The sequence below is a fragment of the Kitasatospora sp. UYEF31 genome (assembly GCF_057291755.1).
The window spans coordinates 111414-203167 of the sequence record NZ_JBXAWK010000002.1 but is presented as its reverse complement, the minus strand read 5'-3'; the positions used below and the strand labels follow the sequence as shown (position 1 = coordinate 203167).

The 91754-nt window shown below is 70.4% G+C and carries 74 protein-coding genes, 1 pseudogene and 4 riboswitches (1 of these 79 only partly in view); of the genes and pseudogenes, 60 read left to right on the top strand and 15 right to left on the bottom strand.

The window, feature by feature from the left end; translation table 11 throughout:
* Positions 1-644: 644 nt before the first annotated feature.
* From AC0Z36_RS01925 to AC0Z36_RS01825, 21 genes are all read left to right on the top strand, one after another.
* Positions 645-1121 carry a GNAT family N-acetyltransferase gene (locus AC0Z36_RS01925; RefSeq protein ID WP_485460842.1) on the top strand — a complete coding sequence of 159 codons (477 nt, stop codon included), beginning with the start codon at positions 645-647 and terminating at the stop codon, positions 1119-1121.
* A gap of 578 nt (positions 1122-1699) precedes the next feature.
* Positions 1700-2770 carry a methionine ABC transporter ATP-binding protein gene (locus AC0Z36_RS01920; protein ID WP_485460841.1) on the top strand — a complete coding sequence of 357 codons (1071 nt, stop codon included), beginning with the start codon at positions 1700-1702 and terminating at the stop codon, positions 2768-2770.
* 8 nt (positions 2771-2778) lie between these two features.
* Positions 2779-3435, top strand: coding sequence for a methionine ABC transporter permease (locus tag AC0Z36_RS01915; protein WP_485460840.1), 657 nt, complete (start codon positions 2779-2781; stop codon positions 3433-3435).
* Positions 3436-3589: 154 nt separating this feature from the next.
* Positions 3590-4507, top strand: a complete 918-nt coding sequence (locus AC0Z36_RS01910) for a MetQ/NlpA family ABC transporter substrate-binding protein (protein WP_485460839.1) — start codon at positions 3590-3592, stop codon at positions 4505-4507.
* Between the two features lie 91 nt (positions 4508-4598).
* Entirely contained in the window at positions 4599-5039 is a 441-nt protein-coding gene (locus tag AC0Z36_RS01905; RefSeq protein ID WP_485460838.1) for a GNAT family N-acetyltransferase, read from the top strand.
* A 36-nt stretch (positions 5040-5075) separates the two neighbouring features.
* A riboswitch (cobalamin riboswitch) is annotated at positions 5076-5172 on the top strand.
* A gap of 126 nt (positions 5173-5298) precedes the next feature.
* Positions 5299-7335, top strand: coding sequence for a putative cobaltochelatase (locus AC0Z36_RS01900; RefSeq protein WP_485460837.1), 2037 nt, complete (start codon positions 5299-5301; stop codon positions 7333-7335).
* A complete protein-coding gene (gene cobO / locus AC0Z36_RS01895) occupies positions 7335-7949 on the top strand; it encodes a cob(I)yrinic acid a,c-diamide adenosyltransferase (RefSeq protein ID WP_485460836.1) in 615 nt (204 codons plus the stop codon). The genes AC0Z36_RS01900 and cobO overlap by 1 nt, the downstream gene beginning before the upstream one ends.
* Before the next feature lie 76 nt (positions 7950-8025).
* The gene (locus AC0Z36_RS01890) at positions 8026-9507 is read left to right on the top strand and encodes a cobyrinic acid a,c-diamide synthase CobB (RefSeq protein WP_485460835.1); all 1482 of its coding nucleotides are present in this window, start codon (positions 8026-8028) and stop codon (positions 9505-9507) included.
* A 179-nt stretch (positions 9508-9686) separates the two neighbouring features.
* Complete coding sequence (locus AC0Z36_RS01885) at positions 9687-10346, top strand: DUF4234 domain-containing protein (RefSeq protein ID WP_485460834.1); 660 nt, start codon at positions 9687-9689, stop codon at positions 10344-10346.
* A 159-nt stretch (positions 10347-10505) separates the two neighbouring features.
* A riboswitch (cobalamin riboswitch) is annotated at positions 10506-10677 on the top strand.
* A 183-nt stretch (positions 10678-10860) separates the two neighbouring features.
* A complete protein-coding gene (gene cobI / locus AC0Z36_RS01880) occupies positions 10861-11628 on the top strand; it encodes a precorrin-2 C(20)-methyltransferase (protein ID WP_485460833.1) in 768 nt (255 codons plus the stop codon).
* The gene (gene cobM / locus AC0Z36_RS01875) at positions 11625-12434 is read left to right on the top strand and encodes a precorrin-4 C(11)-methyltransferase (RefSeq protein ID WP_485460832.1); all 810 of its coding nucleotides are present in this window, start codon (positions 11625-11627) and stop codon (positions 12432-12434) included. The genes cobI and cobM overlap by 4 nt, the downstream gene beginning before the upstream one ends.
* Positions 12431-13693 carry a cobalt-precorrin-5B (C(1))-methyltransferase gene (locus tag AC0Z36_RS01870; protein ID WP_485460831.1) on the top strand — a complete coding sequence of 421 codons (1263 nt, stop codon included), beginning with the start codon at positions 12431-12433 and terminating at the stop codon, positions 13691-13693. The genes cobM and AC0Z36_RS01870 overlap by 4 nt, the downstream gene beginning before the upstream one ends.
* A 56-nt stretch (positions 13694-13749) precedes the next feature.
* The gene (gene cbiE / locus AC0Z36_RS01865; RefSeq protein ID WP_485460830.1) at positions 13750-14964 is read left to right on the top strand and encodes a precorrin-6y C5,15-methyltransferase (decarboxylating) subunit CbiE; all 1215 of its coding nucleotides are present in this window, start codon (positions 13750-13752) and stop codon (positions 14962-14964) included.
* A gap of 20 nt (positions 14965-14984) precedes the next feature.
* Positions 14985-16796: a precorrin-3B C(17)-methyltransferase gene (cobJ, locus tag AC0Z36_RS01860; protein ID WP_485460829.1), complete on the top strand. Its 1812-nt coding sequence runs from the start codon at positions 14985-14987 to the stop codon at positions 16794-16796.
* Positions 16793-16999: a 4Fe-4S binding protein gene (locus AC0Z36_RS01855; RefSeq protein ID WP_485460828.1), complete on the top strand. Its 207-nt coding sequence runs from the start codon at positions 16793-16795 to the stop codon at positions 16997-16999. Before cobJ ends, AC0Z36_RS01855 begins: the two co-directional genes overlap by 4 nt.
* Positions 17000-17075: 76 nt before the next feature.
* Positions 17076-17828, top strand: coding sequence for a precorrin-8X methylmutase (locus tag AC0Z36_RS01850; protein WP_485460827.1), 753 nt, complete (start codon positions 17076-17078; stop codon positions 17826-17828).
* Complete coding sequence (locus AC0Z36_RS01845; protein WP_485460826.1) at positions 17825-18742, top strand: sirohydrochlorin chelatase; 918 nt, start codon at positions 17825-17827, stop codon at positions 18740-18742. Before AC0Z36_RS01850 ends, AC0Z36_RS01845 begins: the two co-directional genes overlap by 4 nt.
* A 27-nt stretch (positions 18743-18769) precedes the next feature.
* Positions 18770-19885, top strand: coding sequence for an Rv2231c family histidinol phosphate aminotransferase CobC (cobC, locus tag AC0Z36_RS01840; protein ID WP_485460825.1), 1116 nt, complete (start codon positions 18770-18772; stop codon positions 19883-19885).
* Positions 19872-25052, top strand: a complete 5181-nt coding sequence (gene cobT / locus AC0Z36_RS01835) for a nicotinate-nucleotide--dimethylbenzimidazole phosphoribosyltransferase (RefSeq protein WP_485460824.1) — start codon at positions 19872-19874, stop codon at positions 25050-25052. Before cobC ends, cobT begins: the two co-directional genes overlap by 14 nt.
* Before the next feature lie 181 nt (positions 25053-25233).
* Positions 25234-26466: a uroporphyrinogen-III C-methyltransferase gene (gene cobA, locus AC0Z36_RS01830; protein ID WP_485460823.1), complete on the top strand. Its 1233-nt coding sequence runs from the start codon at positions 25234-25236 to the stop codon at positions 26464-26466.
* Positions 26467-26618: 152 nt separating this feature from the next.
* Positions 26619-28010, top strand: coding sequence for a uracil-xanthine permease family protein (locus AC0Z36_RS01825; protein ID WP_485460822.1), 1392 nt, complete (start codon positions 26619-26621; stop codon positions 28008-28010).
* Positions 28011-28060: 50 nt separating this feature from the next.
* On the opposite strand, the gene AC0Z36_RS01820 is transcribed toward AC0Z36_RS01825, so the two are convergent.
* Positions 28061-29053 carry a ParB/RepB/Spo0J family partition protein gene (locus AC0Z36_RS01820; protein ID WP_485460821.1) on the bottom strand — a complete coding sequence of 331 codons (993 nt, stop codon included), beginning with the start codon at positions 29051-29053 and terminating at the stop codon, positions 28061-28063.
* A 4-nt stretch (positions 29054-29057) separates the two neighbouring features.
* Positions 29058-29774 (bottom strand): annotated as a pseudogene (locus tag AC0Z36_RS01815) (ParA family protein); the annotation flags it as partial.
* A gap of 128 nt (positions 29775-29902) precedes the next feature.
* Between AC0Z36_RS01815 and AC0Z36_RS01810 the strand changes: the two are divergent.
* The 6 genes from AC0Z36_RS01810 to AC0Z36_RS01785 all read left to right on the top strand — a co-directional run bounded on the left by AC0Z36_RS01810 (position 29903) and on the right by AC0Z36_RS01785 (position 35651).
* A complete protein-coding gene (locus AC0Z36_RS01810; RefSeq protein ID WP_485460820.1) occupies positions 29903-30715 on the top strand; it encodes a TrmH family RNA methyltransferase in 813 nt (270 codons plus the stop codon).
* Between the two features lie 278 nt (positions 30716-30993).
* The gene (locus tag AC0Z36_RS01805; protein WP_485460819.1) at positions 30994-31695 is read left to right on the top strand and encodes an alpha/beta fold hydrolase; all 702 of its coding nucleotides are present in this window, start codon (positions 30994-30996) and stop codon (positions 31693-31695) included.
* Between the two features lie 387 nt (positions 31696-32082).
* A complete protein-coding gene (locus AC0Z36_RS01800; RefSeq protein WP_485460818.1) occupies positions 32083-32856 on the top strand; it encodes a DUF7927 domain-containing protein in 774 nt (257 codons plus the stop codon).
* Positions 32857-33043: 187 nt separating this feature from the next.
* On the top strand, positions 33044-34105 hold the full coding sequence (locus tag AC0Z36_RS01795; RefSeq protein WP_485460817.1) for a hypothetical protein: 1062 nt from the start codon (positions 33044-33046) through the stop codon (positions 34103-34105).
* A 311-nt stretch (positions 34106-34416) separates the two neighbouring features.
* Entirely contained in the window at positions 34417-34632 is a 216-nt protein-coding gene (locus AC0Z36_RS01790) for a hypothetical protein (RefSeq protein ID WP_485460816.1), read from the top strand.
* A gap of 206 nt (positions 34633-34838) precedes the next feature.
* The gene (locus AC0Z36_RS01785; RefSeq protein WP_485460815.1) at positions 34839-35651 is read left to right on the top strand and encodes a uracil-DNA glycosylase family protein; all 813 of its coding nucleotides are present in this window, start codon (positions 34839-34841) and stop codon (positions 35649-35651) included.
* 15 nt (positions 35652-35666) lie between these two features.
* Here the strand turns inward: AC0Z36_RS01785 and AC0Z36_RS01780 are convergent, their stop codons facing one another.
* Entirely contained in the window at positions 35667-35852 is a 186-nt protein-coding gene (locus tag AC0Z36_RS01780; RefSeq protein WP_485460814.1) for a hypothetical protein, read from the bottom strand.
* Positions 35853-36362: 510 nt separating this feature from the next.
* On the opposite strand from AC0Z36_RS01780, the gene AC0Z36_RS01775 reads away from it, so the two are divergent.
* On the top strand, positions 36363-37436 hold the full coding sequence (locus AC0Z36_RS01775; protein WP_485460813.1) for a DUF2637 domain-containing protein: 1074 nt from the start codon (positions 36363-36365) through the stop codon (positions 37434-37436).
* Positions 37437-37514: 78 nt separating this feature from the next.
* Here the strand turns inward: AC0Z36_RS01775 and AC0Z36_RS01770 are convergent, their stop codons facing one another.
* Positions 37515-38837: a serine/threonine-protein kinase gene (locus AC0Z36_RS01770; RefSeq protein WP_485460812.1), complete on the bottom strand. Its 1323-nt coding sequence runs from the start codon at positions 38835-38837 to the stop codon at positions 37515-37517.
* Positions 38838-39086: 249 nt separating this feature from the next.
* Here AC0Z36_RS01770 and AC0Z36_RS01765 point away from each other — a divergent pair, with 249 nt between their 5' ends.
* Entirely contained in the window at positions 39087-39419 is a 333-nt protein-coding gene (locus AC0Z36_RS01765; protein WP_485460811.1) for a hypothetical protein, read from the top strand.
* A gap of 92 nt (positions 39420-39511) precedes the next feature.
* Here AC0Z36_RS01765 and AC0Z36_RS01760 read toward each other — a convergent pair whose 3' ends face one another.
* Entirely contained in the window at positions 39512-39889 is a 378-nt protein-coding gene (locus AC0Z36_RS01760) for a WhiB family transcriptional regulator (protein ID WP_485460810.1), read from the bottom strand.
* Between the two features lie 468 nt (positions 39890-40357).
* On the opposite strand from AC0Z36_RS01760, the gene AC0Z36_RS01755 reads away from it, so the two are divergent.
* The 8 genes from AC0Z36_RS01755 (at position 40358) to AC0Z36_RS01720 (ending at position 53389) form a co-directional block, all read left to right on the top strand.
* Positions 40358-42256, top strand: a complete 1899-nt coding sequence (locus AC0Z36_RS01755; protein ID WP_485460809.1) for a penicillin-binding transpeptidase domain-containing protein — start codon at positions 40358-40360, stop codon at positions 42254-42256.
* 246 nt (positions 42257-42502) lie between these two features.
* On the top strand, positions 42503-42733 hold the full coding sequence (locus AC0Z36_RS01750) for a hypothetical protein (protein WP_485460808.1): 231 nt from the start codon (positions 42503-42505) through the stop codon (positions 42731-42733).
* A 161-nt stretch (positions 42734-42894) separates the two neighbouring features.
* Positions 42895-43281, top strand: coding sequence for a hypothetical protein (locus AC0Z36_RS01745; protein WP_485460807.1), 387 nt, complete (start codon positions 42895-42897; stop codon positions 43279-43281).
* Positions 43282-43587: 306 nt separating this feature from the next.
* Positions 43588-45042, top strand: a complete 1455-nt coding sequence (locus tag AC0Z36_RS01740) for a HEAT repeat domain-containing protein (RefSeq protein ID WP_485460806.1) — start codon at positions 43588-43590, stop codon at positions 45040-45042.
* A gap of 178 nt (positions 45043-45220) precedes the next feature.
* Positions 45221-46315 carry an alpha/beta hydrolase family protein gene (locus tag AC0Z36_RS01735; protein WP_485460805.1) on the top strand — a complete coding sequence of 365 codons (1095 nt, stop codon included), beginning with the start codon at positions 45221-45223 and terminating at the stop codon, positions 46313-46315.
* Between the two features lie 139 nt (positions 46316-46454).
* Positions 46455-47969 (top strand): hypothetical protein, encoded by a 1515-nt coding sequence (locus tag AC0Z36_RS01730; protein WP_485460804.1) that lies wholly within the window; start codon positions 46455-46457, stop codon positions 47967-47969.
* Positions 47966-48808 (top strand): hypothetical protein, encoded by an 843-nt coding sequence (locus tag AC0Z36_RS01725; protein WP_485460803.1) that lies wholly within the window; start codon positions 47966-47968, stop codon positions 48806-48808. Before AC0Z36_RS01730 ends, AC0Z36_RS01725 begins: the two co-directional genes overlap by 4 nt.
* Before the next feature lie 24 nt (positions 48809-48832).
* Positions 48833-53389, top strand: a complete 4557-nt coding sequence (locus AC0Z36_RS01720) for a hypothetical protein (RefSeq protein WP_485460802.1) — start codon at positions 48833-48835, stop codon at positions 53387-53389.
* Positions 53390-53642: 253 nt separating this feature from the next.
* Here AC0Z36_RS01720 and AC0Z36_RS01715 read toward each other — a convergent pair whose 3' ends face one another.
* Complete coding sequence (locus AC0Z36_RS01715) at positions 53643-54620, bottom strand: quinone oxidoreductase family protein (RefSeq protein WP_485460801.1); 978 nt, start codon at positions 54618-54620, stop codon at positions 53643-53645.
* Complete coding sequence (locus AC0Z36_RS01710; protein ID WP_485460800.1) at positions 54617-54745, bottom strand: hypothetical protein; 129 nt, start codon at positions 54743-54745, stop codon at positions 54617-54619. The genes AC0Z36_RS01715 and AC0Z36_RS01710 overlap by 4 nt, the downstream gene beginning before the upstream one ends.
* 197 nt (positions 54746-54942) lie before the next feature.
* Between AC0Z36_RS01710 and AC0Z36_RS01705 the strand changes: the two genes are divergently transcribed.
* Positions 54943-55560 (top strand): TetR/AcrR family transcriptional regulator, encoded by a 618-nt coding sequence (locus tag AC0Z36_RS01705; RefSeq protein ID WP_485460799.1) that lies wholly within the window; start codon positions 54943-54945, stop codon positions 55558-55560.
* A gap of 11 nt (positions 55561-55571) precedes the next feature.
* Here the strand turns inward: AC0Z36_RS01705 and AC0Z36_RS01700 are convergent, their stop codons facing one another.
* The gene (locus AC0Z36_RS01700) at positions 55572-56795 is read right to left on the bottom strand and encodes an MFS transporter (protein WP_485460798.1); all 1224 of its coding nucleotides are present in this window, start codon (positions 56793-56795) and stop codon (positions 55572-55574) included.
* Positions 56796-56828: 33 nt separating this feature from the next.
* Positions 56829-58325: an MFS transporter gene (locus AC0Z36_RS01695; protein WP_485460853.1), complete on the bottom strand. Its 1497-nt coding sequence runs from the start codon at positions 58323-58325 to the stop codon at positions 56829-56831.
* Between the two features lie 294 nt (positions 58326-58619).
* Between AC0Z36_RS01695 and AC0Z36_RS01690 the strand changes: the two genes are divergently transcribed.
* Genes AC0Z36_RS01690 through AC0Z36_RS01680 form a run of 3 tightly spaced genes read left to right on the top strand, consistent with a single transcriptional unit; the run spans position 58620 to position 61359 of the window.
* Entirely contained in the window at positions 58620-59546 is a 927-nt protein-coding gene (locus AC0Z36_RS01690; protein WP_485460852.1) for a sugar ABC transporter substrate-binding protein, read from the top strand.
* Positions 59543-60577 carry an ABC transporter permease gene (locus AC0Z36_RS01685; protein WP_485460797.1) on the top strand — a complete coding sequence of 345 codons (1035 nt, stop codon included), beginning with the start codon at positions 59543-59545 and terminating at the stop codon, positions 60575-60577. Before AC0Z36_RS01690 ends, AC0Z36_RS01685 begins: the two co-directional genes overlap by 4 nt.
* A complete protein-coding gene (locus AC0Z36_RS01680; protein WP_485460796.1) occupies positions 60574-61359 on the top strand; it encodes an ATP-binding cassette domain-containing protein in 786 nt (261 codons plus the stop codon). The genes AC0Z36_RS01685 and AC0Z36_RS01680 overlap by 4 nt, the downstream gene beginning before the upstream one ends.
* Positions 61360-61480: 121 nt before the next feature.
* On the opposite strand, the gene AC0Z36_RS01675 is transcribed toward AC0Z36_RS01680, so the two are convergent.
* A complete protein-coding gene (locus tag AC0Z36_RS01675; RefSeq protein ID WP_485460795.1) occupies positions 61481-63376 on the bottom strand; it encodes an exonuclease domain-containing protein in 1896 nt (631 codons plus the stop codon).
* Between the two features lie 196 nt (positions 63377-63572).
* Here AC0Z36_RS01675 and AC0Z36_RS01670 point away from each other — a divergent pair, with 196 nt between their 5' ends.
* The 5 genes from AC0Z36_RS01670 (at position 63573) to AC0Z36_RS01650 (ending at position 69867) form a co-directional block, all read left to right on the top strand.
* Positions 63573-65090, top strand: coding sequence for a peptide MFS transporter (locus AC0Z36_RS01670; RefSeq protein WP_485460794.1), 1518 nt, complete (start codon positions 63573-63575; stop codon positions 65088-65090).
* 291 nt (positions 65091-65381) lie between these two features.
* A complete protein-coding gene (locus AC0Z36_RS01665) occupies positions 65382-65585 on the top strand; it encodes a cold-shock protein (RefSeq protein WP_485460793.1) in 204 nt (67 codons plus the stop codon).
* A gap of 444 nt (positions 65586-66029) precedes the next feature.
* A complete protein-coding gene (locus AC0Z36_RS01660) occupies positions 66030-67475 on the top strand; it encodes a DEAD/DEAH box helicase (RefSeq protein ID WP_485460792.1) in 1446 nt (481 codons plus the stop codon).
* A 216-nt stretch (positions 67476-67691) separates the two neighbouring features.
* Complete coding sequence (locus AC0Z36_RS01655) at positions 67692-68804, top strand: serpin family protein (protein WP_485460791.1); 1113 nt, start codon at positions 67692-67694, stop codon at positions 68802-68804.
* 82 nt (positions 68805-68886) lie between these two features.
* On the top strand, positions 68887-69867 hold the full coding sequence (locus tag AC0Z36_RS01650) for an LLM class F420-dependent oxidoreductase (protein WP_485460790.1): 981 nt from the start codon (positions 68887-68889) through the stop codon (positions 69865-69867).
* A gap of 90 nt (positions 69868-69957) precedes the next feature.
* On the opposite strand, the gene AC0Z36_RS01645 is transcribed toward AC0Z36_RS01650, so the two are convergent.
* The 5 genes from AC0Z36_RS01645 to AC0Z36_RS01625 all read right to left on the bottom strand — a co-directional run bounded on the left by AC0Z36_RS01645 (position 69958) and on the right by AC0Z36_RS01625 (position 73116).
* Complete coding sequence (locus AC0Z36_RS01645) at positions 69958-70827, bottom strand: amidohydrolase family protein (RefSeq protein ID WP_485460789.1); 870 nt, start codon at positions 70825-70827, stop codon at positions 69958-69960.
* Positions 70828-70936: 109 nt separating this feature from the next.
* The gene (locus tag AC0Z36_RS01640) at positions 70937-72130 is read right to left on the bottom strand and encodes a lipid-transfer protein (RefSeq protein ID WP_485460788.1); all 1194 of its coding nucleotides are present in this window, start codon (positions 72128-72130) and stop codon (positions 70937-70939) included.
* Positions 72127-72576, bottom strand: coding sequence for a Zn-ribbon domain-containing OB-fold protein (locus tag AC0Z36_RS01635; RefSeq protein ID WP_485460787.1), 450 nt, complete (start codon positions 72574-72576; stop codon positions 72127-72129). The genes AC0Z36_RS01640 and AC0Z36_RS01635 overlap by 4 nt, the downstream gene beginning before the upstream one ends.
* A gap of 73 nt (positions 72577-72649) precedes the next feature.
* Positions 72650-72934, bottom strand: a complete 285-nt coding sequence (locus tag AC0Z36_RS01630) for a hypothetical protein (RefSeq protein ID WP_485460786.1) — start codon at positions 72932-72934, stop codon at positions 72650-72652.
* A gap of 32 nt (positions 72935-72966) precedes the next feature.
* Positions 72967-73116 carry a hypothetical protein gene (locus tag AC0Z36_RS01625; RefSeq protein ID WP_485460785.1) on the bottom strand — a complete coding sequence of 50 codons (150 nt, stop codon included), beginning with the start codon at positions 73114-73116 and terminating at the stop codon, positions 72967-72969.
* Positions 73117-73435: 319 nt separating this feature from the next.
* Here AC0Z36_RS01625 and AC0Z36_RS01620 point away from each other — a divergent pair, with 319 nt between their 5' ends.
* From AC0Z36_RS01620 to gcvP, 14 genes are all read left to right on the top strand, one after another.
* Entirely contained in the window at positions 73436-74890 is a 1455-nt protein-coding gene (locus AC0Z36_RS01620; RefSeq protein ID WP_485460784.1) for a glycosyltransferase 87 family protein, read from the top strand.
* A 269-nt stretch (positions 74891-75159) separates the two neighbouring features.
* Positions 75160-76614, top strand: coding sequence for a glycosyltransferase 87 family protein (locus tag AC0Z36_RS01615; protein ID WP_485460783.1), 1455 nt, complete (start codon positions 75160-75162; stop codon positions 76612-76614).
* A gap of 19 nt (positions 76615-76633) precedes the next feature.
* Complete coding sequence (clsA, locus tag AC0Z36_RS01610) at positions 76634-77302, top strand: cardiolipin synthase ClsA (protein ID WP_485460851.1); 669 nt, start codon at positions 76634-76636, stop codon at positions 77300-77302.
* 86 nt (positions 77303-77388) lie between these two features.
* Positions 77389-79884 carry a sugar phosphate nucleotidyltransferase gene (locus AC0Z36_RS01605; RefSeq protein WP_485460782.1) on the top strand — a complete coding sequence of 832 codons (2496 nt, stop codon included), beginning with the start codon at positions 77389-77391 and terminating at the stop codon, positions 79882-79884.
* A gap of 165 nt (positions 79885-80049) precedes the next feature.
* A complete protein-coding gene (locus AC0Z36_RS01600) occupies positions 80050-81099 on the top strand; it encodes a DUF881 domain-containing protein (RefSeq protein ID WP_485460781.1) in 1050 nt (349 codons plus the stop codon).
* Entirely contained in the window at positions 81096-81428 is a 333-nt protein-coding gene (locus AC0Z36_RS01595) for a small basic family protein (RefSeq protein WP_485460780.1), read from the top strand. The genes AC0Z36_RS01600 and AC0Z36_RS01595 overlap by 4 nt, the downstream gene beginning before the upstream one ends.
* Positions 81429-81832: 404 nt before the next feature.
* Positions 81833-82633, top strand: coding sequence for a DUF881 domain-containing protein (locus tag AC0Z36_RS01590; RefSeq protein WP_485460850.1), 801 nt, complete (start codon positions 81833-81835; stop codon positions 82631-82633).
* 634 nt (positions 82634-83267) lie between these two features.
* Positions 83268-83816: a double zinc ribbon and FHA domain-containing protein gene (locus tag AC0Z36_RS01585; protein ID WP_485460779.1), complete on the top strand. Its 549-nt coding sequence runs from the start codon at positions 83268-83270 to the stop codon at positions 83814-83816.
* A gap of 113 nt (positions 83817-83929) precedes the next feature.
* Positions 83930-84637: a transcriptional regulator FtsR gene (gene ftsR / locus AC0Z36_RS01580; protein WP_485460849.1), complete on the top strand. Its 708-nt coding sequence runs from the start codon at positions 83930-83932 to the stop codon at positions 84635-84637.
* A gap of 124 nt (positions 84638-84761) precedes the next feature.
* Entirely contained in the window at positions 84762-85235 is a 474-nt protein-coding gene (locus AC0Z36_RS01575) for a bifunctional nuclease family protein (RefSeq protein ID WP_485460778.1), read from the top strand.
* 431 nt (positions 85236-85666) lie between these two features.
* Positions 85667-86281 carry a MerR family transcriptional regulator gene (locus AC0Z36_RS01570; protein ID WP_485460777.1) on the top strand — a complete coding sequence of 205 codons (615 nt, stop codon included), beginning with the start codon at positions 85667-85669 and terminating at the stop codon, positions 86279-86281.
* Positions 86282-86352: 71 nt separating this feature from the next.
* Positions 86353-87048: a SanA/YdcF family protein gene (locus AC0Z36_RS01565; protein ID WP_485460776.1), complete on the top strand. Its 696-nt coding sequence runs from the start codon at positions 86353-86355 to the stop codon at positions 87046-87048.
* 331 nt (positions 87049-87379) lie between these two features.
* Positions 87380-88756 (top strand): DNA polymerase IV, encoded by a 1377-nt coding sequence (locus AC0Z36_RS01560; RefSeq protein WP_485460775.1) that lies wholly within the window; start codon positions 87380-87382, stop codon positions 88754-88756.
* A 103-nt stretch (positions 88757-88859) separates the two neighbouring features.
* Positions 88860-88995, top strand: a riboswitch (glycine riboswitch).
* A riboswitch (glycine riboswitch) is annotated at positions 88996-89105 on the top strand.
* Between the two features lie 53 nt (positions 89106-89158).
* A protein-coding gene (gene gcvP, locus AC0Z36_RS01555; protein ID WP_485460774.1) for an aminomethyl-transferring glycine dehydrogenase crosses the window boundary here: on the top strand, positions 89159-91754 show its 5' portion. It continues 308 nt past the right edge of the window; only the first 2596 of its 2904 coding nucleotides appear in the window; the start codon lies at positions 89159-89161; its stop codon lies beyond the right edge, outside the window.

The following is a 91754-nucleotide window of genomic DNA, read 5'->3' as shown; positions in this document are numbered from 1 at the left end:
CTTCGAGACGGCCGCCCTCATCCACCTCGCCGACTACCAAGAGTGATCAAGGCAGCCGGTGCGACCGGCAAAGGACTTCCGACGCGCTGCACTAGTGTCCTGAGACTCAGGACACCAGCGGCCACCGGGGACCAGGACCCCGCAACCGCTCAACGGCGCGCGGTTGCGTGGCTGTCCGCATGTCGGCTTGTGTGCCGGTTTGTGGGTCAGTGAGAAAAACGCCACATGTCAGACGGGACGGCCGTGGGGGCGACGGTCCCGTCTGGCTGGTTTTCGCCTAGTTCGTCCCGATAAGGCGCTGACGCTCGATCTTGGACAACCCGGGACGTACCGGAAAATGTCCCGGACCGAGGTTCCACAGTCGGATGAACCCGGGTACGACCACGGGGAAAGTCTTGTGGAACAGTGGCGAACGCGGGGCCGGACCGCCCCGCGGAACAGGCGCTGCACACGCGCACCCTCAGCAGCAGCGTCCGTCCGCGAGGTCTCCTCGGCAGGGAAAACCTGCCGTTCCGGTCTGTCCCCGTCCCGTTGCCGAAACCTGCGGCCGCGGTGCAATCAGGGCGGACAAGAGCTCGGACGCGGGGCGACGGACCCTCACGCGGCCCGTGACGGGCTCTTCGGTATCAGGGGAGTACCCGGACATGGGCCGAAACGTCAGCATCCAGGCGGCGGAGGTATCCGACGCCGAGCAGATCCTCAAACTCCAGTACTTGTGCTACCAGGTCGAAGCGGCGCTCTACAACGACTACACGATCGAACCCCTCACCCAGACTCTGGAGAGCCTCCGGGGACAGTTCGGGACGCACACGGTGCTGATCGCCAAGCTCGGCGACGAGGTCGTCGGCTCGGTCCGGGGCGAGGTCGCGGGCGGCACAGCGAAGATCGGCAAGCTGATCGTCCACCCCCGGTTTCGCGGGCACCTCCTTGGCACCCGGCTGATGGGGGCCATCGAGCAGGAACTGTCGGCGGAGCGCTACGAACTGTTCACCGGGCACCGCAGCGAGGACAACCTGCGCCTGTACAGGCGCCTGGGCTACGTCACCGACCGGTCCGAGCCGGGGACCACCGGGCCCGACCTGATCCACCTGGTGAAGCCGGCGGCCATGGCGACCGCCTGATCCGCACCTGTCACACCCGGACGCCTCTGGACACACCCGGACTCGGCTGGACGCGCCCGGACGCGCCCGGACACACCTGATTGCACAGAGCCCCGCAGACCGCTTCCGGGTGGTCGGCGGGGCTCTGTGCTGTGCCGGAGTTGTTTCGGCTCTGTGTCCGGATCGGCCGGGGGTCGCCGTGAGCGGCGCGAATCCGGGGAGGAACGCCGTAAGTCCGGACCAATCACCCAAGCATCTTTTTGGACCGTGCCGTGATGGTCTGCTTTAATGCTTGACATGTTCACGACGACACAGCACCGCAGCTCCGAGGCTTCCGCCCCGACGCGCTGCCGAATGCGCACCACGCGCATGCTCTGTTGTCGAATGCGCGGCTGCTGACCCTGTCGCACGTCGGCCCGGAAGCCGTACCCGTCTGACTCCAGACCCCGTACGCCCGGCCTTGCAGCTGTGACCAGCACACTCGGTGCCACTCCGGACCCCTCCGCCCCTGTGCGTGGAATCCGCTGTAGTCGGCCCCGGCTCCTGTGGGAACCGGCGGCCGCGCCCGTTTTCTTTAAATTTCTTTAGGAACCCCCCTCGTGATCCGCATATCCGCCCTGTCCAAGGTCTACCGCACCCCCGGTCGTGAGGTGACCGCCCTCGACGACGTCGACCTGCACATCCGCGAAGGCGAGATCTTCGGCGTCCTCGGCCGCAGCGGCGCCGGCAAGTCCACCCTCATCCGCTGCGTCAACCTCCTGGAGCGCCCCACCTCCGGCACTGTCGAAGTGGCGGGCCAGGAGCTCACCGCACTGTCGAAGGCCGAACTGCGTGCCGCCCGCCGCGGCATCGGCATGATCTTCCAGCACTTCAACCTGCTGAGCAGCCGTACGGTCGCCGCGAACGTCGCGGTGCCGCTGGAGATCACCGGACTGGGCAAGAAGGAGCGGGCGGCGAAGGTCGCGGAGCTCCTCGACCTGGTCGGCCTCAGCGAACACGCCGACGCCTACCCCGCCCAGCTCTCCGGCGGCCAGAAGCAGCGGGTGGGCATCGCCCGCGCGCTGGCCGGGGACCCCAAGGTCCTGCTGTCCGACGAGGCCACGTCGGCGCTCGACCCGGAGACCACCCGCTCGATCCTTGAACTGCTGCGCGACCTCAACAAGCGGCTCGGCCTGACCGTCATGCTCATCACCCACGAGATGGACGTGGTCAAGAGCATCTGCGACTCGGCCGCGCTCATGGAGAGGGGCCGCATCACCGAGTCCGGCACCGTCGCCGAACTCCTGGCCCAGCCGGACTCCAAGCTCGCCCGGGAGATGTTCCCGCTCGGCGAGGTGGCCCGGGTCGGCGGCCAGACCGTCGTGGAGATCACCTTCCGCGGCGACGAGGCCGGGCAGCCGATCGTGTCAACGCTGTCGCGCAAGTACAACGTCGACGTCAACATCCTCGGCGCCAGCGTCGAGACCCTCGGCGGCGCGCAGACCGGGCGGATGCGGATCAGCCTCGACGGCTCCTTCGAGGAGAACGTCGTGCCGATCGGCTTCCTGCGCGAACAGGGGCTGCAGGTCGAAGTCCTGAACTCGACCGACGCGCCCCTGTCGACGGTCGACGCCCCCGAATCCGCCATCGCTGCCGCAGCCGCGGTCGCCGCCGTCGCTGAGAAGAACTGAGAACCGCCATGACCTGGTCCGAACTCCAGCCGGAACTCATCACCGCGACGCTCGACACCCTCTACATGGTTGGCCTGGCGAGCCTCTACACCGTGCTCATCGGCCTGCCTCTCGGTGTCCTCCTGGTCCTCACCGACAAGGGCGGCCTGCTCCAGGCGCGTCCGGTCAGCGTGGTGCTCGGCGCGGTCGTCAACCTCGGCCGGTCGCTGCCGTTCATCGTGCTGATGGTCGCGGTCATCCCGTTCACCCGGGCGCTGGCCGGCACGTCCATCGGCAAGGACGCAGCCATCGTTCCGCTGACCATCGGCGCGATCCCGTTCTTCGCCCGGCTCGTGGAGACCGCGATCCGGGAGGTCGACCGTGGCCTGGTCGAAGCCGCCCAGTCGATGGGGGCGACGACCGCCGCGATCGTCCGGAAAGTGCTCGTGCGCGAGGCGCTGCCCGGCCTCGTGTCCGGGCTCACCGTCACCGTCATCGCGCTCGTCGGCTACTCGGCGATGGCCGGGGTGGTCGGCGGCGGCGGGCTCGGCGACCTGGCCGTCCGCTACGGCTACCAGCGCTTCGAGACCGGCGTTATGGTCGCGACCGTGGTCGTACTGGTCGTGCTGGTGCAGGCCGTCCAGACGATCGGCGACTTCGCGTCGAGGCGGCTCAGCCACAAGTAGGCCTGCCCGGTCGCACCCAAGATTTCTCAACCGCCGTGCAGAATCCGGCAACGCAGTAGGTCAACAATTCAACAATTCAACAATTCAATAAGTCGACAAATCGGTATCTGCCTGTCGGCATACCTCGCCCATCAGCTCCAGAAAGGCACTCTTCGTGCGTAATAAGCTGCTCTCCCTCGCCACCGTCGGTACCCTCGCCGCCACCCTCGCCGCCTGCGGCGGGTCCTCGGACACAGCGTCCGGGACCTCGACAGCACTGGTCGGGGGCTGCACTCCGAAGGCGGCCGCCGCGGCCGCCACCACCGGTAAGGCCACCCCCGCGCCGACGGCACCGCTGCCCGGCGGCACCGGCAAGCTCACGATCGCCGCGAGCTCCGTGCCGCACGCCGAGATCCTGAAGTTCGTCAAGGACAACCTGGCGAAGAAGGTCGACCTCGACCTGGACGTCAAGGAGTTCAGCGACTACGTCCTGCCGAACACCGCCACGCAGGACGGCCAGGTAGACGCGAACTTCTTCCAGCACCAGCCGTACCTCGACGACTTCAACAAGGAGAAGAAGACCGACCTCGTACCGGTCGTTCCGGTCCACCTTGAGCCGCTCGGTCTCTACTCCAAGAAGGCCAAGCAGCTCGACGGCCTCGGCAAGGGCGCCACGGTGGCCATCCCGAACGACGCCACCAACGGCGGCCGGGCGCTGCGGCTGCTCGCCGACTCGTGCCTGATCAAGCTCAAGGACGGGGCCGGGACGTCGGCCACCGAGAAGGACGTGACGGGCAACCCGCGCGACCTGAAGTTCAAGCCGCTCGAGGCCGCGCAGCTGCCGCGCTCGCTGGACGACGTGAACGCCGCGGTCATCAACGGCAACTACGCGCTGACCGCGAAGCTCAACCCGGCGAAGGACGCCCTCGTGCTGGAGGCCGCAGCGGGTAATCCGTACGCGAACCTCCTCGTCGTCAAGCGCGGCAAGGAGACCGGCGCCAAGGTGCAGCAGCTGGCCAGGCTCCTGCAGTCGGCCGAGGTCAAGCAGTTCATCACCGACAAGTACCAGGGCGCGGTCATCGCGGCGTTCTGATCAGTCACCACACGCCCGTACAGCCGGTTCCCCTTCCGCGGGGGAGCCGGCCGTACGGCGTTGTCGCGTGTCGTCGCAGTACATTGATCTTGTGACCGACATATCGATCCGTACCGCCACGATCTCCGACATCGACGCGGTGACGCTGTACCGGCTCCTGCGCCTGCGGACCGACGTCTTCGTCGTCGAGCAGAACTGCCCCTACCAGGAGCTCGACGGGCGCGACCTCGAACCCGGGACCCGGCACTACTGGACCGAGGGCGGCGCAGGGGAGGTCCAAGCGTCGGTCCGGACGCTGGAACAGCCCGACGGCACAGCCGTCGTCGGCCGTGTCGTCACCGCGGTGAACGCCCGGGGCCGGGGTCTCGCCGCCGAGTTGATGCGCCGCGCGGTCCGCGACATCGGCGACCGGCCGTCGAAGCTCGACGCCCAGGCCAGGCTCGAAGGCTGGTACGCCACCTTCGGCTACGTACGCTCCGGACCCGACTTCCTGGAGGACGACATCCTGCACGTCCCCATGCGCCGCGCCTGACAGCGCGTATGGGAAGCTGTCCGCCGACGGCAGGGGAGGAATCCCGGTGCCCGGCGCTCCGATGCGGAGCCCGGAACCCCGGAGCGGTCCCGCCACTGTAGCCACGGGTTCCACCCGTGGGAGCCAGGAGACTTCCGGCCGTCCGGGGCCCGCTGCGGGTCCCGACCCACCTACCAGGGCGTGGACACCCGAGGGAGGCACCGGCCGATATGCCGTCGTACCCATCTGCCGTCAGCAGGCCAGTCAGCGGCGGGCGCCCGTGAGCGCCGCCGCACCCCCGTACCCCTTCTCCGCGATCGTCGGCCTCGACGACCTGCGCCTCGCACTCGTGCTCAACGCGGTTTCACCCGCCGTCGGCGGGGTCCTCGTGCGCGGCGAGAAGGGCACGGCGAAATCAACGATGGTACGGGCGCTCGCCGCGCTCCTCCCCGACATCGACACGGTCACCGACTGCCGGTTCTCGTGCGATCCGGGCGCGGTCGACGGCCAGTGCCCCGACGGTCCCCATGAGGCTCCGGGCAGTACGCGCCGACGCGCGCGGCTGGTCGAACTGCCCGTCGGCGCGGGTGAGGACCGGCTCATCGGTTCACTCGACCTCGAACGCGCCCTCACCCAGGGCATCAAGGCGTACGAACCCGGTCTGCTCGCCGCCGCGCACCGCGGACTGCTGTACGTCGACGAGGTCAACCTCCTGCACGACCACCTGGTCGACCTCCTCCTGGACGCCGCCGCGATGGGCGTCGCCCACGTCGAGCGGGACAGCGTGTCCGTCCGGCACGCGGCCAGGTTCCTCCTTGTCGGCACCATGAACCCGGAGGAGGGCGAGCTGCGTCCGCAGCTCCTCGACCGGTTCGGGCTGACCGTGGAGGTGGCCGCGAGCCGCGAACCCGCGCAGCGGGCCGAGGTCGTCCGGCGCCGGCTGGCCTACGAGGCCGACGGGGTCTCCTTCGCCGCCCGGTGGGCCGCCTCCGACGACGAGCTCGCCGTACAGATCGTCAAAGCGCAACAACTCCTGCCCGACGTGGTCCTGACGGACCATGAGCTGGAGCGCATCGCCCGGGTCTGCGCGGCCTTCGAAGTCGACGGGATGCGCGGCGACATCGTGACCGCCCGTACGGCCATCGCGCTGGCCGCCTGGCACGGCCGCGCCGAAGTCACCGAAGAGGACGTACGGCGGGCCGCCGCGCTCGCGCTGCCGCACCGGCGGCGCCGGAACCCCTTCGACGCTCCCGGACTGGAACAGTCGAAGCTGGACGAGGCGCTGGCGGACCCGGAACGACCGGACGACACTCCGCCGGAGGGCCCGCGGGGCGGGGGCCGGGACGACGGTCCCTCCGACAGTGGTCCTTCTGACGGCGGTCCCTCCGACAGCGGTCCTTCTGACGGCGGTCCCTCCGACGGTGGCCCCCAGAGCGGCCCGGACGGTGGCGGGGCGCCGGCCGACCCCCCGCAGGAACGGTCCGGATCGGCCGGGCAGCCGTCCGCGCCGGCCACCGACCCGTACCGGACCAGACTGTTCGCCGTCCCCGGCGTCGGCGACGGCGCGGCCGGGCGCCGCTCCCGCGCCGAAACGGCCAACGGCCGCACCACCCGCGCCCGTTCCGCCGGAGGCGGCCGGGTGGCACACCTCCACCTCGCCGCGACCGTCCAGGCCGCCGCCCCGCACCAGATTGCCCGGGGCCGCACCGGACCCGGCCTGGTGCTGCGCCGCGAAGACCTCCGCGACGCCGTACGCGAGGGCCGCGAAGGCAACCTCGTGCTGTTCCTGGTCGACGCCTCAGGCTCGATGGCGGCCCGGCAGCGCATGAGCGCGGTCAAAGGCGCGGTGCTGTCCCTGCTCCTCGACGCCTACCAGCGCCGGGACAAGGTCGGCATGATCTCCTTCCGCGGAGCCGACGCCCAGGTCGTCCTGCCGCCGACCTCATCGGTCGAGGTGGGCGCCGCGCGCCTGGGGAAACTGCCCACAGGCGGACGCACACCGCTGGCGGCAGGACTGTTGCAGGCGTACGAAACACTGCGCGTCGAAAAACTGCGCGACCCCCGGCGCCGACCGCTCCTGGTCGTGGTCACCGACGGCCGGGCCACCGGCGGGGCCGACCCGCTCGGCGCCGCCTGGCAGTCGGCCGGGCTGCTGACCGGCACCGCGGCGATCGTCGTGGACTGCGAGAACGGGCCGGTCCGGCTCGGACTCGCCGGGGAACTGGCCGCCCGGCTCCAGGCCGACTCACTGCGCCTGGACGAACTGGCCGCAGACCACCTTGCCGATGTCGTACGAGGAATCCGGAGGGCAGCCTGATGCCGCAGGGACAGCCGTCAACAATCCCCGACGACGGACTGACGACGCGTCAGCGCCGCAACCGGCCGCTCGTGGTCGTCCACACCGGCACCGGCAAGGGCAAGTCCACCGCCGCCTTCGGAATCGCGCTGCGCGCCTGGAACCAGGGCTGGCCGGTGGGGGTTTTCCAGTTCGTGAAGTCCGCGAAGTGGAAGGTCGGCGAGGAGGAAGTGCTGCGCACCCTCGGCCGGCTGCACGGGACCACCGGCGAGGGCGGCCCCGTCACCTGGCACAAGATGGGTGAGGGCTGGTCCTGGATCCAGCGTGAGGGCACACAGGAGGACCACGCCGCCGACGCCCGCGAGGGCTGGGAGCAGATCAAGCGGGACCTCGCCGCGGAGAAGTACCGGATGTACGTCCTGGACGAGTTCACCTACCCCATGAAGTGGGGCTGGGTGGATGTCGACGACGTGGTGGAGACCCTGCGCGGGCGCCCCGGCGCCCAGCACGTGGTGATCACCGGGCGGGACGCCGACCCGCGCCTGGTGGAGTACGCCGACCTGGTCACCGAGATGACGAAGGTCAAGCACCCGATGGACGCCGGGCAGAAGGGGCAGCGGGGGATCGAATGGTGACCTCCAGCTCTTCGAGCGTCGGGTGCACCGCGCGGTCCGCAGCACGGTCCGCAGCACGGTCCACAGAATTCCGGGCGTGATCGACGCGCGCTGTACGGTGCCGCGCCTCGTCATCGCGGCACCGGCTTCGGGGCACGGGAAGACAACTGTCGCGACGGGGCTGATGGCGGCGCTGGTGCGACGCGGGATGCGTGTCTCGCCGCACAAAGTCGGGCCCGACTACATCGACCCGGGCTACCACGCGCTCGCTTCGGGCCGGCCTGGTCGCAACCTCGATCCGTTCCTGGTGGGGGAGCGGCGGATCGCGCCGCTGTTCGCCCACGGCGCGGACGGCGCCGACATCGCCGTGGTCGAAGGGGTCATGGGCCTCTACGACGGGGCCGCGGGACGGGACGACGGGTTCGCCTCCACCGCGCATGTGGCGCGGCTCCTCGGCGCGCCCGTCGTGCTGGTCGTGGACGCGCGGTCGCAGAGCCGGTCGGTGGCCGCGCTGGTGCACGGCTTCGCGACCTTCGAGCCGGACGTGCGCCTCGCCGGGGTCATCCTCAACCGGGTCGGCTCCGACCGGCACGAGCTGATGCTCCGTCAGGCACTGGAGCCGCTGCGGATCCCGGTCCTGGGCGTGCTCCGACGGCACGACGCCATCGCCAAACCGTCCCGGCACCTGGGCCTGGTCCCGGTGGCTGAGCGGCACGCCGACGCGGTGCGCACGGTCGACGCGCTGGGTGAACTCGTCGCCGCATCGGTGGACTTGGACACGGTGGTCCGCATCGCGCGTACGGCTGACGCATTGTCAGTGGAGGCGTGGGATCCCGTACGGGAGACCGGCTCCCCTGTCGCGGGCCGGCCCAGGGTCGCGGTCGCGGGCGGACCCGCGTTCACCTTCTCGTACGCGGAGACCGCCGAACTCCTGACGGCGGCCGGGGCCGACGTGGTCACGGTCGACCCGCTGCGGGACGAGGCCTTGCCGGCGGGTACGGCAGGGCTGATCATCGGCGGCGGGTTCCCCGAGGTGTACGCCCCGGAACTGTCCGCGAACGCGGCGATGCGGTCGAGTGTGGCCGAGTTCGCAGCCCGGGGCGGGGTGGTCAGTGCCGAGTGCGCGGGACTCCTCTACCTGGCGCGGTCACTGGACGGGCTGCCGATGTGCGGGGTCCTCCCGGCGGACGGCCGCATGACCGGACGCCTGACGCTGGGTTACCGGCGGGCGGTGGCGGCGGTCGACTCCGTCCTGGCCGCTGCCGGGACCGCGGTGTCCGGCCACGAGTTCCACCGCACGGTCCTGGAACCCGGCGCGGGGGCCGTGCCGGGGCAGAGCGGTGCGGGGCAGGGCGGTGCGGAGAGCGGCGGTCCGGAGAACGGCGGTGTGGCGTGGACCTGGGACGGCCGGGCGGCCGAAGGATTCGTCCGGGGCGGGGTGCACGCCTCGTACCTGCATCTGCACTGGGCCGGGAACCCGGCTATGGCAGGGCGGTTCGTCCAGGCGGCGTCGGCCGGATGGGCGGTCCGGGCGGTCGGCCGGGGCGGTCGGCCGGGGCGGTCGGCCGGGCACGTGTGACCGACCCGACAGTGGTACGGAAAGGCTGAATCGCTAGTCTGTGCCTGTCCGAACGGTGTTCGCGTCCGGACCCCCATCCCTTCACCCGCGCCATCGGTCGTCGGCATGCCCTGACTTCGGTGATCGGCCGACGGAGGGTGCGGCACGGACCGGGTCGCTCCGCTCCGGAAGAAGTGACGATGAGTCAGCCGTCCTACCCCGGCCCCCTTGAGGCCAACGGGCAGCAGTCGTACCCGCAGCAGGGCGGGCCGTACGGCCAGCCCTATCCGCAAGCGGGGACGCAGTCGTACCCGCAGCCCGGCGGGTACCCCGGCATGGAGCCGGGGGCGGTCCCGCAGTTCGCTGGACGGCCACTGGGCATGGTCCGGGGTGTGTTCGCGGTGTGGGGTCTTTCGATGATCACCTTCGGCGTCTACCTCCTCGTGTGGACCTACAAGGTCAACCGCGAAGTCCGTGACTTCGCCGCACCGTACGTCCAGGTCAACCCGGCGGGCGCGGTGTGGGCCTCGATCCTGGTGCCGGTGGGCTGCATGCTCGGGGGCATCGTCCCGGGTGCCGTCCTGATCGGCGTCGGGGACGGTACGCCGGTGCTGCAGGCCGTCGGCGGGCTCCTGATCGTCGCCGGCTACATCGGGGGGATCGCCGCGATGTGCGTCCTCTGGGCCCGGACAGGCGGCCGGATCAAGATCGCCCAGCAGTTCGGCTGGCAGCAGGGCACCTGCTCGGGCGCCGTCGGTGTGGTGCTCCACATGATGGCCTTCGGTACGGGCATCTGCTACTACCAGTCGCAGCTGAACCAGCTGTGGCTCGCGCACGGCGCGAACCGGTACGCCCAGTAACGCGGACCCGCCTCCTACTCCCCACCGCCCGGCCCGCACTTGTCGCGGGCCGGGCTGTTCCGCTGGAGCCGTCCTGTGATGTCACCCACCGGACAACCGGGGCACCCCCTTTGACGTGGCCGGAAGCCGTGTGGTCGGATGGCGCTCGCGACAGCGGTGGAGGAATCCGGTCCAGGGGAACCCTGGGAATCCGGAGCGGTCCCGCCACTGTGACCGGAAAGTGGACCCCCGGGGCGGAATGCAGGCCACGGCTGCGGAAGCGGCTGGAAGGCCGGGGGCGAGCGCTGGTCCGTCATCCGTGACGGTCCGTGACCCGGAAGCCAGGACACTCCTGCCGTCGCACCGTTCGCCTGTCGCGGACCGCGTCAGGGGTACGGCTGTCCACTCCGGTGGAGGGACGCACCCCCACGGCGTCGCCGCGCCGTATTTCCATTTCACCCGTGGGCGTGGACCCTCTGGAGGCTCTGATGACCGTGCTCTGCCCTGCCCTACCGCCGCACGCGCTGACCCCCCGGTGAGCGGCACCCCGCCCACCCTCATCGGTGTCGGCGTCGGCCCCGGCGACCCCGAACTGGTGACGGTCAAGGGCGTGCGCGTCCTGCGGGAAGCCGACGTGGTCCTGGTGCCGGTCATGGAGACGGGCCCAGGGGAGTCGGCACTGTCGGGTCGCGCCGAAGCGACGGTCCGCGAGTACGTCGACGCCGACCGCATCACCCGGGTCGTCTTCGCCCTCAACGACCGCGGCGGCGTCACCGACCGCCGCACCCGGGCGTGGGACGCGGCAGCCCGCACCGTCGTGGACGCCTTCGCCGGCGGTGCGCGGACCGTGGCTTTCGCCACCATCGGCGACCCCAATGTGTACTCCACCTTCGGATACCTGGCCCAGACCGTGCGAGAACTGGTCGCCGGCGTCGTGGTCGGGACCGTCCCGGGCATCACCGCCATGCAGGACCTCGCAGCCCGCTCCGGCACCGTGCTGTGCGAGGGCAACGAAACCCTCGCGCTCTTCCCGATGCCGGCCGGGCTCGACGGCTTCCGGCAGGCCCTTGAGGTCTTCGACACCGTCGTCGCGTACAAGGGCGGCCGGTGGATGCCCGAGATGCTGGAGATCGTCAAGGCCGAAGACCGGCTCGACGACGCGGTGTTCGGCGCCAGGCTCGGCCTGGCGGACGAAGACGTCCGGGCCGCCGGACAGGTGGACGGCAGCGCGCCGTACCTTTCGACACTGATCGTCCCCGCCAGGCGGGACCGACGCGGAGGCAAACTGTGCCAGGGCGAGTGACCTTTGTCGGAGCCGGACCCGGCGCCGCCGACCTGCTGACCTTCCGTGCCGCGCGGGCCATCGCCGCCGCCGACATCGTCGTGTGGGCCTCCTCGCTGGTCCAGGAGGAGATCCTCGAACACGCCCGCCCGGGGGCGGAGATCATCGACTCGGCCGCACTCCCGATGGAGGGCGTCCTGCCGCTGTACGAACGGGCGGTCCGCGACGGGCTGAACATCGCCAGGGTGCACTCCGGTGACCCCTCCCTGTGGGGCGCGGTGCAGGAACAGCTGGACCGGTGCCGGTCGCTCGGCCTCGACGTCGAGATCATCCCCGGGGTGTCCGCGTTCAGCGCCGTCGCCGCCATCGTCGGACGCGAACTGACGATCCCCGAGGTCGCGCAGTCGGTCATCCTCACCCGCCTGGGCGGCGGGAAGACACCGATGCCGCCGAAGGAGTCGGTCCGCGAGTTCGCGAAGCACGGCACGACGATGGCCGTGTTCCTGTCGGCGGCCCGCTCCGGCCAGCTCGCGGAGGAACTGACCGACGGCGGCTACGCGGCGGAGACCCCCGTGGTCATCGCCCACCGGGCCACCTGGCCGGACGAACTCGTCGTGCACTGCACAGTCGGCACCCTGGAGGCCACAGTCAAGGAGCACCGCCTGTGGAAGCAGACGCTGTTCCTCGTCGGCGACGCGCTGGGCTCCCACGGCACCCGTTCGCACCTCTACCACCCCGGTCACTTCCACACCTTCCGCAAGGCCGAGCGCGGCGCCCGGCGGATCCTGCGCACCGGCGGCGCGGGGGCCCCCGTCGAGCCGTCATGACCGGCGGCCCCGGCGAGGACGGCCCCGCTCCGGACGCCTCCGGAGCCGGCAGTCCCGGACCGGACGTCCCCGGCGTCGACCGGCGCAATCCCGAACTCACCGAGCCCGACCTGCCGCGCACGATGAAGGTGCGGCAGAAGGCGCTGCGCACCGGCTGGACCACCGGGTCCTGCGCGTCGGCCGCGGCGAAGGCCGCCACCCAGATGCTGGCCACCGGCACCCCGCCGCCGTGGGTGGAGATCGCCCTGCCGTCCGGACGGCGAATCACCTTCGCCGTCGAACGCTGCGAGGCACTGCGCCCCGGACGCACCCAGGCCGTTGTGGTCAAGGACGCCGGGGACGATCCGGACGTCACCCACGGCGCGGAGCTCACCGCCACCGCCACCTGGCGGGACGAACCCGGCATCGAACTCGACGGCGGCGTCGGCGTCGGCGTGGTCACCAAGCCGGGCCTCGGCCTTGAGGTCGGAGGTCCGGCGATCAACCCGGTGCCGCGTCAGATGATCACCCAGGCGGTGGGCGAGGTCGTCGACTTCGGCACCACCGGGGTGCGTGTTGTCATCTCCGTGCCCGACGGGGAGGTCCGGGCCCGCAAGACCACCAACGCCAAGCTCGGCATCATCGCCGGGATCTCCGTGCTCGGCACCACCGGCATCGTCCGGCCCTTCTCCACCGCCTCCTGGCGCTCCTCCGTCGTCCAGGCCGTGCAGGTCATGGGTGCCCAGGGCGAGGACACCCTCGTGCTGTGCACCGGCGGCCGCACGGAGAAGGGCGCGGTGGACCTGCTGCCGCACCTGCCCAAAGTGTGCTTCGTCGAGGTCGGCGACTTCACCGGCGCGGCGCTCACCCAGGCGGTGGCCGACGGCCTGCGCCGGGTGGTGTTCGTCGGCATGATCGGCAAGCTCACCAAGCTGGGCGCCGGCGTGCTGATGACCCATTACACCCGCTCCAAGGTCGACCTCGGGGTGCTCGGGGCGATCACCCGGAGCATCGGCGGAAGCGAAGCGGTCGCCCGGGAACTGGACATCGCCAACACCGGACGGCACGGCTACGAGATCTGGGAACGCGAAGGCATGCTGCGGACCGGCGGGGACGAACTGTGCCGCCGGGTGGCCGACGTGCTCGCGCGGTTCTCCGGTCACGAACTCACCGCCGACGTCGCGATGGTGGACTTCACAGGCCGGACCGTGGTCGCCCATTCGGGCTGGCTGGACGAGGAGATCATCGGGGAACCTGGCGCCGGAGGTCCCACGTCGTGATGATTACGCCTCAGGGCGTGACCGCCCGCGATGAACCCCCAGTCGAAGGAGCCTCCATGGCCGACCGTGTCACTGTGATCGGGTACGACGGCGCACCCCTGTCCCTCGCCGCCCGGTCCGCCCTCGGCTCGGCGACGCTCGTCGCCGGCGGCGCCCGGCACCTGGACGCGGTGGACCTCCCCCCGGACGCCGAACGTGTCGTCATGGGCAATGTGCACGTCGCCGCGACCCGGATCAGCGAACACCGGGGCACCGCCGTGGTCCTGGCCTCGGGCGACCCCGGGTTCTTCGGCATCGTCCGGATCCTGCGCCGTCCGGAGTACGGACTGGAGCTGGAGATCGTCCCGGCGGTGTCCTCGGTCGCGCACGCCTTCGCGCGGGCCTCGATGCCCTGGGAGGACGCCAAGATCGTCAGCGCGCACGGCCGTGAGCTGCGCCGGGCCGCCAACGTGTGCCGTGCGTGGGGCAAGGTCGCCGTGCTCACCGCGCCCGGCAGCGGACCGGCCGAACTGGGCCTGATGCTCCGGGGCGTGCCGCGGACTTTCGTGGTCTGCGAACATCTGGGCACCGCCCAGGAAGAGATCACCATGCTCGACGCGGCAGCGGCCCCCGACCACGTCTGGGCGGACCCGAACATCATCATCGTGGTCGGCCCCAACCCGGTCACCAACACGGCGGCCGGCTGGCTGGCCGGATTCCCCACCGACTTCCCCGGGCCGGTCCGCGGGTGGGCCCTGCACGAGTCGGAGTACCGGCACCGCGACTCGATGATCACCAAGGCGGAGGTACGGGCCTACGTGCTCGCCCGCCTCGGCCCCCGTTTGGGCGACCTGGTGTGGGACATCGGCAGCGGCAGCGGCTCGGTCGCCGTCGAAGCGGCCCGGCACGGTGCCGCGGTCATCGCCGTCGACTCGGACCCGGAGGCGGTCGCGCACATCCGGGACAACGCCTCCGCGTTCGGCGTTGAAGTGCAGGCCTTCCAGGGGACCGCGCCCGACGTGCTGAACGGCCTCCCGGACGCGGACGTGGTCTTCGTCGGCGGCGGTGGCCCTGTCGTCGTGGCGGCCTGCGCGGCCCGCCGCCCCGAACGCATCGTCACCACCCTCGCCGCGGTCGACCGCGTCGGCGAGACCCACGCCGTCCTCGAACGCGCGGGCTACTCCGTGGAGGGGACCATGCTGCAGGCCGCCCGACTGGCACCCCTGCCTGGGACCAGCCACCGTCTCGACGCCCACAATCCCGTCTTCATCCTGACCGGACACCGAACATGACTCCTGACACCGCTCCTGACATGACTTCCACGATTTCTGATCTGACGCCTGCCTCCGAGACACCCGACACTCTCCCTGCTCAGAACGGCTCCAATAACAGGCCAAAGCGGCTCGCGCTGATCACCACCACCGAAGCAGGCCGCCGCGCGGCGGCCGACCTCGCCGCCGCCTGGCCGCACGCGGAGGTCCTCGACGGACTGCCGGGGGAGGCGCTCCGCAAGGCGTTCCCGGCCTACGACGGGATCGTCGCCTTCCTCGCGGTCGGCGCGACCGTACGGCTGATCGCCCCGCTGCTCGGCAGCAAGCAGACCGACCCGGGGGTCGTCTGCGTGGACGAAGGCCGCCGCTACGCGGTGCCGGTGGTCGGCGGGCACGCCGGCGGAGCCAACGACCTGGCGGTCGCGGTCGGCGCGGTGCTCGGCTGCGAACCGGTCGTCACCACCGCCTCCGACGCCGTGGGAATCCCCGCCCTCGACGACCTGGCAGCCCTCATGGACTGGGCCGTCGAACCAGGCAGCGACCTCGCCGGCGTCGGCGCGGCCGTCCTGTGCGGACGGGAGGTCTCGTACATCTCCGACGTCGGCTGGCCCCTCCCGGCGCTCCCGGCGAATATTCGAACTGTCACCGAGATCGGGGAAGGCCCCTGCATCGTCGTCACCGACCGCGCGGACGTCAGCCCATGCCCCGGACGTGTGGTCTTCCGGCCCCGGAGCCTGACCGTGGGCGTCGGCTCCTCCCGCGGCGTCCCCGCCGACGAGGTGCGCGAGACCGTGCGGAACGCACTGGACTCCGCGGGACTGTCCCTGCTTTCCGTACGCGGACTGGCATCGGTGGACGCGAAGGCTGACGAGACCGGCATACGTGAATCCTGGCCTGAGCTCCCCATGCGCTTCCACCCCGCGGAGGACCTGGCGTACCTGCGTACTCCCAATCCGTCCGAGGCAGTACGTGCCGCCGTGGGCACCCCCAGCGTCGCCGAAGCCGCCGCCGTCGCCGACGGCGCGGAACTGGTCGTGGAGAAGACCCGCAGCACCCGCGCCTACCCCATGGCCACCGCCGCCGTCGCCCGGCACGCCCCCCGCGGCCGCCTCGCCGTCGTCGGACTCGGCCCGGGGGCAAGGGATCTGACGACCCCCCGGGCGGTCGCCGAACTGCGCCGCGCGTCGGTGGTCGTCGGCCTGGACCAGTACGTCGACCAGGTCCGCGACCTGCTGCGCCCCGGCACCCGGATCCTGGCCACCGGCCTGGGCCACGAGGAGGCGCGGGCCCGGTCCGCGGTCGCCGAGGCCGTCCGAGGACACGCCGTCGCGCTGATCGGCTCCGGCGACGCCGGGGTCTACGCGATGGCGTCGCCAGCCCTCGAGTACGCGGACATCGACATCGACTACGTCGGCGTCCCCGGCGTCACCGCCGCGATCGCGGCGTCGAACGTTCTGGGCGCGCCGCTCGGCCACGACCACGCGTACATCAGCCTCTCCGACCTGCACACACCGTGGGAGGCCATCGAACGCAGGCTGAAGGCGGCGGCGGACGGCGACTTCACGGTCTGCTTCTACAACCCCCGCAGCCGGGGCCGCTCGGAACACCTGGCCAAGGCGCTGGAGATCCTCCGTACGAACCGCCCCGACAGCACACCCGTGGGCTGGGTCCGCAACGCGACCCGTCCCGACGAGACGTCCGGGATCGCACCGCTGTCGGAGTTCGACCCGGCCGTGGTGGACATGTACACCGTCGTCCTGGTCGGCTCCAGTTCCACGCAGAACATCGCGGGACGCATGGTGACGCCGCGCGGGTACCGGTGGGCGCGCCCGTGCGGGACCGGATCGCCGTGACCGGCGCCCCGGTCGTGATCGTGGGCTGTCAGGGGTGCGGGGCATGCCTGCTCACCTGCCCGGAGCACGCGATCCGGCCGCGGCGCGCCGAGTCGGGCCCGGCGGAACTCCTCGTGCTCGCCGACCTCTGCACCGGGTGCGGCGAGTGCGTCGAGGTGTGCCCCGTGGACGCGATCTCCTTCCGGACCGCGGGCCCTCTCTAGACCGCCAGTGCCCGCCCGGCCTCCAGCACCCTCCTAGCTGTTCCGCGGCCCCTGCCACCGACCCGGGAGCACATCCATGCCCAGAATCGTCCACCCCATCGAGCAGGAGTCCTTCCGGATCCTCCGGTCCCGCGCCGGCACCTCGCACCTGCCGCCGCACGAACGCGCGGTAGTAGAACGCATCGTGCACTCCGCCGCCGACCTCGACTACCTGGCTGAAACCAGCTGTCGGGAGGAGGAACTCAAGGAAGCGGCCCGCCGACTGCGGGAAGGCGCGGCAATCGTCACGGACGTGCAGATGGTCGCCGCCGGGATCACCACCCGCGGGGTCGTGTGCCACATCACCGACCCCCGGGCGGCTGAACTCGCCAGGGAACACGGCATAACGCGCTCGGCCGCCGCCGTACGCCTCGCACTCGAAGAGGTCGGCCCGGGAGCGGTCTGGGTCATCGGCTGTGCGCCCACCGCCCTGTTCGAACTCATCGCCCTGGCGGAACAGGCCCGGCCCGCACTGGTGATCGGCCTGCCGGTCGGTTTCGTCGGCGCGGCCGAGTCGAAGGAGGCCCTGCGCGCCTCCGGACTCCCGCAGGTGAGCAATGTCTCCGAAAAGGGCGGGTCCGCGGTTGCCTCCGCGGCGCTCAACGCCCTGCTCTACATGGAAGCCCAAGCAGAAGCCGAAGCAACAGAAGACCAAACAAGACAAGACCAAACAAGACAAGACCAAACAAGACAAGACCAATCAATACAAGACCAATCAATACAAGACCAATCAATACAAGACCAGTCAACACATGGCCAAGCAGCAGACCAAGAAGGAGACACGGCATGACCGCCCTGTTCATCGTCGGCCACGGCACCCGGAGCATCGCAGGCGTAGCGGAGTTCGACGCCTTCGTCGACCGGCTGCGCCGCCGCGCCCTGGACGAGCCGGCCCTGGGCATCCCCGCGGTCGAAGGCGGCTACATCGAGCTCTCGCCGCCGCCCGTCACCGAGTCGGTGGCCAAGCTGAAAGCGGGCGGACACGGGCATTTCGTCGCAGTCCCCCTCATGCTCGCCGCCGCCGGGCACAGCAAGGGCGACGTCCCGGCCGCATTGCGGCGGGAGACGGAGCGTCAGGGCGTCACGTACAAGTACGGGCGTCCGCTCGGTCCGCACCCGACCGTCCTGGCGCTGCTCGACGAGCGTCTTTCAGCCTCGGTGAGTGACGAGGAACGCAGCAGTACGGCCGTACTCCTGGTCGGTCGGGGTTCCACGGACCCCGACGCCAACGCCGAAGTGGTCAAGGCCGCCCGGCTGCTCTGGGAGGGCCGCGGCCTCGCGATGGTCGAAACCGCGTTCGTCTCCCTCGCGCTGCCGTCGGTCGCCGACGGCCTGGAGCGGTGCCGCAGGCTCGGCGCGCAACGCATCGTCGTCCTCCCGTACTTCCTCTTCTCCGGGATCCTGCCGGACCGGGTCGTCGACCAGACGCGGGAATGGGCGGCCCGGCACGGTGATCTGGATGTCCGATCGGCCCCGGTCATCGGCGACTGCGACGGCCTCGCCGACATCGTCCTCGAACGCTATTCCGAGGCGCTCGGCGGCGATATCCGGATGAACTGCGACTCCTGCGTCTACCGGATCGCGATGCCCGGCTTCGAACACAAACTCGGTATGGAACAGCGTCCGCACGATCACCCGCACGACCCCGCCGACCCCGACGGGCACCAGCACCACCATCATGGAGAGGGACAGCACAGTCACTGAACAGAGTGGTTTCGACAGGATGCGGGGATGACGATCACTACGCGGAGTGAGGCCGCCGAGGCGGTGGGCGGGGGCCCCGCACCGGACGGTCGTGTGCCACCGGACGACTGCGTCGACCTGCACCACCACGGCGACGCGGAGGTCGGACCCGGCCTGGTGGACCTCGCGGTGAACGTGCGTTCCGCCGGTGCCCCGCGGTGGCTGACGCAGCGTCTGGTGGCGAGCCTGGAGTCCCTCGGGTCGTACCCCGACCCGCGCTCGGCGCGGGCCGCGGTCGCCGCCCGGCACGGCAGGTCCGTGGACGAAGTGCTGCTCACGGCCGGCGCCGCCGAGGGGTTCGTCCTCCTCGCGCGGGCGCTGAAGCCCCGCCACGCGGTCGTCGTGCACCCGCAGTTCACCGAACCGGAGGCGGCGCTGCGCGCGGCGGGGCATGCTGTAGAGCGAGTCCTGCTGACCGAGGGGGAAGGCTTCACCCTCGATCCGGCACGGATCCCGGAAACGGCTGACCTCGTTGTCATCGGCAACCCGACCAACCCCACCTCTGTGCTGCACCCATCCGCTGTTCTCGAAAAGCTCGCCCGGCCAGGACGTGTCCTGGTCGTGGACGAGGCGTTCGCCGACACCGTCCCCGGGGAGGTGGAGTCGCTTGCCGGCAGACCGGACCTGCCCGGCCTTGTGGTCGTCCGGAGTCTGACCAAGACCTGGGCGCTCGCGGGACTCCGGATCGGCTACCTCCTGGCACCCGCCGACCTGGTCAGGGAGTTGAGTCGGACGCAACCGCTATGGTCGGTGTCCACACCCGCGCTGGTCGCGGCCGAGGCGTGCTCAGCACCTGAGGCGCTCGCGCAGGCCCACGCATGGGCGCTTACGCTTTCGGCGGACCGGGCCTGCCTGGTGCAGCGGCTGCGGGCGGTCCGCGGTGTGCGGCTACCGGTAGACCCCCGTTCCTCGTTCGTGCTCGTGCGCGTCGGGGGAGGTCCGGCGGTGCGCGCTTCCCTGCGCGCGGCGGGCTTCGCGGTCCGGCGGGCCGACACATTTCCGGGCCTCGGCCCGGACTGGATACGGATCGCAGTTCGGGACCGTGCAACGACGCAGGCCTTCGGGGCCGCTTTGGAAGGAGCTGTTGGAGATGAGCGAAGCTGACGGACCGCGGCCTGTGGACCCGTCCGCCCAGCCGTCGACGGCAGGGCAGGGCGACTACCCGCCGCCGGTGCCACCCCAGCAGGGCGGCTACCCGGTGTACGAAGAAGCCGACGACGATGTCCTGCTGATGCCGGGTCCGCAGGCCGGCTGGGGCGAGCCGGTGGCCGACCAGGCGTTCCCGCAGCAGGACGGACCGCATCAGCCGGTGCCCGCGGGCCAGGAGCCCGGCGGACCGCACAACACGAACGGCCTTCAGAACGTCGACGGGCCGCACAACACGAACGGCCTTCAGAACGTCGACGGGCCGCACAACACGAACGGCCTTCAGAACGTCGACGGGCCGCACAACACGAACGGCATGCAGAACATGAACGGCATGCACAGCACGAACGGAATGCCGGGCGTAACGGTGCCCGGACAGTCGTACGCGGGGCAGCAGCAACAGCCCGCCCCGCTCTCCGGTTACGTGCCGCAGCAGGCGACGCCGCCCCCGCCGCCGTCCCAGCCGGTCTACGCGGAGCAGTCCGCCGTCGGCCGTCCCACGGGCTATCCCGATTCCGCCCAGCCGGTCCGCGGCCAGGCGGTCCCCGGCCAGCCGGGCACGGGACAGCACGTGCCGATGTACGGAGCACCAGTGCAGAACGGTCCGGAAGCAGGCGGCCAGCAGCCCGTCCGGCAGTTCCCGCCGCCGGCCTATCCGGCGGAGCACCCGGGTTCGCCGCCGGAGTCGGTGCCCGCGACGCGGCTTCCGCAGGACTCCGGACACTCCCAGGGACCGGGCCTGTCCGCGCCGTTGCCAGGGGTGCCCGACAGCGGTTTCACCCAGCACCACCGCCCTGACTCGGGGGCCGACGCCGGTCCTGAGCAGATGCGCCCGCAGAGCTTCGTACCGATCGGGCAGCCCGGCCCCGGCCAGCGGCGCAGTGTCGGACAGCACAGTGCGCAACAGGGGGCCGTCCCTTATCCGGCGGACCCACGTCCAGCGGAGCCGCACGACACCGGCCGCGGCATGCCACCGCAGTCCTTCACCTACGCCCAGGCGGTTCCCGGCGGACTTCCGCCGGTTGAGCCGCACCAGGCCTACGGACTGCCCTCCGCGGTGACTTCCGCTCCTGAGCCCGCCCTCGGACAGCACCCCGTGCCCGTGGTTCCCCCTGCCGGTTTCGGCCCGGTGGGCCCGGCGGCACCCGGCGCGCACCCCGGTGCGTACGGCGTCCAGGGACAGCCCGGCGGCCCGCAGTACTTCGACGGGCCGCAGGGTCCCGTCGGCAGGCCGATACCGCAGTCGATGGTGCCGCAGGTCGGCTCGCTCAACTCCGTTCCGGCCCCGGCCGCCCCGGCTCCCGCGGGGCAAGCCGCGACGCCGGGCGCGCACGCCGGACCCGCCGCGGCCGAGCTGCCGGCGCAGGCGCATTTCAGCAGCAGTACGGGTATTCCCGCAGCGTCCGCGCCACAGGCTCCGGCCGCACCGGCGGACTCCCCGGCGACCGGGGCTCCGCCGACGGCGAACGTGACCCCGGAAGCCCGGCCGCCACAGACCCCGCTGATGGAGAACGTCACGCCGGAGGCCCGGTCGCCGCAGTCCCCGCTGATGGAGGGCGTGACCGAGGAACGTACGCGTCCGCCGTTGCCGCCGCGCCGCCAGCGGCGGGTCGGCCGCGGCCCCGTCACCGGCCAGCACCGGGCGGTCTCCGTGGCCGGCCGGGCCGCTGTCGCGCCGCAGACCGCCCCGGCGCAGCCGCCGGTCCAGCGGGAACCCGTGCTCTCCCCGGCCCCGGTGGCCCCGGCCGGAGTCGCCCCGGGCATGTCGGCCACCGTCGGCCCGGTCGCGTTCGCCGAGCCCAGCGCACCGGAGCAGCCGGTCACCCATCCGCCGGTCACCCATCCGCCGGTCGCCGGGGTGGTGGCTCCGGAAGCTCTGACTCCCGGGACCCCGCAGGCACCGGGCGCGCCGGAAGCCGCCGTTCCGGGTGTCCCCGTGCCGGTTGAGACCGCTCCGCAGGCACCGGGCGCGCCGGAAGCCGCCGTTCCGGGTGTCCCCGTGCCGGTTGAGACCGCTCCGCAGGCACCAGGATCAGTCGTTGTTGAACCGCCTGTGGCGGAGACCGCAGTACGGGTCCCCGCGCCGCGGGTGGAACCCGCGCCGGCCGGGGCCGAAGCGCCGGCCCCCGTGGCGCAGGCCGGACAGCCCGAGGCAGCCACCCCGGGCGCGGTCTTCGCCGTGCCGGCCGCGGGTACGCCCGTCGCGGTTTCCCCGCAGCCCACCGCTCCCCAGGCCGACACCACGCAGCCGGCGGAGACACCGGCTGCGGCTGAACCGCAGGCGCCCGCAGTGCCGGAAGCTCCGCTGGACACTCCGGCGAACACTGCGGCGTCTGTACCGGTGCCCGCCGAAGCAGCCCCGGAAGCTGTACGCGCAGTTCCCGACGCTGCGGCTGCAACTCCGGCAGCGGCGACCACGGCTCCGGACCCGGTTGCGGTCACCCCGGCCCAGCCGACGGCCGTCGAACCCGCGGCGACCCCGGGCCCGCAGCTGGTTTCCGTCCCTGTTCCGGCGGAATCCCCGCCGCACGCCGTGACTCCGGAGCCCGACCAGGCTCCGCAGCCGGAACGGGCAGTCGGGGGACCGGCACCGGTCACTCCGGCAGCGGCAGTCGTACGGCCACCGGTGACGGCTCCCGGAGTGCCGACTACTCCTCAGCCCACCCACCCGACCCAGCCCGGGGCCGGACCGCGGGCCGAGAGCCCGATCGTGCCGCAGACCGACAAGCAGGACGGCACTCCGCCCGCAGACCAGTCCGCCGAACCGGCGACTGCCGGGCCCGCCGATCAGGCCCGCCCGTACGTCCTGCACGAGTCCGCCCTGGACCAGCTCAACCCGGAAGCCCGGGAGCCCGACCAGGACGCGGCACCAACCCCCGTACAGGACCAGGTGAGGGACGCCGCACCGCAGGCTCCGGACGCTCAGGCGGCTCCCGACGCACTGCGCATCCCGCCGCCGCCCGTCGGGTTCCAGCAGAACACCCCGCGGGAGGCCGCCGGGACCGCGGAGAAATCCGTACCGCATCCTTCGACGGCGGAACCCGTGGCAGCGCAAGCCCCCGCGGCGGCAGAACCCGCGGCGGCAGAACCCGCGGCGGCAGAACCCGCGGCGGCAACGCCCCTGGCGGCGAAGCCGGCAGAACCGGCAGAAGCCGAACCGCTGGAGCCGACGACCGCGGACGCACCTGAGGCGATGGACCCCGAAGACCGCACCGTCATGATCGAGTCGGTCGGGATCCAGGCGGTGGGGTTCCGGGTGGTCGGGGTCGGCACTGCCGGCGTCGGACAGGTCGCTGTCGAACAGGCCGGGACCAGCCCGGCCGGGGTCACCGGCGCCGCGCCGCAGGGACTCCCGGAACCGGCGGCGGACCAGCAGCCCGTGCGCGTCGGCCCGCCCGCCCCCGGCTACGAGGAGACCGCGCGCGAAGCGGTGCACCGTGTCATGCGCGAACGCCGCGACGTACGCAACGGGTTCCGTGCCGACCCGCTCCCGGACGAGGTCCTCATCCGCGTCCTGGAGGCCGCGCACACCGCGCCGAGCGTCGGCTACTCGCAGCCGTGGGACTTCGTGGTCATCCGCTCCGCGGAAACCCGCGCACACGTGCAGGAACTGGCGCAGCGTCAGCGCGAGGACTACGCGGCGTCGCTCCCCAAGGCCCGCGCCAAGCAGTTCCTCGGCATCAAGACCGAGGCGATCACCGAGACCCCGGTCAACATCGTGGTCACGGTCGACCCCACCCGCGGCGGCCGGCACACCCTGGGCCGGCAGACGCAACCGCAGATGGGTCCGTACTCAACAGCCCTGGCCGTGCAGAACCTGTGGCTCGCCGCGCGCGCCGAGGGCCTGGGCGTCGGCTGGGTCAGCTTCTTCGACGAGCGGCAGCTGGCCGGGGCACTCAACCTGCCCGACCACCTGGAGATCGTCGCCTACCTGTGCATCGGTTACGTCGACGCGTTCCCGGAGGAGCCCGAGCTCGCGCAGGCGGGCTGGGCGAAGCAGCGTCCGCTGGCCTGGGTCGTGCACGAGGAGGAGTACGGCCGCCGCAACCTGCCCGGCGCCGAGCCGGTCAGCCTGCTCGACGAGACGACCGCGTCGCTGCGCCCGCTGGACGCCAAGTCCCTCGGCGAGGCGTGGGCCCGGCACAAGGTCATGACCAAGCCCGCCGGTTCGCTCGGCGTGCTTGAGATGATCTCCGCGCAGCTCGCCGGACTGGCCCGCGAGTGCCCGCCGCCGGTCCCGGAGCCGGCCGCCGTCGCGGTGTTCGCCGCCGACCACGGCGTCCACGCGCAGGGCGTCTCGCCGTGGCCGCAGGAGGTCACCGCGCAGATGGTGCACAACTTCCTCGACGGCGGCGCGGTGGTCAACGCGTTCGCGAAGCAGATCGGCGTCGAGGTGTGCGTCGTGGACGTCGGCGTTGTCGGTGAACTGCCGTCCGCGCAGGGCCTGCTGCCGCGCAAGGTCAGGTCCGGTACGGCCGACATGACGCAGGGCCCGGCGATGACCCGCGAGGAGGTCGTCAAGGCCATAGAAGTGGGCATCGACACCGCCCGTGACCTGGTCACCGCGGGCAACAAGGCGCTGCTCACCGGTGACATGGGCATCGCCAACACGACCGCGTCCGCAGCGCTCATCGCCGTCATGACCGGCAGCGCGGTCGCCGACGTCACGGGGCGCGGCACGGGTGTCGACGACACCATGCACAAGCACAAGGTCGAGGTCATCCAGCGCGCCCTCGACCTGCACAAGCCCGATCCGGCGGACCCGGTCGGCGTGCTCGCGGCCGTCGGCGGCCTGGAGCACGCGGCCATCGCCGGGTTCATCATCGGTGGTGCGGCCCTGCGTACGCCGGTCGTGCTCGACGGTGTGATCGCCGGTGCCGCCGCACTGCTCGCACGGGCCATCGCGCCCGAGAGCCTGGTGGCGTGCATCGCCGGGCACTGCTCGGCGGAGCCCGGCCACAAGGTCGCGCTGACGCACCTGGGCCTGCGCCCGCTGGTGGAACTGGAGCTGCGGCTCGGCGAGGGCACCGGCGCGGTGCTCGCGCTGCCGATGGTGCAGGCCGCCGCCCGGGTCATGCATGATGTGGCGACGTTCGACTCCGCCGGGGTCAGCGGCGAAGAGTAGTCAGGTACACCTGGCGGGCCCCCTGTACGACGAGGTGGAGGGGCGCCCGCTGAGCTCCCCGGGGGCCTCCCGCGTGTCGGGCCCGGAATGCCGTGGACGAAGATCGTTCCACCGCATTGCGAGCATGACCGACGCGCGGGACCCGCACCCGTAACCCTCACCGCACGAATGTGAGCACTCCATGAACCCCGCCTCGTCGGACATCCCCGCCTACCCCGCCGGGCTGCGTCTCGAAGGCCGCAAGGTCGTCATGGTCGGCGCCGGCACGGTGGCCCAGCGCAGGCTCCCCACGCTGCTCGACGCGCGCGCGGACGTCCTGGTCGTCGCCCCGCAGGCCACCCCGGCGGTGGACGCCATGGCCCAGACCGGTGAGCTCCGCTGGGAGCAGCGGGGATATCAGGAGGCCGACCTCGACGGCGCCTGGTACGTCATCACCTGCGCCGACGACCCGGCGGTCAACGCGCAGGTGGCGGCCGACGCCGAAGCGCGCCGCATCTTCTGCGTCCGCAGTGACGACGCCTCGAAGGCCACCGCGTGGACACCCGCCTCCGGGCGGGCCGACGGCCTGACCGTCGCAGTCCTGGCGGGCGGTGACCCGCGGCGCAGCGCTGCCATCAGGGACGCGGTTCTGGAAGGCGTACGGGACGGCTCGCTCGCCGCGGCGCACTTCCGGGAGAAGACCCCGGGCGTGGCCCTGGTCGGGGGCGGGCCCGGCGACCCGGACCTCATCACCGTACGCGGGCGCCGCCTCCTCGCGGAGGCCGACGTTATCGTCACCGACCGCCTCGGCCCGCGCTCGCTGCTCGACGAACTCCCGCCGCACGTCGAGGTGATCGACGCGGCGAAGATCCCGTTCGGGCGGGCGATGAAGCAGGAGGCGATCAACGCCGCGCTGATCGGGCACGCCAGGGCGGGCAAGTTCGTCGTCCGGCTCAAGGGCGGCGACAACTACGTCTTCGGCCGCGGGTTCGAAGAGGTCCTGGCCTGCGTCGAAGCGGGCGTACCGGTGCAGGTCGTGCCCGGCGTGACCAGCGCGATCAGCGTTCCGGCGGTGGCGGGTATCCCGATCACGCACCGCGGGGTCGCACACGAGTTCACTGTGGTGTCGGGGCACATCGGCCCGGGCCATCCGGACTCCCTGGTCGACTGGGTGGCGCTCGCCCGGATGCGTGGCACGCTGGTGCTGCTCATGGCGATCGACAAGCTCGGCGAGATCGCCGACACCCTGATCACGAACGGCAAGGCCGCGGACACTCCGGTGGCGGTCATCCAGGAGGGCACGACCGCGACGGAGCGGACCGTACGGACGACGCTGGCGGAAGCGGCGGAAGCGGTCCGCGTCGCGGGCGTGCGGGCTCCGGCGATCGTGGTGGTCGGGGCTGTGGTGGGGCTCGGGGAGAACATCGGGCGCTGACCGGTGACGGTTTTGAGGGCGGGGCCGTCACCGGCTCGGCAGTGTCCTGGGCGGACTGCCCCGATCATGACCGGTACGGTGTCCCGTTGCGCGGTGGGAACACTGACGACGCGCATCGGAAGACACGTACCAGACACCAGGGATGAGACGGCATGAAGTTCGGTCCGGGCTGGAAACTGCACGGCGACGGGGGCACACCGGCGCCCGGCGAGATCGTCCGTCCCGACGAACGCCTGTCCTGGGGCCGGACAGCCGGCCTCGGCGCGCAGCACGTGGTTGCGATGTTCGGCGCCACGTTCGTCGCCCCGGTGCTCATGGGCCTGGACCCGAACCTCGCCGTCATGCTCTCGGGCGTCGCCACGATCCTGTTCCTGCTCATCACCAACGGCAAAGTGCCGAGCTACCTCGGATCGAGTCTCTCCTTCGTCGGTGTCGCGGCGTCGATCAAGGCGGCGGGCGGCGGTGTCAGCACAGTCACCGGCGCGATGCTCGTCGTCGGCGCACTGCTCCTGGTCGTCGGCCTGATCGTGCACAAGCTCGGCGCGAAGATCGTGCACGCCGTACTCCCGCCCGTGGTCACCGGCGCGGTCGTCATGATCATCGGGTTCAACCTGGCCCCGGTCGTGGCGAAGACCTACTGGCCGCAGGACCAGTGGATCAGCCTCCTGACCATGGCGTTCACCCTCATCGCGATGGTCGTCATGCGCGGCTTCTGGTCGCGGGTCGCCGTCTTCCTCGGACTGCTCTTCGGCTACGGCATGTCCTGGGTGTTCGACCAGGTCTTCGGGAAGATCCACGCCGTCAACGGCGCGGGTGTCATGGGCGACCACTGGCGGGTCAACTTCGACGCGGTGCAGACCGCCGACTGGTTCGGCCTCCCGGCCACCCACGCGCCCGACTTCAAGCTGTCGGCCGTGCTCCTGGCCCTGCCCGTCGTCATCGCGCTCATCGCGGAGAACGCCGGACACGTCAAGGCCGTCGCCGAGATGACCGGCGACAACCTCGACCCCCAGCTCGGCAAGGCCATCGCCGCCGACGGCGCCGCGTCGATGATGTCGACCGCCGTGGGCGGCCCGGCCACGACGACCTACGCGGAGAACATCGGCGTCATGGCCGCCACCCGCGTCTACTCGACCGCCGCGTACTACGCCGCCGCACTGTTCGCCGTCCTGTGCGGCCTGTGCCCGAAGTTCGGCGCGGTCGTCGCAGCCACCCCGGGCGGCGTCCTCGGCGGCATCACCGTGGTCCTGTACGGCATGATCGGCCTGCTCGGCGCGAAGATCTGGAACGAGAACCGCACCGACCTCGGCAATCCGCTCAACCTCGTGCCGATCGCCGCCGGAGTGGTCATCGGCATCGGCAACGTGGCGATCGAATTCTCCGACGACTTCAAACTCGAAGGCATTCCGCTGGGCACGGTCGTGACGATCCTCGGCTACCACGTACTGCGGTTCTTCGCGCCGCCACATCTGCGGGACGACCCGAACGACCCGCCGCTGCTCGACGCCACGGTCCCGGGCGGCGAACCGGCCGACGCGCGGTAGTCACAGGGGTGGGGCGGCACCTGGGCGACAGGTGCCGCCCCACCCCTGTTTCAGCCCAACAGCCGGACGAGCCGCTGGAGGTCCGCCGAGGACATCAGCCGGCGCAACTGGGCGGCCAGTGCGGCGGGGGTGCCGACGGTGAAGGTGACAGGGCCGCAGGAGACGAACGGCTCCTCGGGTGCGGGGGCGTTTACCGGGTAAACCGAGGCCCCGGCTCCGGGAAGCGGGCAAGAATGCGGCGTACGGTCGTCCTCCGGCGAAGCGTCCGGCTGCTGAGCCGACGCCGAGGGGAATTCCGTACGGGAATTCGCAACCGCGGAAGCCGACTCCCGCATCGGCGGGCGCGCGGGCGGCACCGCGGGAACGCTCGTGGACACCGCCGTGGAAGCGGCCTGCTCCCGCTGCCACGCGGTCTCCTGCTCCTCCACCGGGAGCGTCCCGAACCGCCTGCCCTCCCGTACGGTCAGCTGACCTGTCTTCAGCGCCGACTTCATCGGCTCCGACAGGCGCAGCAACGTCTGCCGCTGGGACACCCAGCCCTTCGACTTGTGCAACCGCCTGGCCGCCTCCGTCGCGCTGCCGCACACCTGGATGAGCGCGGCCACCGCGGTGGCCTCCTCCAGGACGTCGAAGTCCCGGCGGGCGATGTTCTCCTCGATCGCCGCGACGGCGAGGGACTCACGGGACTCGGCGATCTGGTCCTTGACCACCACGTCCAGCGTCGGCAACCCGCTCTGCCGGGCCGCCTCGAGCCGGCGGTTGCCGGTGACGACCACGTAGTCGACCGTGCCGACCGTCTCCGCGTGCTCCGGGAACCTGGCCAGGAACGCGGCCCGCGACACGACCGCACACGGCTGCAACTGCACCGTACGCAGGCCCTCGCCCAACTCCGTGAGATCCCCGAGGTCCTCGCGCGGGTTCTCCGGGTTCGCCGCGAGACGGGACAACGGGACGGCGTACGCCGCCCCCGTCTCATGGCGGGCCGACGGCAGGTCCATGACCCCGTCCGCGGCCAGTTCCACAAGGTTCACCAGGCGACCCATGCGATCACACCCCGATCTTCGTACGACGCGGCTTCTGTCCCACCGGGGCCGGACCCAGCCCGGCGCAGCCCAGCTGCAACGCCAGACGGAAGAAGTCCTCGCGGGCCTCCATCGCCGTCCGGTTGCGCGGATACTGCGTCACCACCGTGCCCTCGGCCGCCGCACGTGTGTGCAGTTTGTAGCGGCGCACGACCACGGGGGACCGGGGCCAGCCCTGCGCCTCGATGTAAGCGACAGTCTGGTCCAGGTCGGACCGCCCGTCCCGCGGATCCCACGCGTTCACCACTACGTGGTACGGCAGCCCGCGCGGCTCGATCACCGTCCGGACCGTCCGCGCCGTCGGGTCGAACGCGAGCGGCTCCGGCGGCATCGGCACGATCACCTGGTCGGCGACGTCCAGGGCCGCCGACAGCAGGTGCTTGTTCTCCAGGCTCCCCGGCGTGTCCACGAAGATGTGCTGCCAGTCGCCCCGGGCCTTCAGCCGGGCCAGGTCGCCGGGCCGCTCGTGCACCTGCACGAAGTCGAACGGCAGCCTGTCGCCCACCCGCTGCGCCCACCACACGCTGGACGCCTGCGGATCGGTGGACACCACCAGCACCGGGGTGCGTTCCCGCGTCCCCCCGCACACGTCGTGCACGACCGCCGCCAGATTGACCGTGAGGGTCGTTTTGCCGACGCCGCCCTTTTGATTGGCGACCACGTACACCCGTGTCATGGAAGGTTCCCTTCGCCATCGGTTGATGAGGGGATCGTGACACAAGTGGCATATCGGTATTAGTAGGACACGGTGGATTGTCCTGCGGGGACTCCGGACGCAGGCCCCCTGCCGCGCCGGGGACAATGGGTGGCGTGCCTGAACTGATCCCGCTGACCGACCTGTCCGACCCGCGCTTGACCGACTACACCGACCTCACCGACGTCGAACTGCGCAAACAGCGCGAAGTCGACGAAGGCCTCTTCATGGCCGAGAGTGAAAAGGTCATCCGGCGGGCCCTGAAGGCCGGGTACGCGATCCGGTCGATGCTGATCTCCACCCGCGTCCTGGAGACCGTCGCGGACCTCGTGGACACCGTCGGCGACGACGTCCCCGTGTTCGCCGGCAGCCCCGCCGTCCTCGAGGCGATCACCGGGTTCAACGTGCACCGTGGCGTGCTCGCGGCGATGCACCGCAAACCGGAGGCCTCGGTACGCGAAGCCCTCGCGGGCGCCAAGCGGATCGCCGTCCTCGAAGCGGTCAACGACCACACCAACATCGGTGCGATCTTCCGCTGCGCCGCCGCGCTCGGCATGGACGCCGTGCTCCTGTCGCCCACCTGCGCGGACCCCCTCTACCGCCGGGCCGTCCGGGTCTCGATGGGCACCGTCTTCGCCATCCCCTACGCCCGGCTCGACCCGTGGACCGAGGGCCTCCAGGAACTCAAGGACGCCGGGTTCAACCTCTTCGCGATGACACCCGGCGAAGGGTCGACCCCGTTCAACGAGGTCCCGAAGGCCGAACTGGAGCGCTGCGCCCTGATGCTCGGCGCGGAGGGCCCCGGGCTGACGGACAAGGCGCTGGCCCAGGCGGACCGCCTGGTCCGCATCCCCATGTCGCACGGCGTCGACTCGCTCAACGTCGGGGCTGCGGCGGCGGTGGCGTTCTACGCGGTGGCGCACGGCTGAGCCGCCGGTACCTGCGGCGGCGACCGATTCCCAGCCGCCCATCCCCAGACCACAGCCCGGTGTGCCTCGCGGCCTCGCCGGGTTGTGGTCTGGGGTGTGTGGTCTGTCCGGCCTGCCCTTGTCTCCGGCCTGTCGTTGTTTCCGGAGCGGCCACGTGCATACTGACACGTGTCACCTAGCTTTGATCCGAACTGCTGATCCTGACCACTGATCCTGACCACTGATCCTGACCACTGATCCGACACGAGGTGGTCGGATCCCGTCGAGGGGAACCCGCCATGAAGCTCTACGTCCACGACACCGGCGTCGGCACCGGCGACAAGACCGCCCTGCTCATCCACGGCGGCATGTCCGACTACGGCACCTGGCAGGCCGTCGAGGCCGGTCTGGTCGCGCGCGGGTACCGGGTGGTCGCCCCCGACCTGCGCGGCCACGGCCAGAGCGGGCGCGGCGAGTACACGCCCGAACTGCTTGCTGACGACGTGGTCGAGTCCCTCCCGGACGTCGAGTTCGATGTGGCGATCGGCCACTCCCTCGGTGGTCTGACGCTGTCCCTTGCGATCGGCCGGCTCAAGGTCAAGAAGGCCGTGTACTCCGACCCGGGCTTCACCCTGGGGACCACGGCCGCGGCCATCCCGTTCATGCTGAAGATGGTCGGGACCGCCACCCCGGAGTCCATCAGGCAGATGAACCCGCGTTGGTCGGACGCGGACATCGCCGCCGAGGTCGTCGGCTTCAAAGCGTTCGACACCGGTTTCATCACGGACGGCATCGTGAAGTTCAAGTCGGACTACCTTCCGGCGGAGGCCGTCGTGCCGTCCCTGGTGCAGTTGGCCGACCCGTCCCTGTGCATCGACGAGGCGGGTGCCGTCGCGCTCAGGGAGCGCGGCTTCGAGATCGTGACGGTCGAGGGCGCGGGCCACTGCATCCACCGCGACGACTTCGCGGGCTTCATGGCCTCGCTTGACGGTTGGATCTGACGGCTGGACATGGCAGCTGGACATGGCAGCTGGACCTGAGCGCGGCAGCTGAACGCGGCCCACTCTGCGACGGACCTCCGGGCTGCTTGCCCGGGGGTCCGTTCTGCGTTCCCGCGCGGCTTCCGATCTTCCGCCGCCCGTCTCCGCCCTACTCCGGTATCCCCGCCACCCCCTCCACCTCATTCCAGCTCTCCGCCCCATTCCCGCCCCGACCGGGCGGCCGTACGGGTGATCTTCGTGGTTTGGCGAAGACAAGACCCCAGGTCAGGCCCTGCGCATGGCTTCCCGTGCCCCACTTGTCACACTAAAGGCTGATTGTCTTACTAAATGTAGTCAAGGAGGATCGTCCTTCAACCCTTGTGATCATTTCGGGCGGAGCGGGCGACTATGACCCTGAGTGGCTTCAGTGGGCAGATCTACCAGCACGTCTCCGGACGACTCCGGCGCGTACTGCGGATGAGTACGGTCCTGCTCCTGGTCGCCGGACTGGCAGGGGGAGCGGCGGTCGCCCAGGGGCTGGCGCTGCTCCGGCCGCCGGATGCGCCCACCGGTCCGCAGGAGGCGTGCGCCGACGGTACGCGGGTGACCTTCAGCCGCACGGCGACCACCCCGCGCGCCGGTGAACGGATGGTCTTCACGGTCACCGTCGACAGCGTCGGCGGGGCTGTGGCCAAGGGCGCCTCGTTCATTGACGACCTGTCAGGTGTGCTGGACGACGCGGCGTACGTCGACGCGGAGGCGTCCGCAGGCACGGTTGATTTCAGCAGTCCGAAACTGACCTGGACCGGCGATGTCGCCCCTGACAGCCCGGTCACCGTCACGTACCGGGTCACGGTCGCCGGGAAGACCGCGGGTGACAACCGCCTGCTGCCCGTCTTCGCCAGGATCTCGGCCGGGACCTGCGTCCGGCGAGAGGCGCCGACGGCACCCGTGCTCCCGGCTTCGCCGGCTGCCTCCCCGTCCGCAACTGTGCCGGCACCCTCCCCGTCCGCTGCGTCGCCGCCCTCGCCGCAGACGTCCTCCTCCTCCGCTGCGCCGCCGCCCTCGCCGCGGCCTTTGCCTCTGGCGTGGCCCTCCTCTTCGTCCTCGCCGGCACGCTCCTTCCCCGCAACGGACTCCTCCGTCGCGGAGTCCCCGGTCGCGGAGTCCTCTGCCCCGTAGTAGCGCTGTCCGGCTGATCGGCGCGGTCCCCAGCGGCTTTATGACAAAGAGGACACCAGCGGGTTCCGGAAGGAACCCGGATAGTTGACTCTGCGTCAAAACATCAGCATCGTGTCCGGGCCGCCGGTTAGGCTCGCGTGGCTCCACGAAAACGATGTTGCAGTCCTGCAGTTCCATGGGGGAACACATGCGTACGAAAACCCGCCGGTCCCTGATAGCCACAGCTTCGATGGTCGCGGTCACCGGGTCCTTGGCAGTCGGGTGCGGCACAGTTGAGAAACTGAGCGCCCAGCGGGAAGTCGGCAAGTCCTTCGACTCCCTGCAGAACACCAAGAACCTCCAGATCGGCCTGTCCGTCGAGTCCGACCCGCAGCATCTGGTCGACCTCTCGGACGGCGACCTCGCGCTTGAGGACGCCAAGAAGGTCACCACCGTCAAATTCATCGTGGCGATGAACGACTCGAAGAAGCTCAAGGACCTCGAAAAGAACAAACTGCCGCAGGGTTTCTCGCTCAGGGCCGTCCAGGGCGACAAGGACCTCGCTGAGATCCGCATCGTCGACGGCAAGTGGCTGTACGGGCGCGGGGACCTCCGGTCGATCTCCGAGCTCGTCGGCGAGAAAGCGCCGAACCGGGAGAAGTTCCTCAAGGACGTCGACCCGGACCAGCGTGACTACGCCGCCGCCCTGTACGACCAGAAGTGGCTCGGCATGGACGCCACCAAACTGCTCGACCAGGTGACTGCCCGGACGAAGACCGCGGCGCCGAAGTCGGTCGATGACGCGACCGCCAAGAAGCTCTGGTCGGCTGTCGGCAATGTGTTCAACAACAACATCCAGATCGAGGACAAGGGCAAGGTCGACGGCGCCAAGCACATCGTCGTCTCGGCTTCGGCGAAGCAGATCGCGGACAAGCTCCTGGAGCAGGTCAAGCCGATCATCAAGAGTTCCGAACTGGGCGGCTTCCTCAAGGACGCCGAGATCGACCTCGACGACCTCAACACCAAGGACATCCCGGACAAGCGCTACGGGGTCGACCTTTACATCAAGGACGGCGTGCTGACCAAGGTCTCCCTGGACGTCGACCAGTTCATGGACGAGCCGACGGGCAAGCCGGTCCGCCTGAACATCGACTTCAAGCGGGACTCCGCCCCGGTCACCGCGCCGAAGGACGGCGTCCAGATCCGTCCCGAGGACGTCGACAAGATCGTGGACGAGATGAAGGACAAGAAGAGCCCGCGGGACTACTGACGCGCGGCTCGGTCGCTCTGGTGATCACGGGTTTTCCACGTTCCGGGTCCCCAGGGTGTTGATTTTCGTGGCTGGGTCTTGCCGGGTCAGTCCTGGTTTGCTGGGATATCAGGTATGCCTCGTGGTTTCTACCGGCCCTGGCCGGGGCGCAATGCCCCGGTCCAGGTGCCCGCGACGTTGGGTGAGCTGGTGCCTGAAGTGCGGCACGCCGCGACATGGCTGTCTGCGTAGTCCTGCCGAACCGGGAGTACGAGTCGTGGTCTCCCGCTGCGGCTGCTTCGTTCGCAGGCCGCCACGGGTTTCCCGAGAACATGACAGCGCCTCCGTGCCCCGACGATACGCCGCGTGACGCAAAAGGATGGCTGACCCACCAGCGCGGCAAGCATGGGCGTCCGTACAGCCCCACGACCGACCAGAAGTCGCTGACCAGCGTTATGGATCTCACTCCGGCCCGGGAGAACTCAGCGTCTTTCGACAAGCTCTACCGCGATGTGGCCTGGCTGCTGACCGGCGGGTGCTCCTCGTGAAGGAGGTCCTGTCACGCACCGCAAAAATGTGTCTGGCGGATCATTCGTAGGGCGGGGCCGTCGGTTGGGCCGTCCGAAGAGCAAGGCTCGGTGCCTGGTGAGGAATGCCCTCAGTCGCAACCTGAGTGACGTAACGTCAGGGGGCTGGCGGCTCGAGCCGTATCGCGGGTCAGCGGATTCCCGTGCGGACGCTGAGGGAGCACACGATGGCCGATATGCAGATGCAGACCACCGAGCACACCTGCGGAATCACTGCCGGGTCAGGCGGCTTGATCAGCCCCGACTGGTGCTTCCGCCACTACGCCCCGGTGATCGCTGACCTCCCCGGCGACCTCATGTCGTCCGACGTTACCTGCCGCGAACTTCTCATCCACCAGGAGCAGTTCCGGAAAAAGCACGTCGAGATCTACTACACGCCGTTCGACCTGGTGAATCCGGCGGCCAGAGTCCTGCTGGTCGGCGCCACGCCGGGTCGGCACCAGTTCCACCAGTCCGTGCTGTTCGCCCGTAAAGCGCTGAAGGCGGGTGCGACCTTGGATGCGGCACTGCGAAGTGCCCGGAGCGGTGGAAGTTTCGCCGGTGTCATGCGCACAAACGCGGTCTCCATGCTTGACGGGATCGGGGTTGCCGAAGCGCTGCGAATCCCCACCACGGACCGGCTGTTCGACGTTGATTCCACGCTTGTGGACACCACCTCGGCGTTGTGTCACGCGGTGCAGGTGGACGGCAGGAACTACACCGGGCACGGCTTGGAGAAGCTTCCGATCCTGCGGGCATTCGTGACCCAGGTTCTGACTGCCGAAGTGCGACTTGTCCCTGAGTCGCTGGTCATCCCGTTCGGCGTTGTGGCGTCGGCCGCAGTGGAGCTGTGCGTGGTTGAGGGTGATCTCAGCGTCGACCGCTGCCTGTTCGGATTCCCCCAGCCCTCCGGTTCCAATGGGCACCGGACCCGCAAGTTCGCTGCGGAACGTAAGCGGCTCAGCAGCGTGGTCGAGGCGTGGGCGGGCGGGGCTTCCTGACAGAAAGCTGCACAACTACCATCCTGACCTGAGCACGTCGCCGGCCCGTTCTCCCGAACTCAACCTGCGCCCCTGCCAGTTCGCCGGGAGCGCTACTGCCTCCAGCTTGGTCGCGTTGAGCCGTTCTCCGTCCGGACCGCTGAGCGCGGTGTGCTCATGAGCGGCGACCCCGGCGAGGGCGCTGTTCTCCCGGTCGAACATCAGCCGAGCAGCCCGACGTCAAGGGTGCTCACAGTGTTGACCCGGTGATCTCCGCGGCCGAACGGAGTGGCTGAGCAGACCGCAGAGGGCTCGGAATCCCGGGCCGGACCCGAGCCGGGCCGCGTGCTCCGTGATATCGGTCGCCGCCACCGCCCGCAACGTCCCGGCAGCCGCCCGCGCGCTGCTTCCTGACGCGGCGTCGGTCCTCGTGGTGCACGACGGGACCGCGCACCACCTGCCGCGGCCGCCGGTTTCCTACCGGCGGGTGAACTCCGGAACGCCAGCCGGAGTCCCACAGGAAACACGTCAGGATACGGCTTTCGCGGCCGTTCCCTACCACTGAGTGACATCAGTGTCACCCACATTGGGGAACAATCCACGAAACCACTTGCTTCGCCGCAGACTCGACCAAGATGGCGTGCCGTACGCATAAAGCTGTCCCGCTGACCGGGAACGGCACCCGGGCCCAGGTCCGGCACGACGCAGCGGAAAGCGAGGCAGGCCGACTCCATGAGAATCATGGGAATTCCCCTGGCCTGGGCCGTGGTGGGCCTGGTTGAACTCGGCGTCCTGGTAGGAATCGCCGGGTATCTGATGTTCCGGTCCCGCCGGAAGGACGTACTCGACGTGGGCGACACGGAGACCTGGGAACGCGAGCAGGAACGCCGACGGCGGAAGGAAGTGCTGTACGGATCCGCCTCGTACATCCTGCTGTTCTGCTGTGCCGCAGTGGCCGCCGCACTGTCCTTCCACGGGCTTGTGGGCTTCGGACGGCAGAACCTGACCCTGTCCGGCGGCTGGGAATACCTGGTGCCGTTCGGGCTCGACGGCGCCGCGATGTTCTGCTCGGTCCTGGCGGTGCGGGAGGCCAGCCACGGTGACGCCGCGCTCGGCTCCCGGATGCTGGTGTGGGTGTTCGCCGCCGCCTCCGCGTGGTTCAACTGGGTGCACGCCCCACGCGGCTTCGGCCACGCCGGGGCCCCGCAGTTCTTCGCCGGGATGTCACTGTCGGCGGCCGTGCTGTTCGACCGGGCGCTCAAACAGACCCGCCGCTCGGCACTGCGCGAACAGGGCCTGGTGCCCCGGCCGTTGCCGCAGATCCGGATCGTCCGCTGGATGCGCGCTCCCCGGGAGACCTTCAGCGCCTGGTCGCTCATGCTCCTGGAGAACGTCCGCACCCTCGAGGAAGCCGTCGACGAGGTCCGCGAGGACAAGCAGCTCAAGCTCCAGGAGCGGGACCGCCGCCGGGTGGCCGACAAGCGCGAGCGCGCGCAGCTGCGGGCACTCAGCCGCGGTGACGGCGGCCACCACTGGCGGCGCGGCCTTGACGGTGGCCGCAAGCTCGCGGCACTGGAGGGCGGTGGCGGCTCCGAGGCGCTGTCGGAGCCTGCCATAGCCGAGAGTGACGACAGCTACGACAGGGACACCCGGGACCGGAGTCGTAAGAAGCGCGCAGCACCGGGCTCCGGAGCGGTCATCGATCTCACCGCCGAGGACGACACCGTGACGCTGCCGAAGGTGGGCGGCGACCGGATCGACTCGCTCGAACGCAAACTGGAAGATCTGGAACGGCAGTTCGGCTGACAAGAGTTGAGCGCGTTCGAGGCCACGCTGTACGCAGCGTGGCCTCGAACGCGCTCAGTGTTTTCCGCCCGGGGGCGGTCAGTGGTTCCCGGCCGGGGTCGAGTCCTGGACCGTCGGGCCGGTGTTCGGCCGGTCGTCGTCCTCGGTGTTCTGCACCGCCGTGATCACCAGGGCGGCGATCGCCGTGACGATCAGGAATACGACAGCCTGGAGCAGCATCTGCCGCCGCCGCTCGACCGGGGTCTGCGTCCGGGAGCCGGTCCGGCCGCCCGGCTGGCCGGTGCGGGCACCGGGGTTCTCCGGGCGCCGTTCGCGCGGGTGGTCGGGCCCGTGCTGCGGTGGGCTCTCCCGGACCGCGCCCTCCCGCGGTGTGCCGTCCGGACGGGGCGGCTTCTCCGACCAGGGAGCGGTCTGCTCGGGTGGCCCGTCGATCTTGGGCGCGCTGTGCCGGGAACCGCTGTCGCGCAGCCCGGAGTCCCGGTACGGGGGCGTTGCCTCACGTGGCCTGGGCGGCGGGGTCTTCACGCCCACCCGGCGCGGCCGCGGCGGGGAGATGTCGATCCGACCGCTGGAGCCTCCGGCGGCCTCCTGGCGGGCGATCGCCGCGAGCCGGTCCCGTACCTCCTCGGCGCGCGGACGCATCGCGGCGTCCTTGGCCAGGCACGCGGCCACCACGGGGATGACGGACTCCGGTACGCCGTCGAGCACCGGTTCCTCGTGCACCACCCGGTAGAGCAGCGCGTCGACAGGACCCGACCCGAACGGTGCGGAGCCGCGCCCCGCGTAGGCGAGGGTCACCCCGAGGGCGAAGATGTCCGTGGCGGGGGTGACGGTCTGTCCGCGCACCTGTTCGGGGCCGAGGAAGCCGGGGGAGCCGACGGCGGTCCCGGTGTGGGTCAGGGTGCCCGCGCCGTCGGAGTAGGCGATCCCGAAGTCGATGATCCGCGGGCCCTCGGGGGACAGCAGGATGTTGGACGGCTTGACGTCACGGTGCACGACCCCCGCGGCGTGCACCGACACCAGTCCGTCGGCCACCGCCGCGCCGACCCGAGCGAGTTCGAGCGCGCCGAGCGGTCCGTACTGTCCGACGCGGCGTTGCAGGGACGGACCCGGAACGTACTCGGTGGCCAGCCACGGGCGGGCCGCGTCGGGGTCGGCGGCCACCAGCGGGACCGTCCGCGGCCCCTGCACCCGGGCGGCCGACTCGACTTCACGCGCGAACCGGGAGCGGAACTCCGGGTTGCCGGCCAGCTCGGTGCGGATGAGCTTCAGCGCGACCTGGTGCCCGTCGCGGTCGGAGCCGAGGAAGACCACGCCCATGCCACCGGTGCCCAGGCGGCGCAGGAGCCGGTAGGGCCCGACGGTGCGCGGGTCGGTCCGCCGTAGCCGCACCATCGCCATCGTCGTCAGTTCTCCCGTACCAGTGGATCTTGTGGGTGGTGACTGCCCCGCAGGCCGGTGTGTACACCCGGCCGCACGGCCGACGGACTGCCCCGGCTGTCGGCGCGTCCGGGGGATCCCCCGTGGACGACACGTTAGAGGACGCCGGTGGCCGTGGGCGGGAGGCCGCGCTGTCGGTTGTGGTGCGTCGGCCGGACGGCCTGTCAGTGTGACCCGCCATCATAGAAGGTTTTCGAACTGTTCGATCATGTGGATGATCAAGTAAAAGGCGCAGCGGAGGGCGCGCGGACGATGCTGGAGGAGCGCGCGGACACGCCGCCGGACTACCGTGACGGCGGGCTGACGCTCATGGCCCCGGGCCGGTTGTCCGGCCCCGGCGACCGGGTGCTGCTGGTGGACGAGTGGATCGACACCGGCGCGCAGGCCCACGCTGCGCGCCGGATGGTGACCGGTGTCGGTGCCGGTGCCGGTGCTGGTGCCGACTGGGCGGGCACCGCCGTGGTCGGGGACGCCTGCGGGCCGCGCGCACGCGCGCGGCCCGATGTCCGGGGCCTGCTCCGGGAGGACGACCGCCCAGCCTGAATTCCGTACGGCGTCCTGGGTTCTCGTAGTGTTGTCGGGCGGCGGCTTCCCGGCCTGAATTCCGTACGGCGACCTGGGTCCCTGTCGTGCCGTCAGGCGGCGCGGCCGACCTGTCCACGGTGGCCGGTCTGCTCGGCATGGTGCGCGGCCGGGAGCATCGGCCTGGACGGCTCCGGGCGTCCGGCCTGCTCCTGGTGTTCCCGGTCGCGGAGCATCGACGCCCGCTCGGATTCGCCGAGCCCCGCCCATACGCCGCGTCGTTCGGGCACGGACATGGCGTGTTCGAGGCAGAGCAGTCGCACCGGGCAGCTCATGCAGACCTTCTTGGCGACCCGCTCCCGGGCCCGCCGCTCCCCTGGGCGTTCACTGTCGTCGCCGAAGAACAGTGTCGCGTCCATGCCCTGGCAGGTGGCTTCCTCCTGCCAGCCGTACCGCGGTGGGGTCGGAATGACGATCCGTGTGGTTCCCATATCCCCGTACTCCTCCTGCTCGGCACTTGTCCCGACTGTGCAGATGCTCAAGGCCGCGTCCCCCGCTGCCTTCCGGTGAGGGTCAGTCTGGGCTGACCCTCTTACTTCACTCCGACGTCTGGGGTGCGGGAACGGTTTCCACCGGGCCGGATCCAGTCGTCGCCGCAACACGCCTGTGACCCGTCCGCAACCTTGGTGACCGCCGCGCGGCCGGCGCCCTGTCCGTTTCGCGGCCGTTTCGCATTCGGTCGGGTGTGCGAGATCTACAACCGCGTCACAAAGCGGCGGAAGAGGCCGGGCCCGGAGGCCTCCGTCATGATCGACCGGTAGCGTGGTCAGCGGACTCGCCCCGGTGTCGGCGGACCGGAACGTCGGATTCGTCCTGATCGTTGGACTGGCCGTCGGCCGGATCCCTCCACTGGAACCCGGCGGATGGAAGAGAACCGGAACATTACGGAGGAGGGCCCAGTGGGCAGGAAGATGCGACGGACGCCGGTACGGGTACCGGTGGCGTTGACCGTCGTGGTGGCCGCGGGCCTGACGGCGTGCAGCAGCGGCGGGGGCGATAAAAGCGACACGTCGGACACGTCGGCCAAGGAGTTCCTGACCGCCTGGCAGGCCGGCGACCTGGACAAGGCCGCGTCGTTCACCGACGACCCGGTCAAGGCCAAGCAGGGCCTGATGGACACCAGGACCCAGCTCGGCGTGACGAAGGCCGAATACGTACCGAGGACGTTCACCAAGGGTAAGAAGGACGTGCCCGGCACCCTGGCCTACCAGGGCACGCTGACGCTGTCCGGTGTCCCGGACCCGTTCAAGGTCGACTCGGTCGTCCCGCTGGTGCTGAAGGACAAGAAGAACCTCGTGCACTGGACCAGCACGATCGTCCACCCGCAGCTGACCGACGGTTCGACGATCGTGCGGAACCGCACCTCCTCGTCGCGGGCGAACATCCTCGACAGGAACGGTAAGGCGCTCGTCGCCAACCAGGCGATCGTGGAGATCTCGCTGCACCCGGCGAAGATGGACAACCCGGACGCGGTCTACCGGGGCCTGTCCGACCCGGTGTTCGACGTCGACGTGGCGAAGCTCAAGACCCGGGTGGCCGCGGCGAACCCGGACAACGCCGTCTCCGTGGTGAACCTGCGCAAGGAGGTCTGGGAGAGCACGGCGCGCGCCAAGCTCCTCAACCTCAACGGCGTCCTCATCAAGGAGTCGACCAAGCAGGGCGCCGCGACCGTCGGCAAGCAGCTGATCGGCTCGACCGGCCCGGTGACCGCCGAGATCAAGGCGAAGATGCCGCCGGGATCGGTCTCCGACGGCGACATGGTCGGGATGTCCGGCCTCCAGCAGCGCTACCAGGAGCAGCTGGCGGGCAAGCCGACGCTGTCCATCAAGATCGTCGACGCTGCGACCAAGGCCCCCAAGGTCACGATCGTCGACCAGCAGGGCGCACCCGGTAAGGACGTCAAGACCACCCTCGACCCCAAGGCGCTCACCGCGGCCGAGGGCGCGGTCAAGGACCAGTCCAAGCTGACCGCGCTCGTCGCCATCGACGCGAAGACCGGCGGGATCCTCGCCTCGGCCAACTCCAACGACACCGGGCTGAACGCGGCGATGGCCGGGCGCTACCCGCCCGGTTCGACGTTCAAGACGGTGACGACCTCGGCGCTGCTCAAGGCCGGGCTGAACATGAACGACAAGGTGCCGTGTGAGAACACCCTTGTCGTGAACGGCCAGACCTTCAAGAACTACGACGCGCTCCAGCCGATCCCGGACGCGACGTTCAAGCAGGACTTCGCCGTGTCCTGCAACACCGGCTTCATCGTGCAGCGCGGCAAGCTGCAGGACGACTCGATCACCAACGCCGCGAAGATGTTCGGCATCGGCGCCGAGTGGGATGTCGGCGTGAACACCTTCGACGGTTCGGTTCCGCCGGCCAAGTCCGAGAACGAGAAGGCCGCGTCGATGATCGGCCAGGGCCGGGTCGAGGCCAACCCGATGGTCATGGCCTCGGTCGCGGCCACGATCGACTCGGGCACGTTCAACCAGCCGGTGCTCGTTCCGGACGGCGTGCCCAAGCGCCTGCCGTCCGCGCCGCTGGACCCGCAGGTGGCCGGCCAGCTCAAGCAGCTGATGCAGGCCGTGGTCACCGAGGGCTCGGGCAAGATGCTGCAGGGCATGCCCGGCACGGTCGGCGCCAAGACGGGCACGGCGGAGTTCACCCGCCCGGACAAGTCCATCGGTACCCACGCCTGGATGATCGCGTTCAAGGATGACGTCGCCGTCGCGGTGATGGTCGAGGACGGCGGCTCCGGCGGTACGAACGCCGGTCCGATTCTGAAGAAGTTCCTCGAGACGTTCTAGTGACGAACGTTCCAGTGGCCTTCTAGGAGGACAGGCGCGGACCCGGCCGGGGAACCGGCCGGCGCGCCATTCTGCACGGAGATCCGCGGCCCCGGTACGGAACATCCGTACCGGGGCCGCGGTCGCGCCCGCCCGGGAAGTCGACAAGTATGGCTCAGGACGTCGCGGATGCCGTCGAGCCGTCGGGCTACCGCATCCGTGGCGGGTCTGGTCCGTTCTTCCAAGTTGCCGCAAGGGAGCAGAACAGTGTCGAACAATGTCACCTTGGTCGCCCGCGTCCCCGTACTCGAGTCGACCGATCCCGAACGCCCCGTCGAACTCCGCTTCGGCCCGCACACCGACGAGTCGGGACTGCCGACCGACGAGTGGACGGTCGAGCGGCTGACCCTGGACCAGGCGGCGAACCTGGTGGAGGACCTGGCGGCGGCGCTCGGCCTCTCGGTCGGGCAGTCGGCCGCGTTGGGTGCCGCGTCCTGAGCGGGTAGCCGACGGTGTGGCCCACGCTTGCGCCGGACCGGCGCTGACGGGGTGGTCAGGTGGTCCGCCCTGCGTCTGTTCGGGTGGCATCACCGGTCACCAGGGGGCCAAAAGGTGCAATACATCACCAAAAGGTGATCTTGGACCGCAGAATGATCCCCGTGAGCCGCACGACCATGTCCCCAGCCGGGCTGATCACGCCACAGGACGACGACGTCTGCGAGACGTCGGCCGGACTGTCGGGTCAGCGTCCCGCCCAGCCGCGTATCAGCGTCAGCCTGCCCGACGGGCAGCAGCTGAACGTGACCCTTGTCAGCTGGCACCAGTACCGCGACGGGAGCTGGCGCGCGCGTGTGCGCTGGCCCCTGTGGGGTGCCTTCCACAATGACGGGCACGTCGAGACCAGGGTCTGCCAGGTCGAGGCGTACGTCCCGGCGCACAGTCTGATCCCGTTGGACGGTGAGGACTACCGGGCCGTACGCAAACGCCGGCCGCGCATCGAAGCGCCGACGGTGGAGTTGAGTATCACGGTGCCCAGGCAGAAATAGCCCGGCGCGGCGTGGTCTTGTGAGGGGGTGCCCGCCGTGCGGTGGGCACCCCCTCGGCCGTCCTGTTCAGCTGCCCCGCTCGGCGCTGCCCCGTTCGAAGTCGCTCTGCTCGACGTTGCTCTGCTCGACGTTGCCCCGCCCGGGGCGCCGACCGGATGTCCGGTCCACAATCGCAGCCGGACAGGGGATGATGGAGGTTTGCGAGTCTGTTCCGGGTCCTCGCCGGGCCTGTCTCGGATGCCCTGGTTTACGTGATTCTGATAAATCCGGTTGCCCTCCCCACTCTCTGAAACGGATGCTGGCCGCATGTTCGATCCGGTCACCACCACGCACCTCGACCCGCCCGACGTCCTGACCCGCCTGCTGCGCGGCGGACACGGGGCGGGCGCCCGCCATGCCCTCGGGGCCGGGGGGTTCCTCAGTGGACTCCTCTTCCGGACGGGCGGTGCCCGGCCGAGTCCGGGGGACATCCAGGCGGCACTCGACGACTGTGTGATCCACGACCCGCGGACAGTGCCGTCCACCGAGTCCAGGTCCCTCTACTACGCACGCCTGTACGACGGTCTGGGGCTGAACCTGGACGGTATCTCCGCACATCTGTTCGAAGATGATGACTTCGACGACCCCGACCGCGGGGGGCTGCCCGTCGCGGTCCTGGGGCACCTGGCCCGGCGCGGCCGGCAGGACGCCGTCGACCTGCTGCGCCGCTACGCCGCGGAGGGCTGCGACTGGCCGGAAGCCATCGAACAACTCGCCCGTACGGGCTGCGACGACGCGCTGCGGGGCATGTGTGACACCGTCCTCGAACGCGCCGACGACGAAGAACTGTTCGACTGCGTGCAGCGCGGCACCGGGATGCGGCCGTGGCGCCTGTGGGCGCGCACGGACGGGAAGGTGGCGGGCATCGTCGAACAGGTCGACCTCGACATGTGGCGCTGGGAACTGACCCGCAGCAAGCCCGTCGACCCCGACACCGGCGACGCCCCCACCGTGGACCAGGTCCTCGAAGAGGCGGCGGTCAGCCCCCGGCGGAGCTTCGTGTGCGGCCGGAGACTGTCCAGCGTCGCAGGGCCGGAACACCGTGGCGCGATCCTCGCCGCCGCGTGGGCGGGCCCGGACGGCTCGCGCGCCGCAGCCCTGCGCTATCTCGGCGAACAGGGCGACCCGGCCCTGCTCGACCTCGCCGAATCCGCCACCGCGCCGGACGCCCCCGTCACTGTCCGGCACGCCGCCGCCCAGGCCGTCGGCGACCTGCGCTCACCCGAAGCCGTGGTCCGCGCCCGCGGCTGGCTGAGCCACGACGGCCTGCTCGGGGACGCCGCCGCCCGGATACTCAGCCGGGCCGGCGACAGCACGGACGGCCCGGCGCTGATCGACGCCCTCGAACGGCGCAGCAGTGGCCTGGCGTCCGGCGACTGCGCCCTCGAACAGCACCACCGCATGTGCGACATCGTCGGCGGCATAGGCCGCCTCCGCCTGACCGAAGGGCTCGCCCCGGTGCTCGCCGTCTACCGGGAGAGTCCGTACGGCGGACTGCGCGGCTGCGCGGTGCAGACCCTCGCGGCCATCCAGTCCGACTTCGCTGTGACGACCGCGGTCGAGAGCCTGTGGGACTGCGAGTCGGCGACCCGGCTGACGGCGGTCCAGCACGTCGACCTGGCGTCGGCAGCCGTCCGGGAACGCCTCCGGGAGCTGGTGGGGGACGCCGCTGAGGACGACGCGGTGCGCGAGGCGGCCGGGGTGCGCCTCGCCGGGGCCTGACCGCCGGGGAGCCGCCTCCGCAACCGGAATCTCACTGTCCGGAGCCACTCGACCGCGCCGGGTGGCTGAAACGGGTGTCCCGATTGGTAAATCTGCGCCATTCGGATGCTCATGGGGCCGTTGAGGATGGCCGACTAACCTCCTCTCAGGGCGCACAGGGCCGTCCTACGCTCGGGCGATGGACACCTCGACTACGCCCACGTACGCCTTCCCGCCGGACCAGCCCGGTCCGTATGCGATCGGGAACGTCGAATTCCCCTTCTGGACCGGCGGCCCGGGATTCACCCTCGCGCAAGTCAGCTACCCCGCTGAGGCGGACGCCGGGCTGGCCCACGTCGACAAGACCGAGGAGGGCGGCTACCCGGCGGTCATCCTCGCCCCCGCCACCTGGACCGGGTCCGGCTTCTACGACTGGTTCACCGACCACCTCGTGAAACACGGCTACATCGTCTTCCGCTACACCCCGGAGAACATCCTCGGGCTCAACCCGCACATGCACGCGGACACCATCACGGACGCGATCGACAAGCTGATCGACATCAACGACGACCGGTTCAACCCGCTGCGCGGCCTGATCAAGACCGATTCCATCGGGGTCGCAGGAGTCTCCCTCGGCGGCGCCGGCGCGCTCATAGCCGCCGGACGCGACAAGCGGATCCGCGCGGTCGTCGGCTTCGGCACCGGGCGCAACGAGAAGGAACCGGACCTCTACAGGCTGGTCGACGCCGAGGTCCAGAGCGTCGGGGTCCCCGCCCTGTTCCTGGCGGGTCAGCTCGACAAGATCGCGCCCGGCGCGGGCCTTCACTACTTCGACCTGGTGCCGAACGGCTACAAGGCGTTCGTGGAGATCGCCGGCGGCAACCACGTCCAGTTCCTCGACAAGAGCGACATGGACGTCAAGCTCCCCGGGCTGCCCCGGGACGGCAAGGCGACGATCACCTACGACCAGCAGCACGCCACCGCGAACCTCTACGCGACGGCGTTCTTCGACGCGGCGCTGAAGGGGCTCTCCGACGCCGAGCTGTACATCTCGGGTGAGGCCGGGACGATCGCGCTCAAGGACGGCGTGATCACCGACATCCGGGTCGTCGATGGCCCGCTCCCGGCGCCGCCGCTGAACCCCGACCTGCTGATCGCGCCGAAGGAGTACTTCGAGACCTTCGTGAACGCCGGGGCCAACGCGGTGGGCAACGTGGTCAAGGCTGTCGGCTACATGGTGCAGGGCATCGGGGCCGCACTGCAGAAGACGGCGGACAGGCTCCAGGGCAAGTAGGAACGGACCACCCGGGTCAACCGTGTCGGTCCTGCGCAAAAGTGCCCTCGGCGATCTCCGAACGGGCCTTTTGCGCAGGACCGACGCGGGCGGGGCCGCTGGTCGGGCATGTCACCCCGACGCCCTACGCTTGACCACCATGACCGTTTCCGCCCAGGCTGTCCCGACTCAGGGGCGCCTCCCCTCCGCCGCGCCGGTGCAGCGGCCCGGCGTCACCGAGGACGGCCTCGCCCGCCGGCTCAAGGCGCTGGCCTGCACCGCGCCGCTGCACGACCTGGAGTCGCGCAAGGCCAACCTGGCCGGCGCGTACACGGTCTACTCCATGGCGGAGATCGGCCTCAGCGCCATCGACCTGGTCACCGTGACCATGGACTTCGACACCGGCGCGGACCACGACGACATCGTCGCCCGGCTGCGGCCCCGCATCAACGCGCAGGCCCCCGAGCGCACAGCCGCCGAGCACGAGCGTGTCGCCCGCTGGGTCCTGGAGAACCTGATCAACGTCGGCAGTGTCGACCGGGGCTTCCGTACGGTCTACGGCACGCTGACGGACGACGGCTACATCCGCCGCGACTACGACTTCAAGCTCCTTGAAGAAGTCCCCGGGCCGGACGGGCGGATCTTCCTCCGGGCCACCGACGAGGCCGTCAACGTCCTGGTCGGCGCGCTCGACTTCGACGTGACCAGCGCGCAGATCGCCGCCGAGGTCAAGCTCGACAACCTGATCAAGCGGGGCCGCCTCACCGAGGCGCGCCTGGCCGCCGAGCAGGCCCGCTACCGCACGGTGCAATACGCGGAGACGCTGCGCCGCGCCCTGGAGGCCACCCGCCGCAACGTGCGGGCCGTCGACTGGCTGCGGACCGTGCCCGACCTCATCGATGAGGCGTTCGACCACGTTGCTGAGCGCTACCGGCACGAGAACGCGATCCTCACCAACATCCGGCGCTCCCGCGACGAGTCCAGCGACCCCGCGCACAAGCGCGCCGCCGCCGAACTGGTCGACATCGTCCAGGACTGCATCCGCCGCCATACGCAGCTCCAGACGCGCCTCATGGAGGCCGGGCCGATGTTCCGCGCCGAGCAGGACCGGCAGTCCTTCGCGGCCCGGCCGGAACGGCAGGGTTTGGACGTGTACGGGCAGTTGCTGCGTCCCGTACTCGAACTGCCCGTGGCCGACGCCCGCCGGGTGACGGACGCCTTCTTCACTTCGGGGACGGGTCTGCGCGCCCCCGTCTCCGTGCGCCTGTTCGACCTCACCGAACTCCTGTTCACCCCACCTGCCGAGCGCGAACACCTCGGGGCCGAGATCGCCGAACCCGACCTGGTCGCGACCCCCGACGACACCCGGTTCAGCGACGAGCAGCACGACGCCGCGATGTCCCTGCTCGACCTGCCGCCCGACGCGCCCCGCAGGCTCTCCGGGCTGCTCGCCGAAGCCCGCGCCTGCGGCGACCCCGACCTCGCCTACCTCGTCGCGCTGATCGCCTTCCACGCCGCGTCGCCGCAGATCGGCACCGCCCTGCGGCAGGGCGACCAGACCCTGCTGATCGCCGTCGACGACGGCGCGAAACTCCGAGACCACGAAGTGGGCGGCGCCGACCTGATCATCGGCACCGCCGTGCTGACATCCGTACAGTCCGAGGTGCCCGCATGATTGAAACACCCACCGCGCCCGTGATCACCCCCGCGGACGTCTCCGACGCGGCCCGCCTGGTGTCCTTCGGCCTCCAGCCCAAGCTGCTCCCGGCCCGCGACGGCGAATACACCGGGCTGGTCCGCCGCCACCGCGAGGACCCCGCGTTCGCGCGCCTCGCCGACGCCGTCGCCGCCGGGCTCGGCCTGGTGGTCCTGGAGGTCTCCGCGCGCGCGGGCATGGCCGTGACCGCCGCCGAGGACTCCGTCTTCGCCGTACGGATGAGCGACTACGCCAAGCGCGCGTCCGCGGAGTCCACCGACCGCTTCCTGCACGGCCTGGCACACCTGGCCGTAGCGGCACTCGCGTTCCCGCGCCCCGAAGACCTCGCCGACGACTCCTACGTCGGCCGCCTCAGCGTGCACGGCGTCGACGCCTTCGTCCGGCAGGCCTGCCGCAGACTCGAAGAACGCACCGAGGAGGCCGGGGACAACACCGACCCGGTCGTCGACGCCCCCGGGCTCGAAGCCTCCTGGCGGGTCTACGCCCGCCGCAGCGCCACCGGCGCGACCAAGGACGCCCGCCGCCTCGCGGCCTCCACCACCGGCATCGTCGCCAAGGCCGTCACCTTCCTCGTGGAGTCCGGCTTCCTCCAGCGCGTCGGCGACGAAGGCGGCGGCACCTACCGCACGACCGCCCGCTACCAGCTCCAGGTCCGTGACATGGCCGGCAGCGCGGCCCTGGGTGAACTGCTCGAACTCGGCATCGTCACCGTGTCGGACGGCACGCCCACACTGCTGCCACCAGGCGACGACGACCTCGTCGAGGGCGCCGGACTGCCGTTCTTCGGCGACCACTAACACTCGAATTCCAGGAAGAAGACCATGTACGAGCTGTCCCGGGTCCGGCTGTTCTCCATCGGGCCCGCCGGTGCGCGCTACGCCGACACCGTGCTCGACCTGCGCGGGATCGGCGACGTGGTGTCCGACCCGGCCCCGCGCCAGGTCGAACTGTTCGAACAGGCGCCCACCGGACCGCTGCGCCGCCCCGCGCCCGCCGGCGTGCTGTTCCTGGAGAACGGCGGCGGCAAGTCCGTCCTGCTCAAACTGATCTTCTCGGTCATGCTCCCCGGGCACCGCAACACCCTCGGCGGCGCGAGCTCGGGCGTACTGCGCAAGTTCCTGCTCGCCGAGGACTGCGGGCACGTCGCACTGGAATGGCAGCACGTCAAGACCGGTGAGCTGCTGGTCGTCGGCAAGGTCAGCGAGTGGCGCGGGCGGCAGGTCTCCAACGACCCCCGCAAGTTCCAGGAAGCCTGGTACTCCTTCCGGCCCGGACCAGGTCTGACGCTCGACGGCCTGCCGGTGAAGGTCGGCGACCGCCGCCGCACCATGCGCGGGTTCAAGGACGCCCTGGCCGACATGCACAAGGGCTACCCGGACGTCGACGTCGTCTGGGAGGAGATCCACGAGCGCTGGAACGACCACCTGACCTCACTCGGCCTGGACCCCGAACTCTTCCGCTACCAGCGCGAGATGAACGCCGACGAAGGTGAGGCCGCCGGGCTGTTCGCAGTCAAGAACGACTCCGACTTCACCGACCTGCTGCTGCGGGCGGTCACCGACACCACGGACACCGACGGCCTCGCCGACCTGGTCGACGGGTTCGCCGCCAAGCTGTCCCAACGCTCCGAACTCATGGCCGAACGCAGCTTCGTGGACGGCGCGATCGAACTCCTCGGCCGGGTCGGCGACGCGGCGCACCGCCGCGAACAGGTCAGGGCCGGGCACCGGACGGCCGAGACCGCGGCCCGCGCCCTCGGCGGTCGGCTGACCGCCCGCGCGGACGCCGAGAAGACCAAGGCCGCCGAGCTCGCCGCCCAGGTCGGCTCGGCCGCTGACGCCGTGGACGCCGCCCAGCGCGACCGCGCGCGGGCCGCACTCATCGCGGCTGAGATCACGTACCGCAACGCGAAGACGCGCCTCACCGCCGCGGAGTCGAGTGCCGCGACGCTGAAGAAGGAACTCACCGAGTCCCGCGGCCTGCACGCGGCCTGGCTCGCCACCGAGGCAGTGCTCCGCCACCGGGTCGCCGTGGACCAGTCGGTGCGGGTGTCCACTGCCATCCGTGAGGCCGAGAAGGACGCGGCCCCGGCCCTTGCCGCCCGTCAGGAAGCAGCTTCCGCGCTGGTCCGGGCACTGCACGTCGCCGCCGCGGGCGCTGAAGAACGCGCCGGGACCGAGGAGCACCGGGCCGCCGGACTGCAGGAACGCGGCGGCAACGCCCAGCAGGCCGCGACCCGCGCGGCCACTGAGGCGCAGCGCGCCCGCAGTGAGGCCGTCCACCTGCGGGCCCGGCTCGCGGAAGTCTCCACCGAGCTCGACCAGGCCGTCGGAGCCGGCTGGATCGCCGTGGACGACGATCCACCGCACGCGGCCGCCCGCGCCGCCGACGAGGAGAAGGCCGCCTCCGCGGCCTGGGCGCAGGCCCGTACGGCCGTCGAACAGCTCGCCACCGCCCAGCGCTCGGCCGAAGCCGAGCGCGGCCGGACCGAACTCACCGCCGCCCGCGCCGCCGACAAGCTGGCCGGTGCCGAACACGATCTGGACGTCGTACGGGGCACAGCCGGGCAGTTGCTCACTGAACCCCGGGTCGCGGACCTCCTCAGCGACCTGTCCGGCGACACGTCGGACCCGGCCACCGCCCTCGACCGCAGCGCCGACGCCCTCGAAGGACTGCTCACCGGAGCGGTCGCCGAAGGCGAACGCGCCCTGTTCGACCTGCGCACCCAGGCCGCCGACGACACCCGCATCCTGGCCGCGCTCGGCGACGGCGGGCTCCTGCCCCCCGGCCCCGACGTGCTCGCCGCCGTCGAACTCCTCGGCGAACGCGGCATCCCCGCACTGCCCGGGTGGCGCTACCTCGCCCAGTCGGTCGACGCCGGCCGGCACTCCGCCGTACTGGACGCGCACCCCGAACTCGTCGACGGTGTCATCGTCACCGCGCCCGACCAGATGGACCGGGCCCGCGAAGCCCTCGCCGAAGCGGCACTGCTGCCCAGGTCGGCGGTGGCCGTCGGCACCCCCGGAGCGCTGCTCACCGGCGCCTCCCGGGAAGGTGTCTTCCTCGTCCCGCCGAACCCGGCCATGCACGACGAACGCGCCGCCGACAGTGAGCGCGACATACTGCGCCGCCGCGCGGGGGAGCGGGACGGCACCATCCGCAGCCGCGCGCTGCGCCTGGAGTCCGACCGTACGCTCGCCGGACGCCTTCTGGTGTGGCGCACAGCCAACCCGCGCGAGCGGGTCGCCGACCTCACCCGGGCGGTCTCCGAAGCCACCGACGAGCTGATCGCCGCGCGGAACGCGGCCTCCACGGCCGAGGCAGCCGTCACCGCGACCGAGGCGGCCCGCACGACCGCCGTCGACCTGCGCGACCAGCACATGGACCGGGCTCAGCTGGCCCGCCGCCGCGCCGACACCCTCGCCGGACTCGCCTTCCGGCTGCGCGAACGCGCCGGATGGCGCACGCGCATCCGCGAACTCGACGCCGAAGCCGGCGAACACGAGGGCGCCGCCGAAGCCAACCTGACCCTGGTCCGCGCCGCGGACGAGGACCGCCGGCAGGCCCAGCGCGCCGCCGACGACGCCCGGCGTACCGCCCGCACCCTGCGCGAGGAGCGCTCCGGCATCAGCGGCGGTTCCGAAGAAGTCGGCGACGGTACGGACGAAGCCGCGGCGAAGGCGTCGCTGCCCGCCCGCCGGGAGGCCTACCGCAGCGCGTCCGTGCTCTACGAAAAGGTCGGCGTCGGTGCCGACCTCCGGGCCGAGCAGGCCCGCGCGGAGAGCGAGGAGACCTCCGCGCAGGCCGCCCTCGACCGGCTCACCGCCAAGGTCCGCCGACAGGCCGACGACCTGCTCACCAGCTTCGACGGCGCCGACGGCCCGTCCCGCCTGGCCGCTGGCACCCGGGCCGAGGAGCACGTACGGAATCTGGAGAACCGCCAGGAGACGGCGACCGAACTGCTCGGCCGGCTGCGCGGCGAAGTCGAACGGCACGCCCCCGCGGAGGGCCGCGACGCACACGTCGACCTCCCCGCGGACCGGCTGCCACGCGATGGTGACTGGACCTGCCAGGACAGGGCCCAGGAACTCCTCCGTACGGCCAACGCCGACCACGCGGCGTGCACCGAAGCCGTCGACGCGGCCCGCGACGCCCACACCAGGCTGACCCGCGCGCTCGCCGAGTCCGAAACGGGTGCGGCCGCCTTCGCGGAGATCTCCTTGACGCTGGTCGACACCCTGCCGCCCGGCGAGGACGCCGACGCTCCGGAGCCGGAACCGTTCGACGGCACTGTCGTCGAAGCCCGCGAAGCCGCCATGGCCGTCCGCCGAACGGCCCGCGCCACGGCAACCGAACTGTCCGCCGCCGAAGCATCCGTCCGCGAAGTCGCGGAGGCGCTGGTCAAGCACGCCGGAGCGCCGAAGTTCGAACAGGTCCGGATGCCGGCCCGGCAGCAGATCCGCGAACTCCCGCTGTCCGCGCTGCCCGAGCACGCCGCCGCCTGGGCCACCGCCTTCGCGCCGCGCCTGCGCGTCCTCACCGACGAACTCGACCAGATCGAACGCAACCGCGGCAGCATCATCGACCGCATGCGCGGCATGGTGGAGTCCTCACTCGCCACCCTGCGCGCGGCACAGCGGCTGTCCAGGCTCCCCGAGGATCTCGGCGAGTGGTCCGGCCAGGAGTTCCTCCGCATCCGCTTCGACGACCCCGACGCGGCCGGACTCGTCGAACGACTCGGCCTGGTCATCGATGACGCCACCGCGGTCACCGGACGTAAGCAGCAGGTCAAACGCGACGGAGTCTCCTTGCTCCTGCGCGCAGTCGCCGCCGCCATGGAACCGCGTGGCGTCCAGGTGGAGATCCTCAAGCCCGACTCGGTGCTCCGCGCCGAACGTGTGCCCGTCGGACAGATGTCCGACGTGTTCTCCGGCGGCCAGTTGCTCACCGCCGCCATCGCGCTGTACTGCACGATGGCCGCGCTGCGCAGCAACGACCGCGGCCAGGCCGAGCGCGGCCACGCGGGCACGCTGTTCCTGGACAACCCGATCGGCCGTGCCAACGCGTCCTACCTGCTCGAACTCCAGCGGGCCGTGGCCGACGCGCTCGGAGTGCAACTGATGTACACCACGGGCCTGTTCGACACGACGGCCCTCGCCGAGTTCCCGCTGGTCGTGCGCCTGCGCAACGACGCGGACCTGCGCGCCGGGCTGAAGTACATCTCGGTGGAGGAGCACCTGCGCCCCGGGCTGCCGGTGGCGGACCCGGAGATCCCCGAGGGGCTGGGGCGGATCCACGCGACGCGGGTGTTCCGCCAGCCGGCGGGCGCTGTCGAGGAGGTCCCGGTCCAGAGCCGTCCGGGTGTGAGTGTGCCGTAGAAGACTCACCTGTCCGACAGCGACCGTTTCGCCTGGACTGCGGCGATGACCCTGTGCGGGGTGAACGGGACGCCGCCGTGTCCCAAGCCGGAGCAACTGGCTGAACTGACCCGCGATGTACGTGAGTACCGGGCCGGTGTGCGGGAGATCTCGCAGACCCCGCGTAGCCGGGCGGATCAGGACTGAGCCCGGTTTGCCGGGATCGCGACGACCGGGCTTGGCGGTCTTCCAGTGAAGGGGATCACCGTCCCGGTCAGCGGGACCTTTGTGTGCGCGGGGCTAGGAGCAGCTTCCCCGTAGTGCTCCGTCCCTCCAGTAAACGGTGGGCCTCCGCAGCCTCCGCGAGCGGGAAGACCCGTACAGCAGGCGGTTTCAACCACCCCTCCCGTACGCCGTCCCACACCGCGTCGGCCTTCCGCAGCACCTCGGCCCGGGTCCGGAGGAAGTTGACCATGAAGCCGCCCCGGACCGAAACGGACCTGGCCATCAGTTCGAGCGGACTGAACGGCGCAGGCGGGCCCCCGGCCTGGCCGAACACACAGATGGTGCCGCGCGTGCGGACCGCCGCCAGATCGCCGCGGAAGGTCGAGCCGATGCCGTCGACGATGTAGTCGGCGCCCCGTCCGCCGGTCAGCCGCAGCGTTTCCTCCACGAAGTCCGTCCGGTTGCGCACGATGACGTGGTCGGCTCCGGACGCCAGAGCCACCGGGGCCTTCGCGTCAGCCGACACGGACCCGATCACCGTGGCCCCGCGTCGTTTGAGCCACTGCACGGTCAGCGAGCCGGTGCCCCCGGCGGCGGCGTGGACCAGGACCGTCACGCCCGGACCGACGTCGGCGATGTCGTGGGTGAGATAGTGCGCGGTCAGTCCCTGCAGGGTGATCGTCGCGGCCTGCTCCAGGGAGATGTCACCGGGCAGCGGGAGGAGCTGCGCGTCGGGAACGCACACGAATTCCGCGTACGAGCCCAGTGCCGCGGCCCCGCGCACCGGCGCCCAGGTCACCCGCCGGCCGTCGGCCGTTTCACCCGCGCCCTCCAGCCCCGGCACGGCGGGCAGCGGGATCTTCAGCTCCCCGCGCCGCAGTGCCACGTCCGCGAAGTTGACCCCGGCGCGGGTGACCCGGACCAGGGTTTCGCCGGGACCCGGCGCCGGCACGGGCGCTTCACCCGGTTGCAGCGCGCACGGCCCCCCGGCCGCCGGGACCCGGACCACGCGCATCGTTTCCGTCATGCGGCACCGCCGGTGCCGGGCTCCGCCACGGTCACGGTCGTCCGCACCGGGGTGCGTAACGACTCGAACGTTTGGGCGATCTTCTCGGCGGGCAGGCCGCCCTTGCGCATGACGTCGGCGCGCATCGTGTGACCCCCTGATCGACAACCGCGGTGTCGACCGAACCAGGAAAGTCCGGGAAGAACAAGGGCAGGGGGACAGCAGGTGGACAACTCGACGTTTGTTGCCTACACGTTTCAGGCTGTTATCCGTATGCTGGAAGTAATACCGAAACGATTCCGTACACCTGACGTACGTCTGACATACAGCTTTGAGGTGTCCCATGACGTCCACCGCCACCGAGCCGCTCCAGGCAGCCCGTCGCTGCCGCCTGACCAAGGAACGCGAGGGTGAGCTCTTCGAAGCCGTGCTCGGGCTCGTGCGCGAGGTCGGCTACGAGGCGATGACCATGGACGCGGTGGCCGCCCGCGCGCACTCCAGCAAGGCCACCCTCTACCGGCAGTGGGGCGGCAAGCCGTGCCTGGTCGCGGCGGCGATGCACCGCCACAAGCTGAGCACAATCCCGATTCCGGACACCGGCACGCTGCGCGGCGACCTGCTCGAACACGCTGCCGTGATGATCAACGGGTGCGACCGGGACACCGCCCTGGTGGCGGGGCTCGCGCACGCGATCCTGTCCGACCCGGACCTCTCGGCGGCGGTCCGCGAGCTGGTGATCGCCCCGGCGCAGGCGGTGTTCGCCGAGATCATCGGGCGCGCTGTGCAGCGCGGCGAGATCCCGGCGGACCCGCCGGCGGCGGCGTTCTGCCCGCAGGCGATGGTGGGCCTGGCCCTGATGCGTGACCTGCACGACGGTGTTCCTGCGGACTTGGAGTACCTCACCCGCGCGGTGGACACGGTGATCCTCCCGGCGCTGCGCGGCCCGGGCGCTCAGGGCTGAGTCGGCACAGCTCACATGTGCGCGGCCGGACCGGCCTCCGGGTCCGCCTGGAGCAGCCCCGGCCGGTACAGGAACCACGAGATCACCGCGCCGACCGCGAAGAACCCGGCCGACCACCAGTACGCCGTCGCGTAGCTCTCGATCTGGGACTGCGCCTTCAGCAGGTCGGTCGCCTCCTTGCCCGCCAGGAAATCGCCCGCGGCACTCGCGGCCAGCGTGCTGAGCAGCGCCAGGCCGATCGAGCCGCCGACTTGCTGTGTCGTGTTGACGGTCGCCGAGGCGACACCGGAGTCCTCGGGGTTCACGCCCATCGTGGCGACGTTCATGCCCGGAGCGATGATGAGTCCCATTCCCAGCCCGGTGACGATCAGCGGCAGCAGGATGTCCGCCGCGTAACCGCTGTCCAGGCCGAGCCGGGTCAGCAGCACCATGCCGGTGAAGCCGAGCACCATGCCCACGGCCAGGAACGACGCCGCGCGGTTGCGGTCGGCCAGGACCCGCAGCGGCAGCAGCGGATGAGCGGCGCGGCGTTGCATGCGCACGAACAGCACAAGGAGGAGTGCGCCGGTCAGCAGGAAGCCCCACGTGGTGAAGTCGCCCCAGTGGGCCTTGTTCTCCCCGGGGTCGGGCTCGGCGTTGGAGAAGCCGAACACCAGGAGGAACAGACTGAGCGACACCACCACCGTGCCGGGGATGTCGAGCCTGGGACGGTGGACGTCCCGGTGGTGGACGAGGAACATCAGCGCACCGGCCAGCGCCACGGCGGCGATGATCAGGTTGACGTAGAGCGTCCAGCGCCAGTTGAGGTGCTCGGTGAGCAGTCCGCCGAGCAGCAGGCCCACAGCGCCACCGGAGCCGGCCACCGCGCCGTAGATGCCGAACGCCTTGTTGCGCTCGCCCGGCTCGGTGAACGTCGTGGTCAGCAGGGACAACGCGGCCGGAGCGAGCATGGCCGCGAAGATGCCCTGCAGCGCGCGGGCGGTCACCAAAATCGCGAAGTTCGGGGCCGCGCCGCCGAGCGCGGAGACGACCGCGAAGCCGACGATGCCGACGATGAACACCGGCTTACGGCCGAAGAGGTCCGCGATCCGTCCGCCCAGGAGCAGCCGGCGGTGCGCGCCGGGTCGGGCTTGACTCCGCGCCGCGTCGAGCAGGACCGCGCACCGCGCCGCACATGACTGAGCGCCGCGTCGACCACGCTCGGAATGCTGTGGTTGGAGATCAGTCCACAGCATTCCGAACAGGATCGACGCGGCGCCGGCCCGCCCCTACATGTGCACAGCCGCCGGAGCCTCCGGGTCCACCTCCGGCGCCCCGCTCCGGAACAGCGCCCCACTCAGCACCATCCCGACCAGGAAGAACCCGGCCGCCCACCAGAACGCCGTCGTGTAGCTGTCCATCTGCGCCTGTGCCAGCAACTGTGCCGAGGGTGCCTTCCCGCTCAGCGCGTCCGTCGCGGCCGCAGACGCCATGGTGCTCAGCAGCGCCACCCCGATCGAGCCGCCGACCTGCTGCGCCGTGTTGACCGCGGCCGAGGCGACACCCGCGTCGTCGGTACGGATGCCGTAGATCGCCGTGCTCATCGACGGCGCGATGATCAGGCCCATGCCGAACCCGGTGATGATCAGACCGGGGAGTACGGCCGACACGTAGGCGCTGTCGACCTCAAGCCGGGTGAACAGCAGCATCCCGGCCAGGCCGAGTGCCATACCGACGGTCACCAGCGGGCGCGGGCCGACGCGCGGCAGTAGCGAACTGGTGGACAGCGTCGCGGAGACCATCAGCGCGCCGATCATCGGCAGGAACGCCAGACCGGTCTTGACCGGCGAGTAGTGCAGGGTGAGCTGCAGGTAGTAGACGAGGAACAGGAACATCGCGAACATTCCCGCGCCGGAGACCAGCATGGCCAGGAAGGACGCCCCGCGGTTGCGGTCGAGCAGCACCCGCAGCGGCAGCAGCGGGTTCGCGCTCCTGGACTGGATCGTGAAGAACGCGATGAGCAGCAGCACACCGGCGAGCAGGGATCCCCACGTGCCGGCCGAACTCCACGAATTCGTCTCGGCGTTGGAGAACCCGTACACGATTCCGAACAGACCGGCCGTCACGGTGACCGTGCCGGGGATGTCGAGCTTCGGGCGTACGTGCGCCTTGTCGTGCGTCAGGAGCAGGAACCCGCCGACCATGGCGATCACCGCGAACACCAGGTTCACGTACAGCGTCCAGCGCCAGTTGAGGTGCTCGGTCAGTACACCGCCGAGCAGCAGGCCGACGGCGCCGCCGGCACCGGCGACCGCACCGAACACACCGAACGCCTTACCGCGCTCAGCCGGGTCGGTGAAAGTGGTGGCGAGCAGGGACAGCACGGCGGGCGCGAGCAGCGCGCCGAACAGGCCCTGCAGGGCACGGGCGAAGACCAGGACTTCGAAGTTGCCGGCCGCGCCACCGAGCGCGGACGCCAGCGCGAAACCGGCCAGGCCGACGAGGAATACCCGCTTGCGGCCGAAGAGGTCGCCGATCTTGCCGCCGAGCAGCAGCAGGCTGCCGAAGGCCAGGGCGTACGCGGTGACGATCCACTGCCGGCTCTCATTGGAGAAGCCGAGGTCCTGCTGCGCGGCGGGGAGCGCGATGTTCACGATGGTCGAGTCGAGCACGACCATGAGCTGGGCGACCGCGATGACCACCAGGATCCACCAGCGGCGGGCGTGCTGTCGGGAGTGGGCGGTTTCGCCCGGGGGCTCTTTGCGGAGGTTCGGGGCTTCGATCATGGTTTCGGACACGGGGCGGCTCCTGGCGGAGTGAGGTGTGGTGCGGGCGCGGCGGCAGGGGACGGCAGCGATGCAGAACGAAACGGTTTCGTACTCGTATGCGTCCTACTGTAGACCAGCGAAACGTTTCCGTTTCGATAGGGGTGGGTGACTCTTGAGGCTTCATGGGCGATACGAACATCAGGCAGCACAGGGAATGAGTAGTTTCACGTCACATGTGGCATCTTTTCTGGCATGCGTGCACAAGATCTTTCACCCGCCCGAAGATGCCGGTGGGCCACCGCCTTGGCCGTCGTGACCGTGCTGCTCGCGGCGAGTGGCTGCGGCGCGCGTAGCGAGATCAAGAGTGGCGACTCCGCCGTGGGCATGCGGGTCGCGGTGGTCTCCCACTCCAAGCCGGGTGACGCCTTCTGGGACATCGTGAAGAACGGCGCAGAGAGCGCGGGCCGCGACCTGGGTGTCGAGGTCAACTACCGCGGCGACCCGGAGCCGGACAAGCAGGCCCAACTGGTCGAAGCGGCCATCGCCCAGAAGATGGACGGCATTGTTGTCACCCTCGCTAACCCGGATGCGATGAAAGAGCCCCTCGAACAGGCAGCCAAGGCGAAGATCCCCGTCGTCACCATCAACTCGGGACAGGAGTTCTCGGCCGCGCTCAAGGCGATCACCCACGTCGGCCAGGACGAGTTCGTCGCGGGCAGGGCCGCAGGTGAGCGGATGAAGGCCGAAGGCGTCAAACGGATGATCTGTGTCATCCACGAAGCGGGGAACATCAGCCTCGAACAGCGCTGCGCCGGAGCCGCCGAGGGGCTGGGCGGCAGCAGCCAGAACCTCCAGACCGACGTGTCCGACGTCGCCGGTGCCGCCAACACGATCGCCGCCAAGCTCGAACAGGACCGTACGGTCGACGGTGTCCTGTCCCTCACCCAGGGAATGGCGACCGCGGCCCTCGAAGCAGCCAAGAACACCGGTTCGAAGGCGAAACTCGGCACCTTCGACCTCTCCGACGACATCGTGGCGGCGGTCAAGGACGGCCGGGTGGTGTTCGCCGTCGACCAGCAGCCCTACCTCCAGGGCTACCTGCCGATCACGTTCCTGCGCCTGTACAAGACCAACGCGAACACCGTCGGCGGCGGGAAACCCGTCCTGACAGGACCTGCGCTCATCACCAAGGACAACGTGGACCGGGTCGCCCGGCTGGCCTCCCAGGGGACCCGATGACAATGACAGCGGTCAGCGACGAACGAGTCGCCCGTACGGGATTGTTCCGTCGTCTCCTCCTGCGCCCCGAGCTCGGCTCAGTCCTCGGCGCAGTGCTCGTCTTCGTGTTCTTCTCCGTCATCACCGACGTGTTCTTCACCGTCAACGGCGTCGCCAACTGGCTCGACCCGGCCTCCACGCTGGGCATCATGGCCATCGCGGTCGGCCTGCTGATGATCGGCGGGGAGTTCGACCTGTCCGCCGGTGTCATGACCGGGACGGCCGGTCTCACCACGGCGATCCTCGCGACCCACTACGGGCTGAACGTCTGGCTCGCGCTGGGCCTGTCCCTGGTGTTCGCGCTGTCCATCGGACTGCTCAACGGACTGCTCGTCGTGCACACCAAACTGCCCAGTTTCATCATCACGCTCGGCACGTTCCTGATGCTCCAGGGCGTCAACCTCGGTGTGACGAAGTACCTCACGGGCACCGTGCAGGTCGGCAAGGTGCGTGAAGCCGACGGCTTCGAGTCGGCCAGGAAGCTCTTCTCCTCCACCGTCGGGATCGGCGGCGCCCCGTTCCGGGTGTCGATCGTCTGGTGGATCGTCCTGGCAGTGGTCGCGACGTACCTGCTCACCCGCACCCGGGCCGGGAACTGGATCTACGCGGTCGGCGGCAACGACCAGGCGGCCCGCAGTGTCGGTGTCCCTGTCGTACGCACGAAGGTAGGCCTGTTCATGGGCACCGCGGCCGCGGCCTGGCTGGTCGGCACGATGCAACTGCTGCGCCTCGGCTCGGTGCAGGCCAACAACGGGGTCGGCCAGGAGTTCACCTACATCATCGCCGCGGTGATCGGCGGCTGTCTGCTCACCGGCGGCTACGGCACCGCGGTCGGCGCCGCGATCGGCGCGCTGATCTTCGGCATGGCGGAGAAGGGCATCGTCTACGCCGGCTGGGAGAGCGACTGGTTCAAGTTCTTCCTCGGCGCGATGCTGCTGATGGCCGCGCTGACCAATACGTACATCCGCAAACTGGCGGGAGACAGACGATGAGCGACCCGCTGCTCGAACTACGCGGCATCTCCAAGCACTTCGGCTCGGTCATCGCCCTGTCCGACGTGTCCACCGAAGTCGGCGCGGGCGAGGTCACCTGCGTGCTCGGCGACAACGGCGCCGGAAAGTCCACCTTCATCAAGACCATCGCCGGGGTGTACACCCACGACAGCGGCGAATACTTGATCGACGGCAAACCCGTCACCATGGCCAACCCGCGCCAGGCCCTGGACGCCGGGATCGCCACCGTGTTCCAGGACCTGGCGATGGTCCCGCTGATGTCCATCTGGCGGAACTTCTTCCTCGGCTCCGAACCGACCGTCGGCCGCGGCCCGTTCAAGCGGGTGGACGTGCAGTTCTGCAAGGACACCGCACGGTCCGAACTCGCCAGGATGGGCATCGACATCCGCGACGCCGACCAGCCCGTCGGCCAGCTCTCCGGCGGCGAACGCCAGTCCGTGGCCATCGCCCGCGCCGTGTATTTCGGCGCCCGGGTGCTGGTCCTCGACGAACCGACCTCGGCCCTGGGCGTCAAACAGGCCGGGATGGTCCTGCGCTACATCGCCCAGGCCCGCGACCGGGGCCTGGGTGTCGTGTTCATCACCCACAACCCCCACCACGCCTATCCCGTGGGCGACCGCTTCATGGTCCTCAACCGGGGCCGCTCACTGGGCAACTTCACCAAGCACGACATCAGCCGGGAAGACCTGACCGTCCTGATGGCCGGGGGAGCGGAGCTCGACCAGCTCGCCCACGAGCTGGAAAGGCCAGTCGTCCGGTGAACTGTCACGCGACGACCTCCCCGCGGTAGGTCCGGTGGAGAAAAGTCCGGTCGTACGGTGAACCCGGACGCGACGGCCCCCACCCGTTGGTTCCGGGAGGGGGCCGTCGCAGCCTGTCTGCCTACTTCTTCCAGCGGTTCCGCAGCCAGCCGCTCAGCCACGACTGCTTCTCCGGCTGCTTCACCGGCGGCGGGACCTCCCGTGCCGTGTCCCGCACCTCCGCGGTGCAGCACGCCGAGGACGCCGGCCTGAGTGCGGGCCGGTCCTGTGTGCCGCAGCAGGAGGACCCCGGTTCGCCGGCGGGCGACTCCTTCACCGGCCGCTGCTTCCCGGGTGCGGCACTGTCGGCCTCGAAGTACTTGTCGACGTCGAAGGTGTTGTCGGCTTCGACGGTCTTGACGGCTTCAACCGCCCTGACCGCTTCAGGAGACGTGACGGACGCGACCGCCTGGAACGTCCCGACGGACCCGGCGGACGCGACAGCTTGGAACGTCCCGGCAGTCTCCACGGCCTGCACGGCCTGCACGGCCTGCACGGCCTGCACGGCCTCGAAGGCCGCCGGAGCCTCGGCGACTCCGGCGGCCTCCGCGGCCACGGCCAGCTCCGGCACTGTGACGTGGCGCGGCCCGGGGATGACCACGATCTCCTCCTGCGCCCGCCACGCCGCGGCGACGTCGACGGTGGCGAACACCAGCCGCCGCTCATCGTCCGCGGACAGCCGCCCGTCCTCAGCGCACCGCTCCCCGCGGACCGCCGCCACGGCCTTGCGCAGTTCCGTCTCGGCCGCCGACGGGTCAAGGACCGGCACGTTGTACAGCCGGGCGGCCGGGACCTCCTGGTCCAGGCCGTCGAACGGCACGATCACGAGCCGTGTCGTCTTCGACGCCTGCTTGCCGAGCACCGCTCCGTGCCGCTCGGCCCAGGCGGCCAGCTCCCGTACCTCCGGGTCGTCGCCCACCGCCACCACCCGCCAGCCCTTCAACTCACGGGTCACCGCCGGCAGGTCGGACACCGTGTACCTGGCGTCCAGGTCCTCGGCGAGGTTGTGCAGGGTCTTGAGCTCCGCCAGCGTCGGGTCCGGGGCGAGCCGGTCCCGGGCGGCCCGGACCAGCTGGGCGTGCAGCAGCCGGATCGTGGCCTGGTCGAACCCGGCCCGCGTCGCGTGCGCGCTGAGCACGGCCGCAGCGGTGCCGGTGACCCTCCCCGCCGCCGCGACCTGGGCCAGCTCGGCCCGGTAACGCTCGGCGGCGGGACCGTCGAACGCGGTCCGGGCGGCGGTGGCCGGGAGTGTCCGGACCATGTTCGCGATCCAGCCGTCCCCGCCCTTGCGCAGGGCGAGTGCGCGCGGACGCACCCGCTGCGCTTCCGGACGCTGGGGGAGGAGGTCCCCGTCCAGCGGCGTGACCGGCAGGGTCAGCGACGCGTGACTGTGGAAGGCGGTCAGAATCCGGGCGCACGTACGGGCGTCCGGCAGTGCCGCGGCGGTGCAGTCGGGCTGTACGCCGCCGTTGACCGCGCGGGCGACCGTCGCCAGGTCCCAGGCCCGCAGGTCGAGCTGCGCCTTCGCCAGGGTCTGGATGTCCACGCAGGTCACGGCCGTGCCGGCGATCCCCAGACGGGCGAGTTCGGCGGTCAGGAACATATCGGTGTGCACGGCGTCGTGGCAGACCACGACGGTGCCGCGCAGCAGGCGGAGGAAGGTGCCGGCGACATCGGCGAAGACGGGTGCCTGCCACACGTCGGCGTCGGTGATGCCGTGGTCGTCGGCGCCGTCGAGGTGACGTCCGGGGTTGAGGAGGGTGGAGAACTCCTCGATGACCGTTCCGTCGGGGTCGAACCGCACGGCGGCGATCTCGCACACGCGTGCACCCTCGGCCGGATCGGGGCCGGTCGTGTGCAGGGCGAGGGCGGTGTACTCGAAGTCGCGCGGGTCGACTCCGTCGCGGCTGCGGGTGGGCTGGGCGACGTTGAGCATGGTGGCGCTGCCTTTCTCGCTGGTACACGCGATGCTAGGCACAAGATCCACGCCAAGTGGCCGCATGCTAACGGGGTGTGTCCCACTGTCAACCGGATGGCGGCGCGCACTCGGCCGGACGGGGGACGGTGCGGTTGTACGAATCACACCCAGCAGGGCGTAAACGGGCGCAATCACAACCAACAGGATCTATGCCCTAGTCTGACTCGTCGCATCATGCGATGAAAGGTTCAGATACGTGAGCAGCACCATCGACGCCCGACCGGCGTCACCGGCGGAAGAGGCCGGTGCCCCCACCCCGGGCGACCACTCCTTCTTCGGCCACCCCCGCGGTCTCGCCACCCTCTTCAGCACAGAGATGTGGGAGCGGTTCTCGTACTACGGGATGCGCGCCATCCTCGTGCTCTACCTGGCGAAGTTCTACACGGACTCCGGGATGGCCGAGAAGAGCGCCGACACCCAGGCCGCGAGCGTCCTCGCGGTCTACGTGGCGCTGGTCTACATGATGCCGCTCGTCGGCGGCTGGGTCGCCGACCGACTGTGGGGCGCGTTCAGCACCGTCTTCACCGGTGGCATCGTCATCACCGCAGGTCATTTCGTCCTCGCGTTCCCGTGGGAGGGCTCCTTCTACGCGGGCCTGGGCCTGCTCGCCGTCGGCACCGGCTTCCTCAAGTCGAACATCTCGGCCATGGTCGGCCACCTGTACTCACCTGAGGACTCCCGCCGCGACGCCGGCTTCGCGCTCTTCTACATGGGTATCAACGCGGGCTCGCTGATCGGCCAGCTCATCGTCGGCTACGTCGGCGAGACCAAGGGGATGTACCACCTCGGCTTCGCCCTGGCCGGCTTCGTCATGGTGATCGGCCTGGTCCAGTACCGCCTGGGTCGCAGGAACTTCGCCGCCGCGAGTCTGACCCCGGTCAACCCCATCGACGCCGCCGGGCGTCGCAAGGCCTTCGGGCGCGCGGGCGCGGGTCTCGCGGTCATCGTGCTGCTGATCGTCCTCGACGTGGCGCTGGGCACGTTCACGGTGGACCACATCGTCAACGCGATCACGTTCATCGGCGTCGCGCTGCCGGTCGCCTACTTCACCATGATGCTGCGCAGCGAGCGGACCACGCAGCCCGAGCGGCGCAAGGTCCGCGCGTTCGTCTGGTTCTTCATCGGTGCCTCGCTGTTCTGGCTGATCTTCGACCAGGCGGCGTCCACACTCACGCTGTTCGCCAACGAGAAGGCCGACCGGCACCTGTTCGGCTGGGAGATCCCGTCCAGCTGGCTGCAGTCAGCCAACCCGGCGTTCATCGTGCTGCTGGCCCCCCTGGTGGCGGCGTTCTGGCTCAAGCTGGGCCGGCGCCAGCCGTCGACGGTGGCGAAGTTCGGCTACTCGCTGCTTCTGGTGGGCTGCTCGTTCCTGGTCCTGGCCCTGGTGGGCAGGAACGCCGACGAGACCCACCAGATCGTCTTCTGGTGGCTGATCCTCGTCTACCTGATCCAGACGGTGGCCGAGCTGCACCTGAGCCCGGTGGGCCTGTCGGTGGCCACCAAGCTGGCCCCGGCCGCGTTCTCCAGCCAGATGATGGGTGTCTGGTTCCTGGCCACCGCGACCGGCAACGCCGTGGGCGCGCAGGTCGTCAAGCTCCAGGAGTGGGGCACGATGACCTACTACGGCGTCCAGGGTGCCGCGGCCGTGCTGTGCGGCCTGGCCTTCTTCCTCGGTGCCCCGAAGATCAAGGCGATGATGGGCGACGTCAGGTAGCCCCTGAGAGCTTCTGCGCGACGGCCGTCCCGGTACTCCCGGGGCGGCCGTCGCCGGTTACAGCCCCTTCTCCGCGGGGCCGGAGTGCGCCGACTCGACGTCAGCCCCCGACTCCTGCTAACGTTCATCTCGTTGCAGTTGTAGTTCGCATAGTCTCTGAATGCGCCGTAGAGCTTCCAACTACTGGCGCATTTTCTGTTTCGGAGTCAATCCGGAATGAGGGCGATCGACGCGGTGACGCTCGGGCCTGCGAGGTGTAGGTCCGTAATCATCCTCATGAAGGAGATAAACATGGCTACCGGTACCGTCAAGTGGTTCAACTCGGAAAAGGGCTTCGGATTCATCGCGCAGGACGGTGGCGGCGACGACGTCTTCGCTCACTTCTCCGCGATCCAGTCCACCGGCTTCCGTGAGCTCGTTGAGGGCCAGGCAGTTGAGTTCGACGTCGTGCAGGGCCAGAAGGGTCTGCAGGCCGAGAACATTCGCGGTCTCTGAGCTTACGCTTAGAACTTCCTGACACCGCGCTTCAGGGCGCAGTCAGAACTCCGGTCGGGGTCCACATCCTTGTGGTGTGGGCTCCGACCGTGTGTCGTAGAGCGAGCCACCGCTCCGACCGGATAAACGAATAAGGCCGGCCTTCCGCCCCGTACAACCGGGGCAAGCAGCAACAGGAAACCGCGGGCCCTTCGCGTATCGCACGCCCGATGGACGTGGCGCTAACACATCGCATCGGTCCGCAGACATCCTGTTGTCGGCTCCGCAGTTCCCTTGGCTTCGCCATGGCTGCGTGCCGCCTGTTTCGGAAGGCACTCCTTGAACAACTCTTCCTCTTCCAACGCCGGCCCCCGTCGCCGTCGTCCCGCCGGTACCAACACCGGTGCCGCACAGCGCCCCCGCCGTGGTGGCAGCAGCAGCAGCGCAGGCCGTGGCTCACGCCCGATGCCGCCCGCCGCGCCCACCGAGTTCGTGATCGAGCAGAAGACCCCGTCACTTCCGCCGGTGGAGACCTTCGCCGAGCTGAACATGCCGCTGCCGCTGCTCAAGGCGCTGACCTCGGCCGGCGTCACCGCGCCGTTCCCGATCCAGTCCGCGACGCTGCCCGACTCGATCGCCGGGCGCGACGTGCTCGGCCGCGGCCGTACCGGCTCCGGCAAGACCCTCGCCTTCGGCCTGCCGATCGTGCTCCGCACGGCCGGCAAGACGGCGCAGCCCAAGCAGCCGCTCGCGCTGATCCTGGTCCCCACCCGTGAGCTGGCCCAGCAGGTCAGCGAAGCGATCATGCCGTACGCCCGGGCTATGCGCCTGAAGACGGCCACGGTCGTCGGTGGCATGTCCATCCAGCGCCAGATCATCGCCCTGCGTCAGGGCGCGGAGATCCTGGTGGCCACCCCCGGCCGCCTGCACGACCTGATCGAGCGTCGCACCGCCGACCTCTCGCAGGTCGAGATCACCGTCCTCGACGAGGCCGACCAGATGGCCGACATGGGCTTCCTGCCCCAGGTCACCAAGCTGCTCGACCAGGTCAAGCCGGACGGGCAGCGGATGCTCTTCTCGGCCACCCTGGACCGCGGTGTGGACCGTCTGGTCCGCCGCTTCCTGGTCGACCCGGTCACGCACTCCGTCGACCCGCACGCGGCCACCATCAGCACGATGGAGCACCACGTGCTCCACGTCGACATCGGCACCAAGCAGGACGTCGCGACGGAGATCGCCGCCCGCGACGGCCGCGTCATCATGTTCGTCGACACCAAGCGCGGTGCCGACAAGCTGACCAAGCACCTGCTGTCCCGCGGCGTGCACGCCTCGGCGCTCCATGGTGGCAAGTCGCAACCGCAGCGCACCCGCACCCTGGACCAGTTCAAGTCGGGCAAGGTCACCGCGCTCATCGCCACGAACGTGGCGGCCCGCGGTATCCACATCGACGGCCTGGACCTGGTCGTCAACGTGGACGCGCCGTCCGATCCCAAGGACTACCTGCACCGCGGTGGCCGTACGGCCCGCGCCGGTGAGTCCGGCAGTGTCGTCACCCTGGTGCTGCCGTCGCAGCGCCGCGAGATGACCCGCCTGATGTCCGCCGCGGGTGTCGAGCACCAGGCGGCCAAGGTCGTCCCCGGTGACGAGACCCTGATCAAGGTCACCGGCGCGCGTGCGCCGTCCGGCATCCCGGTCACGGTCCGCGCCCCCGAGTCGGACGTCGCGCGCAGCCCCCGCCCGCGCCGCGGCGCCCCGGCCGGCGGTTCGTCGTCGACCGGCCGTCCGCGTACGCCCCGCCCGGCAGTCGACCGCCCCAAGCGGGTCAGCCTGGACGGCACCGACCCGAACGCGGCTGGTTACGTCAACCGCCGCGGCCGTCGTCCCGAGAACCGTCGCCCCAGCGCGGTCTGACGCACAGCACACTGATCAAAGGAGCGGCCCCGGACCCCACGGTCCGGGGCCGCTCCCGTTTCCCGGGCAGGCGGCACGCCTCCACCGCTGGGCTTTCGCCGGGCACGGCAGATAACGTCGTACGGGACACACCCAGGCAAGAGCGACCGCAGACGGTGCCGGACATGCCCCGCAACCGGTCGTTCCCCGGCACAAACCGGAAGGCGGACCCCTCCCATGCCCGACCAGTCGACTCTGACCGACCACGCGGGGACGATCAGGGAACTGGCCTCCCGCTGGCTGGACCGCCTGCTGTCCGACCCGGCGGTACGCAGCGCGGGCGGCGACGTGGTCTGCTCCCCGGCCGGTCTGTGGCTCGCGCTGTCGGCCCTCGCGGTCGGTGCCGACGGGGAGACCGCTGACGAACTGGCCGACCTGCTCGGCGTCGCGACGCCCGAAGCGGCGGAGATCGTCGCCACCGCGGTCCGGGCCGTCGCAGCCACCGACGACCTCGGGGTCGCCACCGGCGTCTTCGCCTCGGTTCCGGTCCACGATGGATACCGCGCGTTGTTGCCCGGCGTCTCGTTCGCCCCACTCGACGACCCCGCCGCGATCAACACATGGGTGAGTGAAGCCACCGGGGGCCTGATCGACCGGCTTCCGGTCGCCCCGGGCCCCGACGTCCTGCTGATGCTGGTCAACGCACTCGCCCTGAAAGCGGCCTGGGCAGACCCCTTCGACCCGGACCAGACCGGACCGCACCCCTTCACCCCCGCCACCGGGCCCGCGGCCGACGTCCCGATGATGATGCGCACGGTCCCCACCTCCGACGTGTGGACCGTCGGCTACCGCGACGGCGCGGTCACCGTCGTCGAACTGCCGTGCGCCGGGGACAACCCGGCCCGCGTCCGCTTCGCCCTGGGCACGCAATCAGCCCCGCCGGCCCCCGTCATGGCCGCCGCGTGGGGCCCGCGCCACCTCGGCGAGCCCGTGCGGGCACCCGAGGTCATCCTGCGCCTGCCCCGCTTCAGCCTCCGTACGGCCGTCGACCTCACGGGACACCTCCAATCCCTCGGCGTCCACCGGGCGCTGACCGACAAGGCCGAATTCGACCTCGTCTCCCCGGTGCCGCTGCACCTCGGCCAGGTGGTCCAGGAGGCGCTGATCCGCGTCCGCGAGGAGGGCGTCGAGGCGGCGGCGGTCACCCAGGCGATGATGCTCACCCGGGTGATGCCCGCGGCCGAGCCGCTGGAAGTCACCTTCGACCGCCCGTTCGCGTGCGCGGTGATGGACGCGAGCGGCACGGTCCCGCTGTTCAGCGCCTACCAGGCGGGCGTCCCAGCGGTCTGACACCTCTTCAGGAGCCCTCGATATCCGGCGTCCCGGGTGATACTCCTAGGTCACCGGAGTCCGATCCCGTACGGAGGCCAAAATGAGCGCGACCATACCCGCCCGCTACGGCATCACGGTGCCCCTGGGCGCCCCGCTGGCCGAACACCCCCGGATGATCCGGGAGTTGGCCGCCGCCGGATACACCGACATCTGGTCCGCCGAAGTCGACCAGTACGACGGGTTCACTCCGCTGACCATCGCCGCACTCGCCGATCCCGGTGTGCGGCTCGGCACCGCCATCGTCTCGCCCTACACCCGGGGCCCGGCCACCTTGGCGATGAGCGCCGCGGCACTCGCCGACCTCGCCCCCGGCCGCTTCGCCCTGGGGGTCGGCGCGGGCTCCGCTGCCATCGTCGAAGCCTGGAACGGGGTCGCGTTCGACCAGCCCTACCAGCGCGTGCGGGACACCGTGCGGTTCCTCAAGAGCGCCTTGGCCGGTGAGAAGGTCACCGAGGACTACGAGACCTTTTCCGTACGCGGATTCAAGCTCGCGACGCCGCCGCGGACACCCCCGCCGGTGTACGTGGCCGCGCTGCGTCCCGGGATGCTGCGGCTCGCCGGTCGGGAGGCCGACGGGGCGATCCTCAACTGGCTGTCCGCTGAGGATGTGAAACAGGTCGTCCCGTACGTCCACGAGGGCGGCCCCGGCAAGGAGGTCGTCGCGCGCATCTTCGTCTGCCCGGTCGACGACGCGGAGTTCGTCCGTACGCTGGCCAAACGCTTGATCACCGCGTATCTGACGGTGCCTGTGTACGCCGAGTTCCACCGCTGGCTGGGCCGCGGTGAGCTGCTCGCCCCGATGTGGGAGGCCTGGGCCGCCGGGGACCGGAAGGCAGCGCTGCGGCTGGTCCCGGACCAGGTCGTGGACGACCTCATCGTGCACGGCAGCCCGGAGGTGTGCCGGGCGAAGATTCAGCGCTACGCCGACAACGGGGTGACCGTGCCGGTGCTTGCGGTGGTGGATCCGCGCCCCGGCGCCGACCCGCTGGAGTTCCCGCTCGCCCTGGCGCCGCACGCGTAGCGATGGTCTTGGAGTTTGCGGGGCGCCCCGCGATGGGCACAGTGCCCCGGAAACTCCAAGACCATCGCAGCGGTGGTCCGTGGCCCGGCGTCAGACCAGCCCGAGCACCCGCTCCGCGTTACCGCGCAGGAACTTCGGCCACACCGCGTCCTTGAACGGCACGTCCGGCAGCTCGCCGAAGATCCGGTCCAGGGTCAGGCCGTACGGGTAGTACCCGGCGTACAGGACCTTGTCGGCGCCCCGGGTGTTCGCGTACTCGATGATCTCCCGCGGGTAGTGCTTCGGCGCGAACGCGGACGACGACCAGTGCAGCCCCGGCCACTTGAGCATCAGCTTGACCGCGAGGTCGCACCACGGTTCTCCACCGTGCCGCATCACCACGATGAGCTCGGGGAAGTCGTAGCAGACCTGGTCGAACCGCAGCACTTCCTGCGCGGTGGCGGGCACCCGCGGGCCCGGGATCCCGGCGTTGACGAAGACCGGGATGCCCAGTTCCACACACGTCGCGTAGACCGGGTAGGCGAGCCGGTCGTCGATCGGGACCGGGGGAGTGCAGCCGCACGGGAAGAACGTCGCCGCGACGACGCCGATGTCCTCGTACGCTCCGCGCAGCGCGCGGACGCCGTCAACCGGGTTCACCGGGTCGACCTGGAAGCTGCCGAGCAGCCGGTCGGGGTGCCGCCGTACGGCTTCGATGGTCACTTTGTCGTCAAAGGACACAGGGATCATCGCTTTGTCGACACCGAAGGCGTCCATCTCGCGCAGCAGGTCACCGATGGATTCACTGGTGCGTTCGACGTCGGGCAGGTCCTTGTACATGTAGCCCGCCGGGTGCGTCATCCCCGTCCGGCTCTCCTCGTCGCGCAGCGTGGCCGCCATGGACTTCGCCCACCAGCGGCGGTCCCGGTTCGGCAGTCCCATCAGGGTGTCGACGACCCCGATGTCGGCGGGGAAGGGCATGGTGCGGACTCCTGGGTGTAAGGACGGACGTCGGTCATGTACAAAAGTCCCTTTGTCGATCTCCGCAGGGCACTTTTGTACATGACCGACGCGGGTGGACACGCAGGGGTCAGCGGGTGACGATCACCGATGAGCCGTGGCCGAACAGACCCTGGTTCGCGGTGATGCCCACCTTCGCGTTCGCCACCTGACGGCCGCCGGCCTGGCCCCGCAGCTGCCACGTCAGCTCGCACACCTGGGCGATGGCCTGGGCGGGGACGGCCTCGCCGAACGAACCGAGTCCGCCCGACGCGTTGACCGGGATCCGGCCGACGACGTCGAACACGCCGTCGCGCAGCAGCTTCTCCGCCTCGCCGCGCCCGCAGATCGCCAGGTCCTCGATCCAGTCCAGCTCAAGTGCGGTGGACAGGTCGTAGACCTCGGCCAGGGACAGGTCCCCGGGACCGATGCCCGCCTCTTCGTACGCGGCGTGCGCGAGGGCGGCCCGGAACGAGCGCTCGTTCCGGGGGACCGCGACCGTCGAGTCGGTGCCGATGTCCGGCAGTTCGAGGACCGTGCTCGGGAAGGTGGGAGTGATGGTGGAGACAGCCGCGATCTTCACCGGATTTGTCGTCCGCCTGGCCGCGAACTCCTTGGAACAGAGGACTACCGCCGCGGCTCCGTCGGAGGTGGCGCAGATGTCCATCAGGCGCAGCGGGTCGGCCACGACCGGGGACGCCGCGACGTCGGCCAGGGTGAACGCCTTGCGGTAGCGGGCGTTCGGGTTGGCCAGGCCGTTCCGCGCGTTCTTCACCTTGACCTTGGCGAAGTCCTCCAGGGTGGCCCCGTACAGGTCCATGCGGCGGCGGGCGTACATCCCGAAGTAGGTCGGGTTGGTCGCGCCGAGCACGTGGAAGCGCACCCAGTCCGGGTCGTCGGGGCGGTCCCCGCCGACGGGGGCGAAGAAGCCCTTGGGGGCCGCGTCCGCACCTACGACCAGTGCGACGTCGCACAGGCCCGCGAGGATCTGCGCGCGGGCGTTGGCGATGGCCGCCGAACCGGAGGCGCAGGCGGCGTACGCGGAGGAGATCCGCGCACCGTTCCAGCCGAGCGCCTGGGCGAAGGTGGACCCGGCCACGAAGCCCGGGTAGCCGTTGCGGATGGTGTCCGCGCCCGAGACGTACTGGATCTCCTGCCAGCCCACCCCCGCGTCGGTCAGCGCGTCGCGGGCGGCCTTGACGCCGTACTCGACGAAGTTGCGGCCCCACTTGCCCCACGGGTGCATGCCGGCGCCCAGGACGACTACCTCGCGGTCGGCGCTCATACGGCGGCCTCCGTAACCGGCTTGAAGTTCCAGGTGGTGAAGACGGTGTCGGCCGTCTCGTACAGCTCGCCCGGGGTGATCTCCACCTGGACGCCGACCTTCAGGTCGTCCACGGTGACGCCCGGGACTGCCTGGCCGAGCACGATGATGCCCTCGGCCGCCAGCTCGACCGCGATCAGGGTGAAGGGCTCCCACTCGGCGTCCGGGTCGGACACGTACGGGGGCGGTGGGCGGTAGCCGGCGTTGGTGTACGACCACACGGTGCCGCGCGGGGAGAGCTCGACCTCGGCAAACTCCTCACCCGTGCAGGCGGGGTTCTTGCAGAAGCTCTCCTGGCGCGGGAAAAACACGGTCCCGCAGGCGGTGCACCGGGTGCCGAGGAGCGCGAAGTCTCCATCGTCGGTGGTGAACCAGCCGGGGACCACGGGCTTGCGGTCCTTCGTCACCGGTGCGCCCTCCTGTCTGTATGTCTCGTCTGTATGCCGCGGGATTCCTGACGCGCTCCATTCTGACGGTACGTCAGGTATCAGCGGCAGGCGAGGGGCGGGTCGCGCTGGTCACACAGTGGGAAGCGGCGGGACAGCGTGAAGCGGCGGTACGGGACGCGGTTGCGTCCCGTACCGCCGCTACGTCCCGACGTCGGATCAGAAGCTGATCGGGGTGTTCCAGTCCCGTGTAGTCCTGGTTCACCGCGACGCGGGACTGCTGGAAGACGTCCACGGTCCGGTCGTTGTCGTAGTTCAGGTAGAGGTGGAAGGTGAAGGACCAGGTGTCGTGGCCCACCGGGTTGATGTAGGTGTTCACCGTGCCGCCGTTCAGCAGGTCCAGGCTGCTGATCAGCGGCCCGGCGGGGGAACCGGCCGCTCCTGCTGACCGGGCACCTCATCGGCGAGTTCGCCGAGGTTCACCACGCCGCGGAGTCCGCCGCGCACCGGGCCGCGTGCTCCGAGGTCCGTGACCTGCGTGACTACACGCCACTGGCGCAAATCACGATCACGTACGGGGACGTGGTCGCCGGACTGCGGGCCGGTGCTCCGCCGGGACCGCCGCGTGACGCGTCGGGGTGTCGGGGAAGGGGGACCGACGGACGGGACCGAACCGGTCAATCAGTCGAACTATCCGCCTCCCGGACGCATAAACCAGCTCTGAACGGGACAATAGTGGTTGATCCACCCGGCGCGGCGGTGGCGGCCCACCCGGTGGAAATGGAACGATCAGGGCATGTCGCCGTCGTCCACCCCTGTCCGGCCCGCCGGGGAGCAGCCTCTTCCTCCCGCTGTCGCAGCAACCGCTCCGGAAGCCGTCGTGGCGACCGGAGCGGAACCAGCCGCCGCGGGCCTTCTCCGGCACCCCCGGACACTGTGGGCCGCGGCCGGTTTCGCCGCCCTGTCGCTGATCGGCTACCTGGTCCTGGCCGCCACCCGGCGCGACACCATGTGGTGGATGGGCGACCTGAAGGTCTACCGGGCCGGCGGCGAGGCCGTGCTCGACGGCGACGCGAGCCTGTACGACATCACAGTGACCCTGGCCCACCTGCCGTTCACCTACACGCCCTGGGCCGCGGTCGTCTTCGTGCCGCTGACCTGGCTCCCGCTCGCGGTGGTCAAGTGCCTGGCGGTGACGGTCAACCTGGTGCTGCTGTACCTGTGCGCCTACCTCGCCTGGGGCATGGCGGGGCGCAGATCCACAACGGGTGGCGCCGCGGACGCCGGCGCCACCGGGAGCAGCGCCGCCGGCGACGGCACCGCAAGAACGAGCGCCACAAAGATCAACGACAGACGAAGCCGTACGGTCCTCGCCCTGATCACTTCGGCGGTCCTCCTGTGGACCGACCCGGTCCAGGAGACACTGCGCTTCGGGCAGGTCAACCTCGGGCTGCTCGCGCTCGTGCTGTTCGACGTGTCGCGCAAGAAGAAGAGCAAGTGGCAGGGCGTGGGGATCGGCCTGGCCGCCGCGCTCAAACTCACCCCGCTGATCTTTGTGGCCTACCTCTTCCTCACCCGGCGCTTCCGCGCGGCGTGGACCGCGCTCGGCACCTTCGCCGGCACTATCGGCCTGGCGTTCGTGCTGCTCCCCAAGGAATCAGGGCGCTACTGGGGCGGAGTGTTCGGCGACGACTCCCGGATGGGCTTCGCACCGTTCCCGGGCAACCAGTCCCTGCGCGGCACCCTCGCCAGGCTCCTCCACGAAGGCAATCCGCCCGTCCTCCTGTGGTTCCTGACCGCCGGTGCCGTCGGCGTCCTGGGCCTGCTGGCGTCGGCCGCACTGTCCCGGAAGGGCAACGATCTGGCGGGCGTCAGCCTGTGCGCGCTGACCGGCCTGCTCGTGTCACCGATCTCCTGGACCCACCACTGGGTCTGGATCATCCCCGGCCTGGTGGTGATGGTCACGTACGCCCTCGACCACGCCCGCCGTGCCGCGTGGCTGCTGCCGTTCTCGCTCGTCGCGGTGATGATGGCCCTGCCGGTCCGGCGCGGCGAGCTCGGCGACTCCATCCCCACCGGCGTGGTGTGGCGGGTGCCCTACCGGGAGGGCCGGGAACTGGACCTGCGGGGCTTCGAGCAGGTGACCGGCAGCGCCTACACCCTGGCGGGCCTTGTCCTGCTGTTCGGTGTCTCGGTGGTCGTGCTGGCCTCCGCGGCCAAGGCCCGCCGGGCCGCCCGCCCCCGGCCTCCCGAGCGCCCTAAGCCGGGCAGTGTCCGGGGCGGGGCCGCCCGCTGGCGCAGCACGCCGCTCGGCACGGACGCGGGCGGGTGCTGAACGGGGCACCCGATTGAACAGAGCACCCGGCGCCGAGCAGGCCAGCGGGCTGAACCGGTGCCACCCGGCGCTGAACCGGCCGGGCCCTGCGGCGGACCGGCCGTGACGACCCGTGGAGTGACCATCGGACAGCGGACCGGCGGCACACGGGAAAACCGGACGGCCGGGACCGATATCCTGACCCGGCCCCGAGGGTCCGGCCGTCCGAGGTGAACCGCCCTGACCTGAGAGCCGATCCGCCTGTGTTACTCCTGGAGCATCAAGACCCCATGTCCTTCCCCCGCGCGTTCGTGAACTCCTGCCGCGAGCTGCTCACGCTCGAGCCCCGCACTCCGTACGGGTCGCGGACCGCGGACATAGGGGACCGGGAGTTCGCCCGGCCGCGGCGCCTGGCCGTCACCGGCCTCACCGCCGCCGCCTGCGCCCTCCTCCTGTGGGGCCTGTGGGCCGCCGGGAACAGCCGTGACATGTGGCACATGCTCGACCTGAGCGTCTACCACAACGCCGCGGAGGCGCTGAAGACCTCCACGGGGCAGACGGACCTCTACAAGAAGAACTTCGGCACCTGGGAACTCCCCTTCATCTACCCGCCGTTCTCCGCGTTCGTCTTCAAGCTGCTGCTGCCGCTCGGCTTCGGCGGCCTCAAGTGGCTGATGGCCGTCAGCAGCCTGCTGTCCCTGGCCACCGTGGTCTGGTGCTCGTGGGGCATGCTCGGCTACCGGCGCAGCGTGGGCCGGGTCGGCGCGACCGCGGCTGTCCTGGCCGCGGCCCTGTGGTTCGAGCCGGTCCAGTGGACGCTGGTGTGGGGGCAGGTCAACCTGGTCCTGCTCGCCCTGGTGATGATTGACGTGGCGCTGCCCGACAGCCGCCGGTCCAAAGGCGTCCTGATCGGCATCGCCGCGGGGATCAAGCTCACCCCGGCGCTCTTCATCGTCTACCTGCTGGTCACCCGGCGGTTCCGGGCAGCGGGTGTGGCGGTCGCGGCGTTCCTGGCCACCATCGGCTGCGGCTGGCTGGTCATCCCCGACGCGTCCAGCGCGTACTGGCTGCACGTCGTCGAGATCAGCGGCCGGGTCAACGGCAAGCTCAGCGTCGGCACCTTGAACAACCAGTCCGTCCAGGGATTCTTCAGCCGCCTGGTCGGCAGCGACGGCAGCCCCGCCGCGGTCACCCTGCTGTGGCTGCTCGGCTGCGCAGTCCTGGGCGTCCTGGGCCTGGTGGCCGCCGCGAAGGCGTCACTGCGCGGCCAGGAGCTGCTCGGCGTGGTGATCGTCGGCGCGCTCACCCTGTTCGTCTCACCGATCTCCTGGTCGCACCACTGGGTGTGGGTCGTCCCGGCCTTCGTCCTGCTGCTCCACCAGGCGCACACCCGGCGGAACCGCCTGTGGTGGGGGCTGACGGCCGCCTACTGGATCTTCTACGCGGCCTGGCCGCTGCGCCTGGGCGCGGACGGGGCGTGGGACGGTGCGCAGACCCTGCAGCCGTGGGGCCTGATCTGGCTGGCCCCGCGCAGCACCCGCGACCGGATCGGCGTCGAGGACCACTGGAACTTCGGGCAGTCCCTGCTCGGCAACAGTTTCCTCTTCGCGGGGGCCGCGCTGACCCTGGCCGTGTGCTGGACGGTCATCGGCTCCGGGGGCGCCGTACACCGGGAACCCGCGGCCGACCAGGCGGAACCCCCTGCCGGTAGGCTCGAAGCCGACCAACCCAACCCCCTGAAGTAGGAAGAGGCAGCCGGTGGACGTGCCTGCGGCGACAGGAAGCACGGTCACCTCGGACCGGGTCTTCACGATTCCCAACATGCTGAGCTTCGCCCGGCTCCTGGGCGTTCCGGTCTTCCTCTGGCTGGTCCTGTGGCCTGAGTTCGGCGGCCCGAAGCACAACGGGATCGCCGTCGCGATCCTGATGGTGTCCGGCTTCACCGACTGGCTGGACGGCAAGCTCGCCCGCAAGTGGAACCAGATCACCCGGGTCGGCCAGCTCCTCGACCCGCTCGCCGACCGCCTCTACGTGCTGTCGACGCTGCTGGGACTGACCTGGCGGGGCATCCTGCCGGTCTGGGTCACCGCCCTGGTCCTCGGCCGCGAACTGTTCATCCTGTGTCTGCTGCCGGTGCTCCGCAAGCATGGTCTGATGTCCCTGCCGACCAGCTTCATCGGCAAGGCGGCGACCTTCAACCTGATGTCCGGCTTCCCGTTGCTGCTGCTCAGCGACGGGGACGGACGTGTCGCAACTCTCGCAGCGATCTTCGGCTGGGCCTTCACCTGGTGGGGTACAGCTCTCTACTGGTGGGCAGGAGTGCTCTACGCGGTCCAGACCCGGAACCTGGTCGCCGCAGCCAAGGCCGGCCCCGCAGGGGACCACGGCACGGCTGACGGTGACCGGGCCTCCGCTGGGACGCTGACTGCCTGAAGCATCCGGGGCCTGTGTGTCGGTCCCCGTCCGACCGGTCCGGATGCCAGATGTGCGAACCAGCACGAAGGAGGACGAGACCGAATATGAAGGCCGTTGTAATGGCCGGCGGAGAAGGAACGCGTCTCCGCCCGATGACCTCCAGCATGCCCAAACCGCTCCTGCCCGTGGTGAACCGGCCGATCATGGAGCATGTACTCCGGCTGCTGAAACGCCACGGCCTGAGCGAGACCGTCGTGACCGTGCAGTTCCTGGCCTCGCTGGTCAAGAACTACTTCGGGGACGGCGAAGAGCTCGGCATGAAGCTCACGTATGCCAACGAGGAGATCCCACTCGGTACGGCCGGAAGTGTGAAGAACGCCGAAGAGGCGTTGAAGGACGACACCTTCCTGGTCATCTCCGGCGACGCGCTCACCGACTTCGACCTCACCAAGCTGATCGAGTTCCACCGGGAGAAGGGCGCCCTGGTCACGGTGTGCCTGACGCGGGTCCCCGACCCGCTGGAGTTCGGCATCACCATCGTCGACGACGAGGGCAAGGTCGAGCGCTTCCTGGAGAAGCCGACGTGGGGCCAGGTGTTCTCGGACACCGTCAACACCGGCATCTACGTCATGGAGCCGGAGGTCTTCGACTACGTCGCGGCCAACGAGTCCGTCGACTGGTCGAGTGACGTGTTCCCCCAGCTGCTCAAGGAGGGCAAGCCGATCTACGGCTATGTCGCCGAGGGCTACTGGGAGGACGTCGGCACCCACGACAGCTACCTCAAGGCCCAGGCCGACGTGCTCACCGGCAAGGTCGACGTCGAGATCGACGGGTTCGAGCTCTCGCCCGGCGTGTGGGTGGCCGAAGGCGCCGAGGTGGACGACGAGGCGGTGCTCAAGGGACCGCTGTACGTCGGCGACTACGCCAAGATCGAGGCCGGCGCCGAGATCCGCGAGCACACAGTCCTGGGCTCCAACGTCGTTGTGAAGGCCGGGGCGTTCCTGCACCGCGCGGTGATCCACGACAACGTCTACATCGGCCCGCAGACGAACCTGCGCGGCTGTGTCATCGGCAAGAACACCGACGTCATGCGGGCCGCCCGGATCGAAGAGGGCGCGGTGATCGGCGACGAGTGCCTCATCGAGGAGGAGGCCATCGTCGCGGGCAACGTCCGCGTCTACCCGTTCAAGACGATCGAGGCCGGGGCGGTCGTCAACACCTCGGTCATCTGGGAGTCGCGCGGCCAGAAGAACCTCTTCGGGCCCCGTGGGGTCTCCGGCATCCTCAACGTGGAGATCACCCCCGAGCTGGCCGTACGGTTGGCGTCCGCGTACGCGACGACCCTGAAGAAGGGCGCCACCGTAACCACCGCGCGGGACCACTCCCGTGGCGCGCGGGCCCTCAAACGGGCCGTCATCTCCGCTCTCCAGGCCAGCGCGATCAACGTCCGGGACATGGAGAACGTCCCGATGCCGGTGGCCCGCCAGGAGACCGCCCGCGGCTCGGCCGGCGGCATCATGATCCGGACGACCCCGGGTGTCCCGGACAGCGTCGACATCGTCTTCTTCGACGAACGCGGGGCCGACCTGTCGCAGGGCGCGCAGCGCAAACTCGACCGGACGTTCTCCCGCCAGGAGTACCGCCGCGCCTTCCCGGGTGAGATCGGCGAACTCTCCTTCCCGGCACGCGCCTTCGACGCGTACTCCAGCTCACTGCTCAAGGCCGTCGACATCAGCGGTGTCGCCGAGGCCGACATGAAGGTCGTCGTCGACGCCGCGCACGGCAACGCCGCGCTCGTGCTGCCCAGCATCCTGGGGCGGCTCGGCGTGGAGGCGCTGACCGTCAACAGCGGCCTGGACGACAGCCGCCCCACAGAGACGAACGCCGAACGGCGCGCGGGCCTGGCCAAGCTCGGCAAGATCGTCGCGTCCTCGAAGGCAGCCTTCGGCGTACGGTTCGACCCGGTCGGCGAGCGGATGTCCGTCGTGGACGAGAAGGGCCGGATCATCGACGACGACCGCGCCCTGCTGGTGTTCCTCGACCTGGTGTCCGCCGAACGCCGCGGCGGCACCATGGCGCTGCCCGTCACCACCACCCGGATCGCCGAACAGGTCGCGGCCTACCACGGTGTGCAGGTCCACTGGACGACGACGTCGCCCGGCGACCTGGCCCGGGTCGCCGGCGAGGACGGCTCCGTCTTCGGCGGCGACGCGCGCGGCGGCTACGTCGTGCCCGAGTTCAGCACCGTCCTGGACGGCACGGCGGCGTTCGTCCGCCTGATCGGCCTGGTCGCCCGTACGCAGATGACCCTGAGCCAGATCGACGCGCGCATCCCGCACGCGCATGTGCTGCGACGTGAGATCCCCACACCGTGGGCGGTCAAGGGACAGGTCATGCGGGCCGTGGTCGAAGTCGCGGGGGAGCGGGACGTGGACACCACCGACGGCGTACGCGTCGTGGAGCCCGACGGGCGCTGGGCCCTGGTGCTGCCCGACCCGGCGGAGGCCGTCACGCACCTGTGGGCCGAAGGCCCCAGCGACGAGGCCGCCACCGAACTCCTCGACGAGTGGACCCAGGTGGTCGAACGCGCCGGGGAGTGAAAAGCGCGGTCGGCTCCTGACGGCCTTCCGGAAGCGGGCGATGTCCGCTTCCGGAAGGCCGTCGCCCGTCCGGCGACAGTCGGACACAGATTGAGACATCACTGATTCGGGCTGATCGCGCGCCCCAGGGACGGACCAGGGGTCCGGACATGGAACGATGGGCGCATGCCACAGCGGACTGCCTCGCCGAACGACCGGTTCAGGCGGCCCGATGCCTCCATGTCGCTGCTGACCGACATCATGGCCGAAAGCCTGGACGCCGGTTACGCCGAAGCCACCGCCCGCCGTGCGGTCCGCGGCAAGACCGGTCTGCGCACCGGGCTCGCGGCCAACCTCCTGGCCGGGCTCGGCGTCGCGCTGATCGCCGTCATCCTCACCGTCGCCGCCATGCAACTGCGTGAACAGGCCCCGCAGTTGGAGAAGCAGCGGCAGGATCTCGTCGACCGGGTGCACAGCCGTGAGGACAAGGCCGACAAGCTCCGCGCCGAGGTCGACTCACTGCGCGCCGACGTCGAGGACATACAGAAGCAGGAACTCCCCAAGTCCCTCGCGGACCGGGTCAAACTGCTCGGCCTGCTCGCCGGCACGGACCCGGTCACCGGTCCCGGGCTGCGGGTGACGGCCGACGACGCGAAGGCCGCCACCGACGAAAAGGACTCCACCGACCCCCGGCAGCAGAAGGAAGCGGAGAACGGCCGCATCCTCGACCGCGACCTGCAGCGCCTGGTCAACGGGCTGTGGACGGTCGGGGCCGAAGCGGTCGCGGTCAACGGCCAGCGGCTCACCCCGCTGTCGGCGATCCGCGCCGCGGGCAAGTCCGTCCTGGTCGACAACCGCCCGCTGTCCCCGCCGTACGTCGTGCAGGCCGTCGGCGACGGCAAGCGGATGCAGGTGGACTTCCAGGACGGGGCCGACGGGCGGGCCCTGGCCACGCTCCAGCAGCGCTACGGCATCCGGGTGACCACCTCGGTCCAGAAGAAGATGAGTCTGCCCGGCGCGACCACGGTGAACCTGCACTGGGCGCACGCCCAGGGCACGCCCGCCCCCGGCTCCGCGTCCGCCTCCCCGACCGCCGCCTCCGTTCCCCCGAAGACCTCCGGGACCCCCGTTCCGTCCTCCTCGGCCTCCACGGCCTCCACGGGCACCAAGAGCCCCACCCCCACCACGGGCCGCACTCCACGCGACTCGGCGTCAACGAAGGACAAAACAGAGTGATCGCGGTACTGGGCCTGGTACTGGGGGTGGTGGTCGGCTTCATCGCCCGCCCGGTCATCCCGCACGAACTCGAGCCGTACCTCCCCATCGCGGTGGTCGCCGCGCTGGACGCGGTCTTCGGCGGCCTGCGGGCCCTCCTCGACGGGATCTTCGACGACAAGGTCTTCGTAGTCTCGTTCCTGTCGAACGTGGTCGTGGCCGCGCTGATCGTCTTCCTCGGCGACAAGCTCGGCGTGGGCGCCCAGCTCTCCACCGGCGTGGTCGTCGTCCTCGGCATCCGCATCTTCTCCAACGCGGCGGCCATCCGGCGGCACGTCTTCCGGGCTTAGGGGAGCACCAGGTGAGCAGCAAGGACGACAAGCCTCCGGTCCCGCCGGAGCCCGGGCGCCCCGCACCGGACCGCGAGGCCACCCCGGTCCCGGCAGCGCCGGAGACCCCGGCGGTGCCCGCGGTCCCGGAAGAGGACGTCGTACGGGAGGACTCCGCCGCACCGGCCGTCCCGGAACCCGTGACGGGGCAAGTCCCCGGCCGGGTCGGGGAGACGCCGCCGGACGGCGCGCGACTGCCGACCGTGGAACACCGCCGCACGGTGGACCTCTTCCACCACCGGCGGCACCGCGCGAAGCACGCCCCGGAGCGGGGCGTGCCGCACCTGGTCCCCGGCGTGGACTTCACGAAGGAACCGGAGGACGAAGCCGTACGCGAGGCCGTTCTTGAATCGGCCGCGGAAGCGGTGTCCGACAACCCGGACGCCGCACCGCCCTCCGCTCTCTCGGCGGCCGCCGGGCCACAGCCCACCGGGCGCAGCAGACTGCTCGCGTCGCTCTGGCCGCTCCGTGTCAGCCGCGCCCAACTCGTCGTCGCCGTCCTGTTGTTCGCCCTCGGGGCGGGCCTGGCCATCCAGGTGCGTTCCAACACCCAGTCGGATCCGCTGCGCGGCGCGCGCGAATCCGACCTGGTCCGCGTCCTGGACGAGCTCAACGAACGCACCTCAAGGCTCGAAGAGGAGAAGCACCGCCTCGCCAACAGCCGTGACCAGTTGCGCAGCAGCAACGACCGGGCCGAGGAGGCCAGGACCCAGACGGAGCAGAAGGCCGCCGCGCTCGGCGTCCTGGCCGGCACGGTCAAGGCCGAAGGGCCCGGGATCGTCCTGACCGTCACAGACACGGGCGGTCAGGTGAAGGGCGACATGCTCCTGGACACCCTCCAGGAGCTGCGCAACGCCGGCGCCGAGGCGATCCAGATCAACCAGGTGCGGGTCGTCGCCGGGACCTGGTTCACCGACACCGCCGGAAAACCCGGCCGGATCACCATCGACGGACAGGAGACGGGCTCCCCGTACGTGTTCAAGGTGATCGGCAATCCGCAGGACCTGGAACCGGCGCTGAAGATCCCCGGAGGGGTGGTGCGCACCTTGGAGAACAAACACGCCCAAGTGCAGATCGCCCCGGCCCAGCAGGTGCTGGTCGACGCCTTGCGGCCTGCGCAGCAGCCTGACTACGCTCGCTCGGCACCGGGTGGCGGGAACGGATGACCGCCCATCAGCTGACCGTCCGGCACACGGTGGAACCGGCCGCCCCGTCCACCTGACAGAATGCGGACGCAACACCGGCCACACCTGTTCCGGGGCACCAGACCGGAGCGGCAGGCCACCGCAGTAGACCACCTGTCCGAACCAGATCAACTGAGCTGACGACCTTGCAGCAGACCGTGCAGTGCGCCCGTGCGCACGACGCCCAGTCCGACCACCGGCGGCCCCTCGGCCGCCGACCGTGGAACCCATGCGCCGGACCCGCCACAAGCGGACCCGGCACGGACGGTCCCAACGCACCACAGGGGAACCGGATCCCTCCGCTACCCGTTCACATTGACACGCATTCCTGCCCCACGGGCGGGCCAGGTTCTCTCGGGGAGGTTCGCCCGTGAAGTTGTTCGCGAGGCTGTTCGGTCGTTCCCGTCGCGCCGGTCAGGAGCCGGCAGCGCCGGCGTCCGACGGCGGACGGGCACCCGGTGCGCCACAGGCGTACGGACAGCAGTACCCCATGCCGGACACCGGGCATGTCAGCCTTGACCCCGGCCGTGACGCGCGCATAAGTTCCGGACAACCCTCGACTTCAGGTCGAGGGTCCGGAGCGGCCGCGGGCGCGCCGCAACAGGAGGCGGGTGCGATGACGGTGTGCAGCAGATGCAATCACCGGAACATCGCCGGAAGCCGGTTCTGCAGCAACTGCGGTGCGCCGCTGGGTGCGGCCGTCCCGGTCGAGGACCCGAACGAGCGCACCTCGACCATCTCCATCAGCGGCATCGAAGCGATGGACGCGGACGCGACCGGCACCGGGCAGCAGCCCGTCCTCAACGCCGAGGCGCAGGCCGCCGTCGACGCGCTCCCGGCCGGCACCGCCCTGCTCGTGGTGCGCCGCGGTCCCAACTCCGGCAGCCGCTTCCTGCTCGACGCCGACCGCACCACGGCCGGCCGTCACCCGCAGAGCGACATCTTCCTCGACGACGTGACGGTCTCGCGCAACCACGCCGAGTTCCGCCGCCGGCCCGGCGGTACCTTCGCCGTCGCGGACGTCGGCAGCCTCAACGGCACCTACGTCGGCCGCCAGCGGATCGACGAAGTGGCGCTGAACCCGGGCGACGAAGTCCAGATCGGCAAATACCGCCTGGTCTTCTTCCCCAGCCGCAATATGCTCCCCGGCGGGGACCACGCGTGACCCGGCGCACGGCCGCCGTCGACGACGGACCGGACAACCGGTCGGGCGTCGGCGGCGCCGTGCCCGGAACCGCCGGAATTCCGGGGCCGGCAGTCCCCGGTGCCGCGGGCACGATGAGCATCGGCGAGATACTGGCCCTGCTCAAACCCGAGTTCCCGGACATCAGCATCTCCAAGATCCGCTTCCTCGAGGCCGAGGGCCTGGTCGAACCCCGGCGCAGCCCCTCGGGCTACCGCAAGTTCGCCGCCGCCGACCTCGACCGGCTGCGCTACGTGCTGCGCCTCCAGCGGGACCGCTACCTGCCGCTCCGGGTGATCAAGGAGCAACTGGCGGCCGTTGACAACGGCCTGCAACCGCCGCAGCCCCAGGCGGCCCCGACGGACGCCGTCGGGGGCGGCGCCGCCGCACCTGACGCCGGAACGGTCCGCCTCACCCGCGCAGAACTGACCGCCGCCGCCGGGATCGACGCCGACCGGCTCACCCGCCTTGAGGAGTACGGGCTGATCAGCCCCCTCCCCGCGGCCCCCGGGCCCGCCGACCCGCTGCCGGGCCCGCACTACGACGGCGACGCGCTGGTCGTCGCGCGCCTTGTGACCGCACTCGGCCGCTACGGCCTCGAACCCAGGCACCTGCGGCAGATCAAGGCGGCCGCGGACCGCGAGGCCGCCCTCGTCGAACAGATCGTCGCGCCGCTGCTGCACCGCCGCGGCGCGGAGGCCAGGACGGGCGCCGAGCAGGCCGTACGCGAACTCCTCGCCCTGACATCCAGGTTCCACACGGTGATGGTCGACGCCGCGCTGCGGCCGACACTCGGGCGCTGACAGTCCTCCACCGGGCACCCGGCAGTGACCCGCGACGGCTGACTTTTTCCGTATTTGACGATTGTCGGCACTGATTCCCCTGGGGGGATCTGTGCCGGTGGTGCAAGCGCGCTAGTGTGGCGATGTGAATGAGCTCGAGGTCGTAGGCGTCCGGGTGGAGATGCCCTCCAACCAGCCGATCGTGCTCCTGCGCGAGACCGGGGGAGACCGCTATCTCCCCATCTGGATCGGTCCTGTGGAGGCGACGGCGATCGCTTTCGCACAGCAGGGGGTGGTACCCGCCCGGCCGCTGACACACGATCTGCTCAAGGACGTGCTGCAGGCGCTGGGGCAGGACCTGACACAGATCCGGATCACGGATCTGCGCGAAGGTGTGTTCTACGCGGAGCTGGTGTTCGAAGGCGGGACCCAGGTCAGCGCCCGCCCCTCCGACGCGATCGCGCTCGCGCTGCGCACCGGCACGCCGATCGTCGGTGCGGAGAGCGTCCTCGACGAGGCCGGGATCGTCATCCCGGACGAGCAGGAGGACGAAGTGGAGAAGTTCCGCGAGTTCCTCGACCAGATCTCCCCCGAGGACTTCGGCACCACCAGTCAATGACCACCAGCCGGTGACTGCCGGCCGCTGACCGCCCGCAGAGGGCGCCGCCCGTGTGCGCCCAGTGACGTGACCCGGCCCTCCGGCCGTGTGACAGGCCCGGGTCGACGCACGAGGTGAATATCACGCAGCGTGCGGCGAGACCGGTGCCGACGGCTGTGGTTTCGTGAAGTTTCTGTCCTTGACCAGGAACGATCGATCAATCGGTGGGTTTGCTTACCCGAACCGGATGGTTTCAAACCACTCTCCCGTGGTGTGTCACTCGGCGTGCCGAACGTGCCGGTCGTTGACGCACCCCAGGTGACTGCCTACCGTCGAAAACGACAGTCCCGGGGAGGATTCTGCTGCGTTGCATATCGACGCACGCAGCCTGGGACCAACGGACCCCCGCGCAGTCGATGTCCTGACGGCAGGGGGATGAGACGGAGGTCGGCGTGAGCATCACCGGCGACAACACGGCCCCCGGGCCCGCGCGCCCGACCCGACCCGTGTCCGCGCGGGCCGTCCAGCCCCCCCGCGGCCGTGTGCAGGGCCCCTCGGCGGGAGGCGCGCAGCCGGAGGTCGGCTACCGCGGTCCCACGGCCTGCGCGGCGGCCGGGATCACCTACCGGCAGCTGGACTACTGGGCCCGCACCGGCCTGGTCGAGCCCAGCATCCGGCCGGGCGGCACCAGCGGTTCCCAGCGGCTCTACGCCTTCCGCGACATCCTCGTCCTCAAGATCGTCAAGCGGCTCCTGGACGCCGGCGTCTCCCTGCAGAACATCCGCGTCGCCACCGACCACCTGCGCAGCAGCCGGGTCGAGGACATGGCCGGCGTCACGTTGATGAGCGACGGGGCCAGCGTCTACGAGTGCACGTCGTACGAAGAGATCGTTGAACTGGTCCAGGGCGGGCAGGGGGTCTTCGGCATCGCCGTGGGGGCGGTCTGCCGCGAAGTCGAGGCGGCGCTGGGCCAGCTGCCCGGCGAGCAGCCCGAAACCGGTGAGGCCGTCGTACGGTTCCACCCGTCCGATGAACTGGCCGCGCGCCGCCGCAGTAAAGCAGTATGAGAAGGCCCCGGCGTGACCGTCACCCCACCGGTGACCGGAACCGACCGGCGACCTCATTCGTCGTCCCCGACATGCTCACCAAGCTTCGTGGCCGGATCAAAGTCCCACGCACCCGCCGGGGTCAGCGCTTGTTCTTCCAGATTCTCCTGATGTGCACGGTCGTCGGGCTCGTCCCGGTGACCTGGACGTTCCTGGCCGCCGGCAACAGGGTCCGGTCGGTGGACAAGGTGCCGGCCACCGATGTGGGCATGGTGCTCGGCGCGGGCGTCGTGGGGGACACCGCGACGCCGCTCCTGGCCGAACGCCTCGAAGTCGCACTCAAGCTGTACCGGTCGGGCAAGGTCAAGGTGCTGCTCGTGACCGGCGACGGCGGCGGCAACCGCTACGACGAGACCGGCGTGATGCGCCGCTACCTGACCGACCGCGGAGTGCCGGACGCCAGGATCGTCGTCGACGAAGCGGGATTCACCACGTGGGACTCCTGCGTCCGCGCGGTCCAGGTGTACGGGGTCGACAGCGTCACGGTGATAACCCAGAAGTTCCACCTCCGCCGCGCACTGGCCCTGTGCCGGGCCGCCGGCCTTGCGACGGTCTACGGGGTGGGGGACAACTCCCTGAACCGGCTCGAAGGCATCCCGCCGACCGTCTACGGCGGGATGCGCGAGATCCCGGCCGCCGCGAAGGCGGTGCTCACCATCCTCCGGAAACCCGCTCCGCAGAAGTCGACGCCGCCGAGTGACGCCGTCCGGATCGCACTCAGTTCTTAGCCGGGCTCCAAGCGCGGGCGTTTTCCTCACGCCGCCTTCGCTGCGCTCAGTCGTCGCTCGGCGCCCGCGCGTCGCCCGGTCAGGCCGCGCCCTCCGGGCGCGCTCAGGACGCTGCGCGCCTTCGCCTTGCGGGGTGGGGCCGCTCGGGGCGCTGCGCGTCTTCGCCTTGCGGGGTGGGGCCGCTCGGGGTGCTGCGCGTCTTCGCCTTGCGGGGTGGGGCCGCTCGGGGTGCTGCGCGTCCTCGACCCGTTTGGGACGCGCTGCTTCGCTTCGATCAGTCGCCTCGTGGTGGCGCGGCTCGGTGTCAGCCCGGTCAGGCATGATCTGAGCTGTGAGAACCGCGCCTTCGATCCTGCATCTGGACATGGACGCGTTCTTCGCCGCCGTCGAACAGGCCGCGAAACCGAGTCTGCGCGGAAAGCCGGTGATCGTCGGCGGTCTCGGCGGACGAGGTGTGGTGTCCACCTGTTCCTATGAGGCCCGGAAGTTCGGCGTCCGCTCGGCCATGTCGATGTCCGAGGCCCGACGGCGCTGTCCCAACGCGGCCTATCTGAACCCCCGGTTCACGATCTACCGGGAGGTCAGCGAGATCGTCATGCTGCTCATGCAGGAGCTGTCGCCGCTGGTCGAGCCGCTGAGCCTGGACGAGGCGTTCATCGACTTGGAGGCGGGTCCGTACCGCGGGCGGCTCGACACCGCCAAAGTCGTCGAGATCGCGACGAAGCTCCGCGCGGACATTTACGAGATCACCGGGCTCACCTGCTCGGTCGGCGCCGCCGCCTCAAAACTCCTGGCCAAGGTCGGCTCCGAGTTGGACAAGCCCGACGGGCTGACCGTGATCGAACCCGGTCAGGAGCGGACCGTACTCGACCCGATGTCCGTGCGGGCCCTCCCGGGCGTCGGCCCGGCGACCGGCGACACCCTGCGCAAGGCCGGGATCACCACAGTCGCAGCCCTCGCCGCCCTGCCTGAGAGCGATCTCGTACGGATGATCGGCCAGGCGCACGGGCGCGGACTGCACGCCCTCGCCCAGGGGCGGGACGAACGGCCCGTGGTCGCCGAGCGCGACGCCAAGTCGGTCTCCGTCGAGGACACCTTCGACACCGACCTCGTCGACCGGGCCAGGATCATCCGGGAGATCGACCGGCTCGCGGCCCGCTGCACCGAGCGCCTGCGCGCCGCCGCGCGGTCCGGGCGCACCATCACGGTCAAGGTGCGCCGCTACGACTTCTCCAGCCTCACCCGCTCCGAGACACTGCGCGGCCCCACAGACGACCCTGTCGTCATCCGGGAGACGGCGCAGCGGCTGATCGCCCAGGTGGACAACGAAGGCGGCCTGCGGCTGCTCGGCGTCGGGGTGTCGGGGCTCGCCGACTACGCGCAGCAGGACCTGTTCGGGAGCGGTCCGGACACCGAAGTCGTACGGATTGACGAAGAGGAGCCCGGGGCGTGGGAACCCGGCGGTCCCGCAGTCTTCCACCCGGGGCGTCCGCCGCTGGCGGTCTGGCACCCCGGGCAGGACGTCGGGCACACCGAGTGGGGTCCGGGCTGGGTGCAGGGCAGCGGTGTCGGCCGGGTCACCGTACGGTTCGAGACACCCGGGTCCACTCCGGGGCGGGTCCGTACGTTCCGCATCGACGATCCGGATCTCACGGGTGCCGAGCCGCAGTCGCTCGTGCCCCCTGACCAGCGCGGGAAGCCGGCCTGACGGCATGAATCGGACGTACGGCGGCAAAACGCCACCGCACCTCAGGAACCCCAGGGGACCGGTCCCGCACCGGGTGGGCCGCTGCTACCTTTGACACTGCTCATGTGGCCGCGCGGGAGAGTCCCGGGTGGGGACCGCAACGGGATCCGACAACATATTCCGTCACTGGTCCGCACATCGGGCGCCGAAGGAGCAACTCCTCCCCGGAATCTCTCAGGCCCCCGTACCGCGTAGGACAGAGCACTCTGGAAAGTAGTCCCCGGTGAAGACGGCCGGTGGCTCGCCGACGGTGCAAACCCGCACGTGCCCGCGGGTGAAGCTCTCAGGTACCGATGACAGAGGGGGAGGCCACCGACGGGTACGGCCGCGTACCCGCCAGGAGTAATCCAGGAGGCCTCCGTGATGACCACGTCCCACGTCCCTTCCGTTCCGCCGCGTTCGGGACCCGGGAGCCTGGCCGGCCTTGAGCGGGCCCAGCCGTTCGACGTCCGCCACATCGGCCCGGACGCCGACGAGCAGGCGAAGATGCTCGCCCACATCGGTTTCGGTTCCCTGGACGACCTGACAGACGCGGCCGTCCCCGAGACGATCCGTACGATCGAAGCCCTCGACCTGCCCCCGGCTCTGACCGAGGCGGCCGTCGCCGTCGAACTGCGGGCCATCGCCGCCCGCAACGAAGTCCTCACGCCGATGATCGGCCTGGGCTACTACGGCACCGTGACCCCGCCGGTGATCCTGCGCAACGTCATGGAATCGCCCGCCTGGTACACGGCGTACACGCCCTACCAGCCGGAGATCTCCCAGGGGCGCCTTGAGGCCCTCATCAACTTCCAGACGGTCGTGACCGACCTGACCGGGCTCGACGTGGCCGGCGCCTCCCTCCTGGACGAGAGCACCGCCGCCGCCGAGGCGATGACCCTCGCGCGACGCGCGGGCAAGTCCAAGAGCAGCGTGTTCGTCGTCGACGCGCAGACTCTGCCGCAGACCATCGCCGTCGTGCGCACGCGCGCCGAGGCGATGGGCATCGAGGTGCTCGTCACCGACACCGCCGCCGGTCTGCCCGAAGGCGACTTCTACGGCGTCCTCCTCCAGTACCCGGGTGCCGACGGCCAGGTCCGCGACCTCACCGCCGTGATCGCAGAAGCACACGGGCGCGGCGCGCTCGTCAGCGTCGCCGCCGACCTCCTCGCCCTCACCCTGCTCAAGTCGCCCGGTGCCATGGGTGCCGACATCGCGGTGGGCTCATCCCAGCGCTTCGGCGTCCCGATGGGCTTCGGCGGACCGCACGCCGGATACATGGCGGTCACCCAGAAGCTGACCCGCTCGATGCCCGGACGCCTCGTCGGCGTGTCCGTCGACGCCGACGGCAACCAGGCCTACCGCCTCGCGCTCCAGACCCGCGAGCAGCACATCCGCCGGGAGAAGGCGACCAGCAACATCTGCACCGCGCAGGTGCTGCTCGCCGTCATGGCCGGCATGTACGCGGTCTACCACGGCCCCGAGGGCCTGACCGCGATCGCCCGCCGGGTGCACCGCTTCGCGGCCATCCTTGCCGAGGGCTTCCGTACGGCCGGTACCGACGTCGTCCACCGCGACTTCTTCGACACCGTGGTCGTCGAGGTCCCGGGCCGCGCCGCGGCGATGGTCGCCGCCGCCCGCGCCGAGGGCGTGAACCTCCGCCTCGTCGACGCAGACCACGTCGGGATCAGCTGTGACGAGACCACCACCCGCGCGCACGTCGACACCGTCTGGCGCGCGGCCGGCGTCACCGGCGAGGTGGCCGGCCTCGACAAGACCACCGCCGACGCGCTGCCGGAGGACCTGCTCCGTACGGAGGACTTCCTCGTCCACCCCGTCTTCCACGCGCACCGCTCCGAGACCGACATGCTGCGCTACCTGCGCCGTTTGTCCGACAAGGACTACGCGTTGGACCGCGGCATGATCCCGCTGGGCTCGTGCACGATGAAGCTCAACGCCACCACCGAGATGGAGCCGGTCACCTGGCCGGAGTTCGGGGCACTGCACCCGTTCGCGCCCATCGACCAGGCGGGTGGCTACCTGGAACTGATCCAGAGCCTGGAGGCCGGGCTTGAGCAGATCACCGGCTACGCCAAGGTGTCGGTCCAGCCGAACGCCGGTTCGCAGGGCGAGCTGGCGGGTCTGCTCGCGGTCCGCGCCTACCACCGGGCCAACGGCGACACCGGCCGTGACGTGTGCCTGATCCCGTCCTCCGCGCACGGTACCAACGCGGCCTCCGCCGTCATGGCCGGTATGCGCGTGGTCGTCGTCGCCACCGGTGAGAACGGCGACGTGGACGAGGCCGATCTGCGGGCCAAGATCGAGAAGCACCGCGACGCGCTGTCGGTGCTGATGATCACCTACCCGTCCACGCACGGCGTCTTCGAGACCCATGTCACCGACATCTGCGCCCTGGTGCACGAGGCCGGCGGCCAGGTCTACGTCGACGGCGCGAACCTCAACGCCCTGGTCGGCCTCGCCAAACCGGGCAGGTTCGGCGCGGACGTCTCGCACCTGAACCTGCACAAGACCTTCTGCATCCCGCACGGCGGCGGTGGCCCCGGTGTCGGCCCGGTCGGCGTCCGCGCGCACCTCGCGCCGTACCTCCCCAACCACCCGATGCAGCCCGACGCGGGCCCGGCCACCGGCGTCGGCCCGATCTCCGCCGCCCCGTGGGGCTCCGCGTCGATCCTGCCGATCTCCTGGACGTACATGCGCCTCATGGGCCCGGACGGGCTCAAGCGCGCCACCCAGGTGGCGATCCTCAACGCCAACTACATCGCCAAGCGGCTCGCCCCGCACTTCCCGGTGCTCTACACCGGCCCCGGCGGCCTGGTGGCGCACGAGTGCATCATCGACGTGCGCGGCATCACCAAGGCCACCGGCGTCACGGTGGACGACGTCGCCAAGCGCCTCATCGACTACGGCTTCCACGCGCCGACCATGTCGTTCCCGGTCGTCGGCACGCTGATGATCGAGC

Bases quoted from the DNA above. Each gene is read 5' to 3' on its own strand.
- AC0Z36_RS01665 (WP_485460793.1), top strand. From the start codon at position 65,382: ATGGCTACCGGTACCGTCAAGTGGTTCAACTCGGAAAAGGGCTTCGGA.
- AC0Z36_RS01870 (WP_485460831.1), top strand. From the start codon at position 12,431: ATGACCGGCGGCCCCGGCGAGGACGGCCCCGCTCCGGACGCCTCCGGA.
- cobT (WP_485460824.1), top strand. From the start codon at position 19,872: ATGAGCGAAGCTGACGGACCGCGGCCTGTGGACCCGTCCGCCCAGCCG.
- AC0Z36_RS01845 (WP_485460826.1), top strand. From the start codon at position 17,825: ATGACCGCCCTGTTCATCGTCGGCCACGGCACCCGGAGCATCGCAGGC.
- AC0Z36_RS01655 (WP_485460791.1), top strand. From the start codon at position 67,692: ATGCCCGACCAGTCGACTCTGACCGACCACGCGGGGACGATCAGGGAA.
- AC0Z36_RS01800 (WP_485460818.1), top strand. From the start codon at position 32,083: ATGACCCTGAGTGGCTTCAGTGGGCAGATCTACCAGCACGTCTCCGGA.
- AC0Z36_RS01640 (WP_485460788.1), bottom strand. From the start codon at position 72,130: ATGAGCGCCGACCGCGAGGTAGTCGTCCTGGGCGCCGGCATGCACCCG.
- AC0Z36_RS01660 (WP_485460792.1), top strand. From the start codon at position 66,030: ATGCCGCCCGCCGCGCCCACCGAGTTCGTGATCGAGCAGAAGACCCCG.
- AC0Z36_RS01770 (WP_485460812.1), bottom strand. From the start codon at position 38,837: ATGGCGATGGTGCGGCTACGGCGGACCGACCCGCGCACCGTCGGGCCC.
- AC0Z36_RS01740 (WP_485460806.1), top strand. From the start codon at position 43,588: ATGTTCGATCCGGTCACCACCACGCACCTCGACCCGCCCGACGTCCTG.
- AC0Z36_RS01650 (WP_485460790.1), top strand. From the start codon at position 68,887: ATGAGCGCGACCATACCCGCCCGCTACGGCATCACGGTGCCCCTGGGC.
- AC0Z36_RS01820 (WP_485460821.1), bottom strand. From the start codon at position 29,053: ATGGGTCGCCTGGTGAACCTTGTGGAACTGGCCGCGGACGGGGTCATG.
- AC0Z36_RS01600 (WP_485460781.1), top strand. From the start codon at position 80,050: ATGCCACAGCGGACTGCCTCGCCGAACGACCGGTTCAGGCGGCCCGAT.
- cobA (WP_485460823.1), top strand. From the start codon at position 25,234: ATGAACCCCGCCTCGTCGGACATCCCCGCCTACCCCGCCGGGCTGCGT.
- ftsR (WP_485460849.1), top strand. From the start codon at position 83,930: ATGAGCATCGGCGAGATACTGGCCCTGCTCAAACCCGAGTTCCCGGAC.
- AC0Z36_RS01700 (WP_485460798.1), bottom strand. From the start codon at position 56,795: ATGCTGTGGACTGATCTCCAACCACAGCATTCCGAGCGTGGTCGACGC.
- AC0Z36_RS01735 (WP_485460805.1), top strand. From the start codon at position 45,221: ATGGACACCTCGACTACGCCCACGTACGCCTTCCCGCCGGACCAGCCC.
- AC0Z36_RS01695 (WP_485460853.1), bottom strand. From the start codon at position 58,325: ATGATCGAAGCCCCGAACCTCCGCAAAGAGCCCCCGGGCGAAACCGCC.
- cobC (WP_485460825.1), top strand. From the start codon at position 18,770: ATGACGATCACTACGCGGAGTGAGGCCGCCGAGGCGGTGGGCGGGGGC.
- AC0Z36_RS01615 (WP_485460783.1), top strand. From the start codon at position 75,160: ATGTCCTTCCCCCGCGCGTTCGTGAACTCCTGCCGCGAGCTGCTCACG.
- AC0Z36_RS01585 (WP_485460779.1), top strand. From the start codon at position 83,268: ATGACGGTGTGCAGCAGATGCAATCACCGGAACATCGCCGGAAGCCGG.
- cbiE (WP_485460830.1), top strand. From the start codon at position 13,750: ATGGCCGACCGTGTCACTGTGATCGGGTACGACGGCGCACCCCTGTCC.
- AC0Z36_RS01850 (WP_485460827.1), top strand. From the start codon at position 17,076: ATGCCCAGAATCGTCCACCCCATCGAGCAGGAGTCCTTCCGGATCCTC.
- AC0Z36_RS01705 (WP_485460799.1), top strand. From the start codon at position 54,943: ATGACGTCCACCGCCACCGAGCCGCTCCAGGCAGCCCGTCGCTGCCGC.
- AC0Z36_RS01645 (WP_485460789.1), bottom strand. From the start codon at position 70,827: ATGCCCTTCCCCGCCGACATCGGGGTCGTCGACACCCTGATGGGACTG.
- AC0Z36_RS01885 (WP_485460834.1), top strand. From the start codon at position 9,687: ATGAGTCAGCCGTCCTACCCCGGCCCCCTTGAGGCCAACGGGCAGCAG.
- AC0Z36_RS01680 (WP_485460796.1), top strand. From the start codon at position 60,574: ATGAGCGACCCGCTGCTCGAACTACGCGGCATCTCCAAGCACTTCGGC.
- AC0Z36_RS01760 (WP_485460810.1), bottom strand. From the start codon at position 39,889: ATGGGAACCACACGGATCGTCATTCCGACCCCACCGCGGTACGGCTGG.
- AC0Z36_RS01565 (WP_485460776.1), top strand. From the start codon at position 86,353: ATGCTCACCAAGCTTCGTGGCCGGATCAAAGTCCCACGCACCCGCCGG.
- AC0Z36_RS01780 (WP_485460814.1), bottom strand. From the start codon at position 35,852: ATGTTCGACCGGGAGAACAGCGCCCTCGCCGGGGTCGCCGCTCATGAG.
- AC0Z36_RS01775 (WP_485460813.1), top strand. From the start codon at position 36,363: ATGAGAATCATGGGAATTCCCCTGGCCTGGGCCGTGGTGGGCCTGGTT.
- AC0Z36_RS01805 (WP_485460819.1), top strand. From the start codon at position 30,994: ATGAAGCTCTACGTCCACGACACCGGCGTCGGCACCGGCGACAAGACC.
- AC0Z36_RS01605 (WP_485460782.1), top strand. From the start codon at position 77,389: ATGAAGGCCGTTGTAATGGCCGGCGGAGAAGGAACGCGTCTCCGCCCG.
- AC0Z36_RS01790 (WP_485460816.1), top strand. From the start codon at position 34,417: ATGACAGCGCCTCCGTGCCCCGACGATACGCCGCGTGACGCAAAAGGA.
- AC0Z36_RS01785 (WP_485460815.1), top strand. From the start codon at position 34,839: ATGGCCGATATGCAGATGCAGACCACCGAGCACACCTGCGGAATCACT.
- AC0Z36_RS01825 (WP_485460822.1), top strand. From the start codon at position 26,619: ATGAAGTTCGGTCCGGGCTGGAAACTGCACGGCGACGGGGGCACACCG.
- AC0Z36_RS01725 (WP_485460803.1), top strand. From the start codon at position 47,966: ATGATTGAAACACCCACCGCGCCCGTGATCACCCCCGCGGACGTCTCC.
- AC0Z36_RS01715 (WP_485460801.1), bottom strand. From the start codon at position 54,620: ATGACGGAAACGATGCGCGTGGTCCGGGTCCCGGCGGCCGGGGGGCCG.
- AC0Z36_RS01925 (WP_485460842.1), top strand. From the start codon at position 645: ATGGGCCGAAACGTCAGCATCCAGGCGGCGGAGGTATCCGACGCCGAG.
- AC0Z36_RS01730 (WP_485460804.1), top strand. From the start codon at position 46,455: ATGACCGTTTCCGCCCAGGCTGTCCCGACTCAGGGGCGCCTCCCCTCC.
- cobO (WP_485460836.1), top strand. From the start codon at position 7,335: ATGCCGCAGGGACAGCCGTCAACAATCCCCGACGACGGACTGACGACG.
- AC0Z36_RS01710 (WP_485460800.1), bottom strand. From the start codon at position 54,745: ATGCGCGCCGACGTCATGCGCAAGGGCGGCCTGCCCGCCGAGAAGATC.
- cobJ (WP_485460829.1), top strand. From the start codon at position 14,985: ATGACTTCCACGATTTCTGATCTGACGCCTGCCTCCGAGACACCCGAC.
- AC0Z36_RS01685 (WP_485460797.1), top strand. From the start codon at position 59,543: ATGACAATGACAGCGGTCAGCGACGAACGAGTCGCCCGTACGGGATTG.
- AC0Z36_RS01795 (WP_485460817.1), top strand. From the start codon at position 33,044: ATGCGTACGAAAACCCGCCGGTCCCTGATAGCCACAGCTTCGATGGTC.
- AC0Z36_RS01915 (WP_485460840.1), top strand. From the start codon at position 2,779: ATGACCTGGTCCGAACTCCAGCCGGAACTCATCACCGCGACGCTCGAC.
- AC0Z36_RS01720 (WP_485460802.1), top strand. From the start codon at position 48,833: ATGTACGAGCTGTCCCGGGTCCGGCTGTTCTCCATCGGGCCCGCCGGT.